Annotated in this window: 91 protein-coding genes and 4 pseudogenes (1 of these 95 running past the window's edge); 41 read left to right on the top strand and 54 right to left on the bottom strand. The window is 74.2% G+C overall.

Annotation, left to right across the window (positions count from 1 at the left end; all coding sequences use genetic code 11):
* Positions 1-692: 692 nt before the first annotated feature.
* The gene (locus CRP52_RS38655) at positions 693-848 is read right to left on the bottom strand and encodes a hypothetical protein (RefSeq protein ID WP_179853013.1); all 156 of its coding nucleotides are present in this window, start codon (positions 846-848) and stop codon (positions 693-695) included.
* 34 nt (positions 849-882) lie between these two features.
* Between CRP52_RS38655 and CRP52_RS38650 the strand changes: the two genes are divergently transcribed.
* From CRP52_RS38650 to CRP52_RS33025, 5 genes are all read left to right on the top strand, one after another.
* Positions 883-1,314, top strand: a complete 432-nt coding sequence (locus CRP52_RS38650) for a hypothetical protein (RefSeq protein ID WP_179853012.1) — start codon at positions 883-885, stop codon at positions 1,312-1,314.
* A gap of 362 nt (positions 1,315-1,676) precedes the next feature.
* Complete coding sequence (locus tag CRP52_RS33040; protein ID WP_097239725.1) at positions 1,677-2,321, top strand: CHAP domain-containing protein; 645 nt, start codon at positions 1,677-1,679, stop codon at positions 2,319-2,321.
* A gap of 539 nt (positions 2,322-2,860) precedes the next feature.
* Positions 2,861-3,133: a hypothetical protein gene (locus CRP52_RS33035; protein WP_097239724.1), complete on the top strand. Its 273-nt coding sequence runs from the start codon at positions 2,861-2,863 to the stop codon at positions 3,131-3,133.
* On the top strand, positions 3,130-3,501 hold the full coding sequence (locus tag CRP52_RS33030; protein WP_097239723.1) for a hypothetical protein: 372 nt from the start codon (positions 3,130-3,132) through the stop codon (positions 3,499-3,501). The genes CRP52_RS33035 and CRP52_RS33030 overlap by 4 nt, the downstream gene beginning before the upstream one ends.
* 47 nt (positions 3,502-3,548) lie before the next feature.
* Positions 3,549-4,571 carry a helix-turn-helix domain-containing protein gene (locus CRP52_RS33025; RefSeq protein ID WP_257032977.1) on the top strand — a complete coding sequence of 341 codons (1,023 nt, stop codon included), beginning with the start codon at positions 3,549-3,551 and terminating at the stop codon, positions 4,569-4,571.
* A 167-nt stretch (positions 4,572-4,738) separates the two neighbouring features.
* Here the strand turns inward: CRP52_RS33025 and CRP52_RS33020 are convergent, their stop codons facing one another.
* The 4 genes from CRP52_RS33020 to CRP52_RS33005 form a co-directional block, all read right to left on the bottom strand.
* Positions 4,739-5,710, bottom strand: a complete 972-nt coding sequence (locus CRP52_RS33020) for a helix-turn-helix transcriptional regulator (RefSeq protein ID WP_097239722.1) — start codon at positions 5,708-5,710, stop codon at positions 4,739-4,741.
* Between the two features lie 510 nt (positions 5,711-6,220).
* Positions 6,221-6,790 carry a hypothetical protein gene (locus CRP52_RS33015; protein WP_097234510.1) on the bottom strand — a complete coding sequence of 190 codons (570 nt, stop codon included), beginning with the start codon at positions 6,788-6,790 and terminating at the stop codon, positions 6,221-6,223.
* Between the two features lie 14 nt (positions 6,791-6,804).
* Complete coding sequence (locus CRP52_RS33010; protein WP_179852634.1) at positions 6,805-7,239, bottom strand: ATP-binding protein; 435 nt, start codon at positions 7,237-7,239, stop codon at positions 6,805-6,807.
* A gap of 375 nt (positions 7,240-7,614) precedes the next feature.
* Complete coding sequence (locus CRP52_RS33005) at positions 7,615-8,847, bottom strand: helix-turn-helix domain-containing protein (RefSeq protein ID WP_097234512.1); 1,233 nt, start codon at positions 8,845-8,847, stop codon at positions 7,615-7,617.
* Between the two features lie 350 nt (positions 8,848-9,197).
* On the opposite strand from CRP52_RS33005, the gene CRP52_RS32995 reads away from it, so the two are divergent.
* Entirely contained in the window at positions 9,198-9,389 is a 192-nt protein-coding gene (locus CRP52_RS32995) for a DUF397 domain-containing protein (protein WP_097234514.1), read from the top strand.
* Between the two features lie 81 nt (positions 9,390-9,470).
* Here CRP52_RS32995 and CRP52_RS32990 read toward each other — a convergent pair whose 3' ends face one another.
* The 3 genes from CRP52_RS32990 to CRP52_RS32980 all read right to left on the bottom strand — a co-directional run bounded on the left by CRP52_RS32990 (position 9,471) and on the right by CRP52_RS32980 (position 11,729).
* On the bottom strand, positions 9,471-9,956 hold the full coding sequence (locus tag CRP52_RS32990; RefSeq protein ID WP_097234515.1) for a hypothetical protein: 486 nt from the start codon (positions 9,954-9,956) through the stop codon (positions 9,471-9,473).
* Positions 9,957-10,276: 320 nt separating this feature from the next.
* Positions 10,277-10,714, bottom strand: a complete 438-nt coding sequence (locus CRP52_RS32985) for an ATP-binding protein (RefSeq protein WP_097234516.1) — start codon at positions 10,712-10,714, stop codon at positions 10,277-10,279.
* A gap of 238 nt (positions 10,715-10,952) precedes the next feature.
* The gene (locus CRP52_RS32980; protein ID WP_097239721.1) at positions 10,953-11,729 is read right to left on the bottom strand and encodes a GntR family transcriptional regulator; all 777 of its coding nucleotides are present in this window, start codon (positions 11,727-11,729) and stop codon (positions 10,953-10,955) included.
* Positions 11,730-11,746: 17 nt separating this feature from the next.
* Between CRP52_RS32980 and CRP52_RS32975 the strand changes: the two genes are divergently transcribed.
* Positions 11,747-12,208, top strand: a complete 462-nt coding sequence (locus CRP52_RS32975) for an NUDIX hydrolase (protein ID WP_179853098.1) — start codon at positions 11,747-11,749, stop codon at positions 12,206-12,208.
* A gap of 561 nt (positions 12,209-12,769) precedes the next feature.
* On the opposite strand, the gene CRP52_RS32970 is transcribed toward CRP52_RS32975, so the two are convergent.
* The 3 genes from CRP52_RS32970 to CRP52_RS32960 all read right to left on the bottom strand — a co-directional run bounded on the left by CRP52_RS32970 (position 12,770) and on the right by CRP52_RS32960 (position 15,216).
* Positions 12,770-13,327, bottom strand: a complete 558-nt coding sequence (locus CRP52_RS32970) for a cupin domain-containing protein (RefSeq protein ID WP_097239719.1) — start codon at positions 13,325-13,327, stop codon at positions 12,770-12,772.
* A 162-nt stretch (positions 13,328-13,489) separates the two neighbouring features.
* Positions 13,490-13,954: a MarR family winged helix-turn-helix transcriptional regulator gene (locus CRP52_RS32965; RefSeq protein WP_097234517.1), complete on the bottom strand. Its 465-nt coding sequence runs from the start codon at positions 13,952-13,954 to the stop codon at positions 13,490-13,492.
* Between the two features lie 137 nt (positions 13,955-14,091).
* Positions 14,092-15,216 (bottom strand): helix-turn-helix domain-containing protein, encoded by a 1,125-nt coding sequence (locus CRP52_RS32960; protein WP_097239718.1) that lies wholly within the window; start codon positions 15,214-15,216, stop codon positions 14,092-14,094.
* A 136-nt stretch (positions 15,217-15,352) separates the two neighbouring features.
* Between CRP52_RS32960 and CRP52_RS38645 the strand changes: the two genes are divergently transcribed.
* Positions 15,353-15,502, top strand: coding sequence for a hypothetical protein (locus tag CRP52_RS38645; protein WP_179853011.1), 150 nt, complete (start codon positions 15,353-15,355; stop codon positions 15,500-15,502).
* 93 nt (positions 15,503-15,595) lie between these two features.
* On the opposite strand, the pseudogene CRP52_RS39000 reads toward CRP52_RS38645, so the two are convergent.
* A pseudogene (locus tag CRP52_RS39000) lies at positions 15,596-16,198 on the bottom strand (LysR substrate-binding domain-containing protein); the annotation flags it as partial.
* A 47-nt stretch (positions 16,199-16,245) separates the two neighbouring features.
* Between CRP52_RS39000 and CRP52_RS40055 the strand changes: the two are divergent.
* The 4 genes from CRP52_RS40055 to CRP52_RS38640 all read left to right on the top strand — a co-directional run bounded on the left by CRP52_RS40055 (position 16,246) and on the right by CRP52_RS38640 (position 19,320).
* Complete coding sequence (locus tag CRP52_RS40055) at positions 16,246-16,950, top strand: NAD(P)-binding domain-containing protein (RefSeq protein ID WP_257032979.1); 705 nt, start codon at positions 16,246-16,248, stop codon at positions 16,948-16,950.
* Between the two features lie 184 nt (positions 16,951-17,134).
* The gene (locus CRP52_RS32940) at positions 17,135-17,929 is read left to right on the top strand and encodes a BPL-N domain-containing protein (RefSeq protein WP_179853010.1); all 795 of its coding nucleotides are present in this window, start codon (positions 17,135-17,137) and stop codon (positions 17,927-17,929) included.
* Between the two features lie 375 nt (positions 17,930-18,304).
* Entirely contained in the window at positions 18,305-19,078 is a 774-nt protein-coding gene (locus tag CRP52_RS32935) for a MerR family transcriptional regulator (protein ID WP_097234521.1), read from the top strand.
* 65 nt (positions 19,079-19,143) lie between these two features.
* Complete coding sequence (locus tag CRP52_RS38640; RefSeq protein WP_179853009.1) at positions 19,144-19,320, top strand: hypothetical protein; 177 nt, start codon at positions 19,144-19,146, stop codon at positions 19,318-19,320.
* Between the two features lie 68 nt (positions 19,321-19,388).
* Here CRP52_RS38640 and CRP52_RS32930 read toward each other — a convergent pair whose 3' ends face one another.
* Positions 19,389-19,805 (bottom strand): VOC family protein, encoded by a 417-nt coding sequence (locus tag CRP52_RS32930; protein WP_097234522.1) that lies wholly within the window; start codon positions 19,803-19,805, stop codon positions 19,389-19,391.
* Positions 19,806-19,810: 5 nt separating this feature from the next.
* Positions 19,811-20,191, bottom strand: a complete 381-nt coding sequence (locus tag CRP52_RS32925) for a helix-turn-helix transcriptional regulator (protein ID WP_218893151.1) — start codon at positions 20,189-20,191, stop codon at positions 19,811-19,813.
* A 524-nt stretch (positions 20,192-20,715) separates the two neighbouring features.
* On the opposite strand from CRP52_RS32925, the gene CRP52_RS32915 reads away from it, so the two are divergent.
* On the top strand, positions 20,716-21,375 hold the full coding sequence (locus CRP52_RS32915) for a carbonic anhydrase (RefSeq protein ID WP_097234525.1): 660 nt from the start codon (positions 20,716-20,718) through the stop codon (positions 21,373-21,375).
* A gap of 179 nt (positions 21,376-21,554) precedes the next feature.
* Positions 21,555-22,199: a flavin reductase family protein gene (locus tag CRP52_RS32910; RefSeq protein WP_097234526.1), complete on the top strand. Its 645-nt coding sequence runs from the start codon at positions 21,555-21,557 to the stop codon at positions 22,197-22,199.
* 53 nt (positions 22,200-22,252) lie between these two features.
* On the opposite strand, the gene CRP52_RS32905 is transcribed toward CRP52_RS32910, so the two are convergent.
* Positions 22,253-22,894 (bottom strand): hypothetical protein, encoded by a 642-nt coding sequence (locus tag CRP52_RS32905; RefSeq protein ID WP_257032203.1) that lies wholly within the window; start codon positions 22,892-22,894, stop codon positions 22,253-22,255.
* Positions 22,895-23,687: 793 nt separating this feature from the next.
* On the opposite strand from CRP52_RS32905, the gene CRP52_RS37445 reads away from it, so the two are divergent.
* Positions 23,688-24,437, top strand: coding sequence for a hypothetical protein (locus CRP52_RS37445; RefSeq protein ID WP_143685590.1), 750 nt, complete (start codon positions 23,688-23,690; stop codon positions 24,435-24,437).
* A gap of 55 nt (positions 24,438-24,492) precedes the next feature.
* On the opposite strand, the gene CRP52_RS32895 is transcribed toward CRP52_RS37445, so the two are convergent.
* From CRP52_RS32895 to CRP52_RS32875, 3 genes and pseudogenes are all read right to left on the bottom strand, one after another.
* Complete coding sequence (locus CRP52_RS32895) at positions 24,493-24,897, bottom strand: hypothetical protein (RefSeq protein WP_097234527.1); 405 nt, start codon at positions 24,895-24,897, stop codon at positions 24,493-24,495.
* A 619-nt stretch (positions 24,898-25,516) separates the two neighbouring features.
* Positions 25,517-28,684 (bottom strand): Pls/PosA family non-ribosomal peptide synthetase, encoded by a 3,168-nt coding sequence (locus tag CRP52_RS32890; protein WP_373560580.1) that lies wholly within the window; start codon positions 28,682-28,684, stop codon positions 25,517-25,519.
* Between the two features lie 410 nt (positions 28,685-29,094).
* Positions 29,095-30,656: pseudogene (locus tag CRP52_RS32875) on the bottom strand (amino acid adenylation domain-containing protein); the annotation flags it as partial.
* Between the two features lie 560 nt (positions 30,657-31,216).
* On the opposite strand from CRP52_RS32875, the gene tpx reads away from it, so the two are divergent.
* Together tpx and CRP52_RS32865 are read left to right on the top strand one after the other, a co-directional pair.
* Complete coding sequence (gene tpx / locus CRP52_RS32870; protein ID WP_097234559.1) at positions 31,217-31,717, top strand: thiol peroxidase; 501 nt, start codon at positions 31,217-31,219, stop codon at positions 31,715-31,717.
* Between the two features lie 148 nt (positions 31,718-31,865).
* Positions 31,866-33,233 (top strand): M64 family metallopeptidase, encoded by a 1,368-nt coding sequence (locus CRP52_RS32865; protein ID WP_257032976.1) that lies wholly within the window; start codon positions 31,866-31,868, stop codon positions 33,231-33,233.
* Positions 33,234-33,368: 135 nt separating this feature from the next.
* Here the strand turns inward: CRP52_RS32865 and CRP52_RS32860 are convergent, their stop codons facing one another.
* Positions 33,369-33,734, bottom strand: coding sequence for a hypothetical protein (locus CRP52_RS32860; protein WP_143685881.1), 366 nt, complete (start codon positions 33,732-33,734; stop codon positions 33,369-33,371).
* Complete coding sequence (locus tag CRP52_RS41060) at positions 33,731-35,611, bottom strand: alpha/beta fold hydrolase (RefSeq protein ID WP_441349058.1); 1,881 nt, start codon at positions 35,609-35,611, stop codon at positions 33,731-33,733. The genes CRP52_RS32860 and CRP52_RS41060 overlap by 4 nt, the downstream gene beginning before the upstream one ends.
* Before the next feature lie 233 nt (positions 35,612-35,844).
* On the opposite strand from CRP52_RS41060, the gene CRP52_RS32850 reads away from it, so the two are divergent.
* Positions 35,845-36,957, top strand: a complete 1,113-nt coding sequence (locus tag CRP52_RS32850) for a Rieske 2Fe-2S domain-containing protein (protein ID WP_097239714.1) — start codon at positions 35,845-35,847, stop codon at positions 36,955-36,957.
* 51 nt (positions 36,958-37,008) lie between these two features.
* Positions 37,009-37,443, top strand: a complete 435-nt coding sequence (locus CRP52_RS32845; protein ID WP_097239713.1) for an Immediate-early protein 2 — start codon at positions 37,009-37,011, stop codon at positions 37,441-37,443.
* Between the two features lie 25 nt (positions 37,444-37,468).
* Here CRP52_RS32845 and CRP52_RS32840 read toward each other — a convergent pair whose 3' ends face one another.
* From CRP52_RS32840 to CRP52_RS32810, 7 genes are all read right to left on the bottom strand, one after another.
* Positions 37,469-38,383, bottom strand: a complete 915-nt coding sequence (locus CRP52_RS32840; RefSeq protein WP_097239712.1) for an ATP-grasp domain-containing protein — start codon at positions 38,381-38,383, stop codon at positions 37,469-37,471.
* Positions 38,380-39,204: a hypothetical protein gene (locus CRP52_RS32835; protein ID WP_097239711.1), complete on the bottom strand. Its 825-nt coding sequence runs from the start codon at positions 39,202-39,204 to the stop codon at positions 38,380-38,382. The genes CRP52_RS32840 and CRP52_RS32835 overlap by 4 nt, the downstream gene beginning before the upstream one ends.
* Positions 39,205-39,211: 7 nt before the next feature.
* Positions 39,212-40,021, bottom strand: coding sequence for a hypothetical protein (locus CRP52_RS32830; protein ID WP_097239710.1), 810 nt, complete (start codon positions 40,019-40,021; stop codon positions 39,212-39,214).
* Complete coding sequence (locus tag CRP52_RS32825; protein ID WP_143685880.1) at positions 40,018-40,974, bottom strand: hypothetical protein; 957 nt, start codon at positions 40,972-40,974, stop codon at positions 40,018-40,020. The genes CRP52_RS32830 and CRP52_RS32825 overlap by 4 nt, the downstream gene beginning before the upstream one ends.
* A gap of 61 nt (positions 40,975-41,035) precedes the next feature.
* Entirely contained in the window at positions 41,036-44,977 is a 3,942-nt protein-coding gene (locus CRP52_RS32820) for a hypothetical protein (protein WP_257032975.1), read from the bottom strand.
* Between the two features lie 11 nt (positions 44,978-44,988).
* Positions 44,989-48,861, bottom strand: a complete 3,873-nt coding sequence (locus tag CRP52_RS32815) for a hypothetical protein (RefSeq protein WP_257032974.1) — start codon at positions 48,859-48,861, stop codon at positions 44,989-44,991.
* Between the two features lie 149 nt (positions 48,862-49,010).
* On the bottom strand, positions 49,011-49,535 hold the full coding sequence (locus tag CRP52_RS32810) for a hypothetical protein (protein ID WP_143685879.1): 525 nt from the start codon (positions 49,533-49,535) through the stop codon (positions 49,011-49,013).
* 296 nt (positions 49,536-49,831) lie between these two features.
* On the opposite strand from CRP52_RS32810, the gene CRP52_RS32805 reads away from it, so the two are divergent.
* From CRP52_RS32805 to CRP52_RS32795, 3 genes are all read left to right on the top strand, one after another.
* The gene (locus CRP52_RS32805; RefSeq protein ID WP_218893150.1) at positions 49,832-52,249 is read left to right on the top strand and encodes an RICIN domain-containing protein; all 2,418 of its coding nucleotides are present in this window, start codon (positions 49,832-49,834) and stop codon (positions 52,247-52,249) included.
* 163 nt (positions 52,250-52,412) lie between these two features.
* Positions 52,413-54,467 carry an alpha-galactosidase gene (locus CRP52_RS32800; RefSeq protein ID WP_097239706.1) on the top strand — a complete coding sequence of 685 codons (2,055 nt, stop codon included), beginning with the start codon at positions 52,413-52,415 and terminating at the stop codon, positions 54,465-54,467.
* Positions 54,468-54,676: 209 nt separating this feature from the next.
* Positions 54,677-55,420, top strand: a complete 744-nt coding sequence (locus tag CRP52_RS32795) for an SOS response-associated peptidase (protein WP_097239705.1) — start codon at positions 54,677-54,679, stop codon at positions 55,418-55,420.
* Between the two features lie 80 nt (positions 55,421-55,500).
* Here CRP52_RS32795 and CRP52_RS32790 read toward each other — a convergent pair whose 3' ends face one another.
* From CRP52_RS32790 to CRP52_RS32735, 13 genes are all read right to left on the bottom strand, one after another.
* On the bottom strand, positions 55,501-57,183 hold the full coding sequence (locus CRP52_RS32790) for a thiopeptide-type bacteriocin biosynthesis protein (RefSeq protein WP_257032973.1): 1,683 nt from the start codon (positions 57,181-57,183) through the stop codon (positions 55,501-55,503).
* Between the two features lie 5 nt (positions 57,184-57,188).
* Positions 57,189-59,093 carry a TOMM precursor leader peptide-binding protein gene (locus CRP52_RS32785; RefSeq protein WP_097239704.1) on the bottom strand — a complete coding sequence of 635 codons (1,905 nt, stop codon included), beginning with the start codon at positions 59,091-59,093 and terminating at the stop codon, positions 57,189-57,191.
* Entirely contained in the window at positions 59,090-60,826 is a 1,737-nt protein-coding gene (locus CRP52_RS32780) for a hypothetical protein (RefSeq protein WP_097239703.1), read from the bottom strand. Before CRP52_RS32780 ends, CRP52_RS32785 begins: the two co-directional genes overlap by 4 nt.
* On the bottom strand, positions 60,823-61,986 hold the full coding sequence (locus CRP52_RS32775; protein ID WP_097239702.1) for a lantibiotic dehydratase C-terminal domain-containing protein: 1,164 nt from the start codon (positions 61,984-61,986) through the stop codon (positions 60,823-60,825). Before CRP52_RS32775 ends, CRP52_RS32780 begins: the two co-directional genes overlap by 4 nt.
* Positions 61,979-64,762: a lantibiotic dehydratase gene (locus CRP52_RS32770; protein WP_097239701.1), complete on the bottom strand. Its 2,784-nt coding sequence runs from the start codon at positions 64,760-64,762 to the stop codon at positions 61,979-61,981. Before CRP52_RS32770 ends, CRP52_RS32775 begins: the two co-directional genes overlap by 8 nt.
* A gap of 157 nt (positions 64,763-64,919) precedes the next feature.
* On the bottom strand, positions 64,920-65,117 hold the full coding sequence (locus tag CRP52_RS32765) for a thiazolylpeptide-type bacteriocin (RefSeq protein ID WP_257032972.1): 198 nt from the start codon (positions 65,115-65,117) through the stop codon (positions 64,920-64,922).
* Between the two features lie 82 nt (positions 65,118-65,199).
* The gene (locus CRP52_RS32760) at positions 65,200-65,391 is read right to left on the bottom strand and encodes a thiazolylpeptide-type bacteriocin (RefSeq protein ID WP_257032971.1); all 192 of its coding nucleotides are present in this window, start codon (positions 65,389-65,391) and stop codon (positions 65,200-65,202) included.
* A 384-nt stretch (positions 65,392-65,775) separates the two neighbouring features.
* Entirely contained in the window at positions 65,776-68,391 is a 2,616-nt protein-coding gene (gene lanL, locus CRP52_RS32755) for a class IV lanthionine synthetase LanL (RefSeq protein WP_218893149.1), read from the bottom strand.
* 92 nt (positions 68,392-68,483) lie between these two features.
* Positions 68,484-68,651 (bottom strand): SflA family class IV lanthipeptide, encoded by a 168-nt coding sequence (locus CRP52_RS38635; protein WP_179853008.1) that lies wholly within the window; start codon positions 68,649-68,651, stop codon positions 68,484-68,486.
* Between the two features lie 229 nt (positions 68,652-68,880).
* A complete protein-coding gene (locus tag CRP52_RS32750) occupies positions 68,881-69,810 on the bottom strand; it encodes a phytoene/squalene synthase family protein (RefSeq protein WP_097239699.1) in 930 nt (309 codons plus the stop codon).
* 123 nt (positions 69,811-69,933) lie between these two features.
* Positions 69,934-70,479 carry a hypothetical protein gene (locus CRP52_RS32745; protein WP_097239698.1) on the bottom strand — a complete coding sequence of 182 codons (546 nt, stop codon included), beginning with the start codon at positions 70,477-70,479 and terminating at the stop codon, positions 69,934-69,936.
* Positions 70,480-70,610: 131 nt separating this feature from the next.
* Positions 70,611-71,849 (bottom strand): styrene monooxygenase/indole monooxygenase family protein, encoded by a 1,239-nt coding sequence (locus CRP52_RS32740; RefSeq protein ID WP_097239697.1) that lies wholly within the window; start codon positions 71,847-71,849, stop codon positions 70,611-70,613.
* 198 nt (positions 71,850-72,047) lie between these two features.
* Entirely contained in the window at positions 72,048-73,058 is a 1,011-nt protein-coding gene (locus CRP52_RS32735) for an ArsR family transcriptional regulator (protein ID WP_097239696.1), read from the bottom strand.
* Between the two features lie 135 nt (positions 73,059-73,193).
* Here CRP52_RS32735 and CRP52_RS32730 point away from each other — a divergent pair, with 135 nt between their 5' ends.
* Positions 73,194-74,432 (top strand): MFS transporter, encoded by a 1,239-nt coding sequence (locus CRP52_RS32730; protein ID WP_179853007.1) that lies wholly within the window; start codon positions 73,194-73,196, stop codon positions 74,430-74,432.
* Between the two features lie 52 nt (positions 74,433-74,484).
* Here CRP52_RS32730 and CRP52_RS32725 read toward each other — a convergent pair whose 3' ends face one another.
* Positions 74,485-75,135, bottom strand: coding sequence for a helix-turn-helix domain-containing protein (locus tag CRP52_RS32725; RefSeq protein WP_097239695.1), 651 nt, complete (start codon positions 75,133-75,135; stop codon positions 74,485-74,487).
* 574 nt (positions 75,136-75,709) lie between these two features.
* Between CRP52_RS32725 and CRP52_RS32720 the strand changes: the two genes are divergently transcribed.
* Positions 75,710-76,558, top strand: a complete 849-nt coding sequence (locus CRP52_RS32720) for a slipin family protein (protein ID WP_097240522.1) — start codon at positions 75,710-75,712, stop codon at positions 76,556-76,558.
* 165 nt (positions 76,559-76,723) lie between these two features.
* On the top strand, positions 76,724-78,088 hold the full coding sequence (locus CRP52_RS32715; RefSeq protein ID WP_097239694.1) for an FAD-dependent oxidoreductase: 1,365 nt from the start codon (positions 76,724-76,726) through the stop codon (positions 78,086-78,088).
* A 60-nt stretch (positions 78,089-78,148) separates the two neighbouring features.
* Here the strand turns inward: CRP52_RS32715 and CRP52_RS32710 are convergent, their stop codons facing one another.
* Positions 78,149-78,766, bottom strand: coding sequence for a TetR-like C-terminal domain-containing protein (locus CRP52_RS32710; protein WP_097239693.1), 618 nt, complete (start codon positions 78,764-78,766; stop codon positions 78,149-78,151).
* 319 nt (positions 78,767-79,085) lie between these two features.
* On the opposite strand from CRP52_RS32710, the gene CRP52_RS32705 reads away from it, so the two are divergent.
* Positions 79,086-79,316 carry a hypothetical protein gene (locus tag CRP52_RS32705; RefSeq protein WP_143685878.1) on the top strand — a complete coding sequence of 77 codons (231 nt, stop codon included), beginning with the start codon at positions 79,086-79,088 and terminating at the stop codon, positions 79,314-79,316.
* 107 nt (positions 79,317-79,423) lie between these two features.
* On the opposite strand, the gene CRP52_RS32700 is transcribed toward CRP52_RS32705, so the two are convergent.
* Entirely contained in the window at positions 79,424-81,487 is a 2,064-nt protein-coding gene (locus CRP52_RS32700) for a sensor histidine kinase (RefSeq protein WP_097239691.1), read from the bottom strand.
* 159 nt (positions 81,488-81,646) lie between these two features.
* The gene (locus tag CRP52_RS32695) at positions 81,647-83,584 is read right to left on the bottom strand and encodes a glycoside hydrolase family 5 protein (protein WP_373560542.1); all 1,938 of its coding nucleotides are present in this window, start codon (positions 83,582-83,584) and stop codon (positions 81,647-81,649) included.
* Positions 83,585-83,757: 173 nt separating this feature from the next.
* Here CRP52_RS32695 and CRP52_RS32690 point away from each other — a divergent pair, with 173 nt between their 5' ends.
* The 4 genes from CRP52_RS32690 (at position 83,758) to CRP52_RS32675 (ending at position 87,747) form a co-directional block, all read left to right on the top strand.
* On the top strand, positions 83,758-85,263 hold the full coding sequence (locus CRP52_RS32690) for a DUF2079 domain-containing protein (RefSeq protein ID WP_097239690.1): 1,506 nt from the start codon (positions 83,758-83,760) through the stop codon (positions 85,261-85,263).
* A gap of 116 nt (positions 85,264-85,379) precedes the next feature.
* Complete coding sequence (locus CRP52_RS32685; protein ID WP_097239689.1) at positions 85,380-85,787, top strand: GntR family transcriptional regulator; 408 nt, start codon at positions 85,380-85,382, stop codon at positions 85,785-85,787.
* Between the two features lie 38 nt (positions 85,788-85,825).
* Positions 85,826-86,728 (top strand): ATP-binding cassette domain-containing protein, encoded by a 903-nt coding sequence (locus CRP52_RS32680; RefSeq protein WP_097239688.1) that lies wholly within the window; start codon positions 85,826-85,828, stop codon positions 86,726-86,728.
* Positions 86,725-87,747 (top strand): hypothetical protein, encoded by a 1,023-nt coding sequence (locus CRP52_RS32675; RefSeq protein ID WP_097239687.1) that lies wholly within the window; start codon positions 86,725-86,727, stop codon positions 87,745-87,747. The genes CRP52_RS32680 and CRP52_RS32675 overlap by 4 nt, the downstream gene beginning before the upstream one ends.
* 59 nt (positions 87,748-87,806) lie before the next feature.
* Here the strand turns inward: CRP52_RS32675 and CRP52_RS32670 are convergent, their stop codons facing one another.
* Positions 87,807-88,166, bottom strand: coding sequence for a zinc ribbon domain-containing protein YjdM (locus tag CRP52_RS32670; protein WP_097239686.1), 360 nt, complete (start codon positions 88,164-88,166; stop codon positions 87,807-87,809).
* A gap of 166 nt (positions 88,167-88,332) precedes the next feature.
* Here CRP52_RS32670 and CRP52_RS32665 point away from each other — a divergent pair, with 166 nt between their 5' ends.
* From CRP52_RS32665 to CRP52_RS32650, 4 genes are all read left to right on the top strand, one after another.
* Entirely contained in the window at positions 88,333-89,184 is an 852-nt protein-coding gene (locus CRP52_RS32665; protein WP_097239685.1) for a universal stress protein, read from the top strand.
* 113 nt (positions 89,185-89,297) lie between these two features.
* A complete protein-coding gene (locus CRP52_RS32660) occupies positions 89,298-89,786 on the top strand; it encodes a nucleoside deaminase (protein ID WP_097239684.1) in 489 nt (162 codons plus the stop codon).
* A gap of 89 nt (positions 89,787-89,875) precedes the next feature.
* The gene (locus CRP52_RS32655; RefSeq protein WP_097239683.1) at positions 89,876-91,048 is read left to right on the top strand and encodes a CopD family protein; all 1,173 of its coding nucleotides are present in this window, start codon (positions 89,876-89,878) and stop codon (positions 91,046-91,048) included.
* Positions 91,049-91,192: 144 nt separating this feature from the next.
* Positions 91,193-91,576 (top strand): cupin domain-containing protein, encoded by a 384-nt coding sequence (locus CRP52_RS32650; protein WP_097239682.1) that lies wholly within the window; start codon positions 91,193-91,195, stop codon positions 91,574-91,576.
* A gap of 9 nt (positions 91,577-91,585) precedes the next feature.
* On the opposite strand, the gene CRP52_RS32645 is transcribed toward CRP52_RS32650, so the two are convergent.
* The 5 genes from CRP52_RS32645 to CRP52_RS32625 all read right to left on the bottom strand — a co-directional run bounded on the left by CRP52_RS32645 (position 91,586) and on the right by CRP52_RS32625 (position 96,343).
* A complete protein-coding gene (locus tag CRP52_RS32645) occupies positions 91,586-92,773 on the bottom strand; it encodes an ABC transporter ATP-binding protein (protein ID WP_097239681.1) in 1,188 nt (395 codons plus the stop codon).
* Between the two features lie 32 nt (positions 92,774-92,805).
* Entirely contained in the window at positions 92,806-93,639 is an 834-nt protein-coding gene (locus CRP52_RS32640) for a carbohydrate ABC transporter permease (RefSeq protein WP_097239680.1), read from the bottom strand.
* A complete protein-coding gene (locus CRP52_RS32635) occupies positions 93,636-94,568 on the bottom strand; it encodes a carbohydrate ABC transporter permease (protein WP_179853006.1) in 933 nt (310 codons plus the stop codon). The genes CRP52_RS32640 and CRP52_RS32635 overlap by 4 nt, the downstream gene beginning before the upstream one ends.
* A complete protein-coding gene (locus CRP52_RS32630; RefSeq protein ID WP_097239679.1) occupies positions 94,565-95,842 on the bottom strand; it encodes an ABC transporter substrate-binding protein in 1,278 nt (425 codons plus the stop codon). Before CRP52_RS32630 ends, CRP52_RS32635 begins: the two co-directional genes overlap by 4 nt.
* A 132-nt stretch (positions 95,843-95,974) precedes the next feature.
* Complete coding sequence (locus CRP52_RS32625; protein ID WP_097239678.1) at positions 95,975-96,343, bottom strand: hypothetical protein; 369 nt, start codon at positions 96,341-96,343, stop codon at positions 95,975-95,977.
* A 254-nt stretch (positions 96,344-96,597) separates the two neighbouring features.
* Between CRP52_RS32625 and CRP52_RS32620 the strand changes: the two are divergent.
* Positions 96,598-97,652 (top strand): annotated as a pseudogene (locus tag CRP52_RS32620) (NAD-dependent epimerase/dehydratase family protein).
* 26 nt (positions 97,653-97,678) lie between these two features.
* Here CRP52_RS32620 and CRP52_RS32615 read toward each other — a convergent pair.
* Both CRP52_RS32615 and CRP52_RS32610 read right to left on the bottom strand, forming a co-directional pair.
* The gene (locus tag CRP52_RS32615) at positions 97,679-98,815 is read right to left on the bottom strand and encodes a sensor histidine kinase (RefSeq protein WP_097239677.1); all 1,137 of its coding nucleotides are present in this window, start codon (positions 98,813-98,815) and stop codon (positions 97,679-97,681) included.
* Entirely contained in the window at positions 98,812-99,573 is a 762-nt protein-coding gene (locus CRP52_RS32610; protein WP_257032970.1) for a response regulator transcription factor, read from the bottom strand. Before CRP52_RS32610 ends, CRP52_RS32615 begins: the two co-directional genes overlap by 4 nt.
* 186 nt (positions 99,574-99,759) lie before the next feature.
* Between CRP52_RS32610 and CRP52_RS38990 the strand changes: the two are divergent.
* From CRP52_RS38990 to CRP52_RS32600, 3 genes and pseudogenes are all read left to right on the top strand, one after another.
* Positions 99,760-100,482, top strand: a pseudogene (locus CRP52_RS38990) (glycosyltransferase family 2 protein); the annotation flags it as partial.
* A gap of 99 nt (positions 100,483-100,581) precedes the next feature.
* The gene (locus CRP52_RS38985; RefSeq protein WP_257033166.1) at positions 100,582-101,109 is read left to right on the top strand and encodes a DUF2064 domain-containing protein; all 528 of its coding nucleotides are present in this window, start codon (positions 100,582-100,584) and stop codon (positions 101,107-101,109) included.
* Complete coding sequence (locus CRP52_RS32600; protein WP_097239674.1) at positions 101,106-101,774, top strand: class I SAM-dependent methyltransferase; 669 nt, start codon at positions 101,106-101,108, stop codon at positions 101,772-101,774. Before CRP52_RS38985 ends, CRP52_RS32600 begins: the two co-directional genes overlap by 4 nt.
* A 77-nt stretch (positions 101,775-101,851) precedes the next feature.
* Here CRP52_RS32600 and CRP52_RS32595 read toward each other — a convergent pair whose 3' ends face one another.
* Positions 101,852-103,189, bottom strand: a complete 1,338-nt coding sequence (locus CRP52_RS32595; protein ID WP_107474919.1) for a glycosyltransferase 87 family protein — start codon at positions 103,187-103,189, stop codon at positions 101,852-101,854.
* 195 nt (positions 103,190-103,384) lie between these two features.
* Here CRP52_RS32595 and CRP52_RS32590 point away from each other — a divergent pair, with 195 nt between their 5' ends.
* A complete protein-coding gene (locus tag CRP52_RS32590) occupies positions 103,385-104,500 on the top strand; it encodes a molybdopterin-dependent oxidoreductase (RefSeq protein ID WP_097240519.1) in 1,116 nt (371 codons plus the stop codon).
* Positions 104,497-104,979, top strand: a complete 483-nt coding sequence (locus CRP52_RS32585) for a hypothetical protein (protein ID WP_097239672.1) — start codon at positions 104,497-104,499, stop codon at positions 104,977-104,979. The genes CRP52_RS32590 and CRP52_RS32585 overlap by 4 nt, the downstream gene beginning before the upstream one ends.
* Here the strand turns inward: CRP52_RS32585 and CRP52_RS32580 are convergent.
* On the bottom strand, positions 104,945-105,802 hold the full coding sequence (locus CRP52_RS32580) for an S-methyl-5'-thioadenosine phosphorylase (RefSeq protein WP_097239671.1): 858 nt from the start codon (positions 105,800-105,802) through the stop codon (positions 104,945-104,947). The two genes, CRP52_RS32585 and CRP52_RS32580, sit on opposite strands and share 35 nt — an antisense overlap.
* 253 nt (positions 105,803-106,055) lie before the next feature.
* Here CRP52_RS32580 and CRP52_RS32575 point away from each other — a divergent pair, with 253 nt between their 5' ends.
* Positions 106,056-107,314 carry the 5' portion of an MFS transporter gene (locus tag CRP52_RS32575; protein ID WP_097239670.1) on the top strand. The gene runs 286 nt beyond the window's last position, so 1,259 of the gene's 1,545 nt are visible here — the first part of the coding sequence; it begins with the start codon at positions 106,056-106,058; its stop codon lies off the right edge, out of view.

The following is a 107,314-nucleotide window of genomic DNA, read 5'->3' as shown; positions in this document are numbered from 1 at the left end:
GCCCCCGCCCGTGATCTCGTGAACGCCGTACCAGAAAGGGGCAGTTCAGCGATTTGAAACCGGATTTTGATGCGCCTTTGTGCAGCGTCCTCTTGTAAGCCCTCCGGGCCGGATGTGACGATTTGCAGCAGCGTCACCAGGACCTGCGGTCCGGAACCCGGGGGGCGCTGTTCACTCCAACAATCTCGGGAACATCGGCACGGGCCGTGTTGGCGCATGGGCCCGCCCGGACAGCAGAGACCGCCCGGCCCTGGTGGCCCGAGGCGGTCTCTCTGCGTTCCCGGAGACTGCGCGGCAGGCACCCGGCGCCACGGGCCGGCGGGAACCACCCGGCACACTGCACGGGAAGTCGGCGGGATCGACGTCCTGCGTGGCATGAACGTGAGCATCCGGTTCAGGTGGCGTCATGCGCCTTGCACAGCACGCAAGCTTGACATGTACGCGTCACAGCGTCCGGTTCCCGTCAGGCCGATGGGCGACAGCCGGAAGGCCTTCCGGCGGTGCCGGCGGTCGACGAAAGTAGTGATCGCCGCCAGGGAAGCCCGACAGGGATCGGCCGGACGGCAGCCGAACGGAGCGTCAACCGCGGGGACGCCCCATCGGACCGGCACACCTCTCCCGTCAACGTCAGAAAGGCTCCGTCATGATCCGCACCCGTATCGCCCAGGCCGCCGCGGTCGCCGCCGTCTCGCTCACCGCCCTCCTGATGACCCGGGCGTCTGCGCGGCCACCAGCACCGCGGCCACCAGCACCGCGGCCGTCACCGGCTCCGACAGCCTCGGCTGGGGCGGCGTCACCACCCCCACCACGCCCACCTCCACCGACAGCCTCGGCTGGGGCGGCGTCACCCAGGCCAGCCTCGTTGGGGCAGCTGAGCACGGGATGGACATCGTCTACGCCAGCCTGAAACGCCGGTGGCCCGGTGATGCGGCCGAGGCGATCGGAGCGGCCGAGGCAGCCGCGGCCGTGGACGCCCTCTGGGCGCACGCCGAGCCCGCCGACGGCCTCCAGCACGCCAGCGCACAGCCCGCCGACGACCGGATCGACTTCCTGCTCTACCTGCTCAGCCGCGACTCGTCCGACTCGTCCGGCTCGTCCGGCCTATCGGATTCGTCGGGCTCGCCGGCTCGCCGGGCTCGTCGGGTCGGCCGATCGGGTCGACGCCGTCTGCCGCGCGCACAGCCTGATCGCCCGCAGCCACCGCACATCGCCGATGCTCCTGCGGTGCTACCTGCCCCCGGAGCCGCCGGAGGCCACGGACTGCACCGACCGGTGACCGCCGCGCCGGCTGCACCCGCCGCACGTATCGACTGACCCGCGCCGGAACCCCTGCGCCGACCGCCCCGCTCGCTCTCGCGGCCCGCGCACGCAGGACCGACGACCGCTGCTCCTGCAGGGCAGCCGTCCACTCCCACCCCCGCCCGGATGCCGGGACGCGGTGGCGAATTCCCCTCGGCCGACGCCGACGCCGACGCGCCTCATCCCGCTCCATCCCGGTTCCAACCCGGCTCCACCCCTGCTCCATCCGCTCCATCCGCTCCCTCCGCACGCCCCGGCCTTCCCCGGTCGGCTGTTCCTGCAGGACAGCCGCCGCCGGAGACGGCCCGAGCGCCCGATCGGGCACCCCGCACGCCTCCGTGCACCCGCGCGTACCGACCTCCCGAGGATGATCTGTCATGACCATTACATTCGCCCGTCTGAAGAAGTCCGCCGTCGCCATCGCCGTCGCAGCAACCGCCGTCACGGGCATGACTGCGGTCCCGCCCACGCCGACACCGCCGGCAGCATCGCTGCCGTCCAGAGCCAGATCAACCACGGCCCCGGCAGCGGTTACAGCAACGGCGCCGGGCAGACCAGCTCCGCCAACCTCCAGCCCTGGTGCGCCGACTTCGCCGGGTGGCCTGGGCCAGGGCGGCGGGGTCCAGCACCTGGGCGACCTGACCGACGGGGCCGCCAGCTTCTACGACTACGGCGTCAGGTACGGGACGCTGTCCAGCACCCCGCACCCCGGGGACGCGGTGGTCTACGACTACAACCCGGACCGGGACTGGGCCAGCCACGTCGCGATCGTCACCGCCGTCGGCAACGGCACCATGACCGTGACCGGCGGCAACGAGGGCCACAGCAGGTACCCGAACGGCATCGTCCAGCAGGAGTCCACGCCCAACTACTCGGTGGGCAGCGCCCCGTGGGGCCAGCGGATCAGCGGCTACATCTCCCCGGTCACGACCGGCAGTGGCGGCGGCACCGCCCCGCCGTCCCGGCCAAGGCGATCCGCGGCGACAAGGGCACCGTGCTGGGCACGGACGGGACGTCGATGACGTTCACCCGCTCCGCCGCGGACGGCCACCTCCAGCTCACCTACCTGCCCTCCGGCGGCAAGTGGGCCACCGCCGACCTGACCAACACCGCCGGCACCCCGTCTCCGCCGGCGGCCCCCCGGCCGCCTTCGTCCAGCAGAACGGCACCCTGGGCGCGGTCACCGCGAACGCCGCCAACGGCCACCTCCAGCTCACCTACCGCTCCGCCGGCGGCACCTGGGCCACCACCGACCTGACCGGCTACGTCGGCACTCCCGCCACCGACGGCACCTACAGCGTGATCACCGGCTCCGACGGCACCCTGGCGATCTACAGCCGCAACTACGCCGACGGCCACCCCAGCTCACCTACCTGCCCACCAGCGGCGCCTGGGCCACCACCGACCTCACCGCCTACGCCGGCACCCCGGCCACCGCGGACAAGGCCCCGGCGGCCTTCGCCCTGCAGAAGGCACGATCGGCGCGATCACCACCGACTCCTCCAACGGCCACCTGCGCCTGACCTACCGCGCCCCCAGCGGCACCTGGGCCACCACCGACATGACCGGCTACGTCGGCACTCCCGCCACCGACGGCGCGGTCAGCGCCTTCACCGGCTCCGACGGCACCCTGGCGATCTACAGCCGCAACTCCGCCGACAGCCACCTCCAGCTCACCTACATCGCCAACAACAGCGGCACCTGGACCACCACCGACCTGACCACCTCCGTCGGCACCCGGTCTCGGCCGGCTCCTCGCCCGCCCTGTTCCAGCAGGCCGACGGCACCCTGGGCATCGTCACCGCGAACGCGGCCAACGGCCACCTCCAGATGACCTACCGCCCCAGCAGCGGCGCCTGGAGCACCATCGACCTGACCGGCTACGCCGGCACCCCCGCCACCGACGGCGCCAACCTCAGCGCCGCCTTCAACCCCGACGGCACCCTGGTGCTCTACAGCCGCAACTACGCCGACGGCCACCTGCAGCTGACCTACCACCCCACCAACGGCGCCTGGGCCACCACCGACCTGACCGGGTTCGTCGGCACCCCCCCGAGTAGCCCTCCGTCCACGGACCACCAGGACTCCGACAGCCGGCCCCGACTCGACCGAGTCGGGGCCGCACCCGCATACCCCGACGAATCCCGTCCGATCCCGTCCGATCCCTCCTCCCGCACGCCCGGCCGCCGCGGTACCCGATGATGTCGGTGGGGATGCCCTGCCGACCGGCAGGGGGGAGGGGTGGAAAAGTGACCGCGGGGACGCAGAGCCCGGACCGGAGCGAGTACCGGGCCGGGCCGGACCAGTTCGACCAGTGGCGGGAGCTGGTCGGGCAGACACGGGTGTGCGATGCGACCAGCGCGCACGTCGACACCTTCACCGCACAGGCGCGACGCACCGCCCTGGGACCGGTGGCCCTGCTGGGGACGTCGTTCCCGTCGGCGCGCTTCCGCAGGACCGAGCGCATGATCCGAAGCTCCGACGAGGAGTTCTACCACCTGACGCTGCTGACGGCCGGCGCCAGCGCCCTGAGGCGCGGCAGGGACCAGAAGGAGCTGTTCGGGACCGGAGACCTGCAGCTGATCGACAGCTCGCACCCCTACGACGGGCGGTTCTTCGATGCCGACGGGTCGGTGGCGGTGAGCCGCAGGTCGCCGGCGTGGGCATCGACCTGCCGTGTCGCTGCTGTCGGTGTCCCCGGACCGGCTGCGCGACCTCCTGGGCGGCGGCTTTCCGGACGTGAGGGGACGGGTGCGCTGCTGGCGGAGTTCCTGCTCGGGCTGGAGCGGCAGGCCGCTGTCCTGGGGGCCGACGAGAGGTACCGCCTGGGAACGGTCGCGCTCGACCTGGCAGCCGTGTGGCTGGCCCGGGAGCTCGACGTCGAGACGGCGGTGACGCCCGGCGCAAGGCAACGGGTCCTGGTGGAGAGCGTGCGGTCGTACGTGCGGCGCAACCTCCACGACCCCGGGCTGACACCGCCCGCGATCGCCGCCGCACACTACATCTCCGTCAGCTATCTGAACCGCCTGTTCGCCCGCCAGTCGCAGGGCGACACCGTCGCCGCGTGGATCCGGGCCCAGCGGCTGCGGGGAGCGAACCGTGACCTGGCGGACCCCGTGCAGCGCGCCGTACCGATCCACGCCATCGGTGCCCGCTGGGGCATCCCTCGCGCCTCGGACTTCAGCCGCGCCTTCAAAGCCGCGTACGGGCTCTCACCCCGCGAGCACCGGCAGCAGTCCCTGTCGGAATCCGAATCGGAATCGGAATCGTAGTCGGGATCGGAGTCGGGATCGGGATCAGGGTCGGGGTCGGGGTCGGCGCAGGACTGATGGACCGTGGTCGGTGCCGTCACGGCCCGGCGGGACCGGGGCACGCGGTCGACCGGACGAAGGCCCCGGGCAAGCCCGCACTGCCCGTCAGGACCGAGGACGGGCGCGGTTCAGAGCCAGCCCTTCTGCGCGGCTTTGATACCCGCCTCGAATCGGCTGCCGGCGCCGAGCCGCTCCATGATCGAGGACATCTGGCGGCCGACGGTGCGGGAGGAGATGCCCAGGCGCTGGCCCGCGGCCTCATCGGTCAGACCGGAACCGAGCAGACGCAGGAGCTCACGCTCGGCAGGAGTGAGGCCGCTGCGCGGATCCTCGGGCACTACGGCGCCCAGCGGGACAGCCGTGCTCCAGGCCTGCTCGAAGAAGTCGAGGAGGGCGGTGAGGATGCCGGGCTCGGTGACGTACAGGGCGCCCTTGCGGTGGTCGGCGGGATCGATCGGAACCAGCGCCCGAGCGCGGTCGACGACGACCATGCGCTGGGGAATCGTGGGAGCGGTCCGAACCTCGCCGCCCAGGCCCAGTAACCAGTGGGCGTAGACGGCCACATGGGGCTGCTTGCGGACGGCGTCCTGGTAGAGGGTCCGTATCGTGATGTTGCGCCCGAGCGCATCGGCGTCGGCCGGGCGGCTGGCGTTCAGGTCCTCGGGCTCCTGAACGCCCGGCTGGCTGCTCAGGACCTCGGTGGTGGCGGTGCGGCCCAGCTCTTCGAGGCGGCTGTGGATGGCGTTCATGCCGAGGATCCGTTCACCGTGGGCCGAGGTGTGCTTGGCTCGGTCGGCGACCAGACGAGTGACGGCGACGCGCGAAGCGGCGAGCTTGGCCTGACGGGCTGCCAGTTCGGCTTCCTGCAGAGCGAGCATGCCGGCCAGACCTACCTCGGGGCTCACCGCCCGCATCCGTCCGGGATGCTCGGCGCAGGCCCGGACGAGGGTGAGCCGACTCAACTCGTCGAGGTGGTCGTGAACCTTCGACGGGGGCAGGGCGCAATGGGCGGCTATGTCGTCCAGGCCGTAGCCCGGATGGTCGAGCATGGCCTCGTACACAGCCGTCGCCTCGGCTGTCAGCCCCAGTACCTCCAACACGGACGTCCCCTCCCGACTCCGTCTGCCGGCCGCGTCGCACGCCACGCCCCCGGGTCCCGCTCGCCCCTCGATGCGGGCCGCCGCTCGGCGCGTCCCGTCCGAACGGCACCGGACCGACTCGCAGCCACGGTCCGACACCCGCTTTGCGCAGAGAGCCTGTCAGGGCGCCACCCGATCGTGTTGTCGATGCGGGGACAGTTCCTTGGCCTTGCTGACACTCACCGGCGGGAACCCCATGACGACCGGCCGTGAGAGGGTGTTCTGCGAGTCCTCTCGACGCCGGCCATGATCAAGCCCTACCAGGGCAACCGGCACGCACGTGACCTGTGGAACCGTGCTCGGCCTCGGCCGATGGTGAAAGCCGCCCGACCCGAACCGGGTCTCTCGCAGGTGGCGTGGCGGCCGGCGCCGGTGGACGCAATCGACTGATCGGACTCCCCCGGCACCAACACCCGACCCTTGTACAGGAAGTCGGCGAGGTCGACTTCCTGTGCAGGGGTGGGGTGTTGGTCAGGGGCGGGCGGCCTGGGCTTCTTGGGTGGCGTGGGTGCGGCAGCGGTGGAGGGCGTACTTGAGGCGGGTGTCGGGGTTGGGGGTGGTGGTGAGGAGTTCACCGGCCTGGATGAGGGTGGTCCAGTACAGGGTGGGGTCGCCGGTGCGGGGCATGGGGCGGGCGGCGGTGAGGGAGAGGTAGGCGGTGATCAGGTTTCCGGTGGTGAACCAGCGGTGGAGGCCGTGCTGGTGGCCGGGGCGGATGCCGCCCATGGCGCCGACGGCGACCAGGAAGAGGTCGACGACGGCGAGTTCGGTGGGGGTGAGCGGCTTGGGGACGTCGAAGACACCGAGGGCTTCGAGGAGTTCGCCGGTGTCGGCCTCGGAGTTCGGGCGGGGGCTGGCGAGCAGGGCGTCGTAGCAGTCGTCCAGGCGGCGGGCGGTTTCGGCGGCGGGGATGCCGAGGGCGGTGCAGACGGCGCGGGCGCAGCGCAGGGGCGCGCGGGTGCGGCGGGCGAGGGCGGCGTAGGCCTGGGCGGGGGTGGCGGCGGTGTCGAGGAGGTGTTTGGCGGTGAGGGCGATGCGCATCGGGGTGGGTGCTTTCAGGCGGCGTGGGCGGTTGCGGGGTGGCTGGGGGCGATGAGGGCCCAGACGAACTTGCCGATGCCGCCGGCGCGCGGGCAGCAGCCCCAGCGTTCGGCGAGCTCGTTGACGAGGACCAGGCCGCGCCCGTGCTCGTCGTCCGGCTCGGCGGAACCGACGGCGGGGCGGCCGCTGCCGGCGTCGTGGACCTCCAGCCGCAGGCGGGAGTTGAGGACGGAGAAGCGGACCTCGATCAGGCGGTCGTCGGGGGCGTCGCTGTGCTGGACGGCGTTGGCGAACAGCTCGCCGAGCAGGAGTTCGGCAACGTCGCGGTAGCGGTCGCCGGCCGGCAGGGCGGCGAGGTAGGCCCGGAGCAAGTACCGGGCGAGCGGCGTGGATTCGGTCCGCGAGTCCAGGCGGGCGGCGAACGTGCGGGGGCGGCAGGTTACGAGCATGGCGAAGTAACCCCAATGGGAAATCGTGTGCGAATAGGAGGCATCGGCGGGGCTGCGCATGTTCGGCGCAGCACCGTCCATTGACCGGACGCTACGGCTCGGGTGCGGGACGAAGGGTGGAGCCGTCTTTCGGGGCTACCCACTCGCCCTCGCAGCCTGCCCCCCGGGCGCAGGTGATAGCCGTGGACGCCCTCTGCGGGCACGTCCACGACGACACCGACCCTGTCGGTGGCGGTGTCGTGGGCGAGGTCGCTGAGGCGAGGCGCCCACGAAGGCGCGGCATGATGCGAGTCCCCGCGGCGGTGCGTCGTCCGTTCACGAGCACCGACAGTAAGGGTGCGACTACAGCTGAATATGAATCAGCGGAATACAGCCCTATCCGTCCAGGTGGAAGCGGTCGGACATGTGGCGCAGCTTCTCGCGGGTAGCCGAGCGCTCGGCGTAGACGATCTTCCGTAGGGTGGCGCGGGCGATCGGGTGGTTGCGCACGAGTTGCGGGGCGATCTTCTCCGCCGCTTCCAGGGCTTGGAGCGCCTTGTCCCGGTTGCCGTCCCACAGCCAGGCGCGGGCAAGGTCCATCTGGTGGTGGCCGCGCCTGGAGCCGGGGAGGGCGGCAATCTTCTGCGGGTCGGCGCGTTCGTTGAGGACGAGCGCCTTGGCGTGGTCGCCCATCTCCAACTGGACGGACACGGCGTGGATCTGGACGTTGCCGCTGGAGAAGGTCAGCGAGTGCCGGTCGAAAGGCGGCTCGGATCGGCCGCTGTCCATCAACTCGGCTGCGGCATGGGCGTGTTGGATGCGGTCCTCGACCTCCAGCCGGCGGCCGGCGCGTGCGGCCGACACGGCGGCCCGCAGGTGGAGGGTTCCCCAGGCCCGCACGGCCAGTGGGTCGTTGGCGCGGTACTGGTCCTCAACGCGCCGAAGTGCCTTGTCGGACAGTGTCAGGGCGTCGTCCCAGTCCGCGGTGGCCCACATGTCCCACACCCGCATCCAGTCCGCGACGGCCTCCGTCACCGGGTCGCCGGACAGCCGGGCCGACCACGCGGCCCGCTCGCAGGCCATGGCGATCAGTTCGGGGTGGCCGAGTGCGTGCGCGGCGGTGTGCGCGAACTTGCACTCGATCGTGTAGATCGCGAAGGCCTCCTCGCGCTCGTGGCCGGTGGACACCTCGGCCAGTGCGCGTGCTTCGCGGAGCATGTCCGGAAGTACCTTCAGGATGGCCACGTTGGCGGCCGCGTCCCGCAGCCGGTGCAGACGCTCGGTCTCTCGCCAGAGCTCCGCGGACGTTCGGGGGCTGCCGTCGAAGACGGGCGTGAGGTCGTACCGGCGCAGCTCCCGCAGGATGGCAGCCGCCGAGACCTGCCACTGGTTCTCCGACGCCTTGCCCGCGACGAACGGGCGTTCTATGAGATCGTTGGGGTGGCAGTGGAGGGCTGCCGCGATCTGGTTGATGACGCCTGCCCGGTCGAGCTCGATCGCGCCCTTCTCGACCTTCGACACCCAGCCCTGGGTCCTGCCGATCGCGGCGGCCAGGTCAGCCTGGGTCATGCCCAGCCTGAGCCGCGCCCGCCGTACCCGCTTGCCGATCGACTCCCGCTCTTCCAGCACAGCAGTCCTCCCGCGCTCACGCCCGCCCGCCTGCTCGCTGCGTGAACCTGCGGTGCTACCAGGACGCTACCGTGTCCCGGCCGGGCGCGCCGGAAGGGTGAGCGCGGTTGCCGAACGGCCCGGGCGGCGGGGGCCGTTCGGTGACGTCTGACGCGCCTTGTGAACTGTTCAAGACCCACTGCCGGCAGGACGGTTGATGGGGTCTTCTTGTTGCTTGCCTTGCGGGCGTTGGCCGGGCCAGGGGCCGCCGGTGGGCCGGTCCTCGTTTTCCCTGCCTCTGCCTGGGAAGCCTTCGTCGCGGCCGTCCGCAGGGGCGACCTGCCGGCGTAAGGACATTTCAGGAGTTGGCGATGACGAACTGGCGGAAGAGCTCCTACAGCGCTCAGCAGGGGCAGTGCGTCGAGGCGGCGATCGGGTCCTCCGGTCAGGTACCGGTCCGTGACTCCAAGGACCCCGACGGGCCGGTGCTTGCCTTCCCCGTCTCCTCGTGGGGCACGTTCATCGCCGCGGTGCGGGCGGGCGAGTTCCCGGCCGAGGGCTGAGCCGGGCTCCGAGCGGCACGGGGGCGGGGCACCACCCGGTGCCCCGCCCTCTGTGCTTCGCCCGGCCTGGGCGACCCGAGGTCAGCTCTTCCACACGCCCCAGGAGACGTCGGCGTTGTTGCCGGTGCCGCCCTCGCGGGTGGTGCGGAAGGCGCCGAGGTCGGTGCCGGCCTCGTCGTAACTGTTGGAGCCCGCATACGGGTTGGCCCAGTGCAGCACCACGGTCCGGCCGTTGCGCCAGCCCTCCTCGCAGTCGTACGCCCGGTACGTCACCGTGCCCTCGGTGCCGGTGAGGAAGCCGTTGCTCTCCGACGCGAAGACCGCTCCCCAGCCGTTGCCCACCGTCGGTGACGGTTCCATGCCCGGCGACCAGATGCCGTGGGCCAGCGAGTAGTCGGTGCGCTGCAGCGTGCAGCCGCTCCCGTTGGTCAGGTGGACCGTGGTGCTCCGGGCGGCCTGGACGGTGGCCGGGGCGGGCGCGGCGGCCTGGGCGGTGCCGGTGGCGATGGTGCCGAGGCCGATGGCGGTCACCGCGGCCAGCGCCGCGAGGCGTGCGGGGGTGCGCATGGTCTCCCTCGATTCCGTGTGTCCTGGGTGGGCGGCACGGGCCTTGTCCCGGGCCGCGACGAGGAACGATGCGCCGCACCAGCCGACAAACGATGGACGACGCGGCCGCGCGGCGTCGTCCATCGTTTGTTGACTGCCGTGGGGTGGCGGCGGGCGGTTTCGGCGGCGGGGATGCCGAGGGCGGTGCAGACGGCGCGGGCGCAGCGCAGGGGTGCGCGGGTGCGGCGGGCGAGGGCGGCGTAGGCCTGGGCGAGGGTGGCGCCGGTGTCCAGGAGGTGTTTGGCGGTGAGGACGAGGCGCATCGGGGGCGGTCCTCCTGTTCAGACCGCGACGGCGGCGATGAAGGGGTGGCTGGGGGCGACGAGGGCCCAGACGAACTTGCCGATGCCACCGGCACGCGGGCAGCAGCCCCAGCGTTCGGCGAGCTCGCTGACGAGGAACAGGCCGCGCCCGTGCTCGTCGTCCGGCGTGGCGGAACCGACGCAGGGGCGGCCGCTGCCGGCGTCGTGGACCTCCAGCCGCAGGCTGGAGTTGGCCACGGCGAAGCGGACCTCGATCAGGCGGTCGGCGGGGGCGTCGCAGTGCTGGACGGCGTTGGCGAACAGCTCGCCGAGCAGGAGTTCGGCGACGTCGCCGTAGCGGTCGCCGGCCGGCAGGGCGGCGAGGTAGGCCCGGAGCAAGTACCGGGCGAGCGGCGTGGATTCGGTCCGCGAGTCCAGGCGGGCGGCGAACGTGCGGGGGCGGCAGGTTACGAGCATGGCGAAGTACCCGGGGAAAGTCAGGTGCGGATGAAGAGACTTGTCGCGCCACTTGTTCCTGCTGCGGCGCCATCCAGTGGTCGCGCGCTACGACACAACCATTTCCTCTAGATGAGATGCCTCCATGCACATGCACTTATGTACATGAGCAGTGGGCGGAAGAGTGCCTGACTCCTGTACATAAGTCAACCCGCCGCGAGAAGGATCTCGCGGCGGGTTGCGGGTAGTTGATTGCCGGTCAGTCGTGCGCGGGGAAGCGGTAGTCGAGAACGAACTGGTCGGCGGCCATGATGGTGTCGCACACCTCCACTACGCGGCCACCCGTGGCAATGGCATCGCGAACGAGGTGGATCACTGGCGCACCGGGGCTCAGGGCGAGCGCTTTGGTCTCGGGCTTGGTCGCGAGCCGGGCTCGCACGGACTCGGTGAACTCGGCGAGGGAGTGTCCGTGTTCTTCGAGGCGGGCGTAGATGCCGCCGCCGGGGTTCTCGGCGAAGACTTCCGGGATGTCCTTGACGACATCCCACGGCAGGTATGACGTGGCCTCCTCGGTGGGTACCCCGTCGCGGAAGTACCGGCGCTTGCGGGCCAGTACCTGGGTGCCGGCTGGAAGACCCAGACGATCGGCGATCTCGGGAGGTGCTGCTGTGGGGCCCACGAACAGCACGGTCACGGACGGGATGCCGCCGGAGATCTCCGCCTCCGCGAGGTACGCGGCCTTGCCGGCTTCGCGATGGGTGCGGCGGAATCGGTCCGTGGACTTCCGCTGTACTGGTGGGCGGGAACGGACGAACGAGCCTCGACCGTGGTGCGTCTCGACGAGCTGAGCCGTTCGGAGTTCGGCGACAGCCTTGCGAACTGTGCCGGATGCGACCCCGTACCGCTGCATGAGCTCGGCCTCGCTCGGCACGACCGCACCGGGAGGGAGAGCGCCCGACTTGATCTGCGCGGCAAGGTCAGCCGCGATCTGCAGGTACTTCGCTGTGGCCGACGAGGCCACCTCGCCGTTCGCCATAGTCCTTCAGGGCTCCTATCCTCCTGCACATGAGTAACAGCGCCGGGAAGATCCAGTCAACGCCGCTCCACTCGGTGTCCGTCGCGGGGGTGGTGGTGCGCGAGGACGGCCGGGTGCTGGTGATTCGTCGGGCTGACAACGGAGCTTGGGAACCGCCGGGCGGGGTCCTGGAGCTGGCGGAGTCCGTTGAGGACGGCGTGCGTCGCGAGGTCTACGAGGAGACCGGGGTCAAGGTCGGCGTCGAGCGGCTGACCGGCGTCTACAAGAACATGAGCCGGGGGATCGTCGCCCTCGTCTTCCGCTGCCGACCGGAGAGCGAGGCGATGCGGCTCTCGGAAGAGTCGGTCGAGGTCGGTTGGCTCACACCGGCCGAGGTGTCCGAACGTATGGCCGAGGTCTATGCCGTGCGCGTCCTGGACGCGCTTCGGGGCGACAGCGCACCAAGTGTCCGGACCCATGACGGTCGACACCTGCTGTGACAAGGCGAAGGCCCCCATCGTGTGATGGGGGCCTTCGATGTCGCTCAGGCGATGGCGGTCTCGGGGGTCGGGGCTCGGGCGTCGATGACAGCCGCTCCCGTTGGCCAGGTGGACCGTGGTGCTCCGGGCGGCCTGGACGGTGGCCGGGGCCGCCAGGAACGATGCGCCGCACCGGCCGACAAACGATGGACGACGCGGCCGGGCCGCGTCGTCCATCGTTGGTTGACTGCCGTGGGGTGGCGGGGCCGGCACCCGGCCGGATGCCCGCCGACTCCCCGGGACACCGGCTGCTGCGACCACGGACGGTGACGTCCCGGGGCGCGGTGCGCAGCCGGGTGCGGCCGTCGGCGAAGGTCCGCCGGCGGCCGCGGGTCGGCCGCTCAGCCGCTCAGCACTGGGGGCGGCGGCCGTGGTTGGCCCCGCGCCTGGCCCGGGCCTTCTTCTTGCGGCGGCGCTTCGACGACATGGCCACTCCTCTCGCAACCGGGGCACCCCCGGTCTTCCACCGTTCCACACCCGGCCCGGCCCGGCCCGTCGAGCGCCCGGGGCCGGTAGGGCCGCTCAGGTGCGGGCGGCCAGGGCGGCGCGCCAGGCGGGGCTGTCGACGTAGTGGTTGTCGAAGCGCTCGCCGGAGGCGGCGATCGCCCCGGGTTCGGTCTCGCCGCGCATGACGCTGCCGAGCAGGCGCAGGTAGTCGAAGCGGTCCATGCCGGGGGTGAACACGAACAGCACGTCGGCCTCGGCGCCCGGCGCGGCGGCGAAGGCGTGCGGGGTGTGCGGGGGCACGGCGAGGAAGTCGCCCGCGCCCAGGACGGTGGTCTCCTCGCCGACCAGCACCTCCAGCGAGCCGCTGATCACGAAGAACAGCTCCCAGGCCCGGGTGTGGAAGTGCGAGGGGGCGCCGGCGGCGCCGCGGGCGAACGTGGAGCGGTAGACGGTGAAGCCGCCCTGGCCGGGGTCCGTCTCGGCGAGCAGGGTCATGGTGGAGCTGGGGTCGGCGCAGGTCTCGGCCTCGGCGCAGCGGGTCAGGACCGGGGCGGCGGCGCAGGCCTGGGCGGAGGTGGCGGGAGCGGGGGCCTGGGCGGGGGCGGCGGGAGCGGGGTTCTTCGTCGTCGTCATGTGATCAACCTACGGCCGGAAAGGCCCATGATCAGGTGGCAATCGGTGACCGTTTCCATGGGTCAATTCCCCCCAGTGCCCCGACGCCCCCGCTCCTCGCGCCTCAGCTCTCCCGCCCCCGCTCCCCCGCTCCCCTGTGTCCCCGCTCCCCCGTCCGGCGCCTCAGTCGGGCAGGTTCCCGTTGCCGCCCATGTTGGCCACCATGCGGCGCAGCACGTTGATGGTGGTGACGAAGTCGTCGGGGTCGATGCCTTCGTGGGCGCGTTCGTGGATGCGCAGGTTGCGGTCGCGGGCGCGCAGGCGTGCGGCTTCGCCGGCCTCGGTCAGGGTGAAGGCGCCGTCGGCGTCCTCGGTGAGCCAGCCGCGGGCGATCAGGTCGTCGTAGACGGTGTCGAAGGCGGTGTCCTGGTCGTCGTAGGGGGTGAGGCGCTGGGTGAGGGCCGTGCGGGTCCAGCCGCCGGGGCGGCCGGCCGCGTGGTTGAGCGTCCACCAGTGCGGCTGGGTCAGGCCTTCCACGGCGAGTTGCTCGCGCAGGGCGCCCACCACGCGGCGGTAGGTCTGCCCGCTCCAGGCGCCGATGGGCTGGGCGGCGATGACCTCCGGCGCGTACGTGTTGATCGTCGTCATGTCCTGTTCTCCTTCTGCCGGTCCGGTCCGGCCGCTGATCGCCTGGATGCGATCGACCGTAGGATCTCAAGCCGCCTTGAGGTCAAGGCCGCTCACGCCGGTCGGGCCGGCGCCGGACCCCGGTCCCGCCCGTCCGTTCAGACGCCCAGTGCGTTCCTGAGGTCCATCGCCCACATGCCTTCGCTGGTCTGCGGGACCGTCCGTCCCTCCTTGAGCATGGCCCGGCGAAGAGCGCTGTCCAGCTCCGAACTCCCGTGCTCCACACAGGCCTTGTGAAGCCTGACGAGGTGCTCGACGGGCGCGAAGGAGGCCACCGCCGTCAGCAGGGCCGAGCGCGCCTTTGCCTCCCCGCTCTCCCGGGAGAGGAAGTGGAAGAGGTCGACGGGCTTGCGCAGCCGGGCAAGCGCACGCTCGACGCTGGTGCTGTCGTACACCCGGCGCATCGCCTCGAACTCCTCGACGAGACGCATGACGTCCCGGACGGCGTAGCCCAGCACGGTCTGTTCGATGAGTCGTTCGGCTGCTTCGTCCTCGTCGGCGTCGCGCAGGTGGACGACCGCCGCGCAGATCCCCGCCAGGCCCCCCGGGCCGCCGCCCTCCCACACGGCCAGTTCGACATCCGTGGCGCACGAGAGCTGGTCGAGGGTTTCGACGGCCCGCTCCCGCAGCCTGAGCGCGGCCCTGGCCTGCCGGATCTGCTCTTCGAGCCGGGCTATGCGCTCAAGCGCGGCGTCCCGTTCCTCGGTCAGCATGCGGGCCTCCTCACGGCCGCGGGAGACCAGGTCCTCCAGGGCCTGCTCCGCGTCCTGGCGCCGGACGCGCTCGTCCTGGAGTTCCTGCTTGAGGTCGGCCAACTCCTGGACGGCCCGGGCGCGGTGGCGGTAGAGGTCCTCGCGGGCGGTGGCGAGCTCGAACTCGCGGGCCTGCAGCGGGCTCCGCTCGCACGCCGCCGCGTACATCAGCGCCCGGGTCTGCGCGACCTCCTGCGGCGAGACCTCCCCGCCCTCGCACGCGGCCGCCAGCCGGTGCAGCCGTTGCGCGATCTCGCGGCGGGGCACCTCCCGGCCGTTGAGGAACTTCGACAGCCGGGTCCGGTCGACGCGGATCCCGTCCCCGCTCAGCCGCTCGGCCAACTCCTGCGAGGACAGGCCGATCCGCTCCCGCAGCTCCCGCAGGCGCTCCGCGCAGCGCCGCTCCGGCTCCGACAGCCGTTCGTCCAGCGGGGCCAGCCCCCGCCGTACGGGCATCTGCTCCCGCGTCACGCACGCCCTCCTCGGTGTTGCACGGCCGGCATGGTGCGTCCGTTCGCCGCAAGTCGAGGTTGCGGCCTGCCGCAACTGCCGTGCAGGCCATTGTGCTGGGGGACGTACCGAGTTGTCCCGATCCCCGGAGATCCACGTGAGCCGACAGCAGCGTTCCGCCCGCCCGTTCCTGGAGTTGCGTGTGGGCGGGCTGCGCCTGACCCTGCAGTCCCGGCCCCGCCGCCTGCTCCTGCTGCTGGGCCCCGCGCTCAGCACCCTGGCCGGCGTCCTCGCCCTGCGCCGGTAGGAGCGGCCCCCGCCCGCTCCCCCTGCGGCCTCTCCCGGCAGGGCGGCCCCCGCCCGCTCCCCCTGCGGCCTCTCCCGGCAGGGCTGTGAACGCCTCCACCGCCGGCGCCGCACGCCGGCCCTTCCTCGTCGCCGTGTGGACGTGGCGGACAGGGGTGCCGCCGGGGCGCAGGGGGGTGAGGGCAATGTCGGGGCGGGCGGCGCGGGCGGCACGGGCGGCACGGGCGGCGCGGGCGGCGCGGGCGGCGAGGAAGGGGATCAGGGTGAGGCCCAACCCGGCGGCGACCAGGCCGAGTTCGGCGCTCCAGGCGGCGGCCGTGTCCTCGATGCGGGGCTGGAAGCCGCTGCGCAGGCAGGCCGCGAGGAGGGTGGCCTCGGCCTGGCGGTGGGCCGGCGGCAGGAAGGCCGGCACCGGGTCCTGCGGCAGCGGGTGCAGGGCGAACTTCTCGCTGTCGTAGGCGGCTTGCGCGTAGCAGGCGACGACCGCGAGGTCGATCGCGCCGTCGTCGAGCAGGTCCAGCAGGTGGGCCGAGAGGCCTTCGGTGAGGCTGATCGCGACCTGCGGGTGTGCGGTGCGGAAGGCGGCGGGGACGAGGGCGGCGTTGGCGCTGTCGAAGGCGCCCACCCGCAGGCACCCGGCGGTGAGTTCGGTGAGCGCGGCCAGGTCGCTGCGGGTGGCGCCGAGGCGTTCCGGCATCGCCTCGGCGTGCGGAAGCAGGGTGCGGCCGTGTCCGGTCAGGCGCACTGCGCGGGCCAGGCAGTCGAACAGCGCGGTACCCGACTCGCCTTCCCGGGTGGCGACCTGCCGGGAGATCGCGGACCGGGGGAACCGCTCCCCCGGCCGCGCCGACGGCCTCACCCGGGCCGCCCTCACCGTCACCCCCACCACCGGGGCCGCTCCCGGGGCCGCTCCCGGGGCCGCTCTCGGGGCCGCTCTCGGGGCCGGGGGCGTCACCGAGGCCGCCACGCCCGGCGGTTCGCCCCGGAGCCGGCGCCGGGCACCCGTGGATCGACATGTCCTCGATCGGCCCGCGGGCCGTCGCCGGGCTGCGGGCACAACGTCCGTACGGCGTCGCCCTGGTGGATGCGCCGGTGATCGGCAGTGCGGGACCGGCGGCCACCGGCGACCTGATGGTCCCCGCGGGCGGCAAGGACGCCGACCCGGACCGCGCGCAGCCCGTCCTGGAGCAGCGGGGCAGGGTGCGGCGCTGCGGCGCTGCGGCGGACAGGGTGCGGCGCTGCGGCGGGCCGGGGGCGGGGGCGGCGTGGAAGCTGGTGGTGGTGATCGGCGCGATCGTCGCCTCGGTGACGGTGGCCGGTGAAGTGCTGGCGATGGCCGGGGAGTTGGGCGCTTTGCAGGAGCCGGCCCGCGAGGTGCGGCCGGCGGATGCGCCGATCGCCGAGCAGGACCTGCCGGCGGTGGCGGGCTGCCTGCCCGGGAACCGGTAACTGCCCTGCCTGCCCGCACCGTTGGCAGCCGGACCGGTCGTCAACGCGGGCGCGGCGGACCCACCCGATCGTGGCCCGGGTTCGCGGCGGGCCGCGGGCGGGACGTAGCGTCGTCGCGGCAGGCGGTTCGCGGCCCCGGGGAGGAGTGGCGCGGGTGCGGGGTGGGCGGGTGCGGGGTGGTCGGGTGCGGGCTGCGCTGGCGGTGGTGCTGGCGGTGGTGGCGGCGGGCTGCGGGGGCTCCCCCGGCGGGGACGGGCAGGCGCAGCCGGCGGACGGCCGGCCGCTGGCGCTGGTGTACCGGGGGCCGGCAGCCTGCGAGGGCTGTCCGGAGGCGGCGCGCACGATGCTGGAGCACGGCGGGTTCGCGGTGCGCTACGTGGGGCCGCGGGAGCGGCTGCGGTTCGGCCCGTCCGCGCTGGCGGGCGTGGCGCTGTACGTGCAGCCCGGTGGCAGCAACGGGCAGGAGGTGAGCACCGCGTGGGAGCTGCTGGGGCGCGAGAGCGGCTTCTCCCCGGAGCTGGTGCGGGCCTATGTGCGCGGCGGCGGGCGGTACCTGGGGCTGTGCATGGGCGGTTACCTGGCCGGCGACCCGGGCTTCGACCTGCTGCCGGGCGACTCCGGGCAGTACGCGCGCTCGCCGGGCGCGAGCGTGAGCGACGAGCGGGACCGGCTGGTCGACGTGCTGTGGCGCGGGCGCCCGCAGCGGATGTACTTCCAGGACGGGCCGTACTTCGACGTCGACGGCCCCGGCACCCAGGTCCTCGCCCGCTACCCGGGCGGGCGCCCGGCCGTGGTCGTCGCCCCGTACGGTGCCGGGCGGGTGGCGGTCAGCGGCCCGCACCCGGAGGCCCCGGGCGACTGGTACCGCGACTACGGCCTGCCCGACGAGTCCGAGGCCGGCCTCGCCCTGGGCGAGGACCTGCTGCGCACCCTGACGGGCGACACCGCGCCCGGCGCGGCGCCGGCCCCCTCCCCCTGAGCCCGCACGGCCGCACGGCCGGACGGCCGGAACGGGCGTGCCGCAACGGGCGGGCCGGAACGGGCGTGCGGAACGGGCGTGCCGCACCGGGCGGGCGCCGGCGACCCGGCCGCCGGGGGCGTTGTCCGTCAGGAACCAGCCGTCGAGGTCGCGGGCGAGCGCGGGGTCGTGGACGGTGGACCGGTCGTGGCAGCCGCCGAACGGGCGGCAGTGGCCCTGTTCGGGGCCGAACGCCGGGGCGGCGCACGGCGCAGTGCAGCCCGTCGGCGCCGACGGCCGGGGCGAAGCGGCGGGCGGGGGTTCTCGCATCGGGAGGTCCGGGCCTGAGGCACCCGGGCTTGCACCTGACGCGACGTGAGGAGGGATGCTCGTGCCATGCCCACCGAACAGACCTGGAAGGTCGGCCCGCTCGCCGAGGCCTGCGGCCTGACCGTACGCACCCTGCACCACTGGGACCGGATCGGCCTGCTCAGCCCCTCCCGGCGCACCGCCTCCGGCCACCGCGCCTACACCGAACAGGACGTCGTGCGCCTCTACCAGGTCCTCGCCCTGCGCCGCCTGGGCCTGGGCCTGGAGACCATCGCCACCTGCCTCGACGCCGGCATCGACCCCGTGCGGCTGGTGGGCGAGCACCTGGCCGCCACCGAGGCCTCCCTCACCGCCCTGCAGGCCCTGCACGAACGCCTCGCCCACCTGCACGGCGAACTCACCGCCTCACGCACCCCCGACACCGCCGACCTGCTGCGCCTGGTCCGGGCCACCGGCGCCACCGGATCCACCGGCCCCGCAGCCCAGGAGGCCCTGCGCCGCCACCTCGACGACGACCAGCTGCACGCCCTCGCCGACCACGCCGCCGCCCTCGGCCCCGCCGCCCACTACCTGCTGGAGGTCGAATGGCCCCAGCTCTACCGGCGCGCCGAAGCCCTGCGCACCGCCGGCACCGCCCCCACCGACCCCCGGGTGCGGCGCATCGCCGAACGCCTCGACGAACTCGCCCGCCTCTTCAGCGGCGGCGACACCACCCTGTCGAGCGCCGTGCGCACCGCCTGGCGCGAGGACCCCGCCGCGATGTCCGGCGACCCCCATGCCCCCGCCGACGCCTGGGCCGCGCTGCGCACCTTCCTCGACCGGGCCCGCCAGGCCTCATGACCGCCACCGGCCCGCACACCGGCCCGCCCGAAGACCCGCCCGCCGCGATGCCCGCAGGAGCACCGATGATGCTCCGTCACCCGCACCCGCACCCGGGCGCAGGCCTGGCCACCGTCTGGCCCGTCCTCGCCCCGGCGATCCTGGCCGCGGGGGCCGGGCTCCTGCCGTGGTCGGTGCTTGCCGCCCTCACGGTGGCCCAGGTCCTGCTGGCCTGCCTGCGCACCCACCGGCCGGGCCCCTGACCACTGATCGCCCGCCGGCTGCCCCGGCCCGGCCCCACGGGGGTGGACCGGACCGGGGCGGTGGGCGGTCAGGCCGTGCGGGGCTGGTTGAAGCGCAGCATGTTGCCCGCCGGGTCGCGGAAGGCGCAGTCGCGCACGCCGTAGGGCTGGTCCATGGGTTCCTGGAGGACTTCGGCGCCGGCCGCGCGCAGGCGTTCGAAGGTGGCGTCGCAGTCGTCGGTACGGAAGATGACGCCGCGCAGCAGGCCCTTGGCGAGGAGTTCGGCGGCGGCCCGGCGGTCGTCCTCGGAGGCGTTGGGGTCGGCCAGCGGCGGCTCCAGCACGATCTCGACACCGGGCTGGTCGGGCGAGCCGACGGTGACCCAGCGCATGCCCTCGAAGCCGACGTCGTTGCGCACCTCGAAGCCGAGGACGTCGCGGTAGAAGGCGAGGGCCCGGTCGTGGTCGTCGACGGCGATGAAGCACTGCGCGAGTTCGATGCTCATGGGGCTCACGCTACGGGAGGGATCCCGCCGCTGGCTTGCGGGCGGCGCACCGGGCGGGTGCGGATCTTGGCGATGCAGGCGGGGATCGCGGCGCCGTCCTCGTGGTCGCGGGCCCGGTAGGCGCTGGGGCTCTCGCCGACGAGTTCGGCGAAGCGGGTGCTGAAGGAGCCCAGCGAGGTGCAGCCGACCGCCAGGCAGACCTCGGTGACGCTCAGGTCCCCGCGCCGCAGCAGCGCCTTGGCCCGCTCGATCCGGCGGGTCATCAGGTAGCTGTACGGGGTCTCGCCGTAGGCGGCGCGGAAGCTGCGGGAGAAGTGGCCGGGCGACATCAGCGCGGTGCGGGCGAGTGCCGGCACGTCGAGGGGCTGCGCGTAGTCGCGGTCCATCCGGTCGCGGGCCCGGCGCAGCCGCACGAGGTCGGCGACGGGCACCCGAACCGGGCGGGGCTCGGAGGTGGGGCGGGGCTCGGAGGCCAGGCGGGGCTCGGAGGCCGGGCGGGGCCCGGAGGCCGGGCGGGGCTCGGAGGCCGGGCGGGGCCCGGAGGCCGGGCGGGGCCCGGAGGCCGGGCGGGGCCCGGAGGCCGGGCGGGGCCCGGAGGTGGGGCGGGGCTCGGAGGCCGGGCGGGGCTCGGGGGTGGACACGCCTGCCACCGTACCCACCGGCGGTGACAGACGGGCCTCCCCGTCCGGCGCGGCCCGCCTGCGCCCGCCCCACCGCGCCGACCACCCCGGGGGACGGCCCGGGGGACGGCCCGGCCGGCCGGGCGCAGGGGACAGCAGGGCACCGGGCGTCCTGGCCCTGCGCAGCCCGGTGGCAACCCGCCCGCGGCCGACCGGCACCGACCGGCACCGCCCGGCCCCCGCCCGGCCCCCGGCTGCGGGCCCGACCTGGGACGATCTAGGGTGCTGGCATGATCCCCACACCGATATCCGTCTCCACGGCGGCTTCCGATCCCGATCCGATATCCGACCCCGGCGAGGCGCTGCGGGTGCTGCTGGAGGGCAATGCCCGGTTCGTCGCGGGCAACCCTGAGCATCCCAATCAGGACGCCGGGCGCCGGGCCGCGCTCGCGCCGGCGCAGCGGCCGTTCGCGGTGCTGTTCGGCTGTTCGGACTCCCGCCTGGCCGCCGAGATCATCTTCGACCAGGGGCTGGGCGACCTGTTCGTGGTGCGTACCGCCGGGCACGTGACGGGTGCGGAGGCGCTGGGCAGCATCGAGTACGGGGTGAGCGTGCTGGGCTGTGCGCTGGTGGTGGTGCTGGGGCACGACTCCTGTGGTGCGGTGGCGGCGGCGCTGGACTCGCTGGAGCAGGGGCGGATGCCGGGCGGCTTCGTGCGGGACGTGGTGGAGCGGGTGACGCCGAGCGTGCTGTCCGCGAAGGCGGCGGGCATCGAGGACCGGGACGCGATCGTGGACGAGCACATCCGTCAGACGGTGGACCTGCTGGTGGAGCGTTCCCAGGCGCTGGCGGCGAAGGTCGCCCAGGGCACGGTGGCGGTGGTGGGCCTGTCCTACCGGCTGCGTGACGGCCAGGCCCGTCAGGTCGCCGCCCGGGGACCGGTGGGCTGACAGGCCGGCCGGTCCGTCAGCGGCGGAGCGGCGGGTGGCGGGGTGGCGGGCGGCGGGCGGCGGGTGGCGGGTGGCGGGAACTGGATGTCCGATCCCCGCCAGCGCCGCCGGGCGGGCGGGGGCAGAGTCGGTGGCCGACGACAGTCCCCTCCCCCGACCCCCCAAGGACGGCAGTTCCCGTGCACAAGGTGACCGACCTCAAGGTCCTGTACTTCGGCACCCCGGTGGTGCTGATCGGCTCGCGCAACGAGGACGGCAGCGCCAACCTCGCGCCGATGTCCTCGGCGTGGTGGCTGGGGCAGTCCTGCGTGCTGGGGCTGGGCAACAGTTCCCAGACCTCGGCCAACCTGCGGCGCGAGGGCGAGTGCGTGCTGAACCTGCCCTCCTCGGCGCAGGTGGACGCCGTGGACGCACTGGCGCTGCTGACCGCCAACCCGCGCATCGCCGAGTACCGGCTGCGCCAGGGCTACCGCCACGAGCGGGGCAAGTTCGCCGCGGCCGGGCTGACCGAGGTGGCGGGCGAGCTGGTGCGGGCACCGCGGGCGGCCGAGTGCCCGGTGCAGCTGGAGTGCCGGCTGGAGGCGGCGACGCCGATGGCGGGCAACGAGGGCTGTACGGCCTTCGAGGTCACGGTCGTGCGCGCGCACGTCGAGGAGAGCCTGATCGTGCCGGGTACCGGCCACTACGTGGACCCGCTCGGCTGGGACCCGCTGATCATGAAGTTCTGCGAGTTCTTCGGCGGCGGGCGGCGCCTGGCCCCCTCACGGCTGGCCCAGGGCTGGCGGATGCCCGGGCGGATGCCCGCGCCGGCCGGCACCCGGTGACAGCCGGCACCCGGTGACGGCCGGCCACCGGCCGCCTGCGCCCGAAGGGGCGGTCAGGGTGCGACGCTCTGCCCGCAGGAGTCGCACACCCGGGTGGCCGGCAGTTCCAGGAAGCAGTTCGGGCAGATCGCCGGCGGCCGCGGCGCAGCGGCCGCAGCCGAGACGGAGGCGGCGGCGTGCGCGGAGGTGCGGGTGGTGGTGGCGGCCGTCTTGCGCTGCAGTGCGGCGCGCAGGCGCGGGGCGAGGGCGGGGGTGCCGCCGTCGGCGGGCAGGTCGGCGCCGAAGTGCCGGTAGCAGGCCAGGCGGGCGGCGGCGGCGTGCTGTTCGCGGTCCATCTCCTGCGCGAGCGGCGGCTGTCCGGCCACCGCCAGCACCTCCTGGTAGCCGGCGCCGACCTTGCCGTCCGCCGCGTGGACCACCAGGGCCGTCAGCGGCGGGTCGCCGCGCCGGTGGGCTTCGAGGACCACCAGGGACAGGACCTTGCCGATCCAGTGCCGCTGGTTGACCCGGGTACGCACCCCGGAGGCCTCCTGGACCGCCTCGGCCAGGTCCGCGGAAGTGATCACCGCGTGGTAGCGGCGTGCCACCTCCACCAGAGCGGGGTAGGCCGCCCTGGTCCACACGATCTGTGCCTGGGAGGCGCTGACGGCCGCACCGTCCGACACCCGCCAGTAGCTGCGCTGCTGCTCCGTCATCCGCCCGCCCTGTCCGCCTCGTCCCAAGGCCCTGCCCAGAGCGAGGCTACCCGGCACCGGGACCACACGGACGGCCGGGGCCCTGCCGGAGCCCTGGCGGGGGCCTGCCGGGAGGTGCCGGTGGCCTGCCGGTGGCCTGCCGGGAGGTGCGGGGGCTTGACTTCAAGTCCTGTTGAAGTTGTCGAATGGCGGGCGACCGCACCCGTACGGGCACGTCCGCGGTCGATGCCCCCGCCCGTACGGAACCCGGACCCGGGGCCGGGGCCGCCGTCTTTCGATCGTGCCGTCGGCGGCCCCGGCCCCCGGCCTTGTCCGGCACCCCGGGCGCCGAAGGGACGGCCGGCGGTCGCCGGCAAAAGCGCTCGCCCAGGGATGGGCGCGGCGCGGGCATGATCGGCCGGCGGGGTCTTCCAATGCTGCCGGCCGCCGTCGAGCGCGGCGACGACACCACGGTCTTCGACGTACTGGAGGACGCGCGCGGGTTCACCAACGAGGACGGCACCGCGCTGCCGGCGCCCGCCGCGTACGCCGGGCGCCCGGAGGCCGCCCGGGGAGTTCGTCGTGCGCTGGGACGTCGACCCGACCCGCCCCTGGGCCACCGGGAACGGCGCCTACCGGACCCTGGACGCGCCGATGCCCCCCCTGCGCGACCCGCCGGACGCCGACAGCCCGCACCGGCGCGCGCTGCGCATGGCCCGGGCCGGGGCCGGGGCGGTGCGGGCTGTCGGCGTTGTGGGCGGTCATCACCGCTGTGGAGGCAAGGCCCGGCATCCACCACCCGCCGGACGAGCTGATGGCCCGCGCCCTGGTCCACGCCGACCCCGGCCACGACGACTGGCACGAGTCGCTGTGCCGGATCGCCTTCGCGCAGAGCCAGGAGATGTTCGACTGGGCCCACGCGGCCGCCGAAGACGCCCTCGACGACAGCAGCGACGACGGCAGCGACGGCAGCGACAGCGACGGCAGCGGCAGCGACAGCGGCAGCGACAGCAGCGACAGCGACAGCGACAGCGACAGCGACAGCGACAGCAGCGGCAACGACGACAAGCGGCAGCAGCGGCAACGGCAACGGCAACGGCAACGACGACGACGGCGACGGCGACAAGCGGCAGCAGCGGCAGCGGCGACGGCGACGGCGGCGGCGGGGCGCTGGGCCGTAGGCGCTTCGCGCTCGACGCGATCGACTTCCTGGGGTACGGCTTCAACCCCGAGGTCGAGGGCGAACCGCCGTACGCCCGGGAGGCAGAGCGTTCCTGCGCCCGCTGCTGGCACCGAACGCGACCCGTACGCCCTGCGAGCCGCCGTCGTCTCCGCCTTCACCGGCTACCGGGATCGTCGGCAGTGTTCCGCCGTTCACGGCGGTGGTGAAGCCGACTTTCCCGCGTCAGCGGGTCAGAAAGAGCCGATTCGCCGTCACGGCGCAACGGCGTCAGGTACGGCCGACGGGTCAGGTACCGCCGGACGGGCGGGAACGCAACCCTCGGGTTCGAAAGGCCTGTGGAGACCAGGTAAGACCGGCGCAAGCGTCGGCACAGGTCGGTGAAGCAGGAAGCCACGGTCGTGCCGCACTCTGCGGCACGGGCCGCAATCCTCGGGCCTCAGCCCGAGGAGCGCGTCCATGCACGCGCGAGGAACCGGCGGCCGTCCCGGCCCACGCCGGCCACCGCGCCCCGGACGTACACGGGGCCGTCGCCCGGACGCTGCCCGCTCTCACGGCCCAGCGCCCCCACGCCCTGGCCGCCCTGCTGCGCCTGGCCGACGACCCGGTGGAGCACATCCGGACGAGCGCGCTGCACGGCCTGGCCCACTGCGACACCGACTCCCCGGCGCTGCGCGCCGTGCTGGCGGCCCGCCTCGCGGACCCTCACGTCGACGCCCGTCTGGAAGCCGCCGCCGCGCTGGCCCTGCGCGGCGACGCACCCGGCACGGCGACCCTGGAGGAGATCCGGGCCGGCCTGAGGAACCACCGCAGCCCGGGCGCCGGGCGCCGGGAAGACCTCCACTACCAGCTACGCGCCCGCACCTGCGGTGCACGAGCAGCACCGGTGCATGAGCGGATGCCGGTGCGTGAGCGGGTGCCGGTGTCCGGGCGGCACCTGGGCCCGGTCCCGGGGCCGTGTGCGGTGCCCGGTCCCGGGGCCGTGTGCAGTGCCCGGTCCCGGTGCGTGAGCGGGTGCCGGTGCGTGAGCAGCGCCGGTGCGTGAGCGGGTGCCGGTGTCCGGGCGGCACCTGGGCCCGGTCCCGGGGCCGTGTGCGGTGCCCGGTCCCGGTGCGTGAGCGGGTGCCGGTGCATGAGCAGCGCCGGTGCGTGAGCGGGTGCCGGTGCGTGAGCAGCGCCGGTGCGTGAGCGGGTGCCGGTGCGTGAGCAGCGCCGGTGCGTGAGCGGGTGCCGGTGCGTGAGCGGGCGCCGGTGCGTGAGCGGGTGCCGGTGTCCGGGCGGCACCTGGGCCCGGTCCCGGGGCCGTGTGCGGTGCCCGGTCCCGGTGCGTGAGCGGGTGCCGGTGCATGAGCAGCGCCGGTGCGTGAGCGGGTGCCGGTGCATGAGCAGCGCCGGTGCGTGAGCGGATGCCGGTGTCCGGGCGGCACCCGGGCCCGGGGCCGTGTGCGGTGGCCGGTCCCGGGTCAGCGGGTGGTGCTGCGGCGGCGCCCGCGTTGGGCGCGCCGGCCGGGGGGTGGGGTGGGGTCGGCGTTCCAGGCGGCGACGGGGTTGCCGAGCCAGCGGGTGGCGCCGGGGACGTTCTCGCCGCGCATGACGAGGGAGGCGGGGCCGACGCAGGCGCCGGCGCCCAGGGTGGCGTTGAGCAGGACGATGGAGTGCGGGCCGGTGGTGGAGCCGGCGCCGAGGTGCACGGGGCCCAGGCGCATGACGCGGTCGTGGAAGAGGTGGGTCTGCAGGACGGTGCCGCGGTTGACGCTGGCGCCGGCTTCGACGGTGACCAGATCGCTCTCGGGCAGCCAGTGGGTCTCGCACCACACGCCGCGCCCGATGCGGGCGCCGAGGCTGCGCAGCCACACGTTCAGGTAGGGGGTGCCGGTGAGGGTGTGGCCGCCGAAGGGCATGGCGAGTTCCTCGACGAAGGTGTCGTAGAGCTCGTTGCGCCACACGAAGGTGGACCACAGGGGGTGTTCGGCGGGGCGGAAGCGTCCGACCAGCAGCCATTTGGCGGCGGTGGTGAGGGCGCAGGCGATGACGGCGGCGCCGATGAGGACGAGGCCGGCGCCGGCCAGGGCGGTGCCCAGGCCGTAGGCGTCGCGCAGTTCCTGCAGGACGGCGAGGACGAGGTCGCCCAGGAGGGCGGCGAGGATGACGGGCAGCAGCCGGCACGCTTCGACGCCGGCACGCGCCCACATCAGGCGCCGGGGCGGGTTGTAGGTGCGGGCGTCGGCGCCGCTGTCGGCGACGCGGGGCAGGGCGAAGGCGGGACGGCCGAGCCAGGAGGAGCCTTCGGGGGCGCCCTGGGGGGCGTCGGACAGGACGCCGACGAGGCAGTTCGCGGGCAGGTGGCGGCCGGGGCCGACGATGCCGGAGTTGCCGACGAAGGAACGGCGTCCGATGTGGGCGGGGCCCAGACGCAGCCAGTTGCCGCGCAGTTCGTAGGGGGCGATGAGGGTGTCGTCGGCGAGGAAAGCGCCGTCGTCGACGTGCATGAGGCCGGGCAGGGCCAGGACGGTGGAGGCTTCGACACGCCGGCCGATGCGGGCGCCGAGCAGGCGCAGCCACACGGGGGTGAACAAGCCGGCGTAGAAGGGGAACAGGGTGCGGCGGGCGGTGTCGCTGAGGCGGCTGACGGCCCAGGCACAGAAGGCGACACGGCCGTCGGCGCGGTGGTGGCCGGGCGTCAGGGGCAGGGAGAACAGGCGCACGAGCAGCACTATGAGCGCGGCGTGGCACAGCAGGGTGAGAGCGGCGAGGGGAATGGTGGCGGGCAGGAGCTGCAGGAGGGCGTCGGCCAGGGTGCGGTCGGTGTCGATGAGGGGGTAGACGATGGCCAGGGCCGGCAGGGCGGAGATGACCGGGACGAGGCCCAGGAAGGCGAAAGCGGCACCGTAGGCGAGGTTCCAGGGATTGCGGGTACGCGCGGCAGGGGCGGGCTCGGCGGGCCAGCAGGCGCCGGGTCGGGCGGCGGGACGGGCCGGGGAGCCGTGCCAGTGCTCGCCGGCAGGGACGGTGGCGGTGACGCAGGAGCCCGGGGCGATCTCGGCGTGAGCGCCGATACGGGCGCCGGGCATGAGGGTGGCACGGTGGCCGATACGGGCGCCTTCACCGACGTCGATGCGGCCCAGGTGGAGAGTGTCACCATCGAGCCACCAGCCGGCGATGTCGGCTTCGGGTTCCAGACAGCTGCCGGCACCCAGGCGGGCGAGGCCGGTGACAGGAGGCAGAGTGTGCAGGCGCACGCCCTCCCCGACCCGGCAACCCAGAGCACGGGCATAGCGCACCGCCCAAGGGGTACCGGCGAGCGCCGCGGTAGCAAACAGCGCGGTGTAGCGTTCGGCAGCCCACAGACGCAGATGGACATGACCACCACGGGGATGACTGCCAGGGCGGATACCGGCAGTGAAAACGCGGGCGCCGGCAGCGGCGAGCAGGGTACGGCCGGGGGCACTGTAAAAGAGAACGAGACCGGCAGCAACGGGCCACCAGGAACTGTGCGGGGCCCAGGAAAGATGGTTACCGGTGAGATTGTCCAAAGCAATGAGCGCCAGAATCCAACGCAGCCCGGCAAGAGTAAACATGGCCAAGAGCAACAGACTCTGCCAGACCACGGCAGTACGCGGGATACCGCGCACCGGGCGCCACCGCACACCGGCAGCCGGGTCACCACGCCCAGCCCGCCCACCAGCAGTGCCAGCAGTGCCAGCCGTGCCGACAGTGCCGGCAGTGTCAGCGGTGCCGGCGGTGTCGCGGGTGTCGGCGGTGCCGCCGAGGCCGGGGCCGGCGGTGCCGGCAGTGTCGGGGGTGTCGGCGGTGTCGGGGGTGGTGGGGGGCGCGGTGGTGGGGGTGAGGGTGTCGAGATAGGCCGCGAGGTCAGCCAGGACCGGGTGGGCATACAGATCGGCGACAGAGACGCCACCGTGACGGGTACGCAGCTCCGAGACAAGACGGGCAGCGGTAAGGCTGGAACCACCGAGGACGAAGAAGTCATCACGGAGACCAGGCGCGCTACCCAGCAGCCGCTCCCACTGCGCGGCGAGCAGACCGGCAGTACCGCCGAAACCGGGACCGGCCGTTCCCGCGGTTCCCGCGGCGGTGGCGGTGCCGGGGGTGGTGGGGGGCGCGGTGGTGGGGGTGAGGGTGTCGAGATAGGCCGCGAGGTCAGCCAGGACCGGGTGGGCATACAGATCGGCGACAGAGACGCCACCGTGACGGGTACGCAGCTCCGAGACAAGACGGGCAGCGGTAAGGCTGGAACCACCGAGAACGAAGAAGTCATCACGGAGACCAGGCGCGCTACCCAGCAGCCGCTCCCACTGCGCGGCGAGCAGACCGGCAGTACCGCCGAAACCGGAACCGGCCGTTCCCGCGGATCCCGCGGCGGTGGCGGTGCCGGGGGTGTCGGGGGGCGCGGTGGTGGGGGGTGCGGTGGTGGGGGTGAGGGTGTCGAGATAGGCCGCGAGGTCAGCCAGGACCGGGTGGGCATACAGATCGGCGACAGAGACGCCACCGTGACGGGTACGCAGCTCCGAGACAAGACGGGCAGCGGTAAGGCTGGAACCACCGAGGACGAAGAAGTCATCACGGAGACCGGGCGCGCTACCCAGCAGCCGCTCCCACTGCGCGGCGAGCAGACCGGCAGTGCCGCCGAAACCGGGACCAGCCGTTCCCGCGGTTCCCGCGGCGGTGGCGGGGCCGGCGGTTCCCGCGGTGCCGCCGAGGCCGGGACCGGCCGTTCCCGCGGCTCCGCGGCGGTGGCGGTTCCGCCGAGGCCGGCCGTTCCCGCAGTTCCGGCGGTTCCGCCGAGGCCGGGACCGGCCGTTCCCGCAGTTCCGGCGGTTCCGCCGAGGCCGGGGCCGGCGGTTCCGGCAGTGCCGGCGGTTCCGCCGAGGCCGGGATCGGCCGTTCCCGCAGTGCCGGCGGTTCCGCCGAGGCCGGGATCGGCCGTTCCCGCAGTGCCGGCGGTGCCGCCGAGGCCGGGATCGGCCGTTCCCGCGGTGCCGTCGAGGCCGGTGCCGGTGGCGGTGGTGGTGGCGGCGGGGCCGGCGGCGGTGCCGGTGGCGTTGGTGGTGGTGGCGGGGCCGGTGGTGGTGGTCAGGGGCCAGGGCAGGGCGGCGCGGTCGACTTTGCCGGAGGTGCGGGTGGGCAGGGAGTCGACGAGGGCGAGGACCGGGACCAGCGGGGCGGGCAGCTGTTCGAGGAGGTGGCGGCGGGCGGCGGCGAGGTCGGGGTGGTGTGGGGGCGGGCGACGAGGTAGCCGACGAGCAGGTCGGCGCCGGCGGGGGTCTTGCGCACGGCGGCGGCCGCGGCCCGGATACCGGGCAGGGCCTGCAGGGCGGCGTCGATCTCGCCGAGCTCGATACGCCGGCCGCCGAGTTTGACCTGGTCGTCGGCACGGCCGAGGAAGACCAGGCCTTCGGGGTCGTTGCGCACCAGATCGCCGCTGCGGTAGACGCGCGGTGAGGACAGGGCAGGGTGGGCGCTGAACTTCTCGGCGTCCTTGACGGGGTCGAGGTAGCGGGCGGTACCGACGCCGGTGATCAGCAGTTCACCACTGCCGTACCAGGGCACAGGGTTTCCGGCCGGGTCCACGACGGCGATCTCCCAGCCGTCCAGAGGGACGCCGATGCGCACAGGACGGCCGGGCAACAGACGGGCGGCAGTGGCGACGACAGTGGTCTCGGTAGGACCGTAGGTATTCCAGAACTCGCGGCCGCCGATGGCCAGACGCTCGACGAGTTCGGCCGGGCAGGCTTCACCGCCGACAATGATCAGGCGCACCGCCTCCAGGCATTCCTGCGGCCACAAGGCGAGCAGGGTAGGAACGGTGGACACCGCCGTGATACGCCGCTCCACCAGCCAGGGGCCGAGATCGCTGCCGGCTTTGACGAGAGAGCGCGGGGCAGGCACAAGGCAGGCGCCGTGACGCCACGCCAGCCACATCTCCTCACACGAGGCATCGAAAGCCACCGACAAACCGGCCAGGACACGATCACCGGGACCCAAGGGGCGATGGCGCAGGAAAAGACGGGCCTCGGCATCGACGAAAGCAGCAGCGGCACGGTGAGTCACCGCGACACCCTTGGGACGGCCGGTCGTACCGGAAGTGAAGATGATCCAGGCATCGTCAGAGGGCGCAGGCCACGCCGGGCGCCCACCCGGGCGAGCGCACCCCGCATCCAGGACAGCGTCCGCGCCCAGGACAGCACACACACCGGCATCCCGCCAGATCATCTCCGCGCGCTCGTCGGGATCCTCGGCATCCACCGGAACGTAAGCAGCGCCGCAGCGCAACACGGCAAGGATCGCGACGTACAGGCCGGCCGTACCCGAAGGGATACGCACACCCACGCGGTCACCACAACCGATACCACGGGCGGCAAGCGAAGCGGCCAGGACATCGACCCGGCGGAGCAGAGCACGATAGTCCAGCACAGTGTCACCGGTATCGAGCGCGAGCGCATCGGGATGGGCGTCAGCAGTAGCAGCGATGACATCGAACAGGCTGCGCGGATGCGCGGGCCGCGACAACGGCCAGCCCGCCACCTGACCCGGATACGGGCGGTCCAACGTGCCCGGACCCGACAAGTCGTCACGTGCGTCCATCAGATGGGATTCCCTCGACTCCGGTCGTACCGACAGCACAGACAGACCATGACAACAAGCGGCACACGCGTCACCGGACGGCAAACGCGCCCACCCACCATGACCCCACCGGTCCTACACCGGACGCAGCCAGCACACGATCACAGACAATTCTCATGAATCTGCACCGAACAACCCCGACAACAGAACAAACCGAACACCACCCCGGGTACCGCCGATCAAACCCGCCGATGAAGCCCAAACACCCCACCACACGACACCACCCCAGCAAAACCGGGAGGGTGACGAACACCACCGCGCCCGACACCATACCGACCATCAGGGAACGACAACCCCACCAAGGAGCTCACGGGTGTGGGCTTCACGCTCCCCGGCCCCCGCGCGGACGCGGGCGCGGACACCAACACGGGGGCGGGCACGCAGGCGTGAGGCGGAACAGGCCCTGTCCCGGCGGGTAGGGGGGTGGGTGTCCGGTCGGTGGTCACCCGGTGGGGGTGGCGGGGCCGGGCAGTAGGATCGGCGGCGTTGCATTCCCGTACACCGCCGGTAGGAGGCTTTTCATGGCTCAGGTCACGCTGAAGGGGAACCCGGTCCAGGTCGGCGGCGCGCTGCCCGCCGCCGGCGCCCAGGCCCCCGCGTTCACGCTGGTCGGCGCCGGACTCGCGGACACCTCGCTCAAGGACTTCGCCGGACAGCGCAAGGTCCTCAACATCTTCCCCAGCATCGACACCCCCACCTGCGCCACCTCCGTGCGCACCTTCAACACCCAGGCCGCCGCCCTGGAGAACACCGTCGTGCTGTGCATCTCCGCCGACCTGCCCTTCGCCCAGGCCCGCTTCTGCGGCGCCGAGGGCCTGGACAACGTCAAGACCCTCTCCACCCTGCGCGGGCGCGACTTCCACGACACCTACGGCGTCGCCATCAACGACGGCCCCCTCGCCGGCCTCACCGCCCGCGCCGTCATCGTCCTCGACGAGAACGACACCGTCCTGCACACCGAACTCGTCCCCGAGATCGCCGACGAGCCCGACTACCAGGCCGCCCTCGCCGCCCTCAACTGACCCACCCCGCACCGACACCACAACGGCCCGCCCCCACACCACGGGAGCGGGCCGCCGTATTACCGGTCGGCGGCCGGTGAATGATTGTCAGGTCCTCGACATGGGAAGGGGGCGGGCCACAGGCCATTCACCCGGGAGGACGACACCCGTGCACCGCACTGCCGCCAGAACCACCACCGCGCTGCTCGCCGCCGCCCTGGCCGCGGCGCTCCTCGGCTCCGCCCCCGCCTGGGCCGCACCGGGCGACCGCGCGCCGACCGACCAGGCCGCCGACCTCGTGTCCGCCGCGGCGCCGCCGTCCGGGACGGCCACGCGTCCGGTGGAGGCCTTCGCCGAGGACGGCAGCATCTCCCGCGTCCAGGCCCCGGCCGTCTCACCCTTCCTCACCGTCCGCCCCCAGGGCGTGGCCCCGGTGCAGGGGGACGGCGACGTGACGCCGCTGGTCCGCAGCGGCGACCCGGCGACGAAGCTGGACGTGGTGGTGATCGGCGACGGCTACTCCGCGCAGGAGCAGGAGAAGTTCCGTACCGACGCGGCCGAGAAGTGGCGGGAGGTGACCGCCGTCGAGCCGTACGCGACGTACCGCGGGCTGTTCAACGTCTGGGCGGTGTCCGCCGTTTCGCCGGAGTCGGGGGTGACGGGGGATCCGGACCAGGCGACGGTGCGGCACACCGCGCTGGGCTCGTACTTCTGGTGCGACGGCGTGGAGCGCCTGCTCTGCGTGGACGAGAAGGCGGTCGAGCGGTACGCCGCCAAGGCCCCGCAGGCGGACCTGGTGCTCGTGGTGGCCAACAGCGCCAAGTACGGCGGCGCCGGCTACAACGACGTCAAGTCCCCGCTCGGCTACGAGGGCATCGCCACCGTGGCGGGCGGGAACGCGAAGTCCGGGCAGATCGCGGTGCACGAGACCGGCCACTCGCTGGGCAAGCTCGCCGACGAGTACGCCTACGACGGCCAGGGGACGTACCAGGGCGCGGAGCCGGCCGAGCCCAACATCAGTACGCTGACCGCCGACCGGATGCGGCAGCAGGGCAGCAAGTGGTCGCGCTGGCTCGGTCAGGCCTCCCCGGACGGTGGCACGGTCGGCACGTACGAGGGCGGCGGCTACTACCCGACCGGGCTGTACCGGCCGACCGAGAACTCGATCATGCGCTCGCTGGGGCGGGAGTTCAACCTGCCCGGGCGCGAGGCGATGATCGCCGGTTTCTACCGCCACGCCACCCCGCTCACCAGCCCGACCGCCGAGGGCAGTTGGCTCACCGGCGCCGACCGCCTGGCCGTCGACCTGCCCGTGCCCGGCACCCGGCTGCGCTGGTACCTGGACGGGCGCGAGCTGGTCGCACTGCGCGACCGCACCGCGCTGGAGCTCGCCGACCTCAAGCTGACCGGGCCCCGCTGGCGGCCGCACCTGCTCACCGCCGTCGCCACCGACCCCACTCCGGACGTGGCCGACCCGGCGCTGCGGACGAACCTGACCGCGAGCCTGACCTGGCCGGTGACGCGCCAGGCGGGCTGATCCCCCGTCGCACGTCGCGTCGGAGCGGTGAGGCGGGGTACGGCTCGGGCCCGGCAGCGGTTGTGCTGCCGGGCCCGAGCCGTACCCCACCGATGCGCAGCCACCGTGCCGCCGGCGCCCCGCCGGTGCGCCCGGTCAGTGCGGGCGGCGCTGCGACGGGACGACCGGCGGGCGGCGCCGCAGCGGCGCCAACTCGCGCTCCAGGGTGCGGACGTCCAGCGCGATGCGGGCCGCGATCTCCCGCGGGGTGGTGCCGAGGGGCATCCGGCGCGACCAGGAGCGGGGCTTGGCCGGGCCGTCCTGGACCATGTGGAAGTTGAGCCGCATCACGTCGGCCACGTCGACCAGGCTCACCAGGATCCGGGTGTCCGCGAGCTCGATGCTCACCTCGTTCCCGATGCAGGAGCAGGCCACCAGTCCCTCGATGTCCTCCTCGGCCAGGTACCTGGCCAGGGGGACCGCCCTTCCTCGGACCAGAAACGGACGTTCGACCGGATTCACCGGACCCGCCTCCTCCCCCAGCACGCGCAGGACGCCTCGGCCGCGGCGCATGCGCGCCGCGACGGACCGGGGCCCCCGCCCATGCTCCACCACATCCACGCCGGGCGCCAACTCGCTTTCTCGTCCGGTGAATTGGGTGAAGTCACCGACCCGGCGCACCGGCGCACGCCCCGGCGCACCCGGCCCGTGCCACTGGCCGGAAGCGGCCGCCCCGGTTCACGGAAGCGGCCGCCCCCCGGTTCGGCGCGGACGGCTACCGCAGGACGCCGCGCACGGCCTCCGGGTCCGTCGGGGCGAGCCCGGCCGGCGGCGCGGCCTTGGCGGTCGCCGGCGGCGGGGTCACGTACACCGGCGCCGGATCGGCTTCGGGCGCGCAGGTCTTGGCGATCCGCCCCTTGCCCTGGGGCAGGCTGCCGTCGCGCAGGTAGGCGGTGAAGGTGTCGTCCAGGCAGGCGTTGCCGTGGAAGAGGATCTCGTGGAAGCTGCCGCCGTTCTGGACGACGAGCCTGGAGCCCGGCAGCGCGTCGTGCATGGCGAGGCCGCCCTCGTACGGGGTGGCGGCGTCCTCGGTGGCCTGGAAGAGCAGCACGGGGGGGCAGGCCCTTACCGGTGATCTTCAGTCGGCCGGCCGGGTTGCCCTGGTACGGCCAGAACATGCAGGCGGCGTTGTACCACATGTTGTTGTAGGTGTAGAAGGGCGCGACGGCGTCGACCTTCGCCTGGTCCTTCTTCCAGACCTCCCAGTCGCGCGGCCAGGCGTTCTCGGTGCACTGCGCCGCGTTGTAGGCCGGGAAGGCGCCGTCGTCGGCGCCCGGGGCCGCGTACCGGTTGTAGGCGATGTTCAGCGGGCGGGTGTCGTGCTGGGTGACGTACGCGGAGAGGACGGTGGCCATCCGGGGCCAGCGCAGGAAGTTGTAGCCGCCGCCGTAGAAGGTGTCCTCGAACTCGGCCGGGCCGATCCTGCCGGGGGCGGGGGCGGCGTCGACCGGGTCCTTGCGCAGGGCGTCCTCGACCTGGTGGTAGGCCTGCTCCACGGCGGCGGCGTCGGTGCCCAGGTGGTAGACGGAATCGGCTTTGGCGGTCCAGGCGGCGAAGGCGTCGAAGCGGCGCTGGTGTTCCTTGTCCTGCAGGATGTTGTGGTCGTACCAGCTGATGGTCGGTCCGACGATGCTGTCCAGCACCATCCGGCGCACGTGCGAGGGGAACAGCTGGCCGTAGGTGGAGCCGAGCGAGGTGCCCCAGGAGCCGCCGTAGAAGTTGATCTTCGGGACTCCGAGCGCCCGGCGGATGCTGTCCATGTCGCGGGCGTTGTCGACGGTGCTCATGTGCGGCAGCAGCCAGGACCAGTCGGCCGCGCAGTCGGCGGCGTAGCCGGCTGCCTTCTTCAGCCAGACCTTGGAAGTGCCCTGGCTCACCTGGTAGTCGGGGCGCTCGCCGTCGAAGTAGTGGGCGTCGCAGACCACATGGGGGTCGCTGCCGTTGGTGCCGCGCGGGTCGAAGCCGATCCAGTCGTAGGTCGAGGCGACGTCCGCCGGGATCTGGCCGGAGATGTACGCGGGCATCCAGAGACCGGAGTCGCCGGGGCCGCCGGGGTTGAGCAGGATCGGCCCCTGCTGCTTGTCCTTGGGCGCGGTGGCGGGGAGCCGGTTCAGCTTGATGCTGATCTTCCGCCCGTGCGGGTCGGTGTAGTCGACCGGCACGTCGAGCATCGCGCACTGCAGCGCGGGGGCGGTGGCGTCGTTGCAGGAGCTCCAGACGAGCTTTCCCTGGCCGGTGTCCACCAGGTCGGTGGCGTCCGGCCCGGCGGCGGAGGCGGAGGTTCCGCCGAGGGCGGCGAGGGCCGTGACGGCCGCGAACAGGGCGGTGGCTTTTCTCATGGAGAGCATGATGTGACATGTGCAATGGCACATCCAGGGGGTCGACCGGAATTTACCAAGCTTTGACCGCTTCGATTCGACTGCCGGATCTGACTGATCATCAGACTTCTACCTCTCTGGGGAAGTTGGCCGTGCGCGTGCTCACGATCCGTGGCTAGCATCTGAAATGCATTCTGTTCGAGCGCTAATCGCCTGGGAGGGGCGGCGCCGGACGGACCCCGACAGGAGAGTTCATGCGCGTGTCCCACAAGCACGTCCACCCCGTGAGCGACCGCCCCACCGCGGCCGACCTCGCCCTGCCACCGGCGATGCCCTACCCCGACGGCTGGTCCGCACTCGCCTTCTCCGCCGAGCTGCCGCCCGGCACCGTCCTCACCCGCCAACTCGCCGGTGAGGACGTCGTGTTGTACCGGATGCGGAACGGCCGACTGCGGGCCATCCGCCCGTACTGCCCGCACCTGGGCGCCCACCTCGGCCTGGCGGCGGTGGAAGACGACGACCTGGTCTGCCCCTTCCACCGCTTCGCCTTCGACGCCGACGGCCACTGCGTGCGCACCGGATACGGCACCCCGCCGCCGAAGGCCGCCCTGGCACAGCTGCCGGTGCGCGAGGTGAACGAGGCGGTCCTCGTCTGGCGCCACCACGACGGCCGGGAACCGGACTGGGAGGTCCCGTCCTGGCACGTCCTCGACGACGGCCGGCAGCCACTGCGCCACGCCTCCTTCGAGATGCCCGGCTACGCCCAGGACGTCATGGAGAACTCCTTCGACCTGGGCCACTTCGTCACCCTGCACGGTTGGCCCCAGGGCGAGTTGGCGGCCCCGGTGGAATTCGACGGCACCAGCTTCCACATCTCGATGCGGGTGCAGGAGACCTTCCCGCTGCTCGGCCTGCGGCAGGTCGACGTCGAGGTCGACGGGTACGGCCTCACCGCGCTGCACACCGACGTCCGCACGCCCTCGCTCGGCCTGGAGATCTGCTCGCTGGTGATGGCCACCCAGGTCGCCCCCGGCCGGATGCAGCTGCGGCAGGCGAGCCGCTTCGTCATGCGCGAGCCGGCCGGCCTGCCCCCGGTCCTCGCCCGCACCGTCAGCCGCGCGGTCACCGCGATGCTGGCCGGGCCGATGTTCAAGCGCAACCTGGAATTCACCGCCGCCGACTTCCCGATCTGGTCCACCAAGAAGTACCTGTCGCCGCCCAGGCTCGCCCCCGGCGACGGGCCGATCGGCGCGATGCGGCACTGGGCCCGGCAGTTCTACCCTCCGGACCAGCAGGCGCACCTCCCGGCGCCCTCGGCCTCGCTCACGGGCGAGAGTCGCAGTCCCAGCGGCGTCGCGCGCGGCTGAGCCAGGCAGCCGCCGCCCGGCGGGTCGGCCGGGCGGCACTACGGTGGGCCCATGGCCCGCTTCGTCCTGACCCGCCGTTCGCCGCTGCCGCCCGCCCGCTGCTGGGAGCGGCTGACCGCCTGGCCCCGGCACGGGGAGCGGGTGCCGTTCACCCGGGTCGGGGTGGCCCGGGGCACCGGCCGGGAGGCGGGCGACGTGGTCCTGGCCCGGACGGCCTTCGGGCCGCTGCGCTTCGACGATCCGATGGAGATCGTCGAACTGGTCGCGCCCGGGCCCGGACGCGACGGGCTCTGCCGGCTGGTCAAGCGCGGCCGCCCGGTCCGCGGAGGGGCCGTGCTGCGCGTACGGGCGGTGGGCGGCGGCAGCGAGGTGGTCTGGGCGGAGGAGTTGCTGATCGCCGGGCTGCCGCGCTTCGCCGATCCGCTCGTCGCTGCCGTGGGCCGGCTCGTCTTCGGCCGGGTGCTGGAGCGGCTGTTGCGGCCGTAGCCGGAGCCGGTCGCGGGCCGGTCCGTCAGCGGTCCGCGAGGGCGCGGGCGACGGCGCGGGCGATCGGCTGGCCGGTGTGCGCCTCGAAGTAGCTGAACGCGGGGCTGGGGTTGACCTCGAAGCAGTAGACCTCGCCGTCGTCGCCCAGGAGCAGGTCGATGCCGGCGAAGTCCAGCCCTAGTCCCTCGGCCAGCAGCAGGCACCGCCCGGCCAGGTCCTCGGGCGGCTGCCACGCGGAGAGTTCGGCCCGGCCGCCGTCCTGGTGGGCGTAGCGGTAGTCCACCCGGTCGGTCCGGATCAGGGTCGCGAACAGCCGACCGGCCACGGTGTGCACCCGGAGGTTGGTGCCGGGGACGTAGCGCTGGAACTGCACCGGGCAGGAGCGGATGAGCGGCAGCCGGTCGAGCGCGGCCCGGTCGAGGATCCGGACGATCGAGCGGACGCTGCTGATCGACTTGTAGGCCAGCATGCCGTGGCGCGCCCTGAACTCGTGGACGAGCTCGGGGTCGTTGGTGACCAGGGTCTCCGGCACCCGGAACCCGGCCCGGGCGATCAGCTGGGCCTGGTACGGCTTCGACAGGTTGGACATGGTCGCGGTCGCCCGGTTCATCACGCGCCCCGGGGCCAGTTCGATCCAGGTGCCGACGGCCTGGTGCCAGCTCCGGCACCGGCGGACGGTCTCCTCGCCCGCCGCCCGTACCTCGGGCAGCACCCGCCAGTCCGTCAGCCGGGTGTAGATGCCGGTGACGGCGGCGAGGTCGACGGACGTGCCGTGGTCGAGCAGGTGCCCCCGGACCCCGGTTCCGCTCACCTCCAGCTCGAACGGCTGCTCCAGGAAGCGTCGTTGGTGGAGCATGGTGTGGGGCAGCCCGAGCTCGTCGAGCGCTGCGGTGACCCGGGCGATCGGCGACTCACTGGCGATGCCGCAGACGACGATCATCGGGGGCCCGGGGACAGCCCCTTGAGGTGGTCCAGCAGACGGTCGAGGAAGGCCTCGCCGCCGACCCGGAGGTCGGGCAGGGGGTCCGCCCCGCCGAAGACCGTCCGGTGGTTGCCGCCGTCGGGGGGCACGTCGGTGCCCGGCAGTTCGGGCCCCACCACGTCGATGCCCAGCAGTTCGGTGCCGGCCAGCCGGGCGAGCCGGGCGTACGCCTCCGGATCCTCGTCGGCGGGCGCGCCGCACACGTGCCCGCCGAGCACCAGCACGCGCCCGGTCACGGCGGCCGCCGCCCGTTGCGGGGCCTCCCCCGGTCGGTCGGTCAGCCGTAGTGGCGACACCACCAGCCCGGCCCGGGCCGCGAGCACGGTCCACTCCGCCGCCGAGCGCCAGGGCCCGTACAGGCCGCTCGCGGTGGGGCGGTTGACCGAGACCGGGGCGAGGCAGGTGAGCAGGCTGAGCAGCAGGGCGTTCAACTCCTCCTGCACGTAGCCGGCCTCGCCCCGGTCGTCCTTGGTTTCCCCCTCGGTGCCGGACAAGGTGTCGGACAAGGTGTCGGACACGGTGCCGGGCGGCGCGGGCCCGACGGCCACGCCGACCGCCCGATTGAGCACCCCGTCGACGTCATCGCTGGCCAGCACGCGCCCGTCGGGCAGGCCCACCTCGAAGCGGGCGCCGTACCGGTCGATGCGGTGCACCGTCCGCGGGGAGCCGACCAGGGCCTGTGGGGAGAGCAGTTCCAGTGGCGCCAGCCCGCGCGCCCGCAGCCCGGCGTAGGCCCACAGCGCCGCCAGGTCGCGCGGGTCGCAGAGCACGAGCCACATGCGGCGCCTACCCTTCGCCGGTGGGTCGATCGGTGGGCCGAACGGTGGGCCGGTCGGTGAGCAGCGGACCGAACGGGGTCTGGAGGCGCGTGGGCAGGAGCGTCTTGTTCACGCTCACCGGCTCGTTGCAGTCCAGGACGAAGGGCTCCACGAGTGACGGCCCGTGGAAGGAGTCCTTGGTCACGGCCAGCACGAGCGCGTCGCAGGAGTTGGGCGCGACGCTGTCCGGGCGGCTCTTCAGGGAGTAGCCGGCCCCGAGGTCCGTCTTGACCGGGTCGGTGAAGATCAGCGGCCCGGTGCCGATGTTGGCGACGGGCACCGTGACGTCCGGGACGGCGAAGCCCACTTGCACCTCCACCTCGACCCTGGGCTCCATCACCAGCCGGGGGTGGGTCGCGTCCTGCACCGATCCCGCCGAGGTCCACACGAACCCGAGTTCCTCGGGGGCGGTGTTGATGATCCTCAGCTGCCAGGTGCGGGCGACGCCCAGGCCCGCCATGTCCACCTCCACGGTGAACACGTCGTCGGTGTCCCTGGTCCAAGAGGCCGTGGCCACCCGGTGTCCGGCCCCGTCGTTGACGGGTGCCGTCTCGGGAGCGGCCGGGACGGACGTGATCAGCCCCTTGTCCACCTTCAGTTCGAGGTCCGGCGCCCGGCCGCCCAGGGCCGCACAGTTCGGCCCGATCGCCACCACCTGCAGGAACCACGGCGTCACCGTGGGGTCGACGAGGAAGGGGACCAGCCCGCCGGTGGCCTGGGACGCGAGCCTGAGCCGGCCGGTGTCAGGAAACATGTGGAACACGGGTTGCACGGTCACCGGCCCTGGCCCTCCCCCTCCCCCGGGTCCGGGTCCTCGTCGCGCAGGGCGCTCTCCGACAGGTCGGGGCGCAGCTCCGACCCGATGAAGTGGGCTTGCGAAGCGGCGGTGAGCACGACCTCGGGCGGGCCGGGGCCCTTGGTGATGTCTACTTCGTCCTTGTCGTCCTTGTGGTCCTTGTGCAGGTTCTTGGTGTCCGCGTGGGTCTTGCCCACTTCGGTCCGGGTGAGTTGGAGCGTCTTCTCCGCGTTCACCGGGTCGTCGCAGGCCAGTACGAAGGTCGCGTGCTGCGGCGGCCCGGCCAAGGCACCCACGATGGGGGCCACTCCGAGCACGAGCGTGTCGCAGGCGTTGGGCGCGACGGTGTCCGGGCGGACCTTCAGGACGAAGCCGGCGCCGAGCTTTGTTCCGACCGGGTCGGTGAGGGTCAGTGGTCCGGGGCCGATGTTGGCGACGGGCACCGTGACGTCGTCCGGGGCGAAGCCCGAAACCGGTTTCGCCTCGACCGAGTTGGCCATGGCCAGCCGTGGCCGGGTGGCGTCCACCACGTCTCCGGCCGAGGTCCAGACGAACCCGAGCTCCTGCGGGTCGGTGTTGGTGAGCCTGAGCTGCCAGGTGTGGGCCACGCCCAGGCTGAGGATGTCCAGCTTCACGGTGAACACGTCGGTGTCGTCCCGGACCCAGGAGGCCTTGGCGACCGGGTTGCCGTTCCCGTCGGGGATGGTTGCCGTCTCGGGAGCGGGCGTGACGGCCGTGATCAGCCCCGTGTCCGCCCGGAGTTCGATGTCCGGTGCCCGGCCGCGCAGGGCCGCGCAGTTCGGGCCGATGGCCACCACGCGCAGGAACCAGGGGTTCACCGTGGGGTCGACGAGGAAGGGGACCAGCCCGCTGGTGGCCTGGGTCGTGAGCCTGAGCTGGCCGGTGGCGGGGAACATCTGGAACGTCGGTTGCATGATTGCCTTCTCTGGCTTCTGTCGGCCCGCGGGCTCTTCCGGGGTCGCGCCGGGTGTCCGCTCACCACGTCCCGAGCGGGACGATGTCGACGTACACCGGCCGGCCGGTGCCGTCCCCGGTCGCGGGGACGGGCTGGGTCTCGAACTCCCGGACGACGAGCCGCTGCGGCCGTGCTCCGGTGTCGGGGATGCTGATGACGCTGGTCTGGCCGAGCAGGGCCCGGCTGTCGGAGAGGGTGGTCCATCCGGAGACGCCGGCTGCCGCGGCCGCCGCGGTGTCCCGGACCTGCAGTTCGGTCCGGACGAGGTTGCCCGGGCCGCCGGGGCCGAGCCCGTCCAGGACGACGGTCGCCCGCCCGGCGGCGCGGGTGACGGACAGCCGCCGGTGCGGCGGGAGTTGGACGGGTTCGGTCAGCGCCACCGGCGACACGTCGGGGGCGTCGGTGACGGTGTACGGCTGGTAGCGGGCCAGGGCGAGCCGGACGAACGGGAAGTAGGAGGAGGCGACCAGCGGGGACAGGTCGAGGTCGGCGTACCAGCGGTCGCCCTGTGCGTCGAACTCGACCGGGTACAGCGCCGCGTCGAGCAGCCGTTGCAGTTCCGGGAGGGTGACCTGGGCCCGGTCGGGTGCGCCGATCTGGTCGCGGGTGAGGACGCCCACCGGTGAGCCGGTGTCCCGGACCGGGTCGCGCCCGGCGACGCCGACGAAGCGCAGTGCCGCGTCGGGGGCCAGCCCGGTGGGGTAGGTGAGCACGGCCAGCACCTCGCCGTCGCCGGTGGCGAACCAGGGCCGGGCGAGGAAGACCCGCAGGCCACCGCCCTGGCGGAGGCGGGTGAGGGTCTGCTGTCCGTCCACGGTCTGGCTCCAGCGGAAGGTGGGCATGGCGTACTGGAAGGCGGGGGTGGGGGGCCGGGCGGAGCTCGGCACGTCGGTGTCGGCGAGCGTTCCCCGGGCGAGGCAGGCGGCGGGGTCGGCCTTGAGGACGCGTCCGAAGCAGTCCTCGAAGCGCGAGACGGCCGTCACGGCGTAGCTCACCCGGTGGTGGCGGGTGTCGCCGAACTCCTGGCGGATCACCGGGAGCGCCTGCCGGGGCGGCAGGTGCTGCACCTCGTAGGAGCCGACGTGCGCCATCCGCCGGGTGACCGCCGGTGCGGCGGGCGGGGCGTCCTCGTGGTCGGTCCATTCGGCGTGGAGGTCGATCCGTCCGGTGCTGGCGATGTGCAGGGACAGCCCGTCCGTCCCGAGCACGGTGTCGTGGTCGCCGGCCTTGCGCTGGGCGGTCAGCTGCCCGGTCGGGTCGCTCAGCGGGCGTTGCACCGCGTGGACGAGGGTGACCGTGCGCGGCGGGGTGACCAGCCGGTTCCTGCCGAACACGATGTCCTGGAAAGTGGCCGGGTCCTGCGGGTCGACGCCCAGCCAGAGGGCGATGCCGAACAGCTGGACGTGCTTGTACGGCAGGCAGGACGGGATGTCGAAGGTCACCTGCTGGGCGGGGCCGAGGGCGACGGCCAGGTGCCGGGCGTCCAGCTGGCTGACCGTGCAGCCGGCCTGGGCGTCCGTGAGCCGTACGGAGGCCGTCTGGCGGTCCGGCCAGGCGCCCTGCCAGGCGGCGAGCACCGGCTGCCCGTACGGGGGGACGATCTCCCCGGGCCGACCGTTCGCCTCGATCGGCCGGGGCTGGGCGTTGAGGGCGATGAAGGCTCCGCTCGGGTCGGCCAGCCAGGGCAGCACGACCTCGGTCTCGGGCACGGTGACGTACGGCTGTGGCACGCCGGAGGCCGGGTCGGCCCCGATGACCTGTGCACCGGTGACGTCCCCGAGTTCGCGGTCCGCCCGTTTGGCGACCTCGAAGAGCCGCTTGACCTCCGCGGCGGGGGCGTCGGGGCCGAGGGCGGTGTCGAAGCCGCCGTCGTACTGCATCGCCAGGGCGAGGGAGCACTTGGGGGGCAGCAGGTGGCGCAGGTCGTAGGGGCGGTAGCCGTGGAGAGCCGCGTAGGCGCTCGGGGTCACGCCGCGGTCGCTGCGGATGACCATGCGGTCCTGGCCGTCGCCGTCCTCGAAGGGCCGGGTGGGGACCAGTTCGGGGGGTGACAGCGGCTCGTAGCGCAGGTAGGTGAGCTTGTCCGTCTGTGCCTCGGTGGGCCCGGCCTCGTCGGGGTGGAGCCCGCCGCCGGCGAGGTCGGCGATCCTGACCCGCAGCCAGTAGTCCTCGCCGAAGCGCAGGCTGGGCAGCGAGCCGGGGTCGCACTCCACCACCGCGTCGAGGGCCGGCGCCGCCCGGACCGGCATCGCGTCGCCGGTGGCCACGGTCCGCTCGGGTCTCGGGGCGACCTGACTCCAGCCGTCCCAGCGGGCCACCGTCTGGTGCAGGTACAGCGCGTCGTTCGGGCCGGCGCCGGTGGTGACCGGGCCGGGCCGCAGGTAGCCCTCGTCGAGCAGGCCGGCGGACGGCGCCGGGCCGAACGGCAGGCCGCCGATCGTGTAGTGCAGCCGGCGCCGGCAGAGTGAGCGCCACGGGCCGGTCGGGCCCTGGCGCACGTCCATCCGGTAGCCGCCGAGGAGGGCGTCCGCCGTGAGGGCGGTGGCGAGCAGGCCGGCGGGGGTCGCGCGCTGCTGGGCCCGCTGGAGCTGCTTGCGGTGCTCGTCCTCCCGGCCGCGGTCCACCAGCGCGAAGCCCGTGGAGTGCAGGGCGGGTAGTGCGCCGGGCGGGCTCGTCCGTCCGGCCGGAGCCGTGGCGCCGTCCGACTGGGCGGCGCTGACCAGGCGGAGGGCGGCGCCGTCCACGTCGAAGGTCATCACCTCGTAGCGGGCGTTGTGGGAGGGGGCCAGGCCGGCCCCGTCGATCGGCAGGAGCCCCTGGCTGAAGGCCGTGCCGGCCGGGCCGGCTCCGGGCGCGGGAACGAAGCGCGTCCCGGTGAGGGTGTAGGCGGTGGCCGGGGTGAGGTCGCACTGGGTGGCGGCGGTCCAGCCGGGGGGCGGGTTCGGGTCGGGGTTGGGCCAGTGCGGCACGACGTGCAGTTCCGCCGGGCTCGTGGCGGTCGGGGTGAGCCGGGAGGCGGGCACGGCCAGGTCGATCAGCAGGCCGAGCGCCCGCAGCAGCACGGGGTGGTCGGCGAGGTGCACGACGGTGTCGTGGAACTCGCTCTCGGGTGCGGCCTCGGTGTGCCTGGTCAGCGGGGTGAAGCCGGCGCCGGTGCGCCGGTAGAAGGCGTAGGCCTGGGCGAGGGCGGGCTGGTCGGCGGGGGCCGGCACCGGCCCGCCGTCGAGCGTGCGCAGGCCGGTCTGCCACTGCTCGCCGATCGTCTGCAGGGCGGCCTGCAGCGCGGGGTCGTCCTCGGGCACGAGCCCCCGGTGCCCGGCCTGGGCGGCTTGGACGGCGTGGGCGGCGTGGGCCTGGGCGGTGGCGGTGTAGATGCCGCGGACCTCCGCACCGGCCGCCCCGGCAGGGAAGGCGCGGGTGTCGCGTCCGTCGTAGGAGGTGGCGTGGTAGGGCCGGACCAGCATGCCGGGGGTGAACAGGGCGTTCCAGGCAGCGAGTTGTTCGGCGGGGGTGAACCGGACGGTGGTCTTGTCGAGTGCGGTGTACGGCACCGGGACCGCCGGGATCGGCTGTTGGCCGCGCAGGATCCCGAGGCTGACGGCGGCGAGCCGCTGCGGCCAGCCCTGCATCCCGAAGCCCGCGACGGTGAGCCGGCCCGTGGCCGGCCCGAGCAGCCGCGGGGTCAGCAGGACCGACAGCAGGGCCATCGGCTCGGTCTGGCCGGCGGTCGGCGGCACCACCCGGCCGGACGGGATCACGGTCCAGACGAACTGGCGCTGCAGGCCGGTGGCGGACACGGGCGGGCAGGCCGCCGACGAGCGGCCGGAGGCGGAGCTGGGGTCGGAGGCGCTGCCGGGGCCGGTCGGGGAGGTCGGGCCGGGGGCGGTGCCGGGGTCGGAGGCGGTACCGGGGCCGGTCGGGGAGCTGGGGCCGGAGGCGGTGCCGGGGTCGGTGGGGTCCATGGGTTCGCTCCCTAACTGCCCGCGAACGCCCGGCAGTAGGCCTGCCAGGGGAACGACGGCCCCTGCGGCCCGAGCGCGGTCTCCACCGACGACGCGGGGCCGGCGACCGCCGCCGCGGCCCCGCCCGGCCCGAGGGAGCCGGGGGAGCCGAGGGAGGACGACCCGCCGAAGCTCTTGTGGCACTCCAGCGTCACGGAGGTGGACCAGAAGGTGAGGTCGATCGTGACGACGAGCTTGGCCGATCCGCTCAACGTATTGGAATGACTGTCGTACGTCAGGCTGAGCGTCAGCTCGACCGAGACGGTGATCAGCCCCAGCAGCGAGACGCTGCCGCCGATCCGCAGGTACCCGGTGATCTCGCAGTCGCTGCCGCGCTGGGTGAAGACGACCCCGCCGAAGACGTGGACCTCCGCGGACGCGATGGTGAAGTCCATGACGATGGCGGCGCCGAACTCGATCCCGCCGGTGACCCGTTGCAGGCCGCTGTGCGCCCCGCCCGCGCTCAGCTCGACCTCCAGGTACCCGCCGCCGCCGAAGCCCGACACGGTGACCAGGAACGGCCGTTCGCGCGTGCCGAAGGCGAAGTCCACCAGGACGGGCTGGTTGGTCAGGGAGAGCGTGACGCCGATCTGCACGGTGAGGTTCTGCAGGCTGAACACCATCAGCCCGGAGCTGGGCACGGCGAGCGCGTACGAGGCCCTGACCTCGGTGGCCGACACGTCGATCCGCGGGCCGCCGCGCCCGGCCTGCGGGATCAGCTTGGCCAGCGTCGCCAGGAAGGACAGGTTCCCGTTGAGCCGGACGTCGGCCAGCTTGACGTCGAGGTTCAGGCTCTGGCCGGCGTCGGCGGTGAAGGTCACCGAGGTGAAGACCAGGGTGACCAGCGCGGCGTCGCCCCGCTGCGGGATCGCCAGGGTGAAGTCGTTGATCACGCCGGTGGCGTGCAGTCCGGGCTTGCCGGCGACGAGCCGGGACACCACTTCGAGGTCCACCGCCGAGGTGTTCCCGTGGTAGAACGGCGCGAAGTCCGTCAACAGCGGCTGGTGCCAGGTCAGTTTCGCCGACGGGTTGCCGCCGTCCTCGGTCCACAGCAGCTTCGGCTGGTCCTTGACGACGGAGATGATGTCGCGCAGCGGGACCACCCCGAACAGGGTCGCGTCCTCGGCGAAGAGCTTCTTCGGATCCGTCGGGAGCGCGTCGGCGACGGCCGGGCCGAGCGTGCGCGAGACCTTGGTCATCGTCAGGTTGGGGGCGGCCAGCGTTCCCGCCCGCGCCCCGGCGGCGCCGAAGTCGAGGGGCTTCGGTTCGAGGAGGTCGAGCAGGGTGTCGGCCGGCGGCGCCCCCGCCGGCGGGTCGAGCAGCGCCTTCGCGAACGTCGCCGGGACCGGCGGCATCGGGCCGAGGAGCTGGCGCACCGCGGGCAGGCCCACGTCCAGCCGCGTCACCTGCGGGTGGAAGCCCACGCCGGTGGGCACCGCCACCCCGAGGCCGCCGAAGGTCATCGACTGCACCTCCTGCACCGCGCCGTCGGCGGCCTGCGTCGGCGACACCATGGCCAGCGGGATGCGGCTGCCGACCTCGGAGACGGGCCGTCCCAGGCCCGCCAGGAACCCGGTACCGGGGCCGCGCCCGTACACCCCGTCGAGGGCCGCGGCGCAGCCGGCGCCGGTCGCCGCCTGCTCGGCGAACAGCAGCGGCAGGTGCAGTTCCACCCACGCGCCGCCCGCCCGGGCCTGCAGGGTGAACACGACGGGCCGGCCGCCGTCGGTCGGCCAGAAGCACCGCGCGGTGCAGGACGCCGGGTCGAGCGTGATCCAGGAGGCGATGTCCAGCTCGTCGGCCTGGCCCGGGCCGATCGTGACCTGCTGGAACGGGAATGCCCGCTCGTACGCGCCGCCCGCGCCGATGCCGTACTCGCGCACCGGCTCGGTGACGATCAGGAAGGATCGCCGGCGCAGCGCGGCCACGGCGGGGCCGGTCCGGTCGAAGTGCCGCTCGATCAGCTCCACGTAGGCCGCCCGGTGACCGAAGGGGAAGAGGGCGCCGGTGGCGGCGATCCGGACGTAGAAGTCCCGGCCCAGCGCGGCGTCATGGCTCCACTCCAGCTCGGGCCAGTGCGCGGCGGCGGTGAACCGGGCCCCGTAGGCGCTCAGGACCAGGCGGTCGACCGTCGGCGGCTGGTCCGGGTGCAGCGCCGCGGTCGCGACGATCTTGTCCAGCCAGGCGCCCAGCGGGGTGTTCGGGTCCGAGACGCCGGGCGCCACCCGGACGGGGTGCACCACCAGCGGGCGGCCGGGGCCAGGGCCGGGTCCGGGGCCGGAGAGCCGGCTGTGCCACAGCTCGACGCCGCCGCCCGTGCTCGCGGCGGGCAGCGTGCGGTGGGTGCACCCGGTGCCCTTGCCGAGGGTGAGCAGCAGGCGCCAGGGGAGTTCGAGGGTGGTCACCTCGGCGCCGGAGGAGGACGGTTCGGTGACCAGGGTGAGGCGGTTCATCGCGTCGAGCAGGCCGTCCACGGTGAGCGTGACCCGGTCCTGGCCGCCGACGGCGAAGCACAGGCGCGAGGGACCGGCGAGGTACCCCTGACTGGTCGAGGAGCCGGCGGCCGGGACCGTCTCGGCCAGGTGCTGCGCCGGGAACTCCGCGATCAGGCTGCCACCGCCGGCACCGGCCACCAGCTGGACGGAGCCGTCGGCTTGGACGTGCTCGGTGAGCCCGACGGTCCGCACGGTCAAGGTGACCAGGTCCTCCGGGCGCAGCACGGTGTAACCGGGCGAGGTGGCGGCCGCGCCGGCTGCGGTGCCCAGCAGGTCGATCAGCTGCCAGTCGGACCAGACGGTGTCGAACCAGCGGTGCATCAGGGCGGAACCGGCCCAGACCGCGAAGACGTCGGTGCGGCCGTGCCCGGCGTCCACGGCGGCCAGGGCGGGGCGGGCGGGGCCGTCGGCGGCTCCGGAGCTGAGGTCCCCGCCCAGGTTCTCCCAGAGGAGCGGCCCGGGGCCGGGGTGGGGGTCGAGCGCGCAGTGCCACAGACCGTCATCGCCGCCCAGGAAGACGTCGCGCTCCGTGGCCGCGAGACAGGTGAAGGACGCCCGACCCTGGTCGGGCAGGCTGCCCAGTTCCTCCCACTCCGCGGAGCGGCCGGCCGCCAACCGGCCACGGAACAGGCGGTGTTCGCGGGTGCCGTCCCGGGCGCGCTCCCGGGTGCCGACGACGAGGAGGTCCAGCCGGCCGGGGGCAGCCGACACCGCCGCCGAGAGCCCGGGGGTACAGCCCTCGGGGCGCAGTGGGAGCGGCCCGCTGACCGGGCGCCAGTGGACGAGCTCCCGTGTGCCGGCTTCGTCGGAGGCGTCTGCGAGGACATCGGCGAATACGTGGGGGTCGCCGGCCTGGGTCGCCGCGGCCGTGAGGCCCGTCGCCGGTCGCCCCTCGGTGAGCATCCCCCGCGACTCCCACTCCGGCCGGTGGTCGGACCGGTCCCCGGACCGGTCCTTGCCCGGCAGGCGGGTGTGCCAGAGCTCCCCGGCGGCGCTGAGGGCGAAGAGCTCGACCGGCCCGCCGTCCTCCGGCCTCGCCGAGGCCGCCGAAGTCGCCGAGGCCGCCGAGGCCGCGGCCAGCCAGTCGAAGTCCGGCGCTCCCGGTGCGGGCCAGGGACGCCCGAGGTCACGCCATGCGCTCCACGCCCCGTCGACCACCCGGGGGTCGAACACCCGGTGCCGTACCGTGCCGTCCGGTGCACCGACGAAGAGGTCGAGCCGTCCGGGCCCGGAGGAACAGACGGCCACGGCCGTGGCTGAGCGGTTCTGCATGGGTGCCCCCAGCAGGTGGACGGCGGCGATCGACGACGGCGACGCCCCGCGGGCCGGGATGACTCCTCCGGCCCTCAATTACGTTCAGCGTAGGCCTGCTTCGGTCACGGATCAACCGCTCGGCCGCCGGTCACACGGGGTGACAACGCCCAGGCGGGGACGGGGCGTTCGGCAGTGCGGCGCAGCGCCTTCGGGGGCCAGTGCGGCGCGGAACTTCCGCCGCGGGGTCAGTTCGGGAGCAGCGGCAGGCCATGGGCGGAGAGCACGGCGTTCGCGAACTCCGGGCGGTCGACGGGCAGGCCGTGGCGTCCGAAGAGGGCGAACAGCTCGGCGAGGGCGCGGGGTTCGAAGCCGCGTGGCGAATCGTCGTCGGTGACGGGGAGTTCGGCGAGGAGGGGGCCGCAGTTCCGGCCCGGACGGTCGGCCAGGCGCAGCCGGATCCGGACCGAGTGGGCGCCGTTCTCCGAGTCCTCGTCGAACTCCATGGACAGCCCCTGGATCTGCTGCCAGGGGTGGCGCTTGGCAACGAGCAGACGGACCATGACGAGGCCTTGCTCCTCCTCCCGGAGTCGGAAGGTGCGGGGCACGACGAGGGCCACTGCGGCGACGATCGCGGCGCCGATCAGCAGGGTCGCCGCCACGCAGGTGGCGCCGGTCTCGCTCAGGACGATCACGGCCCCCAGCGCCACCAGGCAGCCGCCCCCGACGGCGTTCCCCACGCGCCGTACGGGCGCCAGCCGTACCGTCGTCATCGTGCGTCCCCCGTTTCGCCGTCGTCCGCGTGTGCTCCCGCCCTCGCGGTTCCACCCTCGCGGTCCCGGCTCGCCCCGGACAAGCGCCGCCGCACAGCTGTGACGGCCCCGTGACGAAGCTCTGCTCCCCGACTGCGGACAGATAGCTCTGCGCCGACCGTTGACGGGACTTGAACAGACAGGTGAAATGTCACCCATCACATGCGACGCACGTCCCATCGATTTGAACGTTCAAACAGCACAGCAGAGCGCCGCCCGTCCACCCCAGCTCACCCGACCGGAAGAGGACCCCCGCCATGCCGCCCCGCGCCGCCCGCTCCCGCGCCTTACCGTCCGGTCTCCTGCTGCTGGCCGTCCTCGCCGCCCAGGCCCTCGGCACCGGCCCGGCGCTCGCCGCCGGGGCGGACCGGACGGCCGACGGGGCACCGCTCGTGGACGGCGGCAGCTACCTCCTCGGCTCCGCCCTGGACGGCAGCTGCCTCGGCCCGCAGTACGACGGCGCCGCCGCCGGCACCCCGATGGTCGGCGCGGACTGCGGGCGGCTGCTCAGTCGGCGCTGGCAGCTGCGCCGCACCGGCGGCGACTACCTCCTCGTCAACACCGCCGACGGCCGCTGCCTCACCCTCGACGGGCCCGGCCACCGCCCCGCCACCGCCGACTGCGGCACGTTCCCCGACGCCGAGCGCTTCACCATCTCGCCTGCCCCGCAGGGCACTTACACCCTCACGGCCCGAGGCATCGACGCCTGCCTGAGCGCCCCGGGGAACACCACGCAGGGCACCGCTCAGGGTGCCGCGCACCACCGCTGCGACGCCCGCCCGGCCCACCGCTGGACGCTCACCCGCACCGAACCCCTCGTCCTCCCCAACCCCGGCTTGGAACAGGGCGCCGACGGCTGGACATTCACCGAGCACACCGGCACCGCCACCAACAACCCGCACGGCGGCACCCGTCTCGCCTACCTCGACGCCGGCGCCGGCTACGCGGTGAGCCTGCGCACGACCGCCGTCACCGCGGGCAGCCACGACCTCTCCGCCTGGATCGCGACGGGCGGCCCCGGCGGCACCTTCTCGGTCAGCGTCAACGACACCGTGGTGCGCACCCTCACCCTCCCCGACCAGCCCGTCTACGCGAAGTACACCCTCCCCCGGATCCGCGTCGCCCCCGGCGACCGGCTCACCCTCACCATCGGCTCCGCGCCCGCGGGCTGGGTCAACGTGGACGACGCCGCCGTCGCCCCCTCCGCCCCCGCCGACCCGGTCGTCAGCTCCTCCGACCCCGAGGTCGTCGCCCTCTTCGACTGGGCGAAGACCAAGGCCAACAGCTGGGTGCAGCAGGCCGGCGCCACCGGCGTCCTGGACATGGACGAGAACCACCCCGGCGGCACCGGCACCATCACCTACGACACCACCTACTGGGCCGGCTACCCCTTCCGATCCGCCTTCTACAGCCGCGACTTCGCCCACCAGCTGGTCGGCGCCCACCTGCTCGGCCTGGACGCCGAGAACAAGACCATGCTGCGCGGTTTCGCCGCCTCCGCCACCGAGGCCAACGGGCTCTACCCGGTCTGGGCGCTCGACTTCGACGCCCGGACGTACGGCGCCATCGACTACCGGGGCCCGAACCGGTTCGTCCGCGAGCTGCCCGCACCCTTCGAACTCGTCCAGAAGGCCGGCGAGGCCTACCGGTGGACCGGCGACCGCGACTACGCCGACGACCCGGCCCTCGGCGCCTACGTCCGCAACACCCTCGGCCCGTTCGTCACCCGCCACCCCGGCCCGCTGGACAACGGCGGCGTGCCGATCCCGCAGGCCACCAGCCGCAGCATCTTCGCCGGCACCGCCAGCTACGCCGAGAACGCCACCAGCACCTACGCCGAGGCCGGCGACGCGCTCGGCGCCCAGTACCAGGCCTACCTCGCCGCGGCCGGACTCGCCGAGGCCCGCGGCGACACCGCCTCCGCCACCGGCTACCGCAAGTCCGCCGAGGCGCTGCGCTCGTACGTGAACTCCACCTGGAGCGTGGACCGTCGGCAGCCCGGCGAGGTGGTGCACGGCTACGACACCACGGGCAGGCCGATCACCGGCTGGGGCTACGAGGCGAGCGTGCTGATGCCGGTCAAGCAGCTGCTCGACCCCGGGCCGCGCCGGGACGGCTTCCTCGCCGCCGTCGACGCCGCCGACTCCGGCCCGGAGCGCTCGGCCAACCTGGAGGCCTACACCTACCTGCCGGACGCCTTCTTCGCCAACCACGACGGCACCACCGCCTGGAAGTGGATGCGGTACGTCTACGAGAGCGTCGGCGCGCAGCACGCGAGCGGGCAGATGCTGAACGGCGACTACCCCGAGGTGCCGTTCACCCTGCTCTCCCAGACCGTCCAGGGCCTGCTCGGCGTCGACCCGGACGCCGCCGCCGGCACCCTCGTCACCGACTCCCGGCTGCCCGCCTCGATGGGCTGGCTCCAGGCGGCGGACATCCCGGTCGGCGGCGGCACGGTGACCGTCCGCCACGACGGCGGGCGGGCCAGCACCGTCACCAACACCGGGACGAGGACGCTCACCTGGGAGGCCCGCTTCCGCGGGGAGCACGCGCACCTCACCGTCGACGGCAAGTCGCGCGAGACCCGCACCAGGACCGTCGACGGCGTCACGTACAACTACGCCACCGTGCCCCTCGCCCCCGGCCACGCCGCGACCGCGGCCGTCACCGACTGAGCCCCGGCTCCGCCGCACGCCGCCACCCCACCGCTGACCCCCACACCGCACCACCCGCGGCCGGCCGGCCCCACCCGGCCGGCCGCGGCTCCCCCTCGATCGATCCGACGAATCGTCAGATCAGCAGAAGGCAACGCCCCCACACCCCGACAGGAGCGCGTTCATGCGCCGAACTCCCCGCCGCCTGGCGGCATCCCTGCTCTCACTCGCCCTCGCCACCGCCGGCCTCACCGCCGCCGGACTCGGCACCGCCGCCCCCGCCCACGCGCTCGGCAACGGCAACGCCCTCACCCCGCCGATGGGTTGGAACTCCTGGAACTCCCTGGGCACCGAGGTCACCCAGGAACAGGTCGTCCAGACCATCGACTTCATGGCCGCCAACGGGCTGGTCGCGGCCGGCTACGACACCGTCACCATCGACGACGGCTGGTCGCTCTGGCACCGCGACGGCCAGAGCACCGACCTGGTCCGCAACGCCGACGGCGGCCTGCAGCTCTACGACACCGCCGGGCACCCGGTCGGCGGCAGTGACGGCACCGGTGACGACCCCACCTCCGGCCACCTGATCCCGCGCCCCGACCACTTCCCCGACCGGGACGTCAACGGCCGTACCGTCAACGGGATCGCCTACCTCGCCCAGTACGCCCACAGCAGGGGCATGAAGTTCGGCCTCTACGCCACCGACACCTACCTGACCTGCCAGATGCATCCCGGCAGCCTCGGCCACGAGAGCACCGACGCGGCCGACTTCGTCGCCTGGGGCGTCGACTTCGTCAAGTACGACGACTGCCCGTACGGCCCGCCGATCACCGGCCCGGACGGCCACGACTACGGCACCCAGGGCGAGGGCAGGGAGCTGACCCGCTCCGTCTACGCCCGGGTGCAGACCTTCCAGCGCGCCCTCGACGCCGCCTCCGCCGCGCAGGGCCGCCCCAGGGTCACCCTCAGCGTCTCCGCCCAGCCCGTCCACACCGGCGTCCCCCCGCTGCTCGCCGCCGACGACCCGGCCCGCACCGATCCGGTCGTCCAGGCCGCCGGGACGGCCCCCTTCCAGGCACCCGGCTACGCACCCACCGGCGTGTGGTGCGGCCAGGTCGCGAACCTGTGCCGGATCGGCGGCGACCGGGACAGCGAACTCGACGGCGTGCTCTGGAACGGGCAGTTGCAGACCGCGCTGCAGTACCCGGGCAACGTCCGCCCGGGCAGCTGGAACGACCTCGACATGTCCTTCACCGGCTGGCAGGACGTCTACGGCCTGTACGGCACCACCGACACCTGCCCCTGCCACAAGCCCTACACCGACGACGAGTCCCGCACCGAGACCTCCGTCCTCGCCATGCTCGCCGCGCCACTGATCTCCGGCGCCGACCTGCGCACCGCGGCGCAGTCCCGGCACAGCGCCGACGGCTCCACCTGGTCCACCGGGATCAACGCCGCGAGCCTGGCCATCCTCACCAACCGGGAGGTGATCGCCGTCGACCAGGACACCCTGGCCAGGCCCGCCACCCTGGTCGGCGAGCGGCCCGCCGACGGGCACGCACCGGTCGTGCTCAAGCGGCAGCTCGCCGACGGCTCCACCGCCGTCCTGCTGCTCAACCAGGACCCGTCCGCCGCCCGCACGGTGGGCACCGGCCTCGCCGAACTCGGACTCCCCGGCACCGGATACCGGGCCAAGGAGCTGTGGACGGGGGCCAGTTCGACCGTCGACGGGCCGCTCGCCGCCTCGCTGCCCCCGCACGGCGCGGCCCTGTACCGGCTCGCCGCGCAGCCGGCCGGCGGGGCCTCCGTCGTCGACGACGACCGGTACCACACGCTGAGCACCACGGGCGGCCTGGCGCTGAGCCTCTCCGGCTCCTGCGCCGCGCCGATCGCCTCGATCACGGACCTGGAAGCACCGCGCGGCGGGGACGCGGCGCAGCAGTGGAGCTTCACCACCAACCCCGACGGCACCGTCCGGATCACCGACGGCTGCGACACCGCCACCCACCACCACACCGTGCTCTCCGCCGGGGCCTCCGCCGGCAACAGCGCCTACCTGCTCGACCTCGCCCCGGGGAACCCGTGGCAGGAGTGGAAGGTGGCGCAGGACCGGGCCACCGGCACCCTCACCGTCACCAACGTCGCCACCGGCCTCGCCCTCGGCGCCGCCTCCACCGCCCCCGGCACGCCCGTCACCACCGACCCGCCCGCCGGGCAGAGCTGGACGCCCGGCTCCTGACCCGAGCCGCTGCGGGGCGCTGCCGCCCGCCGGCCTCCCGAACCGTCGGATCCGGACACCCCGGGAGGCCACACCCCTGGAGGGCACGCCCCGCACGGCCACGCACCGCACGGCCACGCACCGAACGCCCACGACCCTCGCGCCCACGCCCCGCGCTGACCGCCCGCTTTCGGCCCCGGATGTCCGGAAGGAGTGGCAGGCTTGGGGGCATGTGCGGCCGCTTCGTCTCCACCACCACGCCCCAGGACCTCGTCTCCCTGTTCGGAGAGCTCCGCTGGGATCCAGCCGAGACCTTCGCACCGAGCTGGAACGTCGCCCCGACCGACCCCGTCCCGGCCGTCCTGGAGCGCGTCGACCGGGAGACCGGCGAGCTGCTGCGCCAACTGCGCCCGCTCCGCTGGGGTCTGGTCCCGTCCTGGTCCAAGGACCCGTCCGGCGGCGCCCGCATGATCAACGCCCGCTCGGAGACCGTCGACACCAAGCCCGCCTTCCGCAAGGCCTTCACCGCCCGCCGCTGCGCCATCCCCGCCGACGGCTACTACGAGTGGCGCGAGGTCCCCGCCACCGCCGACCGCAAGAAGTACAAGCAGCCGTACTTCCTCAGCACCGGCGGCGTGATGCTGATGGCCGGCCTCTACGAGTTCTGGCGCGACCGCACCCGCCCCGACGACGACCCGCTCGCCTGGCTCGCCACCGCCACCGTCATCACCACCGACGCCACCGACAGCGCCGGCCGCATCCACGACCGCATGCCCCTCACCATCGCCCCCGACGACCTCCCCGCCTGGCTCTCCCCCGCCCACACCGATCCCGTCGAACTCCACCACCTGCTGCGCCGCCCCGCCGACGGCAGGATCCGCGTCCGCGCCGTCCCCCCGACCGTCAACAGCGTCCGCAACAACGGCCCCGACCTCCTCGCCGACGCCCCCGACCCCCTGGGCCTGGCGGACTGACCGCTCTTCACCCTCCGCTGACGCACCGTCCGCACAGCACGACCGCGGCGGGCGGGTCACCACCGGTCGGTGTGGCCGACTCACGCCGGCCGCGGCACCGGTCGCCCCAGCGGGAGGAGGTACTGGATCGGTTCCTCCAGGTCGTCCAGGCCGAGGAGTTCGTGGGCCAGGTCGTCCTGGAGGCCGCCGAGGGGGGTGGTGCCGAGGCCGAAGGCGGCGGCGGTGAGGAGGAGGTTCTGGGCGAGGTGGCCGGCTTCGAGGAGGCCGAGGCGCAGGGCGCGCAGGCCGTAGCGGCGGCGGAGGTGACCGAGGTCGAGGTAGACGGCGAGGACGGCGGGGGCCTCGGTGATGTCGATGGCGTTCGGGTCGGCGGCCGGGCGGGAGAGGTAGGAGGAGAGGGCCTTGAGGTCGTCGAGGGCGGGCGGCGGGCCGATCGGGCGCAGGCTGCGGTGTTCGGGCAGGCACTGGTAGGTGGCGGCGGGCAGGCCGTCCACGGCGAGGGCGACCGCGCGGATCCGGACGGTGTGCAGGGCGCCCGCGCTGGGGTACGGGCGGTGGCCGGTGCCGGGGTTCTCGGCGAAGGCGGACCAGAGCAGGCCGCCGAGGGCGCCGGCGGTGAGCGGGCCGGTCAGTGGGCCGCGGGTGGAGCGGCGGGTGTGCAGCGCGTCGGCGAGGGTGACGGCGGGCAGGGGGTCGGCGGGCAGCGGGAGGTCGCCGGGCCGGGGCTGCGGGGCGGGGGCGGGAGGGAGGTCGCGCAGCGTGCTGTCCTCGGTGCGGCCGATCTGGAACTTGCTGCGCTCCAGGTACTGGTGGTCCGGGGCGTGGTGGTCGGTGGGGAAGAAGGTGAACGGCCGGTCGGTCTCCAGCAGGGTGCGGGCGGCGAGGCGGCAGACCGCCCGTTCCTCGTCGGGGCCGACGCCGAGCCGGTTGAACAGCATGTGCAGCTGGGAGGCCCAGACCCAGCCGAGCCGTTCGGCGGAGTCGGCGGGTGCGGCGGCCCGCATCCGGGCGGCGGCCTCGGTGACGCGGGCGGCCCAGTCGCCGAGCCAGGGCGCGGCCGTGCCCGCGTCGAGGGCCGCGCGCAGGGTGTGGGCGCGCCCGGCCAGGGCCTGCCGTTGGCGGGCGAACACCGTGTTGACCCGGGTGTGGACGGCGGCGCCGGGCAGCGGCCGGTACTCGGTGACCCAGCGCCAGGAGGCGGCGTGGCGGCGCAGCCAGCGCGAGGCGGCGAGTTCGTCGAGGCCGAGGGCGTGCGCGGTGGTGTGGGCGAGGTCGAGGGCGAGCGGCAGGCGGCTGTCGGGGGCCGCGCCGAGGGCGTGCAGGGCGCTGACGGCGGTGCGGGTGGAGTGGGTGAAGACCTCCTCGGCGATCGGCAGCAGGGCCGGGCCGCCGTAGCGTTCGGTCTCGGGGTCGTACGGCACCTCGGTGACCTCGCCGTGGCCGGGTGTCCGGGGGCCGTCGAGGGGGGTGCGGCGGGTGGCGAGGCGGGTGAGGTCGGCGGCGAGGCGGGCGGGGGCAGGAGCGGGTCCGGCGGCGCCTGGTGGACGGCCCGGGCTTCGGTAGCGGATCCGCAGGTGGGGGCCGCCTTCGCCGTAGCGGATGAAGAACCAGTCGGTGTCCGCGAGTCCGTCCATCAGCGGGGCGAGGTCGGCGGTGAGGAAGGCGTCCGTCTCCTGGCCGGGCAGCGGCAGCGCGAGGTGCAGGCTGTGCCAGCGGGCGGTCGGCACGGCGGGGGCGGTCGGCAGCTGGTGGGTCGTCATCATGCCCTTCAGGGGAACGGGTGCGGGTGCAGCGGCAGTTCGTCGTGGCGCAGGGGCTGCCGGGTGCGGCCGAGCCGGTGCGGGACCTCCAGCAGGCGCGGCAGTCCGCGGGTGCGGCGGTTGACGTGGCCGAAGGTCATCGGCAGGGTGCCGGGGACGACGACCTTGGCGCAGTGCAGGCCGAGCCGGTCGCGGACGCCGGGTTCGTCCTGGGTGACGACCAGGACCTCCAGGCCTTCGCCGGCGAGCCGGGCGACCGTGTACTCCAGCAGCTCGGTCAGGTCGGTGACGGGGGCGGGGGTGCCGGGCAGGCGCTGCTGCCAGGGCACCGGGGGCGGGCCGGCGAAGAGGAAGTCCAGCCGGCCCTGCGCCTCGGGCAGGGCGTTGAGGCCGACGTGGTCCTCCAGGCTGACGACCAGGTCGGGTTGTTCCAGCATCGGCCGCAGGCGCTGCGGGTCGCGCGGGCCGCCGGGGGCGGTGGAGCGGTGCGGGGCTTCCTGGACGTTGGTGACCACCTCGGCGACGGCGGAGCGGATCGCCGTCAGGGGGTCGTGGTGGGCGCCGGCGGCGAGGAGGGTGCGGGGGGCGTCGGGGTGGCCGCCGCGGTGGCGGCAGAGGGCGATCACGGCGGGGATGCCGAGGTCGTTGGTGGCATCGAGCAGGGTGAGCCGGTAGCCGAACAGGCGGGCGCGCTCGGCGAGTTCGGCGACCTGCGGGTCCTCGGTGGGGACGGTGAGGCCGGGCAGCGGGGTGCGCGCGTACCAGGCCATCAGGAAGGCGTCGCGCTCGGCGACCTCGAACAGACCGTAGAGCGCGGCCTCCTGGGGGCTGTTGCCGAGCCCGCAGCCGTTGGAGGACTCGTAGACCACCCGGGGGTGGTCGCGGTCCGGCACGTCCCAGTAGGCGACGTGTTCGGGGACGGCGACCGGGCGGCGGTGGGTGAGCGACCAGCCGTGGACCCAGTCGAGTTCCAGGTCCGGGGTGTACGGGACGGTGGCGGCGGCGGGGTGCCCGTGGTGGGCGGGGTCGGGCAGGCCGAGCCGGGCGGGGTCGAGGACCGCGCCGGGGCCCGAGGCGCGTTCCAGCGCGGCGTAGGAGGCCCGCAGGACGGTGCGGCGCCCGAGCGGGCGCATCCCGGCGAAGCGCTCCACGGCCTCGAACAGTGCCACCCGCTCGCTGGAGCGGAAGTCCGCGGCCCGCCCGTACCCGCCGTCGTCGAGCGCACGGCCGTCGGTCACCCAGGCGGAGGTGAGGGCGAAGGCCGAGTCCTCGGTGCGGAACAGCCGGCGGACCGGGCCGAACCGCTCGTCGTACAGCTCGGCCCGCAACTGCGCTGCTTCCGTACGGTCGTTGGGGCCGCGCAGGACGGCCGGGTCGGGCAGCGGGCGGGGGGTGGCGGGCAGCCGGGCCGCTTCGGGCGTGTCGGCGGGCAGCGGGTGGCAGACCGGGCAGCCGCCGACGGGACGGACCCGGTGGGTGGACCAGGTGGCGCGGGCACCGTTCACGACGTGGACGACGGCTCCGGACGGGGCGGGTACGGGTTCGGCCGCGGCCGAGTCCGTTGCAGCTTCCGCCAGTTCGGCTGCGAGGGCGGCGACCGCCTCCTCGAAGGCCGGGGTACCGGTGCCGGCGAGCGCCAGCTCCGGGCTCTGCCAGGGCACCCGGCCGCCGGCGGTGGCGAGCCGCTGGTACTCGGTGCAGGCGAGGCAGGCGGGCGCGCCGGGGTGCAGGACGGGGCCGACCAGGGTCAGGGCGCCGTCCTCGCGCACCGGCACCAGCCGGACCGGGTGGGCCAGGGCGTGGCGGCTGAGCCGGGCGGCCAGGCCGAGGGTCCACTCGGTGAGGTGGACGACGGCGGTGCCGGTGGTGGTGGCGAGGACCTGCTCCGGGGTGAGGACGGGGAGCGCACTCATCGGCGGCCTCCGGTGGTGACGAGGGCCGTGAAGCCGCAGCCGTCCAGGGCGTTGGCGAGCTGACGGGCGGCAGCGGTGGCGACGGCGGTGGGCCGCCAGGGGGTGGTGCGCAGGCCGGTCAGCCGGCCCAGGGCGGCGCGCAGGTCCGCTTCGCGCTCGGCGATACCGGCGAGCCAGCGGTCCGTCGAGCCCTCGTCCGTCCAGGCGGCCGGGCGGCGTCCGGCCGCGGCGAGGGGGGCGGCCGAGCCGTGGAGGGCGGTGTGGTGGGTGGCGGCGAGGCCGTGCTCGCGGGCCAGCAGCCGGGTGAGGGCGACCAGGGCGGCGTGGGCGACCGCGTCGGCGGGGGTGGCCTCGACCGCGCGGGCCCCCTCGACGGAGGCCATGAACACTTCTGTGACGCCGAATTGACTGATCGTCAGTTCCGGTGGGCGGCCGAGCTGCCGGGCCAGGACGCCGCACCAGTGCGCGGCCTGCGGGTGCTCCTGCCAGGCCGCCTCGGCCACGGCCCGTCCTCGCGGCGCCGCCTGGGTGAGGACCGCCCGGCGCAGGGCCCGACCGAGGGCGTGGTCCCGGTCGGCGCCGACCGTCACCTCGGCTCCCCCGGCCGCGGCTCCCCCGGCCGCGGCTCCCCCGGCCGCGGCGGCCAGGTGGAGTTCGGCGGAGCGGCAGGCGGCGGCCAGCCGGGCCAGGTCCGTCCGGACCGCGCCCGCGACCAGCAGGCCCGACGGCGTGCCGCAGGAGACCAGGGCGGCGGGCAGCTGCGGCAGGGCGCCGGGGGCGGGTGCGTCGAGGACGCCCAGCCGGGGATCGCCGAGCGCCGTCACCCGGCGCAGCGCCTCGGCAAGGTCCTCGGGCGGCTGGTCGGCGCCGCCGGGGCCGGCGGCCCACGGGTGGTGCTCGGCGCGCGGCGGGCGTGCCTCGGCGATCAGGACGGCGGGGCGGCCGGCGAGCAGCCGCGGGTCGTCGGCCGGATCGCCCGGGTCCGGCAGGCCTCCGAGGGCGCAGAGCAGCCGCTGGGCGGCTGCGGCGGCGAGCAGGGCGGGGAGGGCGCCCGGCCCGGCCCCGGAGGCGCTGCCCAGCCGGGCCGCCAAGGCGACGGCGTCCTCGCGGGTCCGGGCCGGGTCGGCGGGCTCGGTGACGAACCCGCCGTCCGCACCGCACTGCACCGCGACCGCGACCGCCGCCGCGACCGGCGGCTCTCCGGCCGAGGCGACCACCCGCCCGGCGGGCAGCGCGGGGTCGGCGACCACCACCGGTGCGGCCGTGCCGCCTCGGGCGAGGGCTCGGGCCACCGCGGCGGCCAACGGGCCGTCCGGGTCGGCGGCCGCCACCACCGGGCGGACGGCCGCGAGGGCCGCCGCCGTGTCGCCGGGCGCCTGCGCCACCGAGCCGGGCCAGGGCGGCAGCCGGTCGCCGTCCGGGTGGTCCACGATCAGGTCGTGCTCGCGCAGCCGGGCTGTGACGGTGGCCAGGGCCGCCGCCACCTTCGGCTCGGTGACGGGCAGCGTCGCGGAATCGGGGCCAGTGGTGGTGCTCGGGGCGAGCCGGGCGGCGAGCAGCTTCCACAGCGCGGGGAGCGCCCGGCTGCCCTCCAGGGTCAGGCTGGTGCCGCGCCCGCGCAGGTGCAGCCCGTCCCGCAGCGGGGTCGCCGCCACCCCGGGGCGTAGATGCGGCCGTACAGCACCGGACCCGACCTCCGCCTCCGCCTCCGCGGCCGGCTCGGCAGCGGTCACGCGGCGCCCTCCACCACGGCGATGACCTCGTCCACCCGGTCCTGCCACCGGTGCCCGGTGAGGGCGGGCACGCTGCGGACCACCAGGTGGGCGGCCAGGTAGCGCTCCACCGGTCGGACGTCGCAGATCGCGAGCAGCCGGTAGAGGCCGTTGGTGCAGGCCCGGTAGATCAGGTAGTCCGGGCGGGTCCACATCGTGCCGTCCGGGTCGGAGCGGTGCAGCAGCTGGTGGAACTCGCTGTAGCGGGTGCGCAGTTCGGCGTTCCAGCGCTCGGCGGTGGTCCGGTCGCCGAGGGCGGCCGCGCGTTCCCGGTACTCGTCCCGGCTGCCGCTCAGGTCGGCCCCGGCTGCCAGCCGTCGCTCGGCCAGGCCCCAGGCCGTCGCCGACCAGTGCGCCCAGTCCCGTTCCCAGCCCTGCGCGCCGCCGTCGGTGATCCGGGCCACCAGGGCCGTGACCGTGTCGCCGACCCGCTTCCAGCGCTGCTCGAAGGCCGCCCGCAGACGGCCGTCCGGGTCCTCGTGGACCAGGAAGTCCTCCAGGTGGGAGACCATCGAGTAGTGCCCGCCGACCAGCCCTTCGGGGTGCGCGGTGGCGTGCGCGGCGAGCACCGCCACCACCAGCTGCACCCGCGCCTCGGGGGCGTCGCCGTGTGCGCCGAGGAAGTCGCACCCCGAGCCGAGAGCCGGGAGCCCCAGGCGCAGCAACTCGTCGCGCAGATCGGCGGATTCGGCCCCGAGCAGGGCCCGCAGGGACTGTTCGGCGGCCGGGTCCACGGGCTCCACCCGGACGGTGTTGTCCGGCACCAGCGGCCCGTACGGCGGGGCGATCAGCTCGACCCGCCCGGCGACGGCGGCCTCGGCCAGCAGCTGTTCGTCGGTCCGGTCCGCGACGGACGGGTGCTCCGCCACCCAGGCCCGGAACTGCTCGGCGGCCTGCTCGGCCGCGACAGCCACCCGCGCGGAGGGGCCGCGCAGCCGCAGCCGCAGGTGCGGCCCGTACCGCCAGTGCCGCTCGACGTGCGCCTCCAGCCCCTCGGCCGCCGCCCGGCGGGCCTGCGGCAGCACGGCTTCGCGCAGCGCGCGGGCCTTGACCGGCTGGTAGTAGGTCAGGACCACATCGCAGGCGGTCACGGCCTCCGGGCCGTCGGCCGGGTCACTCATCGGGCGTCTCCTCGGAGGGTGCAGCGGCGGAACGGGCGAGAGTGGAACGGGCGGCCTCGGAACCGGCAGCCGCGGAACCGGCAGCCGCGGAACGGGCAGGAGCAGGACGGGAGCAGCCGGGGCGGTACGTCTCCACCACCGACTCGACCGCCCGCACCGGCACCGCCGCCCCCGCGACGGCCGGCAGCGCCTCCTCCAGCAGGACGCCGTTCGGGTACCGGGTGAGCCACTTGGCGAGGTGGTGCAGGTGCAACGGGTTGCCGAGGTCGACGGGTTGGGGCTTGGGGGCGCGCAGGTGGGCCACGAAGGCGTCGGCGGGGGTGCCCGTGGTGGTGGCGCCCGGCACCGGGTGGAGGAAGAGCTGTTCGGGGAGGCCGAGCAGGGCGCGCCAGCGCGCGGCTGCGGCCGCCGGGACTCCCTCGGGCCCGGGGTCGGCGGCGAGGTCGGCGCGCAGGGCGTCGAGGACGCCGGCCGGCAGGTGCCAGCGGCGGCGGGCGAGGACGACGTGGCGGTGGCGCAGGCGCGGGGTGCGGGTGACGGTGCCACCGGGTGCGGTGACGGCGGTGCGGGGCAGGACGGGCCGGAAGTCGACCACGCCGTTGGGGTGGTCGGCGAGCAGCGGGGCCAGCCGCTGGGGCAGCATCAGCGGGGCGAGGAAGCCCAGGTAGAGGACGTCCAGCAGCTCGCCGGTGTCGCGCAGCCGGAAGCGGAGCTGGTCGGTGGCGAGGTCGTGGACGAGGTCGAGGTCGGCTTCGGCGAGGCTGGTCCAGCGCCGGTCGGGGCCGATCTCGTCGGCGAGCAGCAGGGGGTGGAGGTTGGCGTTGAAGCCGCCGACCGGCCGGATCTGGGCGGCGCGGGCGCCCTCGCCCAGACCGCGCCGGATCTGCCGGGCGACGTCGGCGGCGGCCTGCGGTGTGGTGGCGTCGAGGAAGCGGCTGGTGAAGCGCCCCCAGCCGCCGTAGACGTGGTTGACGCACAACAGGCCGTCGGCAGCGTCGTGTTGGACGAACCAGGCGTAGCTGAGCGGGCGGGCGGCGGTCCAGTCGGGCAGCCTGGCGGCAAGGGCGCGGACCCGCTCGGCGGGGAGCACGAGTTCCCCGCCGGTCTCCGGCAGGGCGGCGAACTCCGTTCGCAGCAGGCTGAGTTCGTCCGGCATGGCAGTGTCGGCCCAGGCGTCGGCGATCTCGGCACCGAACTCCCAGGGGGTGGCGCACACTCCGCCGATGCCGTAGCGGGCGACGAAGCGGTCGCGGGCGGCCCGGCGCATCAGGTGGCCGTGGTCGAACAGCTCGGCCAGTGCGGTGAGTTCGGCGAGTGCGGTGCGGTCGGCCGCGCTCGGCCGGGGTTGCGGCGGTGCGGCGGCGTGGACGTCTTCGCTGAGGACGGTGAGCGGTGCGGCGTCGGCCGGGACGGGCCGGCCCGCGTCGGCCAGCAGCCGGCGCCAGGTGTCGGCGAGGGAGGCCAGCAGCGCGGGGCGGCGTTCACCCGGCTCCTCCGCCAACTGCTGGGTGAATGTGTTGAGTCGGCCGATCAGGGTGACGAGGCGGGCGTCCTCCGGCCACTGGCGCAGCCAGGCGGCGAGGCTTCGCAGCGGCTGCCGGTCCTGCGGGTCGACCGGGTCGGTGGCCACCAGAAGCCGGGCGGCGAGCAGTTGGCCGACGAAGCGGTGCACCGCCGGGTCGTCGTCCGGGCGGCCGAGGGCGGTGGCGAGGCGGGCGGCGAGCCGGTCCGGGGTGTCCGGGGTGGCGGCGAGCTCGGCGAGCAGGGCCAGTTCGGGCCGCGCCGCCAGCTCGACCTCCTCCTCGCGGGTGACCAGGTAGCGACCGCCGGCGAAGACCACTTCGCTGCGCGCGTAGTGGGCGCGGCCGTCGGCGACGCGGGCGGCGCTGGCCATCCGGTGCGGCAGGGTACGGCTGCGCCGGGGGTCGTCGAGCAGGGCCTGGACGAGCGCGGCGACCAGCGTCCGGTTCTCTCGGACGACGGCGACCGCGCGCAGGGGCCCTGACTCCCCCGCCGGCTCGTCCGTCGGCTCGTCCGTCGGTTGGTCCGCCGAGTCCGCCGGGTGCCAGCCGACCGAGGTGAACCAGGAGAGCGGGCTGGTCTTGGCGGTGGCCCGCAGGGCGTGGCGCAGGACGGCGGCCTCCTCCTTGCGGGCCCGGCCGGACCGCTCCCCCGCCGTACCGGTGTCGTGCGCCGCGCGGGCGACCGCGCGCAGCAGGTCGGCGCTGGTGAGGGCGACGGCACGGGCGAAGGCGGGTTCGCGGCAGAGGCCGGCCAGGGCGGCGCGTTCGGCGGCGAGCGCGGGCGGGAGGGTGTCGGCGAGCGCGGCGAGCACCCGGGTGCGCCGCTGCCGCAGCTCCAGCCAGGCGGCGAGGTTCGGGACGCGCTGCGGCAGGTCGGCGAGCCGGTCGAGCAGCGCGGCGCGGGGCGGGCGCCCGTTGTGCAGGTCGCGGCGGAGCGGGAGCACGACCCGGCGGTGGAACTCCTCGTCGTGCCCGGCGCGGCTGGCGTAGAGGTCGTCGCAGAGGGCGGGCCGCAGGGCCGTGTCCGCGGCCTCGACGGCACCGAGTTCGGCCAGCAGGCTCCGGACCGTCGCCGAGGCGGCGGACTGCGCGGGCCGGGCGAGCACGGTGGCGCGCACGAGCGCGTGGCGCGCGGTGAACGCTGCCGGCCCGGGCTCGGCCGCAACCGGCCCGGGCTCGGACGTCGGCTCTTCCCGAGCCCTGATCGGGGACGGGTCCGGGTACAGGACTCGCGGCAGGGCACGGTTCGGCATGGTCGTTCCCTCCGACGGGGCCTGGGACCTGGCTGGCTTGCTGGCTTGCTGGCTTGCTGATGGACGGGATGACCCGGCGCGTCCGCGCGGACGCGCCGGGTCATCGGTGCTGGTGCGTCAGTGCCGGTACGTCGATTCCGGCACGTCACCGCCTACTTCAGTAGGGGTACACCGGCGGGTACGGCGTCGCGCAGGACGACGATCCGCAGGAGGACGAGCTGGGGGCGCCGGAGGCACCGGTCTCCGGCAGCGCGACGGTGTCGCGCAGCGCGGTGACGGTCAGCTCACCCAGGTCGAGGCCGTCAAGGGCGAGGATCGCATCGAGCGCGAGCTCGCTCTGGGCGTGGTCGGACACGGTGGTCTCCCGAGTTCTCGGACGGGAATTGCCGGACAGGATTTGCCCGACGCGGTGTCGTTACGTGCTCCCTGACGAGACGTCAGCCGATGGTGTCGACCATCACCTGCGGCTGCGCACAGGAGGACGAGGCCTGGCAGGAGCAGGAGCCCCAGGAGGCGCCGTTCTCCGGCAGCGCGACGGTGTCGCGCAGGGAGGTGACGGTCAGCTCGCTGAGGTCGAGGTCCTGGAGGTCGAGACCGGTCGTGGCGGCGGTACGGGACATGTCGGACATGGCGAACTCCCTTTGACGTGACAGGCGTTCCGGACGATCCGGGACGCGTCTGCGAAGCGGGTGTTGCGGGATGTGCCGGGCTCCCCCGTGGGCGCGCCTGACGCGGGTCACTCGGACCCCGGCGTCGCGCCGCCCTTCGGTGATTCTAGGCCGCGGGCAACCGCCGGCGGCATGGGCCGGACGGACATTGGCCGATTGTCCGCGTTCCGGCGGCGAATCGCCGTCGTTCGTCCAGCGACACGCGGGCGATCCGCCACAGACGTCCTGATTTCACCCCGGTCACCAGTTGCCCTTCCCAGTTGAACACTCCATCTGCATACGGAACTTGACGGAACGTCAGCTCCCGGGTGCGGCCGGGCCGCACCCGGGTTCGGCGGAGGCTCCTCAGCGCAGCGGCAGCAGCCCCGGCACCGGTCCCCCGCGTCGCGAGAGGCGGCGGAGGAAAGTGGTGACGCCGGGTGTTCCGACCGCCCACGCGCGTGCCTCGACGTCCGGCTGCCGGCCCGGGAGGACCGGTCGGTCCGGCGGGCCGCCGGCTCGGGTGAGCAGCAGGGCCGCCAGGTCCTCGGCGGCCGTCCAGTGGCGCTCGTCGCCGGTGGCGGTCGCGAGGTCGACCAGCAGGTCCCCGACGCCCGCCAGGCCGCAGCAGCGGAAGACCTGGGCGGTCCTCGGTGCGAGCGTGCGGCAGGTGTCGGCCGCCTCGACGGCGAGGGCGAGCAGGTGCTCGTCGTCGTAGCGCAGACCGGCCTGGACCAGCAGGCTGCCGAGTCCGGCCAGCCCCCGGCACCAGGCGAGGTAGCGGCGGGTCGCGCCGGGGCGGCGGGCGGCGTCCACGATCCGGGGCAGGTCGGCGGCGAGGCCGTCGACGATCCGGCGGGCGGTGCGCTGTGACGCCTCGTCGGGCATGGCGAGCAGGAAGTGGGCGACGCCCGCGCGGCCGTGGGCGAAGCCCTCCGCGAGTGCGGCCGTGCCGGGGTTGGGCGGGTCCTCGGGGCCGTCCAGCGGCCCGGTGGTCAGCCGTACGGCGCAGGCGGCGGCTGCCGCGCGGTGCCGGGCGCCGGCCGGGCCGGCCGGCGGGGCGAGGGCCGCGAGCAGCAGGTGCCCGGTGCCGATCCCGGCGGCGCCGGCGATCTGGTCGGCGCCCTCGCCGGTGCCGGGCGGCGCCTCCGGAAGGCGGTGTTCGGGCACCGCCGCCGTTCCGAGGACGGCCGCCGCCTCGGCGAGGAACAGCTCGACGCCGGTACGGCCCTGGTAGAGCGAGCCGTCCAGCCGGTCGAGGGCCGGGTGGGTCGCGGTCCAGCGGGCCAGGTCGGCGGCGGCGGCCCGGGCGTCGGGGCGGTCCGGGTGCTGGAGGAGTTCGAGGCCGAGGCCGGCTCCGCCGTCGTAGAGCGAGAGCAGGGTGCGCGGCCGTTCCGCGCCCGGGCCGGCCGCGACCAGTTCGCGGGCCATCCGTACGCAGGTGGTGACGGTGTGGTCGAGGGCTGCGTCCAGCGGGGCCCGGGCCGGCCGCACCGGTCGGCTCCGCACGAGGCCCGGGCGCTCCACCGGGCGCTCCACCGGGTCCTGGTCCGCATGCGGCCCCCGGCCCCGGTCCGGGAGCGGACCACCGCCCCGCAGGCGGGCGGCCGCGGCGCGGCGCTCCGCCGGGTCGAAGCTCAGCAGCCCCTCGACCAGGTCCGCCATCCGCTGTCCGGCCGCCGGGAGGGCGGCGCGCAGGCAGGCCAGGGTCCGGTCGCGGCCGGTCGCCGGGTCCGGGTCGATCACCACGGGGTCGAGGCCGGTGAGGGCGTAGTGCAGGGTGGTCCCGAGCGCGTAGTAGTCCTCGGTGGGGTCCTCGCCGCCGGCGTCCGGCAGGCCGTAGCCGGCGGTGGCCCCGGGCGGGCGCTCGCCCGCCAGCGCGCTCACCCCGAAGTCGACCAGCGCGGCGCGGCCGTCCTGGTCGAGCACGACGTTCGCGGGCTTGAGATCGCACACCACCACGCCGCGCGCGTGCACCGCGTCCAGGATCCGCAGCAGCCCGCGCGCCAGCTCCCACCCGTCCTGCCCCTCCGCAGCCGCAGCTCCGACCGCCGGGTACGGTCCGGAGGTCAGCACGGTCCGTCTCAGGTCGCGATGCCCGCAGGCGCCGCTGACCAGGTACTCCTCGCTGCCGTGCCGGAAGTAGTCGACCAGCGGCGGCACGCCGGGGACGCCGGCCAGCGCGGCGAGCACCCGGCGTTCGTGCCGCAGCCGACCGCGCGCGTCGGTGCCGGTGCCGTCCTCGGCGACGAAGGCCCGGGCCTGTTTGACCACCACCTCGCGCCCGGTGGCGAGCTCGACCGCGCGGTAGACGTGGCCGCTCGGCGCGCGGGTGATGCCGGCGGTGATCCGGTAGCGCCCGTCGCCGACCCGGGTGGTCGCGGTTCGGACGGCGGCGCCGTGCGCCGTGAACGGGTCGTCCGCCCACGGGGGTTGGCGGTAGCGGGCCTCGGCCAGGCCCGGGAAGACCGTGCCGTCGGGGCCGGTCATTCCCCGCTCGGCCTCGTCCTCCGTCACCCGGAACGGCCCGTAGCGGTAGTGCACCGGGGCCTCCGGTCGGATCCGGCGGTCGCTCACCACGCCGGGGCCGGCCCATCCGGTCAGTGCCTGTGCCAACTCCAGGCCCAGTGCGCGGAGTTCGTCCGGCCTCGGGTAGACCGTGACGGCCTTTCCCACGGCGGCGGCGCCGTGCCGGCCGCTGTTGAGCTCCTGCAGCACCGCGGCGCTGCGCGCGAACTTGAAGTCGCAGGTGCGGCGCAGCAGGATCGGGACCACGACGTCCAGCAGCCCGGCCAGGTCGCCGGGGCGGGTCGACACGTGCAGTTTCCAGCCGTGCGCCAGGGCCGGCATCCGCGGGTCCTGGTGGTACCACCACTGCCCGTCGGTGCGCAGTGGCCGGGGCGGGCCGGGCTCTGCGGCGGTCAGCGCCTCGACGCGGCGTCGAAGTGCCTCGGCGGAGCCGGGGTCGGGTCGTGTGCTCAAGGGGCCCTCCCCCGGGTCCGCTTCCTACGTCTTCCTGCCTACGAGCCGTCCTGGATCAGGCCGATCCCGGACGATCCGGCCCATCGGGCTGATCAGGCGTTGAACTCGCAGGGGAAGCGGGTCGGGACGTAGGTGACCCACGGGTCGGCGAGACAGGCGACGGGCGCGAGGTCCGCGTCGAACTCGTCCTCGAACACGATCGTGTCCTCGTCGATGTCCAGCAGTCCGGCGTCGCGGATGTCGGCTACCAGTGCGCTCATGGGGTTTCCTCCCAGTGATTCCGGTCGTTGGGTCCTGCGGTTGGCCGCTCATGCTGCCAGGCCCGACCTGCCCGCGACAGGACTCTGACGGATCTTCGAACCCGTCTACGACAGGAGGGTGGTTCCGTTTGTGGACGCCTTCTCCGCACGCCCTCACATACCGCCGGACCCCGCCATCACCACCGGCCCCTCCGGGCGTGTCCGACGATCCCGCCGGGCGCGCGAATTGTCAGACGCCCCGCAGACGGCGCTCCCGCAGTCGGCGCGCCCGCAGGTACTCGCGGCCGAGCAGCCGCAGGGCGGCGGGCTTGGACGGGCTCGCCGAGCGGCGGAGCAGGGCGCCCAGGTCGGCGCGGGCGGCGGCGCTGGTGAGTTCGTCCACGCCGACCATGCACCGCACCATCGGCCGGTGGACGGCGGGTACCAGGTCGACGACGGCCCCGGCCTCGGCGAGGGTGCGGTCGACCAGGTCGAGCTGCGCACCGAGCAGTGCCCGTACGGCGGGCAGGTCGCGGGCCTGTTCCAGGTCGGCCCGGGTGAGGCCGTGCGTAGTGAGCGTCTGCTCGGGGATGGTCAGCCGGCCGTCCGCCAGGTCCTCGGCGAGGTCGTTGACGAAGTCGAGCCGCTGGCTGGCGTCGATGAAGGTGCGGCAGCCGGCCCGGTAGGCGCTCTGGTCGCCGTCGGGGCCGAGCAGCGCGGCGACGACCATGAAGCCGGGCAGTGAGTAGCCGTCGACGTAGGCCTGGTAGTCCTGCTCGGTGGCGAAGCCGGTGAAGTCGAGGTCGGCCTCCGCCGCGGCGAGGAAGTCCAGGACCCGGTCCCGCAGGACGGGGTGCGCGTGGACGCTGTTCAGCAGGGGGCGCAGCTCGGGATCGTCGGTGCGGTCGGCGGCCAGGCTCTCGGTGACCTGCCGCTGCCAGCGGGTGGCGGCGGCCCGGCGCTGCGCGAGGGGGCCGCTGTCGAGCAGGGTGTCGGTGCGGTGCATGAAGGCGGCCGCGGCGATCACGTGCGGGGCGGTCCGGTCGGGCAGCAGCAGGGCCGCGGCGAGCGTGACCTCGCGCTTGTAGCGGGTGACCTGCTGCCGTTGCCGGCCGTAGTCGGCCCGCAGTGTCGGGTCCTGCACGCCGGCCGCGTCCAGCGCCCGCTCCCACCTGCTCACTCGCTTCACCCAATCATCTGTTCGATTGGTGTCGAGCGTAGTCGGTGGGAGCCGGACGCTCCGCTTGAGCCCCCCGCCGCCGGGGGCGCTCCGAGCGGGAAGGTCAGCCCCGAGCGGGGACGGTCAGCGCTGGCGGATCGTGGAGAACCCGCAGGCCGGCGTGCAGAGGGTGACGATGCCGCTGTAGCGGTAGGTGGTGCGGCCCTTGGTGACGCTGTGGACGGTGTGCTTCTCCCGCAGGTTCATCTCCCGGCAGCGCGGGCAGGCGGCGCCGACCGGCGTGCCCCAGGGGCGGTTCGGGTTCAGCTTGGTGTACGAGACCGCCATCAGGACGAGGGCGAGGCCGGCACCGCCGAAGCCGACGAACCGCCAGGTCCCGTTCGAGGACTCTCGACGGTCGATCATCTCGTCATAGGAGTAGGTGCCACCACCGCCGTGGTTGGACCAGATCCGGCACTCGCTGTTCCGGGTCATGGTCTGGCCGTCACAGGTCGGCGCGGAGTTCGGGTCCGACTTCCCGACCACCAGCGCCAGGAAGAGGCCGACCGCGGCCAGCAGGCCGAGGACGACCACGGCGGTGGTCCGGCTGCGGCCGGTGTGCAGGCGCTTGCGCTCGTTGTACGCCGTATCGATCACAGCCTGGGCCATGTTGCCCCCGTCGACCGCCACCACGTGTCTCCTGTTGTCCGTACGTCCGCACTGCTCGTCGTTCCGAGCCGCAATGCCCCTCGACGAGGGGAGTGCCACGAACCCACCACGATCGACACGCGGCCGCAGCCGACTTGTCAAAGTTTGACCATTCAGTTTTCGGACGCGACCGAGGCCAGGTAGGCGGCCGCCTTCGCCGGGTCGAGGTACCACCGGTCCACGTCTGCCGGGTCGTTGAAGTTGTTGGCGAACCGGTCGGCCACGGCCTGGTACCGGCTCCCCGCGACGAAGAGGTCGAGCACGTGCGGGGGCGGCGGGGCGAGCATGGCGTTGCTCCAGGTGGTGACCGGGCCGGCGATCTCCCAGAAGGTGTCGAAGGCGGCCTGCTGGAAGTCCCGGTCGAAGGGCTTGTCGCCGTGGGCGAGGATCGCCGCCAGATAGACGGCCGCGCACTTGGCGGCGTTGTTGGCGCCCTGGCCGGTGATCGGGTCGTTGGTGACGACCACGTCCGCCACGCCCAACACGGCGACACCGCCCGGCAGTTCGCCGACCGGACGGCGCACCACCGGGGTGAAGCGGCCGGCCAGGGTGGCGCCGGCGTCGGTGAGTTCGACGCCGGCCCGGGCCCGGTCGTACTCCCAAGGGGTGAAGGTCTTCATCAACTCCAGGGTCACCCGCAGGTGTTCGGCCGGGTCGCGCAGCCCGTCGAAGGCGTCCGCCGGCCCGCCCGGCACGGCCTCCCAGAGCAGGATGTCGCAGGGCCCCGACACGGTGAGGGCCGGCACCACGAACAGTTCGCCGATGCCGGGCACCGCGTTGCACCGCACCGCAGGGAAGTCGTGCTCGGGGCGCGGCCCGAGCCCGTGCACGTAGGCGGCGGCCAGCGCGCGCTGCGGGCGGTCGTGCGGCGAGTGCGCGTGGTCGCGCTCGAACAGCGAGCCCAGCGCGCCCTTGCCGGAGGCCACCAGCACCAGGTCGTACGAGCCGGCCAGGTGCTCCACGTCGGCGGCGGTCACCTTGCGCAGCTCCACCCGGCCGCCGCGCCCGGCGAAGGTCTCCAGCCAGGTGGACATCTTCAGCCGCTGGTCGACGGACTGCGCGTAGGCGTCCAGCCGTCCGACCCAGTCGATCACCCGCGCCGCGTCCGGCCCGGTCACCGACAGCCCGACGCCCTCGATCCGGGGCGCCTCCTCGGCCCACAGGTCCAGGCCGAGCTCACGCTCGGTGCGCAGCGCGGAGTCGAACATGCACTGGCTGGACAACACCTTCCCGGCGCGCACCTCCTCCGCGCTGCGGTCCGTCAGCACCGTCACGTCGTAACCGTGGGACTGCAGTCCCAGGGCCAGTTGGAGTCCGGCCTGCCCGGCACCGACGATCAGAACTCTGCGCATCGCCCCTGCTCTCCTGGTGGTGCGTCACGACTCCACAGCCGGACCGCACTTCGCGACTGCCCGGTGGCCTGGATACCAGTCATCGGCGCGCCCGTCCACGGGCCGCACAGCGGACAGCGGAGAGTTCGAGGCCGGGTCGAGCCGGAGGCGGAGCTTCCGCTCACAGCCCGCACCGGCCGCCCCGCTCCGCGATCCCGGCTACCCGCCGGCCACCAGCTTGTCGCCCAACACGCTGCGCCGGTACAGCACTTGACGCCCGTCCCGAGCCCGGGCGAGCAGACCCGCGGCGTACAGGACGCGCAGGTGCTGGGAGACGGCGCTCGGCGTGACCCGCAGCCGGCGGGCGATCTCGACGGTGGCGGTCGGCTCCTCCAGCAGCACCAGCAGCCGGGCCCGCGGCGCACCGAGCAGTGCTGCCAGCGCCTGCGGAGCGGCACCCGACCGGGAGCCGCCCCGCGGCGCGTCACCCGGCGGGGAGTCCCACAGGGTGGCCACGCCCCGGCTCGGGTAGACCAGGCTGGGCGGCTCCTCCGGACTGAGCGGCGGCGCGGGCTTGTGCGCGAACACGGACGGCATCAGCAACAGCCCCCGCCCCGCCGCCGCGACCCGGTGCCGGCTGATCATCCGGTCGACGTGCAGCACGCCTTCCCGCCACCGCAGGTCCGGGTGCATGTCGGCGAACAGCAGCCGGGCGCCGCCGAGCGCGAGCCGCCGGGCCCGGTACGTCATGTCCGCCTCCAGCACCAGCCGCATCCGCGGCCACTCCGGCTCGATCGCCGACCGCCAGTACCGGTGCAGCAGGTCGCAGATGCCGTCGCGCAGTGCGGCGACCGCGGCGTCGTCGCCGTCGACGGCCGCCCGCAGGGCCCCGGGCACCGGATCCGGCGCGTGCGTCAGCACCAGGTCGCGACGGACCAGCTCCGAGGAGGTCCGGCGCACGACGGCCAGCTCCTCCTCGAAGACCGGCGCGAAGCTCGTCGGAACGGGCGTCAGGTGGTCCGGGACGGTACGCCGGCGCGCCACCAGGGCCAGCAGCAGCTCGGTGTCGAGCGCCCCCAGCCGGCCGAGCGCCGACCGGCGCCACGGCAGGTGCAACGCCGCGAGCCCGGGGTCCTGCAGCACCCGCAGGCTCAGCACCGCCTCGTGCAGCGGCGACAGCGCGAACCGGGTGTCCGCGAGGTCCTCGACGCCGAGTTCGAAGCTGATCATGAAGCCCCACGCTACATCGATTGGCGGCGCCCCGCCGATGCCGTGCACTGACGCCATGACACCGACCGACCCGACACCGGCCGCCCCGGCACCGGCGACCACCAAAACCTCACCCACCCCCGTACGGGCGAACCGGTGACCCGCCGCCTGGTCCTGCTCCTCGCCGTCACCTGCGCCGTCGCGGTCGGCAACCTCTACTTCCCGCAGGCCGTCGGCCCGCTGATCGCCGCCGGACTGCACGTGCCGCCGGACGCGGCGACCCTCGTCGTGACCGCCACCCAGCTCGGGTACACCGGCGGGATCGTGCTCCTGGTGCCGCTCGGCGACCGGCTCCCCCACCGCCCGCTCCTGGTCACCCTGCTCTCCCTCACCGGCCTCGCCCTGCTCGCCGCGGGCTGCGCGCCGAACCTGCCCGTCCTGGTCGCGGCGAGCGCCGCCGTCGGCCTGACCACCGTCGCCGCCCAGATCGTCGGCACGCTGGCCGCCAACCTGACCTCCGCCGGCCGCCGGGGCGCGGTGATCGGCGCCCTGCTGAGCGGATCGACCGGCGGAATGCTGCTGGCCCGCACCTTCGGCGGCACCCTCGGCCAGTGGCTGGGCTGGCGGGCCCCGTACCTGGTCGCCGCCGCGCTCACCCTCCTCCTCGCCGCCGTCCTGGCCCGCACCGTCCCGGCCACCGCCGCGACCTCCCGGCAGCCGTACCGGGCCCTGCTCGCCGAACCCCTGCGCCTGCTGCGCACCGAGCCGGAACTGCGCCGCTCCTGCATCTACCAGGCGAGCGTCTTCGCCGGCTTCTCCGCCGTCTGGACCTGCCTGGCCCTGCTGCTCACCGGTCCGCCGTACGACTTGGACGCCCGGGCCGTCGGCCTGCTCGCCCTGGTGGGCGCGGCGACCATGCTCTGCACTCCGTACGCCGGAAGGCTGGTGGACCGGCACGGCCCCGACCCGGTGAACCTGGTCTGCCTGCTCGGCGTCCTCGCCGCGGCCGCCGTCCTCGCGACGGGCAGCCACGGCGGTCCGCTCGGCCTGACCGCCCTGACCCTCGGCACCCTGCTGCTCGACGTGCCGATGCAGTGCGGCATGGTGGCCAACCAGACCCGGGTCGACACGCTCCGGCCGGAAGCCCGCGGCCGCCTCAGGAGCGCCTACATGACCTGCGCCTACCTGGGCGGCAGCACGGGCTCCTGGCTCGGCACCCGGGTCTGGACCCGCACCGGTTGGTGGGGCGTCTGCACCCTCCTGGCCCTCCTCACCATGCTCGCCCTGACCCGCCACCTCACCGCCAGACCCCGCACCGCCCCGAGCACCCCCGAGGACCGTCAGCCGCCGCCCCGGACGAAGGGCCGCACGTCCCCCCACTCCCAGCAGGCCTGACCGGCGTCGACCGCGCCGCCGGGCCGACGCGCGAGGTGCCCGGCCGGGTGGGTCAACCCGTGATCAGGCGGCGGCCGGTGATCTCGTCGGGGCGGATCCGGACCCAGCGGGGGCGGTCGCCGCCGGCCCAGGGGGTGGCGCCGGGGAGGGCGGCCAGGCGTTGCAGTTCCTCGGGGTCGGTCACGTAGTGGGCCTGGCCGAGGACGAGGACGCTCCAGCCGCGCCCGAGGTACTCGTCGATGCGGTCGACCTCGAAGGAGACCGGGGCGGACTCGGCCGGGGCGGCGGCGTGGTGCTCGCCGGTGCGGAAGGCGAAGGACGCCCGGTCGACCACGTAGTTGACGGGCAGGACCACCGGCCCCGGCTCGACCGCCAGGCCGATCCGGCCGATGCCGTGGGTGCCGACGAGCTCCCAGCACTCGGCCTCGGTGAGGTTCTGCAGCCGGGGGTGCGGGCCGGGGCCGCCGTGGCCGGGCGGGGCGTCGGCGCGGCCGGTCAGCAGTTCGTCGCGGCTGCAGCCGAGGGCGGCGGCGATCCGCACGAACCCGCCCGGGTCGAAGTCGGGCCCGGCGTCGAGCAGGTGCCGCAGGTAGCGGGGGGCCATCGCGGCCCGGCGGGCCAGGTCGTCCTCGGTGATGCCCAGCCGGTCGCACCGTTCGGCGATCCGCTGAGCCACGGCGGCGGGGTCGGTGGTGTCGTGCACGGGGTGACTCCTCGGCTTGCCGGGGGCGTTCGGGCCGGGTCCGAGCCGCGTCGGGGCGCAATCCGGTACGGGCCCGTCGAGTTGACCAGGGCGGACCCATCCAAGCGTCCGACCTGCGGCAAGTCGAGCAACGGCCCGGCCCCGTGCGTGTCGGTCGCCGCGTCCCCGTCCCCGCAGCTCAGTGCGGCGGCTCGTCGCCCGGCCCGGTGAGCTCCGCGGCGAGCACGCGAAGGCTCTCGCGCAGCAGCCGCACCAGCGGGTCCTGTTCCCGGCGCGGGTGCCAGAGCAGGGTGACGAAGCGCTCGGCGGTCGGCTCGCCCCGGGTGAGTTCGTGGCCCGCCCGGACGGCGGCGGTGAGCGCGGCCCGGACCAGGCCGAGCGGGCACGGCGGCGGAGACGGCCACGAGCGCCCCGGAGCACGAACGGGCCGTCAGCCGCTAAGGGTCCGTCAAGACTCCCGTGCACACGCCTGTCCCGCTCGCCACCCCGGGCGCATACTGTCCTGCGCGGCTCGCACCGCGCGACAGGGCCACTCCGGTCCCGGCCCGGTTGCGCCGCGACGGGGGAGGTCGAAATCGTGACAGCTGTGGTGATCGTCGCCGTGCTGCTCCTGCTCTGGCTGGTGACCGGCGTGCGGGTGGTCCAGCAGTACGAGCGCGGTGTGGTGTTCCGGCTGGGGCGGGTGAGCGGCCGGGTCCGCGAGCCGGGCGTCACCCTCCTGCTGCCGGTGCTCGACCGGATGCGCAAGGTCAACGTCCAGGTCGTGACCATGCCGGTGCCCGCGCAGGAGGGCATCACCAAGGACAACGTCTCGGTGAGCGTCGACGCGGTGCTCTACTTCCGGGTGATCGACCCGGTCAAGGCCACCGTGGACGTGCAGAACTACGCCTTCGCCATGCTGCAGGTCGCCCAGACCTCGCTGCGCTCGATCATCGGCAAGAGCGAGCTGGACGACCTGCTCTCCGGCCGGGAGAACCTGCACCAGGGCCTGGAGGTCATGCTGGAGAGCCCGGCCACCGGCTGGGGCGTGCACATCGACCGGGTGGAGATCAAGGACGTCAGCCTGCCCGACTCGATGAAGCGCTCGATGGCCCGCCAGGCCGAGGCCGACCGCGAGCGCCGGGCCAGGATCATCACCGCCGACGGCGAGTTCCAGGCCGCCGCCAAGCTCGCCGAGGCGGCCGCAAAGATGAGCGAGACCCCGGCGGCGATGCAGCTGCGGCTGCTGCAGACGGTGGTCGAGGTCGCGGCGGAGAAGAACTCGACGCTGGTGCTGCCGTTCCCGGTGGAGCTGCTGCGCTTCTTCGACGCCTCGACCGCCAGGATCGCCGCCGAAGGCTCTGGCGATGCGGGTGACGCAGCCGTCGAGGCCCCGGCCCAGGGGGCCGCCGTCCCCGCGCAGGCCCCGGCCGACGGGAGCTGAGCCCACCACGCGGCCGGCCGGGACACCCACCCGATCCGGCCGCGTGCCCATAGGTCGTCCCTATGACCCCATAGACCGGAACCGACTACACCACCGCCCCACCTCCGGGTTGGCTGCAAGGGTCCAGACCACCTCCCGCTGCGCCCGACCGGAGGACCGTCCGCCATGACCCGCCCGATCAGAGTCGCGATCGTCGGAGCCGGCCCCGCCGGCATCTACGCCGCCGACGCCCTGCTGAAGTCCGACGCCGCCGGGACCCCCGGTGTCTCGATCGACCTGTTCGAGCGGATGCCCGCCCCGTTCGGCCTGATCCGCTACGGCGTCGCGCCCGACCACCCGCGCATCAAGGGCATCGTGACGGCCCTGCACCAGGTGCTCGACAAGCCGCAGGTCCGCCTGTTCGGCAACGTCGACTACCCGTCCGACCTCGCCCTGGACGACCTGCACCGGTTCTACGACGCCGTGGTGTTCGCCACCGGCGCGACGGCCGACCGCGCGCTCGGCCTGCCCGGCATCGACCTGGACGGCTCGCACGGCGCGGCCGACTTCGTCTCCTGGTACGACGGGCACCCGGACGTGGACCGCGACTGGCCGCTGGAGGCGGAGAAGGTCGCCGTGCTCGGCGTCGGCAACGTCGCGCTGGACGTCGCCCGGATCCTCGCCAAGACCGCCGATGAGCTGCTGCCCACCGAGATCCCGCCGAACGTCCACGCGGGTCTGCGCCGCAACCGGGCCCGCGAGGTGCACGTCTTCGGCCGGCGCGGCCCGGCCCAGGCCAAGTTCAGCCCGATGGAGCTGCGCGAACTGGACCACTCCCCGACCATCGAGGTGGTCGTCGACCCCGAGGACATCGAGTACGACGCCGGTTCGATCGCCGAGCGCCGCGCGGTCAAGCACGTCGACCTGGTCGCGGCGACCCTGGAGAACTGGGCGATCCGCGACGTCGGGGACCGCCCGCACCGGGTCCACCTGCACTTCTTCGAGTCCCCGGTCGAGGTCCTGGGCGCGGACGGCCGGGTGGTCGGGCTGCGCACCGAGCGCACCGAGTACGACGGCACCGGCAACGTGCGCGGCACCGGCCGCTTCACCGACTGGGACGTCCAGGCGGTCTACCGGGCCGTCGGCTACTACTCCGACGAGCTGCCCAAGCTGCCCTTCGACCCGGTCTCGGGCACCGTCCCGCACGCGGCCGGCCGGGTGCTGGACGGCGACGGCTCGCACCGCACCGCGACGTACGTCACCGGCTGGATCAAGCGCGGCCCGGTCGGCCTGATCGGCCACACCAAGGGTGACGCCAACGAGACCGTCGCCTGCCTGCTGGACGACCACGCGGCCGGCCGCCTGCCGGGCGCCGCCGAGCCGGACCCGGCGGCGGTCGAGGAGCACCTGCGCGGACAGGGCGTGCGCTACACCACGTGGGCGGGCTGGCAGCTGCTCGACGCCCGCGAGCGCGCGCTCGGCGAGGCCGAGGGCCGCGAGCGGGTCAAGGTCGTCGAACGCGAGGAGATGCTGCGCCACAGCGGGGCGTGAGCGCGGGCCGCTCCTCCACCGGCAGGGCCGGTCGTCCGCCCGACCGGGGCCGGACAGGCGTCACGGGCGGACGATCGGCAGCAGCACCTCGTCCACGATCTCCGCCGGATCGAGCTGCACCGCCTCCCCGCCGCACATCTTGATCCGGTACAGCATCAGCGCCGGCACCACGTCGGTGACCAGCGGGGTGACGGCCCCCGGGCGGACCTCGCCGCGGGCGGCGCCGCGGTCCAGTACCTCGGCGATCAGCGCGGTCGTCGGCTCGACCACCCGCTCCAGCACGATCGCCACGAAGGCGTGCGCCCGCCGGTGGTCGAGCTCGCTCATGATCGCCCGGACCGCCGCGCCCAGCTCGCTGAACATGGCCGTGCGCAGCCTTTCCACCACCGCCAGCAGGTCCCCCCGCAGGCTGCCGGTGTCGGGGGCCTGGCCGCCCGGCGGCAGGCTGGCCCGCAGCGCGTCCATGACCAGCTCCTCCTTGGAGGGCCAGCGGCGGTAGAGCGCGGCCTTCCCGGTCTGCGCCGCGGCGGCCACGCCCTCCATGGTCAGCCGGGCGTAACCGTCGGTGGTGAGCTGGTGGAGGACGGCCTCGTAGATGGCGCTCTCCAGCGCCTCGCCGCGCCGCCGCAGCGGCGTTGCGGCCACCGGTCCGCGCCCGGTGTCCGTGTCAGCGGTCATGGCTGTGCACCCTCTTCGACTCGCCCTTCCTCGATCACGGCGACGGCGTTCCCCTTCTCGCGCCACCACCTCCGATGTTAGTGAACGAATGCGTTCCGCTTCCAACCGCGCGCCCGCCGCCGAGTTGCGACGGGTGTTCGCCCGGATACGCTTCGAACAGGGGTTCCCACCGCCCGGTCGACGTCACACACCGCGACCGCGCTCCCACCCGGCGGGACGGGCCCGGGACCGTCGCCTCATGCGGACGGGGCGGCATCAGCGGTGGCATGGAGGAGCAGGTCGGAGCGCCCGGCCTGCGGAACCCACCGTGGAGGTCACCATGACCGACAGAACGGCCGGTGCGGCGCTGGTGGCGGCGGGCGCCGCCGCGGTCTTCGCCGCCGTGAGCCTCGCCGCGGCCGTCCGGGCCTGCAGGTGTCCGGTCGAGGGCGCCGCGGGCACCGAGCGCAGCCGCAGAGCGAAGCGGCACCGGCGCCCCGGGCCGGGCCCCGGCGGCGGCCCGCCCCGCCCGCCCCGCCCGCCGTGCCCCAACCCGCCCTTCTGCAACTGAACCGGTTCCGCTGCCCCTTCGATCCCCGCCCCCGGCCGTCCGCCCGACGCGCCGGGGGCGGGCGTCGTACGGGCCCCGTTCCGGGCCTCGACGCACGGGAGCCGCGCTCAGCCGCACGCCGGTCGGCGCGGCAGCACCGCGTGCACCCGGGTACCGTGGCCGAGCGCGTCGACGGTGCAGCTGCCGCCGATCTCCGCGGCCCGCTCCGACATCGACCGCAGGCCCACCCCCGGGCGCGCCGGATCGCCGGGGCCCGGGCCCTGCCCGTCATCCTCGACCAGGAGTTCCAGCTGCTCGGCCTCCACTCGTACGCACACCGTGGCGCTGCGCGCCCGGGCGTGGCGCAGCACGTTGTTCAGTGCCTCCGCGGTGATCCGGTAGACGGCGACCTCGACGGCGGCGGGCAGGTCCGGCAGCGGATCCGGCTGGAGCCTGGCGGTGACGGTGAGGTCGGCGCCGCTGAAGGTCTCCGCGAGCCGGTCGAGCGCCCGGGACAGGCCGTAGTCGCCCAGGGCGGTCGGCCCGAGCCGGTCGGTGATCCGCCGGACCTCCCGGACGGCCGAGGCGAGGTCGTCCGCGACCCGCTCCAGCGCGCCGGAGAACTGCGCCGGGTCGTCCACCGCGGCCGCTCCCTGGAGCCGCAGCCGCAGTCCGGCCAGCATCGGGCCGAGGCCGTCGTGGATGTCGCGCCGCAGCTGGCGGCGCTCCTCCTCGCGGGCGGCGACGATCTGTTCGCGGCTGGCCCGCAGGTCCTCGGTCAGCCGGAGCGAGGCGACGGCGGGCGCGGCCTGGTCGGCGAGCGAGCGCAGGATGTCGCGGTCGCTCTCGTCGAGAGTCAGCTGGCCGGGGCGCGGGGCGACGGTGAGCCGGCCGATCTCGGCGCCGCGGTGGACCAGGGCGAAGCCCTCGCCACTGCCGGAGCGTTCCCCGACGGCAGCCAGCGGGCGTTCGCCGCCGCGGGTGGAGACGGTCAACGCCACGCCGGGCAGCCGGAGTTCGTCACTGACCGTGGCGCAGAGCACGGCCGGCACCTCCTGCGGGTCGACGGTCTGGCTGACCCGCCCGGCGAGGCTGCGCAGCACCTGGTACGGCTGCGCGCGCGAGCCGTAGTACCAGCGGTCGACCACGCCGGAGGCCCACTGGACGCCGCGGGGCAGGCCGGCCGCGAGCAGGAAGACGACGGCGATCAGCAACAGCGTCCCGGCGCCGCGCCGCCCGGGCATCAGCATGGTGGACAGCACGCAGGCCACCAGGACGAACACCACCACCAGCCCGGTCGCCACCAGCAGGCCGACCAGCACCCGGCGGGCCGCCAGGTCCAGCCGCCAGGAGCCGTCGCGCACGACGACGGCGGCCAGGGTGAGCGTCCACAGCGCGGAGGCGAAGGTGAAGGCGATGAACGCCGCGGTGCTCTGTCCGTCGAAGTAGTAGCCGAGTTCGGCGAAGTCCCACAGCAGGTAGACCCCGAGGCCGATCAGGACGTTCTGCCGGCGCCGCCGGGACACCCCGCGGGTGCGGGCGAGCGGGACCAGGATCACCAGGACGGTCAGGACGGCGAACACGATGAGCTGGGTGGCGTGCAGCCGGTCGTCGAACGTCCGCAGCCGGCTCGCGACGGTGCTGCCGGCCAGCGGGTTGGGCCGGCCGAAGACCGTGGGCTGGTAGACGTAGTAGCAGGCCTGGGGCAGGATCCACACGGCCACCGCGCCGATCGCGTACCACCACCGGCGGCTGGGCAGCGTCCCGTACGGCAGCCACAGCGGAAATGCGTGCCACAGCGGGCCGCTGACGGCGTAGCCGGCCGACACCAGGACCACCACGGCCCCGACCACGCCCGGATCGCCCACCTCGACCCAGACCGGGGTCTGGGCGGCGAGGGGGATGATCTGCGCCGCCCCGTACACGAGCAGCACCCAGCCGAGCTGGACACCCGGGCGGTGGGCGTGCAGCAGCACCCCGCCGGCCACGGCGGCCAGCCCGGAGCCCAGGACCGCCAGGTGGTGGGCGGGCACCGAGATCCCGGGCGCGCCCAGGTGGCTCACCACGTAGCCCACCCACAGGCCCCCGGCCACCAGGCAGACGGCGGCGCACAGCCCGGCCAGGGCCAGCTGCCGTTCCGCCGGGCCGGACCGGGGCCGCCGCCGGGCTCTCCGCGCGCTCTCCGCCGCCATGACCGCCCTTTCCTCGCCGACGCCCCCACGGGATGGCAGCAGTGTCCTGCACCCGGTGTCCCGGGCACATGAGGCACCGGCCCCGGCGAGGCGCACCCCGACCGGACGGACGCCAGGACGGGCTCGCGACCGGTCGGGTCAGGTCAGGTCACGTGCGGGTCAGCCGAGCGGGCGGCAGAGCAGGGCGTCCGGGACGCCGTAGTGCAGCCACCGCCAGGTGTAGGCGACGCCGGCCGCGTACTCACCGTCCCCGCACTGACCCTTGTAGGAGCCGGGCGCCCAGTCACTGGCGACCGAGCCTCCGTCGGCGGGCCGGTTGTCGCCGTGGTCGAACCAGAGGACCCGGCCGCCGGAGGGCAGCGGTCCGGCCGCGGGCGCGCAGAGCAGGGCGGCCATGGCGCCGCCGTGCACGCTGTAACCGACGGCGAAGGTGCGCTCGGGGCACTGCAGCTTGTTGTAGCCGGAGGCCCAGTCGCCCTGGGTGACGTAGCGCTCGTCGGTGACGGTGGTCCAGTCGCCGGTGCCCGTGACGGGCTGGCCCGTGTCGCTGCACAGGCCCCGGCTGCTGCTACGGCCGAGGGCGAGCAGGCGTTGGCCGTCCGGGCAGTTGCCCTTGCGGTTGCCGGGGCTCCAGTCCGGGAGGGCGAGCATCCGCCGCGAGACGTTCTGGTCGCCGTGGTCGAGGTCGAGCATGTTCCAGTGGGCGACCGGGGCGACGGGGCCGGTGAGTGCGGGGGCGTCGACCAGCTTGTGCCAGTCGGCGGCCCGCCAGTCGCCGGGGTCGCCGAGGCCGGTGCGCCGGCCGGCGGTGTCGTAGGAGAGCAGCGCCCAGCTGTCCAGGGGGCGGCCGCTCGCGTCGGCCCAGCCGACCAGCGGCCAGATGGCGAAGTCGGTGTCGTTGCGCGCCAGGAGGTCGGTGAAGGTGTCCAGCCAGGTCTGTTCCTTGGCGTCGGTGGAGCCGCGGCCGCCCGCGCCGAACTCGCTGATCCACACCGGGGCGGTGAAGTGCTGTCCGGTCCGGGTGACGAACAGTGCCTCGTCGTTGACGACCTGGGCGAGCTGGTCGGGGGTGAAGTCCTCGTAGCGGGGGTCGCTCGTCGCCCCCGGGCCGCTGCCCGCACCGGTGTTGGCCGGGCCGGTGTAGGCGTAGAAGTGCGCGGAGTACACCAGCTTGCCGGAGTCGATCAGGGTGTGGGAGAGGGTGCGGACCGGGGTGAGCATCGGCCGGCCGTGGCTGAACAGCGCGGCGGGGATGCCGTACCAGTTGATGCCCTCCATGACGACCAGCAGGTCCGGGTCGGCCTGCAGGATCCGGTTTCCGGCCTCCTCGAAGGCGGCGTACTCGTCGTGGGCGTCGCCCAGGCCCCAGTTGGGGTCGTCCCAGGTGTCGCGGCGGACCTCGTTGCGCAGGTCGGCGCCGACCACCCGCTTGTCGGCGCGGTAGCGGTTCGCCATGAAGACCCAGTCGTCCTCCCACTGCGCGGTGGACTGGCCGCTGTTCCAGCGCTCGTTGCCGTCCAGGCCGCAGCAGAAGCGGTAGCCGGTGGTGTGGTTGTTGAGGATGACCGCGAAGCCGTCGGCGGTGAGCGCCGCCACCACGGCGTCGTAGACCTGGAGCGGGGTGCGGCCGCGCAGTTGCGGGTTGGCGGCGACGGCGGAGTCCGGGACGGGGACGGTGTCGTGGATCATCGCGTTGGCGAAGGGCAGCCGGATGCTGTTGAGGCCCAGGTCGTGGAAGTCGGCCAGGAGCTGCGTCATCGGCACCCGGTCCAGGCCGAGCGGGATGTTGTGCGACACCTGCCCGGCCTGGTTGTTCGCCGGGTCGTTCGGGTCGCCGTTGCCCTCCCAGGTGCCTTGGGCCCCGGCCCAGTTGGCGGCCTTCAGCTTGAAGCGGTCGCCGTTCGCGTCCACGACGTACCGCCCGCGGGTGCTGAGCGGGCCGGTCCACGACGCGGCGAGCCGTTCGGCGGCGGGCCGGCCGGCCGTGACGGTGGCGGCCTGCGCCGCGGCGGTGCCGGAGCCGGCCGTCAGGGCGGCGAGCACGGGCAGGCACGCGGCCAGGGCGAGCAGTCGCGTTCCGAGTCTCTTCATGGTCATCCCCGCTGTGGTGACGGTGGCTCGACAAGTCGGCGGGGACCGACCTTACGGGGCGGCAGCGGGCGTGGGAAGGGCATGGCGAAGGCCCGGTCGGCACAACCGGACCGGGTTTGACGCCCGTTCTGACTTCCACCACCCTTCCACTAATCGAATAGTGAAAGGGTACTTTGCCGATGCCCCTGGCCCCCTCCCCGCTCACTCCGCCCAGCCTCCGACCCCGCCCCGGCGCCGCCCGACAGCGACGAACGCGCCGCCTCCGACGGGCACTCAGCCACCCTGCCCTGCCGGCCTGGGGCCTGGCCGCGGGCTTCGCCGCGCTCTACGCCTGCGTCGGCGTCAACCGGCACCGACGCGGCCTCACCAAGGCCTACGACCTGGGCATCTTCGAACAGGCCATCCGGGCGTACGCGCACGGCCGGGCCCCGATCGTCCCGCTCAAGGGGCCCGGCTACCACCTGCTCGGGGACCACTTCCACCCGCTGGTCGCCACCCTCGCCCCCGCCTACCGGACCTTCCCCACCCCGCTCACCCTGGTGGTCGCCCAGGCCCTGCTCATGGCCTCGGCCGTCGTCCCGCTCACCCGCTGGGCCCACGAGGTGGCCGGCCCGCGGGTCGCCCTGCTCGTCGGCTGCGCCACCGGGGCGTCCTGGGGGATCGTCCGGGCCGCGGCCGACGACTTCCACGAGATCGCGTTCGCCGTCCCGCTGCTCGCCTTCGCCGCCGTCGCGCTCGGCCGGCGCCGGCCGCTGACCGCCGCGCTCTGGTCGCTGCCGCTGCTGCTGGTCAAGGAGGACCTGGGGCTGACGGTCGCCGCCGTCGGCCTGCTGATCGCCCGGCAGGCCCGCCGGGGCCGGCGCAGTCCGCTGCCCGGGCTCGCCCTCGCCGCCGTCGGTACCGCCGCGACCGCGCTCACCGTGCTGGTCGTGCTCCCCGCGTTCAACACGGGCGGCGGCTTCGACTACTGGCAGCAGCTGGACGGCGGCGGGCACGCCCCGCTCTGGGCACTGCCCGTACGGCTGGCGTGGCCGCCGCTGAAGTGGCTGCTGCTCCTCCTGCTCGCCGCCACCGCCGGCTTCCTCGGCCTGCGCTCACCGCTCCTGCTGCTCTGCCTGCCCACCCTGGCCTGGCGGCTGCTCTCGGCCAACCCGCACTACTGGGGCGTCAGTTACCACTACAGCGCGGTGCTGATGCCGGTCGCGCTCGCCGCCCTGGTCGACGCCGTACGCCGCTCCGGCACCACACTCGGCGCCACGCCGGGCTCCGCCCGGACCCCTGTCCGACTCCCCCGGCGCGCCCGGTACGCGCTCGCCACCACCGCCCTGGTCACGGCCGTGACGCTGCCGCTCTACCCGCTGCACGAGGTGGTGATGCCCGAGGCCTGGAGCACCCCGCCCCGGCTCCTCGCGACTCGGGCGGCACTGGACCGGATACCCGACGGCGCCACCGTGGCCGCCTCCAACCGGCTGGCGGCCCAGCTCACCAGTCGCACGGAGGTCACCCTGGTCTGCCGGGCCCCGCTCGGGCGCGGGCCCGAGTGGGTGGCCGTCGACCTGCGCGATCCGAGCGTGCAGTCCCCGTGCGCGCTCGCCGAGACCGTCCGCATGCTCGCGGCGTACCACGAACTCGGCTACCGGAAGCGGGTCGACCAGGACGACCTGGTCCTGCTCGAACGCCCCTGACCAGCCCGCCTCCGATCAGTCCGCCCCTCCCGCCGGCCTCTCCCCCGTCCGGCTTGACCCGCGCGCCGCAGTGGGCCACCATTCCACTATTGAACTAGTGAAAGGTCGAAACGGGTGTGATCGAGTACCGCATCGAGCGGCGCAGCGGCGTCTCCACCTACCAGCAGATCGTGCAGCAGACCAAGCAGGCGCTGCGACTCGGCCTGCTGCAGCCCGGGGACAAGCTGCCGACCGCCCGGGAGGTGGTCGAGCAGACCGCGATCAACCCCAACACCGTGCTGAAGGCCTACCGCGAGCTCGAACGCGAAGGGCTGGTCGAGCCCCGCCCGGGGCTCGGCACCTTCGTCCGGCGCTCGCTCGCCCGGCCGGAGGCCGCGGCCGACGGGCCGCTGCGCGCGGACCTGGTCGGCTGGGTGGACCGGGCCCGGGAGGCCGGGCTGGAGCGCGAGGACATCGCCGCGCTGATGGCCTCCGTCCTGGAGCAGCGCTTCGACACCGGGGTCTCCCCGGCGACACCGAACTGAGAAACACTTGGGGGGACCGGGTGGAAGACCCGACAACCATGGCGCCTGCGCTGGAGGCCGTCGGCCTCGGCAGGCAGTACCGGAGCGGCTGGGCCCTGCGCGGCTGCGACTTCACCGTCCCGGCCGGGCGGATCTGCGGGGCGGTCGGCCCCAACGGCGCCGGCAAGAGCACCCTGCTCGCCCTCGCCGCCCACCAACTCGCCCCCACCGAGGGTGAGTTGCGGGTGCTCGGCGAGGCGTCCGACGGGCCGGAGCTGCGCGCCCGGGTGGCGTACGTGGCGCAGGACAAGCCGCTCTACCCCGGGCTCACCGTCGCCGAGACGCTGCGAATGGGCCGCGAGCTCAATCCGCACTGGGACGAGGAGACCGCCCAAGGGATCGTCGACCAGGCCGAGTTGCAACCCAGGGCACGTATCGGCTCGCTCTCCGGCGGCCAGCGCACCCGGGTCTCCCTCGCGCTGGCCCTCGGCAAGCTCCCCGACCTGCTGCTGCTCGACGAGCCGATGGCCGACCTCGACCCGCTCGCCCGGCACCAGCTCATGGGCACCCTGATGGCGACCGCCGCCGAGCGCGGCACCACCATCGTGCTGTCCTCGCACATCCTCCCCGAGCTGGACGGCGTCATCGACCACCTGCTGCTCGTCCAGCGCGGGCGGATCCGGCTGGCCGGCGACCTGGAGGAGATCCTGGACGGACACCGGCTGCTCACCGGGCCCGCCGAGGCCGCCGGGCTCCCGGCCGAGCAGGTGGTCGAGCAGCGCGTCGCCGGCCGCCGCGCCACAGCGCTGGTGCGGACCGAGGAGCCGCCGGACGGCCCGTGGGAGAGCGAACGGCCGAACCTGGAGGACCTGTTGCTGGGCTATCTGCGCGCACCGGCCGACCCCCGGCCCGACGCCGCCCCGACGAACGGCCGGCACCGGACCGAGGAGGCCGCCGCATGAGCACGGACGCCCTGACCGACCGCCCCGTCGCTCCCGCCTCTGCGGACCGGCGCCCCGCCCCCGGGCTGCGCGGGCTGCTCTGGCTGGCGACCCGCCAGCACCGGGTGGTGCTGTGGACCCTGGCCGCCCTGCTCGTCCTGGTCGTGGCCGACCTGGCCTGGATCCACCTCGCCTGCCGGCACGTCACCGGCATCCTGCGGCGGACCGGCTGCTACAGCCCCGCGACCTGGTCCGACACCCGGTGCTGGAGCCTCCTCGCGCCGATCGACCGGCCGAACTTCTGGTTCGTCTCCGTCCTCCAGCCCGCGGTCACCCTCGCCCCGCTGCTGTTCGGCGTCTTCATCGGCGCACCGCTGCTGGCCCAGGAGTACGAGCGCGGCACGATCCGGCTGATCCGCGCCCAGTCCGTCGGCCCGGTGCGCTGGCTGGCCGTCCGCCTGGCGGTGCCGGGCATCGCCGTGCTGGCCGTCTCCGGCGTGCTCGCCTCGCTGATGACCTGGGTGTGGTGGACGGACATCGTGCACGGCCCGGTCGCCTTCGACCCGCCGTTCCAGTCCTTCACCTACCCGGCCCTCGGGGTCGCGCCGATCGCCTGGTCGCTGTTCGCGCTGTCGCTGGGCGTCCTGGTCGGCCTGCTGCTGCGCCGGACGCTGCCCGCGATGTTCCTCACCGGCGCACTGATCGCGACCGCCCACGGCCTGTTCCGCTGGGCCCGGCCGTACTTCCACCCCGTCGTGGACGAGGTGGGCCCGGCGCCCGGCGCGCAGCCCCCCTACCTCCAGCCCGCCAACGCCTGGCTCGTCGACCGGGGCGTCATCCTGCCCGACGGCACCCGCGTGGACTCCGACGCGTGCATCCGCTCCCTCGGGGCCGGCGCCCGGTGCGAGGGGGCCACCGCCTCCTGGCTCCGGTACCACCCGGCCGACCACCTGGTGCCGATCCAACTCGTCGAGGCCGGCGTCCTGGTGGCGCTCACCGTGGTCGTCCTGGTGGTCGTCTTCCGCCGGATCCGCGCCTGACGCCGACTCGGACGCCGGCCTCGAACTGCTGCCTCGAACTGCTGCCTGAGGGCCGGGGGTCAGGCCTTCTTGACCACGCTGGACTTGAGCTGCATGGCGCCGAAGCCCTCGATGCGGCAGTCGATGTCGTGACCGTCCACGCCGTCGACCAGGCGGATGCCGCGGACCTTGGTGCCGGCCTTGATGCCGGAGGCACTGCCCTTGACCTTGAGGGCCTTGACGACGGTCACGGTGTCGCCGTCGCTAAGCACATTGCCGACGGCGTCCTTGACGACCCGCTCACCGGCCCCGGCGGTGTCGCCCTCGCCGCCCGCGGCGGGCGCCCACTCGTGGCCGCACTCCGGGCAGACCATGAGGGCGTCCATCTCGTAGGTGTACTCGCCGGCGCACTGCGGACAGGGGGGAAGGTTGTCGCTCATGTGATCAGGATATCCGCTCCCGGAGGCCGTTTCCCCTGCTCAGCGGGCACGGGGATGCGCAGCCCCGCCCTCCGGGAGGCGCCGATGGCAGCCACTGCCGATACTGGGGCCGGACCCGAGGCGGCAGGGCTCCGCCCCGGACCGCCGCGGCACCGAGGAGGACGCCATGACCGGATCCGTGGTCGTCGGATTCGACGGCTCACCCGAGAGCCTGGCCGCCACCGAGTGGGCCGCCCGGGAGGCGGAGCGCCGCGGGCTGCGCCTGGACGTCCTTCAGGCCTGGCCCTGGCCGAAGCGGGACGTGGTCGGCAGCGACCAGAGCCACCGGCACGCCCTGGCACGGCTGACCGGCCGCGAGGCCGAACTGCGCGCCCTGGTGACCGGACTGGAGGTCGCCGGCTGCGCCGTGTCCGCCGACCCCGTCGAGGCGCTGGAGGAGGCCGCGCGCAGCGCCGCCGTGCTGGTGCTGGGCTCGCGCGGGCTGGGGACGCTGCGCGGCTTCCTGGTCGGCTCGGTGAGCCAGGAGGTGCTGCGCCGGGCCGTCTGCCCGGTGGTGCTGGTCCGGGCCGAGGCGGGTGAGGCGGCCGGGCCGGTGACGGTGGGCCTGGATCTGGCGCGCCCGGCGGACCCGGTGCTGGCCTTCGCCTTCGAGGCGGCCGCGCTGCGCTCGGCGCCCCTGCGGGTCGTCCACGTCTGGTCGCCGCCGGCCGGCACCGAGCACCTGTCGTACGGCGCCATCGGCGGGCTGGAGGGCGAGGTCTCCGCCCACGAGCGGGCGGATCTCAGCGAGGCCCTGGAGTCCTGGCGGGCCCGCCACCCCGAGGTGCAGGTGACGGCCGACCTGGTCCGGGGCAAAGCCGCCGTCGAGCTCGTGGACGCGGCGGCGACGGCCCGGCTGCTCGTCGTCGGCCGCCGCCTGCACCACCGGATGCCGCTGCTCCACCACCACCTCGGCCCGGTGGCGCACGCCGCGATCCACCACGCCCACTGCCCGGTCGCCGTCGTCCCGTACGGGTGACCCGGGCCGCCGCAAGCCCGTACGGCAGCCCGGTGCGGCAGCCCCGTACCGTCGGCCACCCCGCACCGTTATACGTTTAACGCCACCACCCGGACCACCCCGAGGAGCCCGCCATGGCCGATCACACCCGCGCCCACCTGCTCGCCGCGATCGACCTCTCGGGCCTCGCCCGCGCGCACGGCAACCACCCCTTCGGCGCACTGCTGACCGACCGGGCCGGGAACGTCCTGCTCACCGCCGAGAACACCGTGCTCGTCGACCGCGACGTGACCGCCCACGCCGAGCTCAATCTGGTCCGGCAGGCCTCCCGCACCCTGGACCCGGCGCAGCTGACCGAGGCCACTCTGTACAGCAGCACCGAGCCGTGCGCGATGTGCGCCGGGGCGATCTACTGGAGCGGCATCCGCCGGGTCGTCTACGCGCTCTCCGCACCGCAGTTGAACGTCATCGCGGGGGCCGACCCGGACGAGCCGGTGCTCGACCTGCCGTGCCGCAAGGTCTTCGCGGCCGGCGGGAACACCGTGGAGGTGTCGGGGCCGGACCTCTTCGAGGAGGCCGCGGCGGTGCACGCGGGCTACTGGGCGCAGCCGACCGAGGACTGACACCCCGTGGAGTTACGGGTTGATGACAATAGGACAATAAGCACTGAAGAATAAGGGAAGGCTAGCCTTGCTAAGGCTAGCCTTCCCTTATGAACAGTCTGCTGTTGGCCGCGAACACGGCCGGATACACCGCGCCCCAGCTCTGGCGGGTCCTCACCAAAACCGGCTACTTCATCGGCCTCAGCGGCGCCATCGGCACCACCGTCACCTACGTCACCACGGTCCGACCCGCCCTCCGCCGCACGGGCGGCACCGCCGACGCCGCGGTGCTGCGATCCAGGTCGGCCACCCACCTCGCCTGGGCGGGCGTGGTGCTGCTGGTCGCCGGCTACTTCCAGCTCGCCGCGCGCGTCGCCCGGGCCGGCAAGGGCATGCCCTTCGAGGACGCCCTCGCACCCGGCCGGATCCTGGACTTCCTCCGGGCCCCGGCCGCCAAGGGCGCCTGGATCGCCCAGGGCACCGTCTACCTGGTCCAGAACCTGGTGCTCCTCGCCGCGGCCGCTGCGATGACCGCCCTGTTCCTCCCGGCCGTCCGGCGGCACACCGACCGCGTGGTCCGCGCCGTGCTGCCGGCTGCCCTCACCGTCACCCTGATCGCCGCCGTCCCGACCACCGCCCCCGCCGACCGCGACCGCTGGCTCGACCTCGTCCTCGACCAGACCCACATCGTCTCCGGCACCGTCTGGCTCGGCGGCCTCGCCCTGCTCGTCGGGCTCGCCGGCACCCGCGGCCGCCTCGGCACCGACGCCGGCCTGCTGTGGGCCGACATCTGGCGCCGCTTCGGCCTCGTCGCGCTGGTCTGCGTCGGCGCCGTCCTCGTCTCCGGCCTGTGGCTCAGCTGGAAGCACGTCGGCGCGGTCTCCCAGCTGTGGACGACCGGCTACGGCCTCGCCCTGCTCGTCAAGCTCGCCCTGGTCCTCGGCCTGGTCACCGCCGGCGCCGTCAACCAGTTCTGGCTCATGCCCCGCATCGCCCGGGCCCGGCGCGCCGACGACACCGCCTCGCTGCGCCACCTCACGCTGCGCCACTTCCCCCTGGTCGTCTGGGGCGAGGTCGTCCTCGGGGTCGCCGTCCTGGCGGTCGTGCCGTTCATCACCGGTTCCGCCCGCACCGAGGCCGGCAGCGCCAAGGCCGTCTCCTCGGGCAGTCTCTTCGCCGCCGGTGCCGCCATGGTCATCGCCCTCGCCGTCTCCCTCTACGCCACGGCCAAGGCCTCCGACGCGCTCGCCCGCCGCCCGTCGGCCACCCCGGCCGCGGCCTGACCCCATCCCCGCGCGCGCCGCCGCTCCAGGCCCTCCGGAGCGGCGGCGCGCGCTTCGGCGTCCGCCCGGATGCGCCCGGCGCCGGGAGGTGGTCGACTCGACACGACGGGAAGTCTCGGGGGCTCACGGAGAGGAGCCGCACCGATGCCGAAGGTGTCCAAGCAGTCAGCACCGCAGGTCCAGGAGTTCGGCCCGGTGACCGACCGCCGTGCGGAGATGAACGGCTACACCGTCGAGTTCGTCTCCTTCGCGGCCGACGCCGACCTCGACGGCCCGCTGCAGGCGCTGCCCGACGGCGCCTGCCAGTGCCCGCACTGGGGCTACGTCATCGCCGGGCGCGTGCGCTTCGTGTCCGGGGACCAGGAGGAGGTGTACGAGACCGGTGACGCCTTCTACCAGCCGCCCGGGCACCGGCCGTACGTCGACGAGGGCACGGAGCTGCTGCAGTTCAGCCCGACCGCCGACCTCGCCCGCACCGAGCAGGCCATCATGGACTGGATGGGCCGCCAGCAGGGCGGTGCTCCCTAGAGTCTGTCCCTAAGGCGTGGCCGAGCGTTCCGGGTGGGTCAGGTTGGCCCCGTCGCGCGGGTCGAAGACATGGATCCGCGCGGTGTCGATCCACAGCTCCAGCGGGCCGCCCTCGGCGGCGCGGGTCGCGGTGTTCAGGCGGGCGACGACGCGGTGTTCCTGCATGCCGGTGTCGGCCCGGCCCGAGTCGGCGGCGAGTTCGGCGAGTTCCTCGGTGGGCGCCGGTCCGCCCTCCTCCGCGAAGTGGACGAAGACGTCGGAGCCCACCGACTCGCGGACGTCCACGGTGACGGAGCAGGTGACCCCGCCGGGGTGCTCGACCAGGGCGGCGTCCTCGAAGTCCTCGGGGCGGATGCCGACGATCAGGTCGCGCGGGGCGTCCGCGCGCTCCAGGGCTCGCCGGGTGCGGTCGTCCAGCGGCAGTTCACCCAGGGAGGTGCGCAGGGCGTTGTGCTCCAGTGCGGCGCCGAGGAAGTTCATGCCGGGCGAGCCGATGAACCCGGCGACGAAGAGGTTCACCGGCTCGTCGTAGAGGTGCTGGGGCGTGCCGACCTGCTGGACGACGCCGGCCCGCATGACGACGACCCGGTCGCCGAGCGTCATGGCCTCGACCTGGTCGTGGGTGACGTAGACGGTGGTGGTGCCCAGGCGGCGCTGGAGTGCGGCGATCTGGGTGCGCATCTGGACCCGGAGTTTGGCGTCGAGGTTGGACAGCGGCTCGTCCATCAGGAAGGCCTTGGGGTCGCGGACGATCGCCCGCCCCATCGCGACCCGCTGGCGCTGCCCGCCGGAGAGGTTGGCGGGTTTGCGGTCGAGGTGCTGCGTCAGGTCCAGGATCCGGGCGGCCTCCTCGACCTTGGCGGCGATGGTCGGCTTGTCGACCTTGGCCAGGCGCAGCGCGAAGCCCATGTTGTCGCGCACGCTCATGTGCGGGTAGAGGGCGTAGCTCTGGAAGACCATGGCGATGTCGCGGTCCTTGGGGGCTCGGTCGTTGACGACCTCTCCGGCGATCCGCAGGGTGCCTTCGGTGATGTCCTCCAGCCCGGCGATCATGTTGAGCGTGGTGGACTTGCCGCAGCCGGACGGCCCCACCAGGATCACGAACTCGCCGTCGGCGATGGTGAGGTTGACGTCGCGGACGGCGAGGGCGCCGTCGGGGTAGCGCTTGGTGATGCCGTCGAGGACGATCTCGGCCACGGTCCGCCTTCCTGGTGGGTCTCTGGTGGGTCTCAGCCCTTGACGGCGCCGGCGGTGAGCCCGGCGACGATGCGGCGTTGGAACAGCAGCACGAAGACCACGATCGGGATCGTGATGATCACGGCGGCGGCCGCGATCGAGCCGGTCGGCTGCTCGAACTGGGAGCTTCCGGTGAAGAAGGCGATGGCGGCCGGGACGGTCCGGGCCGAGGTGGTGGAGGTCAGCGAGATCGCGAACAGGAAGTCGTTCCAGCAGAAGATGAAGACCAGGATGCCGGTCGTGAACACGCCGGGCGCTGCCAGCGGCGCGATGACCAGCCGGAACGCCTGCCAGGGGGTGGCGCCGTCGACCTTGGCGGCCTTCTCCAGGTCCCACGGGATCTCGCGGAAGAAGGCGGAGAGCGTGTAGATCGCCAGCGGCAGCGAGAAGGTCATGTACGGGATGATCAGCCCGAGCCAGGTGTCGAAGAGCCCGAGCACCCGCTCGATGTCGAACAGCGGCGAGACCAGCGAGATCGGCGGGAACATCGCGATCAGCAGGGACACCCCGATCAGCAGCCGCTTCCCGGGGAAGCGCAGCCGGGCCACCGCGTAGGCCGCCATGGTGCCGAGCACCACGGCGACGGTGGTGGCGATCACCGCGATCCCGATCGAGTTGACCAGGGCCCGGGTGAACTCCGAAGTCCGGAAGATGCCGCGGTAGTTGGCCCAGGTCCAGGTGCTCGGCACGAAGTCGCCGTCGGAGAGGGTGGCCGGGTCCTTGAAGGAGAGCGCCACGATCCACCACACCGGGAAGAGCGCGTAGAGGACGACGACCAGGTTGGCGACGCCCCAGCCGGTCAGCGTCCGGGCGCGGTGGGCGTTCATCGGCCCTCCGGTTCGGCGCCCGGCGCCGCCGCGCCGAACAGCTTGACGAAGAGCACCGCGATGAGCGCCACGCAGACGAAGATCAGGACCGAGATCGCCGAGCCGATGCCCAGGTTGAGCGCGGTGAACAGGTTGTCGTAGCCGAGGATCGAGACGGAGCCGGTGCCGTTGGAGCCGCCGGTCAGCACGTAGATGTTGTCGAAGATCCGGAAGGCGTCCAGGGTTCGGAAGAGCAGGGCGACCAGGATGGCCGGTTTCATCAGCGGCAGGATCACCAGGCGCAGCCGCTGGCCGAAGGTGGCCCCGTCGACCATGGCCGCCCGGACCGTCTCCTCGGGCACCAGGGCCAGGCCCGCGAGCAGCAGCAGGGCCATGAACGGGGTGGTCTTCCAGACCTCGGCGAGGATGATCAGGCCGATGGCGGGCCACTGTTCGGTCAGCGGGGCGCTGCCCGCCGGCAGCAGGGCGGCCAGGTAGCCGGTGCCCGGTGTCCAGGCGTACTGCCAGGAGTAGGCGGCGACGACGGTCACGATCCCGTACGGCACCAGGACGGCGGTGCGGACGGTGCCGCGGCCGAAGACGGCGCGGTGCATCACCAGGGCGAGCGCCAGCCCGAGCACCAGCTCGACGGCCACCGACACCGCGGTGATCAGCACGGTGACGCCGAGCGCCTGCCACCAGTAGGTCGAGGTCAGCACCGCGCCGTAGTTGGCGAGCCCGACCCAGTGCGCCTGCTCGGGGAAGCGCAGGTCGTAGCGCTGCAGCGACAGGTAGACCGCGTAGCCGATCGGATAGGCGGTGACGGCGACCATCACGATCACCGCGGGGGCGCACAGCAGCAGGCCCAGTCGGCGCTCCTGGCGGGCGCCGCGCGAGGGCCCGGCGGGCCGCCGTACGGTCGTGCCGCGGGCTCCGGTGGTCGGTGTCACGGGATCAGCCCCTTCGAGCCGAGGGCGTCCTGGATCTGCCCGCGGAGGTCGGCCACGTCCTGCTCCGGGCGGATGGCCGCGGGCGGGGAGAGGGTGTGCGAGATGGCGATGGAGACGTTCTGGTAGGCCGGGGTCTGCGGCCGGATGCTCGCGGAGTCGAGGGCGGCGAGGACGTCGGCGGCGAACGGGTAGCTGCTGGTGAGTTCGGCCGCCTGGTAGAGGCTGCGCAGGGACGGCGGGAGTCCGCCCTTGAGCGCGTTGGTGAGCTGGTTGTCGCGGTCGCGCAGGCAGAGGGTGGCCTCGAAGGCGAGGTCGGGGTGCCGGCTGTAGGCGCCCACCGCGAGGTCGATGCCGCCGATGGTGACGCCGGCGGGGCGGCCGGGGGTCACCGCGGGGTAGGGCGCCCAGCGGAAGTGCGGGAAGAGCGTCGGCTGGTTGGCCTTCATCGAGGGGTAGACGAAGGGGTAGTTGAGTTCGAAGGCGGCGCTGCCGGACTCCATGGCGAGCCGGTTCTGGTCCTCCATCTGGTTCGGCAGCGAGGGGTCGGCGGCCACCGAGGTGGCCAGGTCGTGCATCACCGTGGCGGCCGCGACGGCCGGCGCCCCGAGCGCGGGCGCCTGCGCGTCGGGGGTGAGGATCGAGCCTCCGGCGCTGGCGACCAGGGTGTTGAACCAGACCGTCAGTCCCTCGTACTGGGCCCCCTGGATCTCCACCAGGTGCGGCTTGCCCTCGCGGGCCAGCTCCTGCGCCTTGGCCAGCATCTCGGCCCAGGTGGCGGGCGGGGTCGGCACCAGGTCGTCGCGGTACCAGAGCAGTTGGGTGTTGGAGTTGTACGGCACGGCGTACAGCCGGCCCCGCCAGGTGGCGGTGCGCACCGCCGCGTCGAGGGTGTCGGCGGTGCCCTGCTCGCGCATCGCGCCGGTCCACTCGCGGATCCAGCCGGCCTCGGCGAACTCGGCGGGCCAGGTGACGTCCAGGCCCAGGATGTCCACGTCGGCGTCGTGCGCGGCCATCCGGCGCACCAGTTGCTGGCGTTGGCCGTCCGCGCCGCGGGGGAGCTTGTTGTAGTGGATGGTGTAGCGCCCGCCGGACTGCTGCCCGCAGCGGTCGGCGGCCTGCTGGAGGGCCCCGGAGTCGTCGGGGAAGTTGTACCAGTTCAACGTCACCGCCCCGCCCTGCCCGCCGCCTCCGCAGCCCACCAGGGCGGAGGCGATCACGGCCAGCCCGGCGACGGCGCTCGCCCACCGCGAGCGAATTCTGGCGACCCTGGGCATCGTTCTCCCGTGGTGGGGGGCTGACCGGCCCCGCCGACCCTAGGGGGTGCGGCCCGCTGCCGTCTCCGGTCGCCGGCGTGCCGCGCCCCCCGTCAGCCGAACGGCCCAACCCGGGGTGCGCGGCCGCTCGGCTCAGTTGCAGACGCCGGAGACGGCGGACTGGGCGCCGTAGTCGTAGACGGTGGCGCAGATGTAGTGCTCCGGGCCGTCGTACCACCAGCCGGAGCCGGCGCCCCAGGTGTCGGAGATCCGCTTGCCGTGGTCCGTCAGGACGAACTCACAACCGGGGGGAGCGACCGTGGGGTTGAGCTCCTGTTCGTCGTGCCAGCCACCGTTGACGAAGTGCACCTGGATCTCCTGGTCGGCGGTGCAGTTCGCCGTCCTGATCCAGTGGTCGCCCTCGTTGGCGGCGGAGGCGGGCACGGACGAGGACAGCACGAGGACGGCGCCGACGCCGAGGGCGACGACGCCTGATCGCAAGGTCTTGTGACGGGACAGCACGAAGGGGTCCTCCCGGGTCGATGCATCAGGGTTCTCATGCGCGGCGGTGCACTGGATGCCGTCGCCGAGCAGCTTGCCCGGCCCCTCCTGCGAGGCCGGCCAGTACGCGAGCCAACCCCACCCCGGCGGTGCGGGCCAGCCACAAACCGGCCACATGGGGCGGGCGCTGCGCCGGGCCCGGGTTCGCCTTACGGATTGCTGACACCCTTCGTCGCGGCGGTCCACGGGACGGCTTCGCCGGTAGCGTCCCGGCCATGAGGATTCTGGTCACCGGCGGCGCCGGGTTCATCGGTTCGGCCGTCGTGCGTGCTCTGGTCGCGGCGGGACACGAGGTCCGGGTACTGGACGCCCTGCTGCCCGCGGTCCACCCGTCGGGAGCGGCCCCTGACCTGCCGGTCGGTGTCGAGTTCCGGCACGGTGACGTCCGGGACGCGCAGACGGTGGAACACGCCCTGGCCGGGGTGGACGCGGTCTGCCACCAGGCGGCGATGGTCGGACTCGGTCTCGACCTCGACGACGCGCCCGCGTACGTCGGCTGCAACGATCTCGGCACGGCGGTGCTCCTGTCCGCGATGACCCGCGCGGGGGTGCGGAACCTGGTCCTGGCCGGATCGATGGTGGTCTACGGCGAGGGACGGTACGCATGTCCGGAGCACGGGGGCGTGGCGCCCGGTCCACGGCGCCCGGCCGACCTCGACGCCGGCCGGTTCGAACCGCCCTGCCCGGTGTGCGGGGCTCCGCTCCGGCCGGGCCTGGTGGCGGAGGACGCGCCCGGCGATCCCCGGAACGTGTACGCCGCGACCAAGCTCGCCCAGGAGCACCTGGCCGCCGCCTGGGCCCGCGCGTGCGGCGGGTCCGTCCTGGCGCTGCGCTACCACAACGTCTACGGCCCGGGCATGCCGCGCGACACCCCGTACGCCGGGGTGGCCTCCCTGTTCCGTTCGGCGCTCGCCCGCGGCGAGGCCCCCGGGTGTTCGAGGACGGCGGCCAGCGCCGGGACTTCGTCCACGTCGACGACGTCGCGGCGGCGAACCTGGCCGCCCTGGAGGACGTCCGCCGCAGGACACCGGGCCGTGCCCGGGCGTACAACGTCGGCAGCGGGGAGGTGCGCACGGTCGGCGAGATGGCCCGGTCCCTGGCCGACGCCTACGGCGGGCCGGCCCCGGTGGTGACGGGGCAGTACCGGCTCGGGGACGTCCGGCACATCACCGCCGACTCCTCCCGGCTGCGCGAGGAGCTGGGCTGGCGGGCGCGGGTGCCGTTCCGTGCCGGGATGACCGAGTTCGCCGCCGCGCCGCTGCGGGCCTGACCAGGGGTCCCGGAGCCGGACAGGCCCTAGCCGCGCGCCGCCGGGAGCGCGATCTCGAAGCAGCAGCCTCCGGCGACGTTGCGCACCTCGGCACGGCCCGCGTGGGCCTCGACGATGCCGCGGACGATGGCCAGCCCGAGCCCGGCTCCGCTGTCCCCGCCCTCGCCGGGATCGCGCCGCGGTGTCCGGGCGGCGGTGCCGCGCCAGCCGGTCTCGAACACGCGGGAGAGGTCCTGTTCGGGGATCCCCCCGCAGCCGTCGGTGACCGAGAGGACGATCTCGTCCACCTCCCGACGGGCCGAGACCGCGACGACGCCGTCCTCGGGCGTCGACCGGATCGCGTTGACGAGGAGGTTGCCGAGCACCCGGGTGATCTCGCGGCTGTCCACCTCGACCGGCTCCGCGGCGACCTGACGGCCCTCCAGGCGGACGCCGCGCTGGCGGGCCAGCGGGTGGGCGCCGGCCAGCGCGTCGTCGACCAGGTCGTAGACGGACACCCGGGACAGTGAGAGGGACAGGGCTCCCGCCTGGATGCGGGAGAGCTCGAAGAGGTCGTCGACCATCCCGGTGAGCCGCTCCACCTCGGCCCGGATCCGTCCGAGGTAGTGCTCCGGCTCGTCGGCCACTCCGTCCTCCAGGGCCTCGGCCATGGCGCGCAGCCCGGCGAGCGGGGTGCGCAGGTCGTGGGAGATCCAGGCGATCAGCTCGCGCCGTGACGCGTCCAGCGCCCGCGCCCGGCCGCGCGACTCGGCGAGCCGGGCGCTGGTGGCGGCGAGTTCCTCGCTGAGCTGGGCCAGTTCGAGCCCGAGCGGGTGCTCCGGTGCGGTGAAGCCGGAGTCGCTCCCGACGGTGCGGGCGGCGGCGGTCAGGGCGCGGCTGCCGGCCACGACCTGGCGTCCGAGCAGGGCGGCCGTGAGCAGCGAGACCACGGACGCCATGCCGAGGACGGTGATCACCACGCCGAGGTCGTGTCCGGACAGGAACATCGCCTGGGCGACGGCGAAGGTCCCGGAGGTGACGGCGAGGACGGTGACGACGGCGACGCAGAAGAGCGAGAGCGCCATCGAGCGCCGGCGCAGCAGCCGTACGGCGACCCATCCGAGCAGGCCGGCCCCGGCGGCCCCGAGCCCGGCGAACAGGGCGATCAGCAGCAGGTCCTTCACGCGGGGCCGTCCTTCTCGTCCGTCACGGGGTCGTAGCGGTAGCCGACGCCCCAAACCGTGGTGATCAGCGACGGGGCGGCGGGGTCGTCCTCGATCTTCTCGCGCAGCCGGCGCACGTGGACGGTGACGGTGGACAGGTCGCCGAAGTCCCAGCCCCAGACCCGCTGCATCAGTTCCTGGCGGGGGAAGACCGTCCGGGGATGCCGGAGGAAGAACGCGAGCAGGTCGAACTCCCGGAGGGTGAGGAGCAGTTCGCTCCCCGCCCGGTGGGCCCGGCGGGCCTGCGGGTCCAGCGTGATGTCCCCGGATGCCAGCGGTCCGGGGGACGGGGACGACGCCGTGTGCGCTGCGGCGCGGGAGCGGCGCAGGACGGACTGGACGCGCAGGACGAGCTCCCGCGGGCTGAAGGGCTTGGTGACGTAGTCGTCCGCGCCCAGTTCCAGGCCGAGGATGCGGTCCGCCTCGTCGCCCTTGGCGGTGAGCAGGACCACCGGGAGGTCGGCGCCGTCCTCGGAGGCCCGCAGCCTGCGCAGGACCTCCAGACCGTCGATCCCGGGGAGCATGAGGTCGAGCACCAGGAGGTCGGGGCGGTGGGCGCGGGCCAGGGCGAGGCCCTGGGCGCCGTCACCGGCCCGGTCGACCCGGTGCCCGGCCCGGGTGAGGTAGCCGGCGACGACCTCGCTCACGGTGGGGTCGTCGTCGACCACCAGGATGCGGGCGGGGTCCGGTGGTCCGGCGGAAGCGGGGCTGTCGTTCACCTCGCCGAGGATACGAGCCGCGGACACGGCCGGGAGCCACGCCGGGGTCGACGTTCGTGTTCCGTAAGGTCGGCCGGCCCCGGCGGACCGCGACCGAGCCGACTGCCGCCCACCGACCGGCCGAACGGCCGACGTAGGAGTTTCGTAAGGGCGCGGTCCGGCCGCGCGGGCCCGCCCGCGCTTAGCGTGGCTGACGTGATCTCTCCCACTCCCCCCTTGCCCTTCGCCGACGTGATCCTGCCGTGCCTCGACGAGGCCGAGGCCCTGCCCTGGGTGCTGGGGCGGGTGCCCGCCGGCTGGCGGGCGATCGTCGTCGACAACGGTTCCCGTGACGGCTCGGCCGAGCTGGCGCGCTCGTTGGGCGCGACGGTCGTCGAGGAGCCGCAGCGCGGCTTCGGCGCCGCGTGCCACGCCGGTCTCCTCGCCGCGACCGCCGAGCTGGTCTGCTTCATGGACTGCGACGGCTCGCTGGACCCCGCCCAGCTGCCGCGGGTCGCCACTCCGGTCCTCGCCGGCTCGGCGGACCTGGTGCTCGGCCGGCGCCGCCCCGCGACCGCCGGGGCGTGGCCGCTGCACGCCCGCCTGGCCAACGCGGCCCTGGCCCACCGGCTGCGCGCGAGGACGGGGGCGCCACTGCACGACCTCGGCCCGATGCGGGCCGCCCACCGCGACCGGCTGCTGGCGCTGGGTGTGGGCGACCGCCGGTCCGGCTACCCCCTCGAAACGGTGCTGGCCGCAGCGGCGGCCGGGATGCGGATCGCCGAGACGCCCGTCGACTACCTGCCGCGCACGGGCCGCTCCAAGGTCACCGGCACCGTGCGCGGCACCCGGCAGGCCGTCCGCGACATGCGGGCCGTCCTGGCCGCACCGCCGCCGACCCTGCTGGTGATCGCCAAGTCGCCCGTCCCGGGCCGGGTCAAGACCCGCCTCACCCCGCCCTGCACGCCCGAGCAGGCGGCGGCACTGGCCGAGGCCGCTCTCACCGACACGCTCGCCGCCCTGACCCGGATGCCGGCCGGACGGCGGCTGCTCGTCCTGGACGGTGCCGTCGGCGACTGGCTGCCGCCCGGCTGGCAGGTCGTGCCGCAGTCGGACGGCGGGCTGGACGCCCGGCTCGCCGCCGCCTTCGCGCACGCCGCCCGGACCGCTCCGCAGGCGCCCGCCCTGCTGGTCGGCATGGACACCCCGCAGCTGGACGCCGCCCTCCTCGCCGAGGCCCTCTCCCCCGCGCGGCGCACCGGCGTCGACGCCTGGTACGGCCCGGCCGGCGACGGCGGGTTCTGGGCGCTCGGGCTGGCCAGGCCGACCGAACGACTGGCCGCACGGCTGCTCCTGGGCGTACCGATGTCCACACCGGAGACCGGACGCGCCCTGCTCGACCGGCTGGCGGCGGAGGACCTGACGGTCAGGCACCTCCCGGTGGTCACCGACGTGGACACCATCCGGGACGCGCGTCATGTCGCCGCCGAGGCTCCGGACAGCAGGTTCGCCACCTGCCTCCGGTCGATCGACAGCGCCCGGGAGGTGTCGCAGTGACCGTCACGACCGAGGCGTGGGTGGACGACCCGTTCGCCGAAGCCGTCCGCGCCGGGCGCGGCCCGCTGTGGCTGCGGGGCGAGGACGGCCGCCGGATCCCACTGGACGTCGAACGCTGGTGCGCACCCGCCGCGGGGGCCGACCACGGGCTGCTGCTGCGCTGCACCCGGCTGGCCGCGCCGGTGGTGGACCTCGGCTGCGGCCCCGGCCGCCTCGTCGCGGCCCTGCTCGCCCTGGGCGTGCCGGCCCTGGGCGTCGACGTCACCGGCGCGGCGGTGGCCCGCACCAGGAGGCTCGGCGGGCCCGCGTTGCACCGCTCGGTGTTCGACCGGCTGCCCGCGGAAGGGCGCTGGGGCGGCGCGCTGCTCGCCGACGGAAACCTCGGCATCGGCGGCGACCCGGGGCTGCTGCTCGCACGGAGCGCCGAAGTGCTCGCGCCGGGTGGCGTGTTGCTGGTCGAGGTCGAGCCGGGAGGGATCGACGAACGGCTCACCGTCCGGGTCGAGGGGCCCGGCGGGCGGGTCGGGCCGCCCTTCGCCTGGGCCCGCTGCGGCGTGACGGCCACCGCCCGGCGCGCCGACCGGGCCGGCCTCGTGGAGACCGAGCGCTGGTCCTCCCACGGCCGCCACTTCCTCGCCTTCCGGAAGACGGCCCGTCCCCGCTGAGGCCCGTCCCCGCTGAGGAACGGCCCGGGGGCGTGTCCGACCCGTTGGGTCCTCGGCGCCGGTTCGTCAGGATTCCGTCACTTCCCGGCGCCCACCGCCACCGCCGTCCGTGCCGTACGGCGGTGCCGCAACAGCGGGACCAGGAGGACGACGCACAGCGCAGCTCCGTAGGACAGCTGCTGTGCCGTCTGGCCTCCCGTCAGGTAGAGCGCCTGCCCGGCGCACGGTACGGCCAGCCACTCCCAGCGGCCGTCGAGTGCGACCAGGGCGACCACCAGGAGCCCGTACCACGGGTAGGAGGGCGCGAGGAGCAGCAGCGCGGTGCCCGTCACCAGGAGCGCCCCGGACCACGGCCGCTGCGGGTCGCCCCTGCGCAGGACCCGAACGACCACCACGGCGAGGACCGCGGCCGCCGCCCACACCAGCAGGGGGTCGGGCAGCAGCAGTCGCAGCAGTCCGAACCGGTCGATGTGGCCCTGCTCGTAGCCCTCCTCCCGCAGGTAGCCCGGCAGGTAGCCCAGGACGGAGGTGCCGGAGGCCACCACGTACGGGAGGTAGGCCAGGGCGAAGGTGCCGAGCACGGAGACGACGAGCAGGAGGTCGTTGCGGGTCGGACGCCGGGCGGCCAGGCCCGACAGCGCACCGGGCAGGGCGAGGGCCGGCAGGAGCTTCGCCGCGACCGCACCGCCCAGCAGGAGCCCCCCGCGGAGCACGCGCCCGCGCGCCGCGCAGCCGAGCCCGGCGACCGTGAGCAGGACTCCGAGGGTGTCCACGTGCGCGTCGTTGACCGCCCACACCGTCACCCCGGGGAACCACCCCCACAGCGCGGCCCGCCACTTCTCCCGCCCCACTGTGAGCAGGAGCCCGGTGGTGGCCACCGCCAGCACCGCCCCGCCGACCTGCACCCCGCGCACCCCTCCGCCGAACGGGTGCACCGCGACGAACCACGCCTGCGCCACCGGCGGGTAGATGGTGTGCACGGCCGGCCGGTTGATCCGGGTGCAGTCCCCGTCCACCGTGCGACGCTCGTCCCAGCCCGCGCACCCGTCCCCCACCGGGAAGAGCCCCGGATCGCGCAACCGGGTCAGCGCCGGATCGTCCGGTGTGTGGGCGTACGGCGAGATCCCGGCCGCCTGGACCCGGCCGTCCCAGACGTAGCGGTAGGCGTCGTCGCTGCTGCGCGGCGGCGCCAGCAGCCCGACGGCGGCCACTGCGACGCCGCCGGCCAGGACCAGCGGCACGACCTGGCGGCCGGGCACCCTGCGCAGCAGCAGCACCGCGACGGCGAACAGGCCGACGTCGAGGAGGTACCAGCCGGTGAGTGCGAGGGCGCCGCACCGGGCAACGGTCAGCGCCAGGGCGGCGACCAGGGCCGCGAGGGCGAGGAGGCAGGGCAGGACGGTGCGGGAGATCACGTCGCCCACCCTCCCACCGGACCGCGCCTTCGCCGCGGGTGGCGAGGCCGGCGTTCGGAATCCGTAAGCACGTCGGACCACCGGCGGGAGGCGCCGGGGCGCTTCTATGGACGCGTGGAAACCGAACCCGCCGACTCCGGCACTCCGGCCCCCCGTCGCCGTCACGACCCGCCGCTGCCCGCTCCCCCGGCGTTCCTGCGCCGGGGGCCGTTCCGCGCGGGGACCTTCACCTCACCGCTGCACGAACCGCGCACCGTGGTCGTCGTCGGCCGCTGGCTGGGCGCGGCCCTGCTGATCTGCTTCCTGACCGGCCTGACCAGCCATCTGCTCCAGGACCCGCCCGGGTGGCTCGCGCCGCACCTGCCCGCACGGCCGGTGAACGGCTACCGGGTCACCCAGGGCCTGCACGTGATCAGCGGTCTGGCCGCGATCCCGCTCGCCGGCGCGAAGCTCTGGGCGGTCTACCCCCGGCTGTTCGAGTGGCCGCCGGCGCGCAGCGTGCTGCACGCCCTGGAGCGCCTCGGCATCGCCCTCCTCGTGGCGGCCGTCCTCCTGGAGCTGTTCACCGGCCTGCTGAACACCCTGCAGTGGTACCCGTGGCCGTTCCCGTTCCGCCAGACCCACTTCTGGCTGGGCTGGCTGGCGACCGGCGCACTGCTGGTCCACCTGTCCGTCAAGGCCCCGCTCATCGCCGCGCACTGGTGGCGCCGGGCCGTTCCCGCACTGGCGCAGCGCCGCGCGTTCCTGACCGCGACCACCGCCGCTGCCGGTGCGGTCACCCTCGTCACCGCCGGACAGAGCGTGCCCTGGCTGCGTGCCCTGGACCTGTTGGCACCGCGCCGCCCCGACCTCGGCCCCCAGGGACTGCCGGTGAACCGCACCGCCGCCCAGGCCGGCACGGTGACGGTGCCCGCCGACTGGCGGCTGCGGGTGGACGGGCCGCAGCCGTACCAGCTCACCCTCGCCGATCTCGACGAACTCCCGCAGCACTCGGTCGCGTTGCCGATCTCCTGCGTGGAGGGCTGGAGCGCCACCGCCCGGTGGACCGGGGTCCGGGTGGCCGAGTTGGTGCGGCGGGCCGGAGCTCCGCCCGGTTCGGCAGTGCGGGTCACCTCGTTGGAGGCGGAGGGGCCGTACCGGGTGATGGAGATGCCCGCGCAGTACGTCGACGATCCGGCCAGTCTGCTCGCCCTGCGCGTCAACGGCGAGGTCCTGGCCGCGGACCACGGTTTCCCCGCGCGCGTCATCGCGCCGAACCGGCCCGGTGTCCTGCAGACCAAGTGGGTCGCGCGCATCGAGGTGGTCGGATGACCGCCGGCATCCGCGCGCTGCTGCTGGCCGCGGGCCTCGCCGTGATCGGCTACGGCCTGTACGGGCTGCTCGGTGACCCGTACATCGCCGACCCGACGGGCGTCCTGGTCTGGGCGATCGGCGGGCTGGTGGTCCACGACGGGCTGTGGGTGCCGCTGGTGTGCCTGCTGGGCGCGTTCCTGGCCCGCGGCGCCGTGCTGCGCGGCTGGCTGTTCGTCGCGGCGGCCGTCACCGCCGTCGGCCTTCCGGCCGTCCTGCGCGCCGACGACGACCACGGCAACCCGTCGGTGCTGCCGCTGCCGTACCTGCGCAACTGGCTGCTGGTGCTGGCCGCCACCGCCGGCGTCGCGCTGCTGGTCGCGTTCGTCGGACGGTGGCGGCACCGGGACCGGCACCGGGCTGTCAAGCGCCGGGTCCGGGCGGTCAAGCACCGGAACCGGGCGGTCAGGCGCCGGGCACCCCGGGCAGGCCGGTCGTGAGCCCGTCCAGGGCGTGCGGGCAGGGGCACTCACGCAGCAGCGGCAGCCGTTCCACCGCCTTGAACAGCACGGTGCGCAGCCGGTCGACGTTGCGGGCGAACTCCTTCAGCACCTCGCCGTGGGTGACGCCCGCACCGCTCTCCACGCCGGCGTCCAGATCGGTCACCAGGGCCACCGAGGTGTAGCAGAGCCCGAGTTCACGGGCGAGGACGGCTTCCGGATGGCCCGTCATGCCGACCACCGACCAGCCGCTGGCGGTGAACCAGCGGGACTCCGCGCGGGTGGAGAAGCGCGGGCCCTCGATCACCACCAGCGTGCCCCCGTCCACCGGCTCCCAGGCCGCGTCCCGGGCGGCCTCGGTCACCGCGTGCCGCCCTGCCGGGCAGTACGGATCGGCCATCGACACGTGCACCACCTCCGGCACCGTGCCGTCCGGCAGCGGCAGCCCGTCGTAGAAGGTCTGCGGGCGCCCCGAGGTCCGGTCGACGAACTGGTCGGGCACGAGCAGCGTGCCCGGCCCGTACTCCGGGCGCAGCCCGCCCACCGCGCAGGGCGCCACCACCTGCCGCACGCCCAGGGAGTGCAGCGCCCACAGGTTCGCGCGGTAGTTGATCCGGTGCGGGGGAATCCGGTGGCCGCGCCCGTGCCGGGGCATGAACGCGACCCGGCGCCCGGCCGCCTCCCCCACGAACACCACGTCGCTGGGCTCCCCGTACGGCGTGTCCACCTGCACCTCGGTCACCTCGTCCAGCAGCTCGTAGAGCCCGGAGCCGCCGATCACACCCACCTCGGCGCTCGGCAGGAGGTCCTGGTCGACCGTCATCCCGGTCCACCCTTCTTCTCGGGAACAACGTCCCGGCAACTGTAGGAACGGACAGCGCCGGAACCGGGACAGCGGGCCTTACGAATCGCGAACGTCCTCCCGCCCCGCCACGCCGGGCTGCCACTGTCCGAAAACAGACAGTTGTCGGTAATGAACGGTTGTGTTCCCTATCTTCCCGGGGCTACGGTCGGTGGTAGCGAACGAACTCCGTTCACCCACTGTCGTTCGACCCCACGCCATTGGGGGATCTGCCATGGCAACCTCACGCGCCCTGGCCCCGGCTCCGCCCGCGACCGCTCGTCGGGGCCAGCACCCAGGGGTAGCCCTCACCGTCATCGCGGCCACCCAGCTGATGGTCGTCCTGGACATCACGATCGTGAACATCGCCCTGCCGCACATCCAGCAGGCGCTGAAGTTCAACACCACCGACCTGTCCTGGGTCATCAACGCCTACACCCTGACCTTCGGCGGACTGCTGCTGCTCGGCGGCCGGGCGGGCGACATCCTCGGCCGGCGGCGAGTGTTCGTCGTCGGTGTCCTGCTGTTCGGCTTCGCCTCGCTGCTGGGCGGGGTCGCCCAGTCCTCCGCCTGGCTGCTGGCCGCGCGGGCCCTGCAGGGCGTGGGCGGCGCCATCGCCTCGCCGACGGCGCTCGCGCTGATCGCCACCAACTTCAAGGAGGGCCCCGAGCGCAACCGGGCCTTCGGCGTCTTCTCGGCGGTGGCCGGTGCGGGCGGCGCCATCGGGCTGCTGCTCGGCGGCATGCTGACGTCCTGGCTCTCCTGGCGCTGGGTGTTCTTCGTCAACGTGCCGATCGCCATCGCGATCGCCCTGCTGGCGCCGCTCTACATCAACGAGTCCGAGCAGCACCCCGGGCGCTTCGACCTCACCGGCGCCTTCACCGCCACGGCGGGCATGGTCTCCCTGGTGTACGGCTTCATCCGGGCCTCCGACCACGGCTGGACGGACGCCGTGACGCTGACCGCGTTCACCCTCGCCGTCGTGCTGCTGGCGGCCTTCCTGGTCAACGAGCGCCGCGTGCCGCAGCCGATCACCCCGCTGCACCTGTTCCGCGACCGCAACCGCTCCGGCGCATACGGGCTGATGCTCTGCGTGGCCGCGGCGATGTTCAGCATCTTCTTCTTCATCACCCTGTTCGTGCAGGAGATCCTCGGCTTCAGCCCGCTGCGAGCCGGCTTCGCCTTCCTGCCGATCAGCGTGGCCATCATCGCCGCCGCCCAGTTCGCCGCCCGCAACCAACTGCGGTTCGGGCCCAAGCCGTTCCTGGTCACCGGCTCGGTCCTGGTGCTGGCCGGCGTCACCTGGGCGACCAGGATCGACCTGCACACCACCTACGTCGGCGGGATCCTCGGGCCGACCCTGCTGTTCGGCTTCGGCATGGGCTCGATCTTCGTCCCGGTGATGCTCACCGCCGTCTCCCACGTCGCCCCGCACGAGACCGGCGCCGCCACCGGCATGCTCAACACCACTCAGCAGGTCGGCGGTTCGCTCGG

Origin of the sequence: Streptomyces sp. 1331.2, from assembly GCF_900199205.1 — a bacterium.
In the GTDB taxonomy this organism is placed as follows: Bacteria; Actinomycetota; Actinomycetes; order Streptomycetales; family Streptomycetaceae; genus Kitasatospora.
The sequence above is the reverse complement of the archived record's forward strand: the minus strand, read 5'-3'. Positions and strand labels throughout refer to the sequence as shown.

Coding starts and splice junctions, on each gene's coding strand:
- CRP52_RS32905 (WP_257032203.1), bottom strand. CDS start 22,894: ATGACGGAGCAGCAGCGCAGCTACTGGCGGGTGTCGGACGGTGCGGCC.
- tpx (WP_097234559.1), top strand. CDS start 31,217: ATGGCTCAGGTCACGCTGAAGGGGAACCCGGTCCAGGTCGGCGGCGCG.
- CRP52_RS32925 (WP_218893151.1), bottom strand. CDS start 20,191: ATGGACCGCGACTACGCGCAGCCCCTCGACGTGCCGGCACTCGCCCGC.
- CRP52_RS32585 (WP_097239672.1), top strand. CDS start 104,497: ATGACCGCCGGCATCCGCGCGCTGCTGCTGGCCGCGGGCCTCGCCGTG.
- CRP52_RS32825 (WP_143685880.1), bottom strand. CDS start 40,974: ATGCAACCGACGTTCCAGATGTTCCCCGCCACCGGCCAGCTCAGGCTC.
- CRP52_RS32690 (WP_097239690.1), top strand. CDS start 83,758: ATGCCCCTGGCCCCCTCCCCGCTCACTCCGCCCAGCCTCCGACCCCGC.
- CRP52_RS32835 (WP_097239711.1), bottom strand. CDS start 39,204: ATGTGGCTCGTGCTCTGCGACCCGCGCGACCTGGCGGCGCTGTGGGCC.
- CRP52_RS32705 (WP_143685878.1), top strand. CDS start 79,086: ATGACCGACAGAACGGCCGGTGCGGCGCTGGTGGCGGCGGGCGCCGCC.
- CRP52_RS38650 (WP_179853012.1), top strand. CDS start 883: ATGGACATCGTCTACGCCAGCCTGAAACGCCGGTGGCCCGGTGATGCG.
- CRP52_RS32675 (WP_097239687.1), top strand. CDS start 86,725: ATGAGCACGGACGCCCTGACCGACCGCCCCGTCGCTCCCGCCTCTGCG.
- CRP52_RS33030 (WP_097239723.1), top strand. CDS start 3,130: ATGACCTACCGCCCCAGCAGCGGCGCCTGGAGCACCATCGACCTGACC.
- CRP52_RS32665 (WP_097239685.1), top strand. CDS start 88,333: ATGACCGGATCCGTGGTCGTCGGATTCGACGGCTCACCCGAGAGCCTG.
- CRP52_RS32990 (WP_097234515.1), bottom strand. CDS start 9,956: ATGCGCACCCCCGCACGCCTCGCGGCGCTGGCCGCGGTGACCGCCATC.
- CRP52_RS33040 (WP_097239725.1), top strand. CDS start 1,677: ATGACCATTACATTCGCCCGTCTGAAGAAGTCCGCCGTCGCCATCGCC.
- CRP52_RS32995 (WP_097234514.1), top strand. CDS start 9,198: ATGACGAACTGGCGGAAGAGCTCCTACAGCGCTCAGCAGGGGCAGTGC.
- CRP52_RS32935 (WP_097234521.1), top strand. CDS start 18,305: ATGCCCACCGAACAGACCTGGAAGGTCGGCCCGCTCGCCGAGGCCTGC.
- CRP52_RS32915 (WP_097234525.1), top strand. CDS start 20,716: ATGATCCCCACACCGATATCCGTCTCCACGGCGGCTTCCGATCCCGAT.
- CRP52_RS32930 (WP_097234522.1), bottom strand. CDS start 19,805: ATGAGCATCGAACTCGCGCAGTGCTTCATCGCCGTCGACGACCACGAC.
- CRP52_RS32680 (WP_097239688.1), top strand. CDS start 85,826: ATGGCGCCTGCGCTGGAGGCCGTCGGCCTCGGCAGGCAGTACCGGAGC.
- CRP52_RS32640 (WP_097239680.1), bottom strand. CDS start 93,639: ATGAACGCCCACCGCGCCCGGACGCTGACCGGCTGGGGCGTCGCCAAC.
- CRP52_RS32770 (WP_097239701.1), bottom strand. CDS start 64,762: ATGCCGAACCGTGCCCTGCCGCGAGTCCTGTACCCGGACCCGTCCCCG.
- CRP52_RS37445 (WP_143685590.1), top strand. CDS start 23,688: ATGGCCCGCGCCCTGGTCCACGCCGACCCCGGCCACGACGACTGGCAC.
- CRP52_RS32980 (WP_097239721.1), bottom strand. CDS start 11,729: ATGGCGAACGGCGAGGTGGCCTCGTCGGCCACAGCGAAGTACCTGCAG.
- CRP52_RS32630 (WP_097239679.1), bottom strand. CDS start 95,842: ATGCCCAGGGTCGCCAGAATTCGCTCGCGGTGGGCGAGCGCCGTCGCC.
- CRP52_RS32760 (WP_257032971.1), bottom strand. CDS start 65,391: ATGTCCGACATGTCCCGTACCGCCGCCACGACCGGTCTCGACCTCCAG.
- CRP52_RS32840 (WP_097239712.1), bottom strand. CDS start 38,383: ATGATCGTCGTCTGCGGCATCGCCAGTGAGTCGCCGATCGCCCGGGTC.
- CRP52_RS33015 (WP_097234510.1), bottom strand. CDS start 6,790: ATGCGCATCGCCCTCACCGCCAAACACCTCCTCGACACCGCCGCCACC.
- CRP52_RS38640 (WP_179853009.1), top strand. CDS start 19,144: ATGATGCTCCGTCACCCGCACCCGCACCCGGGCGCAGGCCTGGCCACC.
- CRP52_RS33035 (WP_097239724.1), top strand. CDS start 2,861: ATGACCGGCTACGTCGGCACTCCCGCCACCGACGGCGCGGTCAGCGCC.
- CRP52_RS32670 (WP_097239686.1), bottom strand. CDS start 88,166: ATGAGCGACAACCTTCCCCCCTGTCCGCAGTGCGCCGGCGAGTACACC.
- CRP52_RS32970 (WP_097239719.1), bottom strand. CDS start 13,327: ATGACGACGACGAAGAACCCCGCTCCCGCCGCCCCCGCCCAGGCCCCC.
- CRP52_RS32695 (WP_373560542.1), bottom strand. CDS start 83,584: ATGACCATGAAGAGACTCGGAACGCGACTGCTCGCCCTGGCCGCGTGC.
- CRP52_RS38635 (WP_179853008.1), bottom strand. CDS start 68,651: ATGAGCGCACTGGTAGCCGACATCCGCGACGCCGGACTGCTGGACATC.
- CRP52_RS32790 (WP_257032973.1), bottom strand. CDS start 57,183: ATGATGACGACCCACCAGCTGCCGACCGCCCCCGCCGTGCCGACCGCC.
- CRP52_RS32805 (WP_218893150.1), top strand. CDS start 49,832: ATGCCGCCCCGCGCCGCCCGCTCCCGCGCCTTACCGTCCGGTCTCCTG.
- CRP52_RS32810 (WP_143685879.1), bottom strand. CDS start 49,535: ATGACGACGGTACGGCTGGCGCCCGTACGGCGCGTGGGGAACGCCGTC.
- CRP52_RS32985 (WP_097234516.1), bottom strand. CDS start 10,714: ATGCTCGTAACCTGCCGCCCCCGCACGTTCGCCGCCCGCCTGGACTCG.
- CRP52_RS38985 (WP_257033166.1), top strand. CDS start 100,582: ATGCCGGCCGGACGGCGGCTGCTCGTCCTGGACGGTGCCGTCGGCGAC.
- CRP52_RS32795 (WP_097239705.1), top strand. CDS start 54,677: ATGTGCGGCCGCTTCGTCTCCACCACCACGCCCCAGGACCTCGTCTCC.
- CRP52_RS32660 (WP_097239684.1), top strand. CDS start 89,298: ATGGCCGATCACACCCGCGCCCACCTGCTCGCCGCGATCGACCTCTCG.
- CRP52_RS32650 (WP_097239682.1), top strand. CDS start 91,193: ATGCCGAAGGTGTCCAAGCAGTCAGCACCGCAGGTCCAGGAGTTCGGC.
- CRP52_RS32700 (WP_097239691.1), bottom strand. CDS start 81,487: ATGGCGGCGGAGAGCGCGCGGAGAGCCCGGCGGCGGCCCCGGTCCGGC.
- CRP52_RS32850 (WP_097239714.1), top strand. CDS start 35,845: ATGCGCGTGTCCCACAAGCACGTCCACCCCGTGAGCGACCGCCCCACC.
- CRP52_RS41060 (WP_441349058.1), bottom strand. CDS start 35,611: ATGAGAAAAGCCACCGCCCTGTTCGCGGCCGTCACGGCCCTCGCCGCC.
- CRP52_RS32580 (WP_097239671.1), bottom strand. CDS start 105,802: ATGACGGTCGACCAGGACCTCCTGCCGAGCGCCGAGGTGGGTGTGATC.
- CRP52_RS32800 (WP_097239706.1), top strand. CDS start 52,413: ATGCGCCGAACTCCCCGCCGCCTGGCGGCATCCCTGCTCTCACTCGCC.
- CRP52_RS32845 (WP_097239713.1), top strand. CDS start 37,009: ATGGCCCGCTTCGTCCTGACCCGCCGTTCGCCGCTGCCGCCCGCCCGC.
- CRP52_RS32785 (WP_097239704.1), bottom strand. CDS start 59,093: ATGAGTGCGCTCCCCGTCCTCACCCCGGAGCAGGTCCTCGCCACCACC.
- CRP52_RS32775 (WP_097239702.1), bottom strand. CDS start 61,986: ATGAGTGACCCGGCCGACGGCCCGGAGGCCGTGACCGCCTGCGATGTG.
- CRP52_RS32735 (WP_097239696.1), bottom strand. CDS start 73,058: ATGATCAGCTTCGAACTCGGCGTCGAGGACCTCGCGGACACCCGGTTC.
- CRP52_RS33010 (WP_179852634.1), bottom strand. CDS start 7,239: ATGCTCGTAACCTGCCGCCCCCGCACGTTCGCCGCCCGCCTGGACTCG.
- CRP52_RS32820 (WP_257032975.1), bottom strand. CDS start 44,977: ATGGACCCCACCGACCCCGGCACCGCCTCCGGCCCCAGCTCCCCGACC.
- CRP52_RS32655 (WP_097239683.1), top strand. CDS start 89,876: ATGAACAGTCTGCTGTTGGCCGCGAACACGGCCGGATACACCGCGCCC.
- CRP52_RS32965 (WP_097234517.1), bottom strand. CDS start 13,954: ATGACGACGATCAACACGTACGCGCCGGAGGTCATCGCCGCCCAGCCC.
- CRP52_RS32740 (WP_097239697.1), bottom strand. CDS start 71,849: ATGCGCAGAGTTCTGATCGTCGGTGCCGGGCAGGCCGGACTCCAACTG.
- CRP52_RS32715 (WP_097239694.1), top strand. CDS start 76,724: ATGACCCGCCCGATCAGAGTCGCGATCGTCGGAGCCGGCCCCGCCGGC.
- CRP52_RS32710 (WP_097239693.1), bottom strand. CDS start 78,766: ATGACCGCTGACACGGACACCGGGCGCGGACCGGTGGCCGCAACGCCG.